Origin of the sequence: Sphingomonas sp. SKA58, from assembly GCF_000153545.1 — a bacterium.
GTDB classification, from domain to species: Bacteria; Pseudomonadota; Alphaproteobacteria; order Sphingomonadales; family Sphingomonadaceae; genus Sphingobium; species Sphingobium soli.
The window spans coordinates 532,933-642,371 of record NZ_CH959307.1 but is presented as its reverse complement, the minus strand read 5'-3'; the positions used below and the strand labels follow the sequence as shown (position 1 = coordinate 642,371).

Genomic DNA, 109,439 nt, shown 5'->3' with positions numbered 1-109,439 from the left:
ATTTTTCAACCATGGCACGCTGGAGCGGAACGTGTCCCTGCTGGGCATTGCCGCTTTGATCACCGTTGCCATCGGCGGCATCGTGGAGATCGCGCCGCTCTTCTGGATCGACAACACGATCGAGAAGGTGGAGGGCATGCGCCCCTATACGCCGCTGGAGCTGGCCGGGCGCAACATCTACATTCGCGAAGGCTGCTATAACTGCCACAGTCAGATGATCCGCCCCTTTCGCGACGAGGTGGAGCGCTATGGGCATTACAGCCTGGCCGCCGAGAGCATGTATGATCACCCGTTCCAATGGGGGTCGAAGCGCACCGGGCCGGACCTGGCGCGGGTGGGCGGCCGCTATTCCGACGAATGGCATGTCCAGCATCTGAAGGACCCCCGCGCGGTCGTGCCCGAATCCATCATGCCGACCTATCCCTTCCTCGCCGAGCGCGACCTCAAGCCCGGGGACATGCGCGCCGACCTCAAGGCCCTGACGCGGGTGGGCGTTCCCTACAGCGACGCCGACATCAGCAAGGCGAATGACGATCTGGCCGCGCAGGCCGATCCCGATGCCGACACGACCGACCTGCTCGCGCGCTATCCCAAGGCGCAGGCGCGCGATTTCGACGGTGATCCGAGCCGCCTGACCGAGATGGACGCGCTGGTCGCCTATCTCCAGATGATCGGCACGCTGGTCGATGTCGATGCCGCCCGACCCCAGGAATCCCTGCCGGGTCAGGTCGCGCCGAAGGAGGAAGGGCGATGAACTACGACGCGCTGCGCCATTTCGCGGACAGCTGGGGGCTGGTGTTCATGGGGGCGACCTATGGGCTGCTGATCGGGTGGCATTTCCTGCCGCACGGGCGACGACACAGCCATCGCGCCGCGACGATGATCTTCGAAAGCGAAAGTGAAGCGACGGAGGCCGAACATGGCTGACGAACCGACAAAAGCCGTCGATGCCGCGACCGGCACGCCCTTCAAGGGGCATGAATGGGACGGTATCCGCGAACTGGACACGCCGTTGCCGCGCTGGTGGCTGTGGACCTTCTACGCGACGATCCTGTTCGCGATCGGCTACACCATCGCCTATCCCGCCTGGCCCATGATCGACAGCGCCACGCGCGGAATGCTGGGATGGTCGAGCCGGGGGGCGTTGGCGAGCGAGCTGGCCGCGCGGGATGCGCAACTGGCGCCTGTGCATCAGGCGATCGCCGCCACCACCATCGAGAAGCTGGCCGGCCGGCCGGAATTGATGCGCGTTGCGGTCGAAGGCGGCCGGGCGGCGTTCAAGGTGCATTGCGTCCAATGCCATGGGGCGGGGGCGGCCGGATCGAACGGCTATCCCAATCTCAACGATGACGACTGGCTGTGGGGCGGCGATCTCGCCACCATCGAGAAGACGATCACCGATGGCATCCGCAACCCCGACCATGCCGACACGCGCCAGTCGATCATGCCGGCATTTGGCCGCGACCAGTTGCTGACGCCCCAGCAGGTCGATGATGTCGTCGCGCATGTTCGCGTCATCAGCCACCAGGACAAGCCGAACGACGCAGCGCGTCGGGGCGCGCAGCTGTTCGCCGACAATTGCGCGGTCTGCCATGGTGCGGGCGGCACGGGCAGCCGCGAACTGGGCGCGCCCAATCTGACGGATGGCATATGGCTGTATGGCGGCGATGCAGACACGATCCGGCAGACCATATGGAACAGCCGCCAGGGGGTCATGCCGCGCTGGAACGACAAGTTGGACAAGGCGACGATCCGGATGCTGGCGGCCTATGTGCACAGCCTGGGTGGCGGCGAAGCCCTGCCAGCGGCCGCCCCAGCCCCTGCGGACAGCTCCGCCGCCCAACCCTGAAGGAAGATGTCATGCTGATGCCCGCCGGCTCCGGCGATCTCTACGAGAAGCGCAAGGGTGTCTACCCCAAGGCGGTGGATGGCTTTTACCGGCGTTTCAAATGGGCGGTCATGGCGGTGACGCTGGCGATCTATTGGGGGACGCCGTGGCTTCGATGGGACCGGGGGCCTTATGCGCCCGACCAGGCGGTGCTCGTCGACCTGGCGCATCGGCGCTTCTACATGTTCGCGATCGAAATCTGGCCGCATGAATTCTATTATGTGGCGGGTCTGCTGATCATGGCGGGGATCGGGCTGTTCCTTGTGACTTCGGCGGTGGGGCGCGCCTGGTGCGGCTATGCCTGTCCGCAGACCGTATGGACCGACCTGTTCCAGCATGTCGAACGCTTCATCGATGGCGATCGCAATGCGCAGATCCGGCTTGCGAGGGCGCCGTGGAGCGCGGGCAAGCTGGCGCGGCGGCTGGCGAAGTGGGGCGTCTGGCTGGTCATCGCCTTCCTGACCGGAGGCGCGTGGATCTTTTATTTCGCCGATGCGCCGACCTTGCAGCGCGCCTTCTGGAACGGCACGGCCGCGCCGGTCGCCTATGCAACGACAGCGGTGCTGACGGCGACGACGTTCCTGCTGGGCGGTTTCCTGCGCGAACAGGTCTGCATCTATATGTGCCCGTGGCCGCGCATCCAGACGGCCATGCTGGACGAAAAGTCGCTGGTCGTCACCTACAAGCACTGGCGGGGGGAAAAGCGTGGCAGCCTGAAGAAGGCTGCCGCCCATCCGCAGGAATTTGGCGATTGCATCGATTGCGACCAGTGCGTCGCGGTCTGCCCGACCGGCATAGATATTCGCGAAGGCCCGCAGATCGGCTGCATCACCTGCGCGCTGTGCATCGATGCGTGCGACCGGGTGATGGCGCAGGTCGGCCGGCCCCGGGGTCTGATCGATTATTGCACCGAGGACGACGCCGAAGCGGAAAAGCGAGGCAGCCCGCCGCGCCCCCTGTCACAATCGCTGCTGCGCCCCCGCACGATCGCTTATCTGGCGGCGTGGAGCGCGATCGGCGCGGCGATGCTGTTCGCACTGGGCGCGCGAACGCGCATCGACATAGCGGCGCAGCAGGACCGCAACCCCATTTTCGTGCGACTTTCGGATGGCGCGATCCGCAACGCCTACACCGTCAAGATCCGCAACATGGAGGCGCGGCCGCGCCCGGTTGCCGTATCGACCGATGGCCTGGCCGGGGGGGCCTTGTGGACCGACGCGACGCCCAGGGACGAAGCATCGAGCCGCATCGTCGCCACCGTGCCGGCCGACAGCGTCGCCAAGCTGCGCCTGTTCATTGCCGCGCCGGCCGTCGGCCCGCAGCGGCAGGATTTCCGCTTCATCGTGCGGGCGACCGATCGCGAAGGCGGCGGCGACAGCGAAGACGCTCGTTTCGAAAGGCCCTGACATGCGCGATGCAGTTTCCTCCCGCCAGTTCACCGGCTGGCACATGACCGCAATCCTGGTCGGCTTCTTTGTCGTGGTGATCGCGGTCAACATGGTGATGGCGACGGTCGCGGTCCGCAGCTTCGGCGGGACCGTGGTCGACAACAGCTATGTCGAGAGCCAGAAGTTCAACGCCTATCTGGGGCAGGCAAGGGCGCAGGCCGCACTGGGATGGCACCAGCAAATCGCGACGGATGCGGGCCGGCATGTCATGGTGCGGCTGGACGACGAAGCGGGCGCGGCGGTGAAGGGCGCCAAGGTGCGTGCCGTCGCCCAGCATCCGTTGGGACGCGCCGCCGATATCGCCCTGGTGATGCAGGAGGAACGGCCGGGGCGCTATGTCAGCGATCGCGTCCTGCCAGCCGGGCGATGGCAACTGCGCGTGACGGTGACACGGGATCGCCAGCAGCGGCATCTGATGGCGGAGATCGACTGATGGCGACCCAGCCCCTGGTCGACGACGCTCCGGCCGAGGCCGCCCTGAACGAAAGCCAGTTCGTCGTTCCTTCGCTTCACTGTGCCGGATGCATCGCCAAGATCGAGAACGGCCTGGCGTGCATCGACGGGATCGCTTCCGCGCGCGTCAACATGAGCGCCAAGCGCGTCATTGTGCGCCATGATCCGGCGATGGAGCCGCCCGCACTCAAGGCGGCGATCGTGGCGCTGGGGTTCGACGCTGAACCGCTGGCCGATCCGGGCGTCGATCTGGCGGCGGCGGAAGGCCGGGCGCTGCTGCGCGCGCTGGCGGTGGCGGGTTTCGCCGCCATGAACATCATGTTGCTGTCGGTTTCGGTGTGGTCCGGGGCGGACGGCGGCACACGGCAGATGTTCCACTGGCTTTCCGCGCTGATCGCGCTGCCCGCGATCGCCTATGCCGGCCAGCCCTTTTTCCGGTCCGCCTGGGCGGCGGCACGGCAGGGGCGGACCAATATGGACGTTCCGATCAGCATCGGCGTGCTGCTGACGACGGGCATGAGCCTGTATGAAACCGCGACGGGGGGTGCGGACGCCTGGTTCGACGGCGCGGTGATGCTGCTGTTCTTCCTGCTGGCGGGACGGAGCCTGGATGCGATGATGCGCGGACGCGCCCGCGCCAGCGTCGCGGCGCTGCTGAAACATGGCGCTCCCGGCGCGCTGGTGTTGACCGACAGCGGACAAAGCCGCTGGACGGCGGCGGCGCAGTTGCAGCCGGGGATGCGGATGCTGGTCGCAGCAGGGGAGCGACTGGCCGCGGACGGGCGCGTGGTCGAAGGGGCGTCGGGCATGGACATCGCGTTCCTGACCGGCGAAAGCGCGCCCGTCCGTGTCGGGCCGGGCGACGCGGTGCAGGCCGGCGCGCTGAATGTCGAGGCCCCGATTACCGTGATAGTGACGGCGGCGGGGCCGGACACGGTGATCGCCGATATCGCCCGGCTGATGGACGAAGCGGGGCAGGGCCGGTCGCGGCATGTCCGCATCGCCGACCAGGCCGCGCGCTATTATGCGCCCGCCGTGCACCTGACCGCCGCGCTGGCCTTTGCCGGATGGATGATGGCCGGGGCCGGAGTGCATCAGGCGATGCTGGTCGCCATTGCCGTGCTGTTGATCACCTGCCCCTGCGCGCTGGGACTGGCGGTGCCCGCTGCGCAGGTCGTCGCCTGCGGCGCGCTGATGCGCCAGGGTATCCTCGTCAAGGATGGATCGGCGCTCGAGCGCATGGCCGAGGTGGACAGCATCGTCTTCGACAAGACCGGCACGCTGACGCTGGGCCGTCCGGTGCCCGAGGGAATGGATGCGATGGCGCGGCAGGATCGGGCGATCCTGCTGGCCCTGGCGCGCGCCAGTCGCCATCCGCTCAGCATCGCACTGCGGCAGGCGCTGGAGGCGCATGGCGTAGAGGCGGCCCGGCTGGACAATCTGCGGGACGTGCCGGGGGAGGGGCTGTTCGCGCGCCATGCGGGGGTCGCGGTATCGCTGGCGCGGCCGCGCGGCCTTGTCAGCCTGTTCGGCCTTGCCAGCGAATATCGGCATGGGACGGAGGCGCACCTGCTGCGATTTTCAGATGCCCTGCGCCGGGACGCCGGCGAAATCCTGCCAGCCTTGCGGAGCGCCGGCTACAGGATCTTGATCGCGAGCGGCGATCGGCCCGAGGCGCTGGGTCCGGTGGCGCGCGCGACGGGGACCACCGCGATCGGGCATTTGCGGCCCGCCGACAAGCTGGCGCTGGTTGAACGCATGAAGCGCCAGGGGCGCAAGGTGCTGATGGTGGGGGACGGACTGAATGACGGACCGGCGCTGGCGGCGGGGCATGCCAGCATGGCCCCGGCCTGCGCCAGCGACGCCAGTCAGTTGGCGGCGGATGTGGTGTTTCTGGGCGATGTCCTGGCGCCTGTCGGCATCACCTTGCGCGCGGCCCGGCGCACCATTCACATCGTGCGGCAGAATTTCGCGCTGGCGATCGGCTATAATATGCTGGCCGTTCCGCTGGCGGTGGCGGGCAAGGTCACGCCGCTGGTTGCTGCCGTCGCCATGTCGCTTTCGTCGCTGATCGTCGTCGCCAACGCGCTCCGGCTCAATGGCGCTGCCCGATGACCGGGCTGGCGCTGCTCATTCCCCTTGCGCTGCTGTGCGGCGGGGTGGCGCTGGCGGGCTTTTTCGCGGCTTTGCGCTCGGGCCAGTTCGACGATCCGGACGGCGCAGCGATGCGCATCCTGAGCGACGAGGAGGATCGCTAGGATTTTAGCGGGTGGGTTCAGGCCGCAGGCGTGCCGCCTGATTCATCATGTCCTCAATCCGCGCGGCACCATCGACATTGGCGCGGATAACCTGCCAGGGATCGACGCTCTGGGCGAAACGCATGCCACACAGGTCGCCGCGCGACCACATGATGCGCGCTTCCATGTCGATATCCTTGGCCCGCAGCCGAACCGTGGTCCCAATGCGGAAGCCATCGCGATGTTCGAGCAGGCACCCGCCCGCCGAAACGTCGCCCACGATGACCTTGCGGCAGTCCTCGCCCTCCAGCAAATCCGCTTCGAACGCGGTGACGAAGCGCGCATGGCGACGCCGATCGAAACGTGCTGCCAATTCCGTGATAGTCATTGTCCGGCACCTCCGAAAATACGCCCGCAGCCCTGATGCGCCACGATGGCAAGGAGCCGAATCTGGCAGTCAATCGTTAACAACCGGTAACTCGATGCGGCCGCCACGGCAGGCGGAGTGTTTGGTGCGGGGACGTGATAATGCGCCTTTGGCCGGCCCGGCTGGCAGTCCGTCGGAGGACCCCGACGAGGAATTTGCATCCGAAAGGAACTCGATCCTCCGCGATGGAAAGTCCGGTCAGTGATCAGCCTGCCGCCTGAGCCCTGCCGTGAGCGGTTGTCTCGCGCGCATCGCTACGCCACATAAGGCGCGACGATGCACGCGGGATGGCTGATATTCGCCGGTCCCGCCTTGCCAACAGGAGACCGCATGACTGACCGGACCGTTCTCATCACCGGCGCCACCGCCGGCATTGGCGAAGCGGCGGCACGCGCCTTTGCAGCAGCGGGATGGCGCGTGATCGGCACGGGCCGACGGGCCGAACGGCTGGAAGCGCTGGCGACCGAAATTGGCCCTAAGATGCACATGCTTGCTTTCGACATGCGCGACGAGGCGGCGATCGACGGGGCGCTGGCATCGCTGCCCCCGGAATTTCAGGCCATCGACCTGCTGATCAACAATGCCGGTCTGGCGCTCGGCACCGCGCCGGCGCACAAGGCGGACCTGGCGCAATGGCGGCAGATGATCGACACCAATATAAACGGGCTTATCGCCATCACCCACAAGCTGCTGCCGCGTCTGGTGGAGCGCAAGGGCGCGATCATCAATCTGAGTTCGGTCGCGGCGACCTATCCCTATGCGGGCGGGAATGTCTATGGCGGGACCAAGGCGTTCGTACAGCAATTCTCGCTTGGCCTGCGGTCCGATCTGCACGGCACGGGGGTGCGCGTCACCTCGATCGAACCGGGCATGGTCGAAACCGAATTCACCTTTGTGCGCACCGGTAGCCAGGATGCTTCGGATACGCTTTATGGCGGCGCCGATCCGATGACGGGAGAGGATATTGCGCAGACCCTGTTGTGGGTCGCGACGCTGCCGCCGCACCTCAACATCAACCGGCTGGAGTTGATGCCGGTAAGCCAGTCCTTTGCGGGATTTCAGGTCGCGCGGGGATAATCGGTCGGGGCGGTCGCCGTCAGGCGCAGAGCCCCTCCGCCTCCTCCACATGCAGCGGTTCCTGATCCTTGGGCATTGCAGGCGCCCTGCCATAGGGAACATGCATATCGGAAACCTGCAGCACCTCGGCATAGAAGTCCCACCATTGGAGCGTCATCTGCCACGGAATTTGCCAGGCCTGAAACAGCGGGGTCCAGACGTCTGCGGCAGGATGATCTTCGAAACGTGCGATGGTCATGCGTCGTCTCCTTGTGAGTCGTGCTTATATCATGACCGGAAGGCAGCCCGACCCATGATGTTCCCGATTTCCCGAAAAATCGGACGGTCTGATGTGGGGGTGCGCAATCAGGTCCGAAATGGCGCAAACTGCCGCCATTTCGGCGGTAAGGGCGATAAGGTGGAGGCATGCCTCTGTCCGGACCAATCCGCCACGCCTATATCTGCCATATCTGCGGCAGCGATCATGTCGCGCGCGATGCACGGGTCATATGGGATGTCTCGGCGCAGAATTGGGTTATCGAAACGCTGTTCGATCAGGCCCATTGCCAGCATTGTGACGATCGCACGCGGCTACAACGTGTGGTGCTGACCAGCCCAACCACCTTTGCCGCGCCCGAACGAGGGGTTGATTGAAGCCATCATCCTGGTTTTGGGGAACAGGGCGTCCCCCTGCGGTCCACGTAAAGCTAGGTCGCACTGTCCCCTGCCTGAACGGCAGGTTTTGTATCGTTCATGCAACATGTTTCACAACAGCGAGTTCTGTCGCCATGATATGATTCAAGGAGCTTCGAGCCATGATGACCCCGTTCAAGCGCGCCCTTGCGGCCCTGTCGCTGGGCGCAATGACGCTGACCGGCATCACCGCCGTGCCTGCGCTGGCCCAGCCGGGCCATAAGGCGCGCGAACATCGCAGGGATGTCCGCGATGCCCGCCGTGAGTATCGCCGCGACAGCCGCCAGGCGCAGCGACGCTATGTGCAGGATCAGCGCCGCGCGCAGCGCGACTATCGCCGGGACGTGCGCGAGGCGCGGCGCGACTGGCGGGGCGACCGTCGCGGTGCTTATCGCCGGCCCGGCCGGGTCGTCTATCGCTATGACTGGAACCGGCCCGACCCGCGCTATGGTCGCTTCTATCGTCCGGACCGCTATTATCGGACCGGCTACGCGCCGATCCGTGTCGACCGCCGTACGCGCATCTATCGCGGCTATGACGATCGCTATTATTGCCGCCGTTCGGACGGCACGACCGGCCTGATCGTCGGCGCGGCGCTGGGTGGCCTGCTGGGCAGCCAGATTGATCGGGGTCAGTCCAACATCGCGGGTGTGCTGATCGGTGGTGGCGCAGGCGCGTTGCTAGGCCGGGAAATTGATCGTGGCGGATTGAACTGCCGCTGAAGATACGGCGGGAAGGGGTTAGGTTTCGTAACGTCTTCCCGCTTCAGCACCAGGGATGGCGCGCGCCATCCCAGTCTCGCGCCAGCCCCTCTGCGACCAAAATGGCCCCGATCGACTCTCCGCTGCGCGTGACAATGCGGAGCGAGCGGCCATAGCGATCCGTATCGCGATCTCCCTGCTCCAGTGAAAATGCGCCCGCGTTTATCAGGCTTTGCAATCGGCGAGTCGCCTGCGCGCCGAGCGCTGCTTCGGCCGGGCAGCGGGGGCCGTGGGTTTCGGGCGTGTCGATGTCGGCGATGCGATATTTGGCCCCCTGGAACCAGAAGGTGTCGCCGTCGACCACGCAATTTGTCCCGCCGCCGCTGTGGCAGAGGCCGAAGCTGGCGGTCAGCATGTCGGCCGATGCCGCAGGACGCGCGGGCGAATGCTCACCGGCGTGATCGAATAACCGGGCGGCTTCCAGCCAGCCGGGGCCATACCAACCCAGCAACAGCCCCAGGCAAACCATATAAACGAGCGCAGGGCCGCTGACGCTGCGATCCACCGCTTTGCGCTGGAGTCTGGCGGTAGCACCGCTGCGCGACCAGCTATTATGCGCATCGCGTGTGCGTGACCGCCGCTTGGTCCGGAGAAATCCTGTTGCCATGCCCTGTTGTGCCATGGCGTCGGGAAAGGAGAGGTTAAGACTGCTCCATCTTTCCGCGAACGTGGATCAGACAGGAATTGACCACGGTCAAAGCGCCGCTTGCTGATGGTGCTACCATGGGATGATGATCCAGATTGGAGCCAGTCCATGAACGCCGCCGCATCGCCCCAGTCGCTACCCAATCCTTATGGCCGCATCGGCGGTGAGATCGTCGTGAGAGCGATCGTGGATCGCTTTTACGATCTGGTGGAACAGGACAGCCGGTTCGTGGCGCTACGCGGCATTCATGCGGCGGACCTGGGGCCGGTGCGGCACGGCCTGACGCGATTCATCGTCGGATGGCTCGGCGGTCCGCGAGACTGGTTCGAACGCGGCCCCTGCATCATGACGCTGCACCGGGTCTTTCCCGTGACCCCGGCGCTGGCCGATCAATGGGCCACGGCGATGACCTGCGCCATCGCCGGACAAGACGGGCTGGACCCGGCCATGGGTGATGCCATGGCGCAAGCACTGGGCCACCTCGCCCGGGGCATGATAAATCTGGCGCTGGATGCCAGTCAGACCGATCAGGGCAGGCCGTCCTCGTCATCCGCATCCTCGGTATCGCCCAGAACGTCCTCTTCGTCGTCCATTTGCGGTTCGCCGGCATAGGCATCCATGTCGAGCCGACCCGAACGGTTCATCGCGTTCATCTTTTCTACCAGATCCTCGGTGTCGTCTGGCACGAGCTGCGCCGGATCGGTCTTGCCGCCCCGCTCGCTGTCTTCGCTCAGGTCAATGCTGCGGGTGGCGGCGTCATCGGCCACGTCCTGCGCCTGGGTGCCGGCTTCGGCCTGTTCGCTATTCTCTTCCATCTCGCGATCGGGGGTGGGGCGGTCCATGATGCGTCTCCTGTCAACTATACGGCCTTGATGAACGGCCGGCCGGGGCGGCTGTTCCGGGAAAAGCGCTGGACAGGGCGCGGAGGAGGGGGCAAAGCGCCCTGCGATCCTTTCGCACCGCAGCAGGAATCCTTCATGCCTCGCCAGCTCATCTCCTCCGGCTCGCCCTTCGAGGCGCAGGTCGGCTATTCGCGCGCCGTCGTTCAAGGTGACTGGTGCTTCGTGGCCGGCACGACGGGCATGGACCCAGATACCAAAGTGATGCCAGGCGATGTGGTCGAACAGGGGCGCAACGCATTCAAGACCATTGGCAAGGCGCTCGACGAAGCGGGCTTTTCCTTCGCCGACGTGGTGCGCGTCAATTATTATATCACCGACGCCGCCTATTGGGACGTGATGGGCGACATCGCCGGCCCCATATTCGGCGACATCCGCCCGGCGGCAAGCTGCGTTATCGCAGGGCTGGTCAAGCCGGAAATGAAGATCGAGATCGAAGTCACCGCGTTCAAAGGGTGACAGGAGCACAGCATCATGATTACCATGTACGGCATCAAGAATTGCGACACCATCAAGAAGGCCCGCAACTGGCTGGACAATGAGCGCGTCCCCTACAGCTTCCACGATTACAAGGTATCGGGCGTCGACAAGGACCGCCTGGAGGAATGGGTAATGGAGCATGGCTGGGAAACCATCCTCAATCGCTCCGGCACGACCTTCAAGGCGCTGGACGCGGGCGACAAGGCGCATATCGATGCGGACAAGGCGATCTTGCTGATGATGGCCAATCCCTCGATGATCAAGCGCCCGATCCTGGACACCGGCAAGGGTACGATCGTCGGGTTCAAGGCGACGACCTACGAAAATGCGCTGCATGGCGTGAAGGCATGAGCGTGCGGAGGCTGGCGCGATTAGGGCTGATTGTTCTGATGAGCCTCCTCCCTCTCTCGATAGCCCGGGCGGCGCCCGGCGCGGACCCCATCCTCATCGCGCATCGCGGCGCGAGCGGCGAACGGCCCGAACATACGCTGGCCGCCTATGAGCGCGCGATCGACCAGGGCGCGGATTATATCGAACCCGACCTTGTGCTGACCAAGGACGGTGTGCTGGTCGCCCGCCACGAAAATGAGATTGGCGGGACGACGGACGTCGCCAATCATCCCGAATTTGCCGATCGCAAGACAACCAAGGTCATTGACGGCGTCGAAATGGCGGGCTGGTTCACCGAGGACTTCACTTTGGCGGAACTGCGCACCCTGCGCGCGCGCGAACGGTTGCCCGACCTGCGCCCGGCCAACAAGCGCTTTGACGCGCTCTACCAGATCCCGACATTCGAGGAGATATTGAAGCTGGTGCGCGCCAAGGAAGCGGAAAGCGGCCGGCGGATCGGCCTTTATCCCGAAACCAAGCACCCCAGCTATTTCGCGGGCATCGGCCTGCCCCACCAGGCACCCTTGCTCGATCTGCTCAGCCGCTACGGCTATATGACGCAGGCCGATCCGGTCTTCATCCAGTCGTTCGAGGTCGGCAATCTGAAGGCGCTGCGCGCCGCCACCCGGCTGCGCCTCATCCAGTTGGTGGACGCGCAGGGCGGGCCAGCCGATATGCCGGGCACCAGCTATGACGACATGCTGACGGTCCAGGGGTTGGCGGAGATCGCGACCTATGCCGATGGCATCGGCCCGTCCGCCGCGCAGGTGATCGCGCCCGAAGGCGCGACGGCGCTGGTTGGCCGCGCCCATGATGCGGGCTTGCAGGTGCATGTCTGGACGCTGCGAATGGAAAATCCCTTCCTGCCCACCCAATATCAGCGCGGCGATGATCCCGAAGGGCGCGGTGACTTTGCCGGCTATGTCCGCGCGATCGTCGCAGCCGGGGTCGATGGCTTTTTCACCGACTTTCCAGGGCAGGCGCGCGCGGCGATGACGGCCGCGCCCTAAGCGCTTGTCAAATGACGGGCGCGGGCGAATAACGGGATCATGCTGTCCCAGAAGACCCGTTACGCCATTCGCGCTCTCCAGCATCTTGCCGACCGTTACCGCCAGGGCCCCGTGCCGTTGAACGAGATTGCCACGCGGCAGAATATTCCGGCCAAGTTCCTGACCGTGATCCTGTCCGAATTATCGCGCGAAGGGCTGGTGGCGACGCAGCGCGGCCGGGACGGGGGCTATTGGCTGGCGCTGGCGCCAGTTGACGTCAGCTATGGTGATATCGTCCGGCTGACCCGCGGATCGCTGGCCCTGACCCCCTGCGCCAGCCGCTTCGCGCATGAAAGCTGCACCAACTGCCTGCCCGAAAGCGAGTGCCGGCTGCATCGCATCATGCTGCGCGTGCGCGACGAAACCGCCAAGGTGCTGGACGGCATCAGCCTGGCCGAGCCGATCCCGCTGGCGGCGGAGGACTGACCCTTGCGCGGCGCGTGCGGTTTCGCCACATCGGGCGCATGACCAACCCGCCGCTCAAAGCCGCCCTGATCCCCGTCACCCCGTTGCAGCAGAATTGCACGTTGTTCTGGTGCACGGAGACGATGCGGGGTGCATTCGTCGATCCGGGCGGCGACCTGCCGATGCTCAAGAAAGCAGCGCAGCAACATGGCGTGACCATCGAAAAGCTGCTGATCACCCACGGGCATATCGACCATTGCGGGCAGGCGGGCGTTCTGGCGCGCGACCTCGGCGTCCCGATCGAGGGGCCGCATGAGGAGGACCGGTTCTGGATCGAGCGGTTGGCACAGGATGGCGAGCGCTGGAATGTGCCGGGGGAAAGTTTCGAACCAGACCGCTGGCTGGCGGATGGCGACCAGGTGACGGTCGGCCATCTGACGCTGGATGTCTATCATTGCCCTGGCCACACGCCCGGCCATGTCGTGTTCCACCATGCGCCCAGCAAGCTGGCGATCGTGGGCGACGTGCTGTTTCAGGGGGCGATTGGCCGCACTGATTTTCCGCGTGGCGATCACCAGCAACTGATCGACGCCATCACCGGGAAATTATGGCCGCTGGGCGGCGAAACCGCCTTCGTGCCCGGCCATGGGCCGATGAGCAATTTCGCCCATGAACGCCGCACCAATCCGTTCGTGGCCGATTCGGTGCTGGCGCGCTGATCTAGGCCTGCGCCGCCAGGGCTGGCGGCACCGGCATTTCGCGCGTCTGGTGATAGGCCAGGGCAAGCGCGGCGCCCGCAAGCAGCACCATGACGCCCCAGGTGACGAGCGCCCCGCCCGCACGCCACAGGGTCGGTTTGTCCGCATCCATTCCGATGGCATGGGCAACGCGCGCCAGGATATAGGCCAGCGCCCCGATCCACAGCCACAGCGAAGGCCCGGCCGCCAGTTCGATCAGTGCGAACAGAATGAGGATGATCGGCGTATATTCGATGAAATTGGTGTGGGCGCGCATCCGTTTGGCGAGCAGCGCATGACCGGCATCGCCATGCATGATCTTGTCCGAAATGCGAAACCGCGCACAGCGAATCGCCAGCCACAGATTGAGCAGCGCGCAGGCGGCGGCAAAGGTCAACGTGATCGGCAGCAGCATCCGATATTCCCCTGTATCTCGACGTGCGCACCCTATAGCGCGGGGCCGGGCGGGCAAGCGCAAAGGAAGGAAGGGGTTGCGTGGACGGCAAAAAGCGCTATAGGCGCATGGCTTCGCGATCACCCGGGCCGCATGGGTCTGCGGCGCCGTTGGCGTCGGCATCCCATCGGAAACCGGCCAGTCGCACAACCAGATCATTATACGGAACAAGGTGCCGACATGGCTGTCCCCAAGCGGAAAACTTCTCCCTCCCGTCGCGGCATGCGCCGCAGCCACGACGCGCTGCGCGTCGAGGCCTACCAGGAATGCTCCAACTGCGGTGAACTCAAGCGCCCGCACAATCTGTGCGACGCCTGCGGGCACTATAACGGCCGCGAAGTCGTCGCCGTCGGGGCCTGAGCCCATTCTCTACTCCGCAAAGGGGTGACCTGACAGTGTCCAGACAACCGCGAATCGCAATCGACGCGATGGGCGGGGACGAAGGCGTGCGTGTGATGATGGCCGGTGCCGCCTTGGCCCGCCATCGGCACGAAGGCCTGCGGTTCACCCTGTTCGGCGACGAAGTGCGGATCAAGGCCGCGCTTGACCGTCACCCCAATTTGCGGGCGGCGTCCGATGTCGTTCATAGCGACAGCGTGGTCGACGGTTCGGACAAGCCAAGCGTCGCTATTCGCAAGAAGAGCAGCTCCATGGCGATGGCGATCGCCGCGGTGAAGGCGGGTGATGCCGGCGCTGCGGTATCCGCCGGCAATACCGGCGCGCTGATGGCGATGGCGAAGCTGGCGCTGCGCACCATGCCCGGCGTGGATCGGCCGGCCCTGGCCGCCATGTTGCCGACGCTGGGCGACAATGACGCCATCATGCTGGATCTGGGCGCGAACACCGAATGTGACGCGCGCAACCTCGTCCAGTTCGCGGTGATGGGCGCGGCCTATGCCCGCATTGCCTTCGATCTTGACCGGCCGCGCGTGCGCCTGCTCAACATCGGCACCGAAGAATTGAAGGGCACGGACGAAATTCGTGATGCCGCGGCCATTCTGCGCGCCGCCAATGACCTGTCGCTCCAGTTCGACGGCTTCACCGAAGGCGACAAGATCGCGCGCGGGGACAGCGACGTCATCGTGTGCGACGGATTTTCCGGCAATGTCGCGCTCAAGACGGCGGAGGGCACGGCCCGCTTCGTCACCGACGTCCTGCGCAAGGCCTTCACCAGCTCCATCCGGTCCAAGATCGGCTTCCTCATTTCGAAGCCGGCCATGTATATGCTCAAACATCATCTGGACCCGAATAACCATAATGGCGCGGTGTTCCTGGGCCTCAACGGCGTCGTGGTGAAAAGCCATGGCGGCGCGGACGAAAAGGGCGTAGCCAATGCCGTCCATGTCGCCGCGCGGTTGCTGGAAGAGGATATTACCCGCCGCATCGCCGCCGACATGGCGGGCGTCGAGGGGCTGGGCGCCGTCGCATCGAAGCTGGAGCAGCCCGTCAAGTGATCCGCCGTTCTATTCTCCTGGGGACAGGCTCCGCCCTGCCCAAGCGCGTCGTCACCAATGCCGAACTGACAGAGACGGTCGACACCAGCGATGAATGGATCGTCGAGCGCACCGGCATCCGCATGCGCCATATCGCGGGTGAGGGGGAAACCACAGCCACGCTGGCGACCGATGCCGCCAAGGCCGCGCTGGAAGCGGCTGGCCTGGCCGCGCAGGACATCGACCTCATCATCCTGGCGACGGCGACGCCCGACCAGACCTTCCCCGCTAGCGCAACCAAGGTGCAGGCGGCGCTCGGCATCGACGATTGTGTCGCGTTCGACGTCGCAGCAGTATGTTCGGGCTTTCTTTATGCCGTGACCGTGGCGGACAGCATGATCCGGTCGGGCGCGGCGCAGCATGCGCTGGTGATCGGGTCGGAAACCTTCAGCCGCATCCTCGATTGGGAAGATCGCACGACCTGCGTCCTGTTCGGCGACGGCGCGGGCGCGATCGTGCTGGGCGCGGAGGAAAGCGCGGCCACCGACCCCCGCTCCGCACGGGGCATCCTGGCGTCGAAACTCCATGCCGATGGTCGGCACAATCAGCTTCTCTATGTCGATGGCGGCCCTTCGACCACCGGCACTGTAGGCAAGCTGCGCATGAAGGGGCAGGAAGTGTTCCGCCATGCCGTGGTCAATTTGGCCTCGGTCTTGAACGAAGTCATGAGCCTGGCTGGCCTGGACGCGCGCGACATCGACTGGCTGGTGCCGCATCAGGCCAATGCCCGCATTCTCGATGCGACCGCGCGCAAGCTCAAGCTGCCTGCCGAGCGTGTGATCGTGACGGTCGACCGGCACGCCAATACGTCGGCTGCGTCGGTTCCGCTGGCGCTCGACCTTGCAATGCGCGACGGGCGGATCAAAGCCGGCGACCTCGTCGTGCTGGAAGCCATGGGCGGCGGCTTTACCTGGGGTGCCTGCGTCTTACGTCTATGATCATTGGTGCTGCTTGCCGAATCAGCAGGAATCGGTCAAATTTGCCTTTGGTCATCGGGGGGTGACTGACGCAATCGGTCGAGAGGGGACCAATATGGGCGAAATGAGCACTTTGACGCGGGCGGACTTGGCGGAAAGCCTCAACCGTCATGTCGGATTGTCGCGCGCGGAAGCGGCGGCGCTGGTCGAATCCATTCTGGATCATATGTCGGACGCGCTGGAGCGCGGCGAGAATGTGAAAATCTCCAGCTTCGGCACCTTCGTCCTGCGCGACAAGACCCAGCGCATGGGGCGCAATCCAAAGACCGGCGTGGAAGTGCCGATCGAGCCGCGCCGGGTGCTGACATTCCGCGCCAGCCAGACCATGCGCGATCGCGTCGCCTGACAAGCGCAGGATTATCCGCCGCTTTTTCCTGTCGGACGCCGTCGGTTGCGGTTGACGCCCTGGTGGGGGCGGGTGCAACATTGCAGTCATGAAAAAGGCGGAGGGGGCATTTCTGACGATCAGCGAATTATCCGCTGAACTCGATGTGCCCCAGCATATCCTGCGCTATTGGGAAACGCGCTTTCCGGCCTTGCGGCCCCTGCAACGCGCCGGCAACCGCCGCTATTACCGGCCCGACGACGTGCTGCTGGCGCGGCGGATCCATCATCTGCTGAGCGTCGAGGGCTTCACGGTAAAGGGGGCGCAGAAGGCGTTGAGCGAGGGCGCGGGCAGCATGCCGCCTGCGCCGGTTGACGCCGCGCCCGAAACCCTGCTCAGCCAATTGGAAACGGTGCGCGCCATGTTGGCGCGGGCGCTCGGCGTCTGACCGACCGGCGCGCCGCGTTAGCGCGTTTCCGGCCCGAGTGCAGGATCAAGGTCGCGCGGCCGCGTAAAGCTTTTGAGCGTGGCGACGCCGGGCCGCGCATCGGCCCAGCGCTCGATCGCCAAGTCCATGACGGCCAGGCTGGCGGTGGGGAATTTGACTTCGACGTCATCGCGCAGGGCGCTTTTGCCGTCGTCGGGCACCAGATCCAGGATCAGTTCCTCAAAGCCGGGATTGTGACCTGACATGAGCGCTGCTTCCGCCGTTTCGGGCAGGTCGCGCACCACGTCGAACAGCGTCGCGGACGAGGCGAGGTAGATGCGCCGGTCCCAGCGCGCCTCCAGCGTTTCGCCATAGCCGGTGAAAAAGGCGTCCAGCGTCTGCACCACACGCTCGGCAGGGGAGGCCACCAGCTGGTCGAAACGCATCCCCTGGCGTGCGGCGAACTTTCCCATTAGCCGCGCGGCCTTTTCACCGCGCTGGTTGAGCGGGCGATCGAAATCGCGCGCTACCGGATCGTCCCAATCGGACTTCGCGTGGCGCAACAGGGTCAGCCGCTTCATTGTCACTCCTGTCGGGGCAAGCCGGATTCGTGCCCCTGATGCCCGATGGCGGGGCGTTCGCCAAGGCTTTCGCTCCGGGCGGATCGACTGACGGCGATGATCGCTTCATCCAGCGTCAGCCGACGCACCGGCGTTCCGGGCGGAAAGGCGGAGAGCAGGCGGCTGGGCATGGCGGCGGACAGGATGACGAAGCTGCCCCGATCCTCGGCCCGGCGGATCAGGCGGCCAAAGGCCTGCGCCAGCCGCGCCCGGATCAGCCGGTCGTCATAGGCGCTACCCCCGCCGGCCAATCGGCGCGCGGCATGCAGCACCGTGGGCTTGGACCATGGCACGCCCTCCATCACCACCAATCGCAACGAATGGCCGGGCACATCGACCCCGTCGCGCAGCGCGTCGGTGCCCAGCAGGGACGCGCGCGGATCGTCGCGGAAAATATCGACCAGTGTCCCTGTGTCCATCGGATCGACATGCTGGGCATAAAGCGGCAGGCCCGCGCGTGCGAGTCGATCGGCGATGCGGGCATGGACCGCGCGCAGCCGACGGATGGCGGTGAACAGGCCCAGCGTCCCGCCGCCGGCCGCCTCGATCAAACGGCCATAGGCGCCCGACAGCGCGGCGATGTCACCTCGCTTGATGTCGGTCACGATCAGCACTTCGGCGCGATCCGGATAGTCGAATGGGCTGCTTGCCTCGAACCGTTGGGCGCCATGGGGCAGATGGATCGCGCCAGCGCGCGCTTCGGCATTGTCCCATTCGCCCCCGCCCTTGAGCGTGGCCGAGGTGATGAGCACGCCCTGCGCGGGCTTCAGCACGGTTTCGGCCAGCGGACGGGTCGGGTCCAGCCAATGGCGGTGGATGCCGATATCATATTCGCGTCCTTCGACCCGATCGACGGTCATCCAGTCGACAAAGTCGGGATCGGCGGGGCCGCCGATCCGCGCCAGCAGCGCCAGCCATGCCGCGATCAGATCCCGGCGCCAGCCCAGCGATGCGATCGCGCCTTCGACTCGCGCCCGCGCCGCGCCATCCAGCCAGTCGGGCGCATCCTCGATCACCGCTTCCAGCCGGCGGGCCAGACGCACCAGCGGCTTGATGAGCGCATCGAGCGCAAGCGCGGCCTCCTGCGCCGCTTCCACCAATGCCCCGTCAGGTTCGGCCAGTTCGGTTTCCAGCCCGTAGCCCGCATCCGCTTCGCCCGCATCGGCGGCGCGGGTGTATACGGTGCCGCGCACCGCCGCGAGCAGCGCCTCCAGCGGGCCGAACGGCTCGCCCGCCACGACGCGTTTCAACCAGTCGTCGGCCGGCAGCGCCTGCGCTGCATCGATCGCGGCGCGGATGGCCTGGCCACCTTCCTCATCATAGCTGGCCAGATCTGACAGACGCGCGGCAAGGCCCCGCCTGCGGCCGCGCGATCCGCCCTCCGGCCCCATGATCCAGCGGCGCAACTCGATCGCTTCCTGCCCGGAAAGGGCAACGGAAAAGGTCGAATCGGCTGCGTCGAACAGATGATGACCTTCGTCGAAGATGATGCGCTGGGGCCGCTGTCCGGTTTCGCGCCCCCGCGCGGCGTTGATCATGACCAGCGCATGATTGGCGATGACGATGTCGGCGTCCGCGCTCGCCCGGGCTGATCGTTCGATGAAGCATTTGCGATAATGGGGGCAGCCGGCATAGATGCACTCGCCGCGCCGGTCGGTGAGCGCGGTGGAGCCATTGCGGCGGAACAGCGTCGGCAGCCAGCCGGGCAGGTCGCCGCCCACCATGTCGCCATCCTTGGTAAAAGCCGCCCAGCGCGCGACCAGTTGCGCCAGGATCGCGGCGCGCCCGGAAAAGCCGCCCTGCAACGCATCCTCCAGATTGAGGAGGCAGAGATAATTTTCACGCCCCTTGCGCACGACCACCCGCCTTGCCGCGAGCGCCGGGTCGGGAAACAGACGCAGGGATTCGCGATCGAGCTGGCGTTGCAGCGCCTTGGTATAGGTCGATACCCATACCGTCCCCTGCGCTTCGCTGGCCCAGAGGGAGGCTGGCGCCAGATAGCCCAAAGTCTTGCCGATGCCCGTGCCCGCTTCGGCCAGCAGCATATTGGGCTGGTCGCGATGGCGTTTGGGGGTGAAGGCATCGCCGGCGGCGGCGGCATAGGCGCGCTGGCCCGGGCGCGGCTCGGCCCCAGCGCCCGTCAGCGCGTCGAGCCGGGCGAGCACCTGATCCTCGTTCAGGCTGATGGTGCGCGGGGCAGGGCGAGGCTGCGCCTCCTCCCACTCCGGCAATTTGGAAAAAAGCCAGCGTTCAGCGTCCTTGGGGCGCGGGATGCGCGGCGCGACCAGCGGCGACCACGGCCAGCGCAAACGGTGCAGCGCCTGCGCCGCGGTCCAGCCGCCCTCTCGCTCCAGCCAGTCCGGCGCGTCCAGACGGTCCAGCAACAGCGTCGCGGCCTGTTGCAGCAAGGCGGGAATGTCGCCCTCCTGCGGCGGCGCTGGCAGTCCCAGCGCTGCCGCCAGCCCCTTGGGCGTGGGCACCAGAAAGCGGGCGGGATGGAGAAAGGCCCATAGCTCCAGCAGATCGAGGCCGTTGAGTTCGGGATAGCCAAGGCGCTGGCCGGTCAGGGGCGCGTTGAGCAGCAGCACCGGCGTTTCGGCCGCGCGAGCGATGGCCTGCCCCTTGGCCAGGCCCATCGTGCGGCCCTCTTCGCGAAGCCAGATGCCGCCATGGCTGGCGTGGAGCGCTGGCAGGGAGGCGGGATCAATCACCCCGCCGGCTTAGAGCAGCGGGAACAAAAGGAAAACCTGTTTCAGCCCATCCGGCGGCCAAAACCAGCACCCTGCACGCGAGGCGGCACAGTCATCGCCTCGGTGCGCGCGGCGCGCGCCAGCATCAGCTTGTCGAACAAGGGGCCTTCGGCCAGTGGATAGGGGAAACGGATGCCCATGCGATCCTCTTCGGACCAGCGCACCAGGCCAAAGGTGATGTGGCCATCAAGATCCAGCTGGCAGGACATTCCCGCAGGCAGGGAACATCCCGACACCTGCGCGCCGCCCTCGCTCAGATCGATCACCACCCCATCCTGATAGTCGAGCACGGTTGTCACGACGACAGGTATCTCAACAGACACGCGTTGATGGCTGCGTTGTATGTGCATATCGCCTCCACTTCACACATCTATAGCATATTGTACATCGATGACGCAAAGCGGCGCGTGCTCCTGTCGGCCTTTGTCATCAAAAGGCGTTTTCTTTCCTTGCCGTCAGGACTAGGGGCTGTGCATCATGACTATCCCCGATCCGCTCCGCTCCGCCGCTCAGGCGTCCAAGGCCTGGCCCTATGAAGAAGCGCGCAAGCTGCTCAAGCGCTATCCGAACGGCGCGCCGGACAAAGGGCATATCCTGTTCGAAACGGGCTATGGCCCATCGGGTCTTCCCCATATCGGCACGTTCAACGAAGTGCTGCGCACGACGATGGTGCGCAACGCCTATCATGCGCTGTCGGATATTCCCACGCGCCTGGTGGCGTTCAGCGACGACATGGACGGGCTGCGCAAGGTGCCCGACAATGTGCCCAACCAGGCGATGCTCAATGCGCATCTGGGCAAGCCGTTGACGCAGGTGCCCGACCCGTTCGAAAAGTTCGAAAGTTTCGCCCATCATAATAATGCGATGCTGCGGGAATTTCTCGACCGCTTCGGTTTCGATTACGAGTTCGTGTCTGCGACCGAACAATATCGCGCCGGTGCCTTCGACGACGCGCTGCGGCAGGTGCTGCGGCGCTATCAGGCAATCATGGACATCATGCTGCCGACGCTGCGCAAGGAACGGCAGGCAACCTATTCGCCCGTCCTGCCGATTTCGCCGAAAAGCGGCATCGTGCTCCAGGTGCCGGTTGAGGTGATCGACGCGGAAGCAGGCCTCGTGCGGTTCGAGGATGATGGCGAGACGATCGAGCAGTCGATCCTGTCGGGCGGCGCCAAGCTGCAATGGAAGGTCGACTGGGCGATGCGCTGGTATGCGCTGGGCGTCGATTATGAAATGGCGGGCAAGGACCTGATCGATTCGGTCACGCAATCGTCCAAGATTTGCCGCGCGCTGGACGGACGCCCGCCCGAAGGCTTCAACTACGAAATGTTCCTGGACGAAAAGGGCGAGAAAATCTCCAAGTCCAAGGGCAACGGCCTCAGTCTCGAACAATGGCTGACCTATGGCCCGCAGGAAAGCCTGGCCTTCTACGCCTATCGCGAGCCGAAAAAGGCGAAGCAGCTGCACATGGGCGTCATTCCGCGCGCGGTGGACGAATATTGGCAGTTCCGCGGCAACTATCCGCGCCAGACCATCGAGCAGCAACTCGGCAATCCGGTGCATCATATCCATGACGGCAAGCTGCCGCAGGGCGAGCTGCCGGTGACGTTCGGCCTGTTGCTGAATCTGGTCGGCGTGATGGGCGATGCGAGCCGCGAACAGGTGTGGGGCTATCTGCAAAATTATGTGCCGGGCGCGAGCGTCGACACCTATCCCGAACTCGACGAGCTGATCGGTCATGCGCTCGCCTATCACCGCGATTTCGTCGCGCCGACGCTCCAGCGCCGCGCGCCGGAGGCGAACGAGGCAGCGGCGCTCAAGCGGCTGGACTTGGAATTGGCGGCGCTGCCGGCCGATGCCAGCGCGGAGGACATCCAGAATATCGTTTATGCCATCGGCAAGGACGAAGCATTCGGATTCGCCGAGCTGCGGGACTGGTTCAAGGCGCTGTATCAGACGCTGCTGGGCGCGGATCAGGGGCCACGCATGGGCAGCTTCATCGCCCTTTATGGCATCGAAAACAGCCGCAAACTGATCGCGGAGGCGCTGGCCGCCTGATCCGGAAAAAATGGGGAACAATGGCCATAAAACGGCGTTTGCCCCTATGGTCCACCCCCCTTTCGGACTGATGATGCGCCTCGCGCGCATTATCGGCCGCGTGCGCCTGGCAACGGGCGGCGCGGCCAAGGGCGGTACACCCTCGTCGGCTGCACGGCACGACAGAAACGGCCCCGTTCCATCTGGAACGGGGCCGCTGCGTCTGCGCCCTCTGGTTTACCAGAAGAAGCCGCGATGCACCTGCATCACCCGTCCGGTGCGGACGTTCACCAGCAGCACATCATTATAGTGGCGGACCCAGCGCAGGTTCGCGCCCGGGCGGGGCAGGCGATAGCGATAGGGGTCGGCGATATAATAGCGCGAGCTATAATAGGCTGGCCGCAACCGTGCGCCGGTGTTCCAGGCGGTATAGCGGAAGGGCGCGCGCCAGTTGCCGCCGCGATAAACGTTGCGGTGGCTGCGGCGATAGTCGCGCCAGTCTTCGCGCACTTCGCGGCGGGCTTCGCGCACTTCGCGGCGTTGTTCGCGCACATCACGGCGATCACCATAGCGCTGCGCCTGCCGTAGATCGCGCTTTTCCTCGCGCAGTTGCCGCTCGCTGCGGCGCGCTTCGCCGTAGGATTGGGCCGAAGCGACACTGGGGGCGACGGTGGCGGCCAGCAGGCCCAATATGATCAGTTTACGCATCTTTGGTCTCCCATTCAGCTTGGCGTCGAACCGATCTTTGGCTTTCCGGTTCCTGCGCCAGTGAAGAGAAATATGGCCCCGCGCATCTGAACGGACCGGGAATGGCGCCGTCAGATTCCAGTCATTTATGTCGCAATTTGTATCAGCCTTTCAGCCCCAGGGACGTTCGCGAAACCATTTGGTGACGACATATTTGGTGCCGCGCTCCACGGGCAGGGCAGCATGCAGGCTGAAGCGATTGGGCGCGCCATCCCGGTCCATATTATTCCAGATCAGGATCATCCCTTCGACCGGTGGGACCATGAATTCGCATTGCGGGAAATGCGTCTCTCCCCCGGCCTCGACAGCGGACAGATAGATCATCGCCGTCCATGTGCGTTGCCCGCCCGTCCCGCGCATCCTTTGCCAATAGTCCGCCGTCGCCGGGAAATAGTCGCAATGGACCTTATATTCCTGGCCGGGGGTATAGCGCTGTCCCTGGAGCGTTTCGCCGTTGATCGCCGGCAATCCGGTCAGCGCGCAGATGCGCTGGGTGATCCGTTCGACCAGCGGATCGCGAGGCGACAGGTTGCCGCTGTGGCTGGTGCGATAGTCCGCGTTGGCGCTGCCGGAAAAAAGCGTCGACGGCTGCGCATTCGCGTCGATCAGGCGGCGCAGTTCGGCGCATTCGTCTGGACTGAGGAAATCCTGCCGCCCGAATATCTCCAGGTGCGGCGTATCGATACGGCTCACCATTGGGTTGCGCTCCAGCCGCGCACGCACGGCATCGCCTATGGCGGCGCGAGCAGGAGAGGCGATGCCGCCGTCATCGGCAGCGTCTGCATCGAAAGAACCGGTCATAGGCCTTCCCTGCCACAGGGAGGACGGCGATGAAAAGACCCCGACGCGTCGCCGCGCCGGGGCCAGGGACTCCTGAAGGCCAGTTCAGGAAGCCGCGAATTCAGGAAACCGGCGCGTCACCAGAAAAAGTCGCGGATGACGTCGACGACATAGCCGTCGCGAACATCGACCAGCAGCGCATCGTCATAATAGCGGATCCAGCGCAGTGTGCCGTAGGCGGGAGGAAGCCGATAGGCATAGGGATCGTTGATCCAATAATTATTGGCGTAGAGCAGGTCGTTCAGGAAAAGCCCGACCGAAAAGGATCGATAGCCATAGCTCCATCCGCGCGGCGCATAATAGCGCCCGACCCGGTAGCGATCGCCATAGCGGTTGCGATAGCTGCGCCAGTCATAGCGGCGGTCCTGACGCCAGCCATTGTCCCAGCGCCGCTGGTTATTCCACCGTGTCCGTTCGTCAAAGCGCCGCACATCGACCCGTTCGCGCCCGCCTGTCCAGCGCCAGTCGCCCGGCCTGGCATCGCGGCGATCATTGCGCCAATCGATCCGGTCGTCGCGCCGGTCGGAACGCCAGTCGCGACGATCATCCTGGCGATCCGCGCGCCTTTCCTGCCGGTCATCCCGACGATCGGCCCGTCGGTCCTGCCGTTCGTTGCGCCAATCCTGCCTGCCATCGCGACGATCGCCGCGCCGGTCATCCATGCCCGGTCGACGTTCGGCGCGCCCGGCCTGCCACTGCTCGCGCCGTTCGCGCGCCTGCTCGACCGCGCGGGCGGCGTTTCCGCGCAGGCGATTGTCGGGTTGCGCCGGCGCCATCTGACGCGGCGGCTGGGCGCGCGGCTGCGTTCCGGCGGCGCGGCCGGCGTCACCGCGCGGCTGGTTCATGCGATTTCCGCGCGACACGGCGGCGCCATCGCCATTGCGCATGCCGCGTTCGCCGCGGGGTGCACGTTCCTGCGCATAGGCCGGCACGATCCCGCCCAGCACAGTCGCGCCCATCAATCCTGCCAGCATGATCTTCTTGAACATGGGTCCAGCACTTTCCTGATACGGGGCACAGCGCCCCTGATGATCAGGTTATAGGCGCATGGTGGTGAGCGATCGCTGAACCTTCATGTCAGCATTGCGAAAGAATCTTGCGACCCAATATGGTCTTTGGGGAAGGTTTTACGTAGGGTGCAAGACTGGTGCGTCAGCGCAGCCACCCCAGGGCTGACCGAAGCTGATGCAGATTAAAGACATTTTCTCCCATCCCTCTTAGGACCACCGAGTGACGAAATCCCCCGATGCCGGCCGCACCCGTCAGGCCCTGCGTGAAGCGACGATGGCGAGCCATGATCGGGTTGATGCGCTGTTTGCGGACTTTTCCCTTGATAACGCTCGGGATTATGCCGATTTTCTAAGCGCGCACAGCCGCGCTTTGTCGGCGCTGGAGCCGGCAGCGCAGCCGAACCAGACGCGTATGCCGTTTCTGGCGCAGGATCTCGCCGCTCTGGGCGTCGCGCCGCCGCAGTCGCTCAGCCTCGAATCCGCGGGGGGCGACGGGTATCGCTGGGGCTTGCTCTATGCGTTGGAAGGGTCGCGCCTTGGCGGCGCCTTCCTCGCCCGCCGGGTCGGCCCGGGGCTCCCCAGCGCCTATCTTTCCGCGACTCATGATAAGGGGGAATGGTTGGCCTTCCAGCGCGCGCTTGACGGCGCTGCTGCGGAAGGCGGCGAAGGCTGGCTGAACGACGCCGTGCAGGGCGCGCTCGCCGCCTTCGCCCTTTTTGCCGCCGGCGCGGCGGCGCAAAAGGCGGTGGCGCATGGCTGAAGGCGATCCCGGCAGCGACGCGACCGACCCCGGTTTCGCCGTCGACCTGAGCAATTGTGATCGCGAGCCGATCCATATTCTGGGTGCGGTGCAGCCGTTCGGCTTTCTCATCGCCCTGACGGCCGACTGGCTGGTGGCACGGGCGTCCGCCAACAGCGCGCAATTTATCGGTCTGTCCCCCGACGATATGCTGGGCCGCCCGGTCGCTGATATTTTCGAAGCAGATGCGATCCACGCGCTGCGCAATCGCATCACGTTGCTGCGCGGTCCTGATTCGGTGGAGCGGCTCTTTTCGCTTCCGCTCATCAAGGATGGCCCCGCCTTCGACGTGGCGGTGCATTTTTCCGGCCCGATGGTGATCGTGGAGGCGGAACCCGCCAGCCATGACGAGATGGAGGCGAGCAGCACGGTTCGCTCCATGGTGTCGCGCCTGGCGCAGGCCGAATCCATGTCCGCCTTCCTGCGCGATGGCGCAAGGCAGGTGCGCGCGCTGACCGGGTTCGACCGCGTGATGGTCTATCGCTTCGCCGATGGCGGCGATGGCGAGGTCGTAGCCGAAGCGTTGCGGCCCGGCATCGAAAGCTTTTTCGGACTCCACTACCCCGCGTCGGACATTCCCTCGCAGGCGCGCGCCCTGTATCTGCGCAACATATTCCGCATCATCGCCGATGTGCAGGCGCAGCCGGTGCCGGTCGTGCCCGCGCTCGACCCCCATGGCGCGGCGCTCGACATGTCGCTGTGTCTCACCCGCGCGGTATCGCCCATCCATATCGAATATCTGCACAACATGGGCGTCGGCGCATCCCTGTCGATCTCGATCATCGTCGGCGGCAAGCTGTGGGGGCTGTTCGCCTGCCACCATTATGAACCGCGATTGCCGACCTTTGCGCAGCGCAGCGCCGCTGAGTTGTTCGGCCAGATATTCTCGATGATGCTCGAAAGCCGCGAGCGGGCGGAAACCGCCCATTATGAAGGCATGGCGCGGCAGGTGGCTGACCGGTTGCTGTCGGCGGTGGCCCAGGATCATGACCTGCTGTCCAACGCGCGCTGGCTGGGCGACATCATGTTCGACACCATTCCCGCCGATGGCGTGGGCGTTTATATTGACGGGCATATCAGCCTGTCTGGGCTGACCCCGGATGAACACGCTTTTGCCGCGATCGTGTCGATGCTCAATCGAACGGCGGCGAGCCAGATATTCACCACGGACAACCTGTCCCAACTGCTGCCCGATGCGGCCCGTCATGCCGACCGGGCGGCGGGGGTGCTGGCCATCCCGATTTCCCGCCGGCCACGCGATTATGTCGTGCTGTTTCGCGCCGAACAGCTGCGCTCCGTGCGGTGGGCGGGCAAGCAGGACAAGCATATCGAATATGGTCCCAACGGCCCGCGCCTGACGCCGCGCAAGAGTTTCGAGGAATGGTCGGAACTGGTCAAAGGCACCGCGCGACCCTTTACGCCCGCCGAACTGCGCGTGGCGGAGGCGATGCGCACCGCCTTGCTGGAAGTCATCCTGCGCCTGTCCGATTCGGCAGACGCGGAACGGCAACGGGCAAACGAGAAGCAGGAATTGCTGATCGCCGAATTGAATCACCGCGTTCGCAACATCCTGTCGCTCATTCGCGGCCTGATCTCCCAGACGCGGGAGAGCGCGCAGTCGGTCGAAGATTTTATTGGCACGCTGGAAAGTCGCGTCCACGCATTGGCCCGCGCGCATGACCAGATTACCGCCGACCGCTGGAGCCCGGCCCGGCTCATCGATCTCATTGAAGTGGAAGCCGGCGCCTATCTGGCCGAGCGCAGCGATCGCGTACGCCTGACCGGCCCCAACGTCCTGCTGACCCCTGCCTGTTTCACGGTATTGGCGCTCGTCATTCATGAAATGCTGACCAACGCCGCCAAATATGGCGCGTTGTCCGATGGCGGCATCGTCGCGATCGAATGGCGGGTGGATGCGGATGGCAGCCTGCTGATCGACTGGACCGAAAGCGGCGGGCCGCCGGTCGTCGCGCCGACCCGGCGCGGTTTCGGCTCCACTGTGATCGAACGGTCCATCCCCTATGATCTGGGCGGCGATGCGGAGATCAATTATCGCCTGGCGGGGATCGAGGCGCATTTCTGCATCCCGTCGCGCCATGTCGTGTCGGTGCTGCCTGACAGCGTGGGACGCGATCGCGTAAAGCCTGCTGCCGCTCCCGTGCCCGGGTTGCTGCGCGACCGCCATGTCCTGCTGGTCGAAGACAATATGATCATCGCCATGGATGGCGAGGACGCCTTGCGCGATCTGGGCGCGGAGGTGTTTACCGCCGCCAGCGTCGGACGCGCGCGCGAAGCGATCGCGCTTCAGCCCGTCGATCTGGCCGTGCTGGATTTCAACCTTGGCCATGAAAACAGCCTGCCCATCGCCGACCTGCTGGCCGAGCGGGGCGTGCCGTTCATCTTTGCCACCGGCTATGGCGACGGGCTGGAACTGCCGCCGCGTTTTCAGCATGTGACGCTGGTCAAGAAACCCTATTCGGGCGCAACGCTGGCGCAGGCGCTGGAGCCGGTGATCGGAAAGCAGGGGTGAGCGAGGCGCAGTCCCGCTGCGCCGGGGCTATGCCATGCTTTACGGCTGCCGCTTTGGCGGGCTGGCGGATCGACCCAGCGCCGGCACGCTGCGCGCCGCTTCCTCCGGCGTGATGCCAGGCGGCGGGGCGGCGGCGATCCGTTCCTCGCCGCGCATGATCCGGCCTGCCCGCTTGATCGCGCCCCGCAGCCGGGGATAGATGCCGCAGCGGCAGATATTGGTGATCGCAGCGTCGATCTGCTCGTCGGTTGGATTGCTGTTTCGCCGCAGCAAAACGGAAGCCGCCATGATGACGCCCGGCACGCAATAGCCGCATTGCGACACATTGTCGGCGGCAAAGGCCTGTTGCAGCGGATGGCCGCGGTCAGGCGACAAGGCTTCTATGGTGGTGACGAAACGCCCTTCGGCGTTGGCGATGCTGAGCTGGCAGGATCGCACCGCTTCCCCGTCGATGTCGACCGTGCAGGCGCCGCAATCGCCCGTGCCGCAGCCATATTTGGTGCCGGTCAGGTTGGACGCGTCGCGCAACGCCCATAATAAGGGCGTGTCGGGGTCCATGCGATATTGGACCGGCCGGTCGTTAACGGTGAATTTGGTCATGCGCCGGTCGGAGCCTCGCTATCATCCTCATCCTCGGCCTGATGGAACAGCACCTCGTTGCGGATGTGGATGGTGCGCGACGCCAGCCGGATTTCCTGGATGAAGGTGGCGAAGGCGGCGGTCTGGAGCAGCATCGCGAAAATGAAGATCAACGCGATCGCCGTGCCCAGGTGCGCGTTGAACAATTCGGCGGCGAACAGCAGCATGACGACCAGACAGATGGCGCAGCCCGATGCGACAGACAGGAAGATCGCGCCGTTGACCACGCTCATCCGCTTGTCGAGCACGCGAATTTCCGCAACCAGCCGGTCATGTTCGCGCCCGCGCGTCACCAGCACGCTCTGTTCCACCTTGCGCGCCCGGTCGATAACCCGCGCCAGCCGCCCGGCGCAGACATTGAGGAACGCGCCCAGCCCCGCCAGCATGAACACCGGCGCGACCGCCAGCTGGATGGTCGCCGCCACCTGGCTGACCTGGGGAAGCAGGATCATGCCGCTCATGCGATCGGCTCCGATACCAAACTCAGGCCGCGCCCTTGGACGATGGCGTGTTGATGCCCATGGATTTGAGATAGGCCTTGATGTTGCGCGCCGCCTGCCGCAGCCGCTGCTCATTTTCGACCATGGCGATGCGGACATAGCCTTCACCGTCCTCGCCATAGCCCACGCCCGGCGCGACCGCGACCTTGGCATGGGTGAGCAATTGCTTGGAAAATTCCAGGCTGCCCATCTCTTTCAGCGCAGGCGGCAAGGGCGCCCAGCAGAACATCGAGGCGCGCGCTGCAGGAATGTCCCATCCGGCGCGGCCGAAGCTTTCCACCAGCACGTCGCGGCGCTTGTGGTAGAGCAGGCGGTTCTTCTCGACGATATCCTGCGGCCCGTTGAGCGCGGCGCAGGCCGCCGCCTGGATGGGGGTGAAGGCGCCATAGTCTAGATAGGATTTCACCCGCGTCATCGCCGCGATCAGCTTGGCATTGCCCACGGCAAAGCCCATGCGCCAGCCGGCCATGGAATATGTCTTGGACAGGGATGTGAACTCGATCGCCACGTCCTTGGCGCCGGGCACCTGCAGGATCGACGGCGTGGGATTGCCGTCATAATAAAGCTCGGAATAGGCGAGGTCGGAGAGTATCCAGACCTTGTTCTCCTTCGCCCAGGCGACCAGCCGCTCGTAAAAGGCAAGGTCGACCGTCTCGGCCGTCGGGTTGGACGGATAGTTGACCACCAGGATCGACGGGCGCGGTACGGTGAAGGCCATGGCCCGGTCAAGCGAGCGGAAATAATTTTCGTCCGGCGTGGTCGGCACCGACCGGATGGTCGCGCCCGCGATGATGAAACCGAAAGTGTGGATCGGGTAGCTGGGGTTCGGGGCCAGCACGACGTCGCCCGGCTCGGTGATCGCGGTGGCAAGGCTTGCCAGCCCCTCCTTCGATCCCATGGTGACGACGACTTCGGTTTCCGGGTCGATGTCCACGCCAAAGCGGCGGCCATAATAATTGGCCTGCGCCTTGCGCAGCCCAGGGATGCCGCGCGACTGGCTATAGCCATGGGCGCTTGGCTTGCGCGCCACTTCGACCAGCTTGTCGATGACATGGTCTGGCGGGGGCAGATCGGGATTGCCCATGCCCAGGTCAATAATATCCTCGCCCGCCGCCCGCGCCGTGGCCCGCATCGCATTGACCTCAGCGATGACATAGGGCGGCAGGCGCTTCATGCGGTAGAATTCTTCGGACATTATTGGGGCTTTCCTGAAAGCATCCTGTAGGGAATAGTGCGTGACGCGCCTCTGGCGTGTCATAATCGGGCTATAACCGGCCGGATAGGGACATGCCAGCGAAAGCCGCGACGCGCGCAATGCCAGGAAGAGGATGGTGGCCATGGAAAAAAGCAACGTCATGGAGCCCCGCCTGCCGACGCTGGAAGAGATGCAGCAATGGACGCAGGTGCTGGGCCGCGCCCAGCAATTGATGCTGGAGCAGGCGGCCGGATCGACCGGCCAGGCGCTGCCGTTCGATCCCGCACTCGTCGCGCGCATCCAGACAAGCTTCGCCGACGAAGGGCTGGCGCTGTGGCAGCGTTTTCTCGATGCCGGCGGCCTGCTGCGCGAGCGGCCCGATCCCGCGCCGGCCACCAGCCCGGCCGCCTCCAGGGACCGGCGCTTTGCCGATCCGGCGTGGACCGAGCATCCCTTCTACGACCTTATCCGCCAGAGCTATCTGCTGCTGTCCGACTATCTGATGAAGATGGCCGATGCGGTCGATGGCGTCGATCCCCGGCAGAAAGCCAAGCTGCGCTTCGCCACTACCGGGCTGCTCGATGCGATGGCCCCCAGCAATTTCCCGCTCACCAATCCGCAGGTGATGCGCAAGACAATCGAAAGCGGCGGCGAAAATCTGCTCACTGGCCTTAAGCATATGCTGGCCGACATGGAGAAGGGGCAACTCACCCACACCGATGGCACGACGTTCGAGCTTGGGCGCAATATCGCGGCGACGCCGGGCAAGGTGATCCATGAAACCCCACTCTACCAGTTGATCCACTACGCGCCCTCGACCCAAGAGGTGCTGGAAACGCCGCTCATCATCTTCCCGCCGTGGATCAACCGCTTCTACATCCTCGACCTGTCGCCGGAAAAAAGCTTCGTCAAATGGGCGGTGGACCAGGGGATCAGCGTCTTCCTCGTCTCGTGGAAATCCGCTGACGCCTCGATGAAGGACCTTATCTGGGACGATTATATCCTGGGCGGCCAGATCGACGCGATCGACACGGTGCGCGATTTGCTGGGCGTGGAGAGCGTCCACACCATCGGCTATTGCGTGGCCGGCACCACATTGGCCGCGACGCTGGCGCTGCTCGCGGCGCGGGGCGAAGCGGACAAGGTGGCGAGCGCGACCTTCTTCACCGCGCAGGTGGATTTCAGCCAGGCCGGCGACCTTGGCCTGTTCGTCGACGATGAGCAGATGAAGTTGGTGGATCAGTTGTCGGCGCAAGGGTTCCTCGATGGGCGCTATATGGCCGCGACCTTCAATTTGCTGCGCGGGCGGGACCTGATCTGGAACTATGTCGTCAACAATTATCTGCTCGGCATGGATTATCCGCCGTTCGACCTGCTTTACTGGAATGGCGACACGACCAATTTGCCGGCCCGCTGGCACAAGGATTATTTGACGCAACTCTATCGCGACAATCTGCTGGTTTCGCCCGGAGCGATCAGCGTCGCGGGCACGCCGATCGACCTGCGCGCCATCCGCACCCCGGCCTATGTCCAGGCCGGCAGGGAGGACCATATCGCGCCGCTAGACAGCGTGTGGAAGCTGACCGAACATTTTGGCGGGCCGGTGCGGTTTTTGCTAGCCGGGTCGGGCCATATCGCGGGCGTGGTCAACCCGCCGGCGGCCGGCAAATATCAATATTGGGCGTGCGAGGAAGCGCAGCCATCCCTGGCGCAGTTTCTGGAACAAGCGAAGGAAACCAAGGGCAGCTGGTGGCCGGACTGGCGTGCATGGCTCGGCGCTATCCATCCGCACATGGCGGCTGTTGAAGGTGCCCGGGTGCCCGGGAAAGGCCGTCTGAAAGCTATCGAAGATGCGCCGGGCCGATATGTAAAGGCCCGGTAGACGCTATGATTCCGTAGCGAAAGTCAGACTTCCAGAAAAATACGACGAACCGTTGGCACATTTTTGCTGCACCGCACAACAGGCCTTGCAACGGCAACCTGATTTCTGTATTGTGCAGTGCAGCAAACGGAGGATGGTCATGGCCGATAGCCCGAAGGGACCGAGGACTACAGCGCGCGCGAAAGCAGGGTCGACCACGATGTCGGCTGCAGAAGCCTTGATGGCGGCCGAAGCCGCCATTGGCGCGGAGCCAGCGCGAAAGAAGCCCGCGCCGCGTAAGGCGGCCAGCGCCAATCCGGTCAAGGAAGCACCGGAAGGGGCGCTCAAGCCGGTTGAGACGAACCCGCAATCGGAACCTGCGCCTAAGCCGGCGGAGCCGCCTGCGCCCCTGCCGCCGCCGCCTGTTCCGGCCGCGCCCGCCTCCAGCATGATCAAGAGCCCGACAGAAATGGCCGCAACCGCCAGCACCCAGCCGCTGCCCCCGATAGAAGGAACCAAGATGATGAACGACGTTATGGAAACCGGAAAGAAGTTCGCCGAAGACGCCAAGGCGAAGTTTGAAACCGCTTATTCAGACTTCAACGACAAGGCCAAGGCCCATGTCGAAAAGTCGACCAAGGCGGTTGAGGAAATGAGCGACATGGCCAAGGGCAATATGGAAGCCATGGTCGAATCCGGCAAGATCGCCGCCAAGGGCATGGAAATGATGGGCCAGGAAGCCGTCGATTTCACCCGCAAGAATTTCGAAAAGGCGACGGCTTCGTTCAAGAGCCTGGCCACCGCCAAGACGCCGACCGAATTTTTCCAGCTGCAGAGCCAGCTGTTTTCCAGCAGCTTCGACGACTTCACCAAGGAAGCCGCGAAGAACAGCGAAGCGATGATGAAGCTGGCCGGCGACGTTGCCCAGCCGCTGACCGCGCGCATGTCGCTGGTCACCGACAAGGTGAAGTCGATCGCCGCCTGATCGGCGCGATCCGCTAAAATCCATTGAGTCACGGGCGTTCTCTTCCGCTGGAAGGGGGCGCCCTTGTCCTTTGGAGGCGGGACGAGCGGCGAACGGCGCCGTCGCCCCCTTGCCATATCAGGGCGAATCGCCATATCCTTGCGCATCATGAACAGTCTCATCACCGCATCATGGCCCGTGAACATGGCGGGCCGGGACCAGGACGATCAGGGCGAAGGCCCCGGCGGTCCCAATGTCGGCATCGCCACCCGCACGCGCACCCGCACCAAAAAGCCGTCGCTCTACAAGGTGCTGATGCTCAACGATGACTACACCCCGATGGAGTTCGTGGTGCATGTCCTGCAAAGCTTCTTTCGCATGGACATGGAGGAAGCCACGCGGGTGATGCTGCACGTCCATCAGCGCGGCGTCGGCATTTGCGGCATCTTCAGCTACGAAGTCGCGGAGACGAAGGTGAACCAGGTGATGGATTTCGCCCGGCAGAACCAGCACCCGCTTCAGTGCACGCTGGAGAAGGCCTGACCATATCCGCTTAGCCACATGGGTCCTGCTCTCGCCGCGGATATTGGCGAGGCCCGTCTGACCCGCAGGTCGACCCTGTTTGCCGTGTCGACTGACAGACCGAGGCGCTCCTCTCTTTTCATGCCTGCCGCGTCCGCCTACACCCGATGGCGTGACCCAGCAGAGCCCAGCAGCCGCCCTCTATGACCTGGCCGTGATTGGCGGCGGGGTGAATGGCTGCGGCATCGCCCGCGATGCGTCGGGCCGGGGCGCGAAGGTGTTGTTGCTGGAGCGAGGCGACCTGGCGCAGGGCACATCCTCCGCGTCCACCAAGCTCATCCATGGCGGGCTGCGCTATCTGGAACATCGCGAATTCGGTTTGGTGCGCGAGGCGCTGGCCGAGCGGGAGCGTCTGTGGCGCATCGCGCCGCATATCATCCATCCGATGCGCTTCGTCCTGCCATGGACGCCGGGGCTGCGCCCACGCTGGCTGCTGCGCCTGGGCTTGTTCGTCTACGATCATCTGGGCGGACGGCGTGCCCTGCCGGCAACGCAGGGCATCGATCTGCGCCGTCATGCAGCCGGCGTGACGCTGAAACCGGGCTTTGCCACCGGCTATTGCTATTCGGATGCCTGGGTCGATGACGCCCGGCTAGTGCTGCTTAACGCGCGCGACGCTGCTGCACACGGTGCATCCGTCCAGACCCGAACGCAGGTTGTCGGGTTGACGCGGGAAGAAGGGCTGTGGGCGATAGACGCGCGTGCGGCCGATGGCGCGGGCCTGCGTTTCCACGCCCGCGCGATCGTCAACGCGACCGGGCCGTCGGTGCTGGCTCTGCCGGGGGGCGGGGAAGGGCTGGCGGGTCGCAGGATGCGGCTGGTGCGCGGATCGCATATCGTGGTGCCACGTCTGTTCGATCACGACTTTGCCTATTTCTTCCAGCTGCCCGATGGCCGGATTTTCTTCGTCATTCCCTATGAGCGTGATTTCACGCTGATCGGCACGACCGACCAGGATCATGACAGCGAAACCGACAGCATCGCGGCGAGCGCGAAGGAAATTGCCTATCTCTGCGATGCCGCCAGCGGCTATTTCGCACGACCAGTGACACCGGACGATGTAGTGTGGAGCTATGCCGGCGTGCGGCCGCTGATCGATGATGGCTCCGACCGGCCGGAAGCGGCGACGCGGGGCTATCGGCTGGAGCTTGACCAGGGCGGGAAGGGGGAAGCCCCGGCCCTGCACGTGCTGGGCGGCAAAATCACCACCTACCGGCATCTGGCCGCCGAGGCGGTCGATATGCTCAAGCCGCACCTTCCCATGTTGCGCGGCGGCGACTGGACAGCGGACGCCCCATTGCCTGGCGGGGATTTTCCCATGACGGGGTTGTCGGCGCTGCTGGACAGGCTGGCGCAGGACTATCCGTTTCTCGATGCCGCCAGTGTCGATCGCATCGGCCGCGCCTATGGCGCCGATGCCTGGACATGGCTGGGGACAGCGCGGGGATGGAGCGATCTGGGTGTCGCTTTCGGCGTCGGCTTCACACAGGCGGAAGCGATCTGGCAGATTGAGCGTGAATGGGCGCGCACCGCCGAGGATATGCTGTGGCGGCGGACGAAGCTGGGCCTGCGCTTCACTCCGGACCAGGTGGCCCGGCTGGACCGCTGGATAAGGGAGGGCCAATGACGGACGCCCGATTGCTGGTGCTGGACGCGGGCACCACTTCCACGCGCGCGATGCTCTACACTCCCGATGGAACGCGCATGGCGACGGCGCAGCGCAACCTTGGCCAGCATTATCCCCGCCCCGGCTGGGTCGAGCAGGACGCCATCGAGATATGGGCGCAAAGCCTGGCCTGCGCGCGCGATATGGTGGCCCAGGCCGGCGGCGCGGACCGGATCGCCGCCATCGGCATCACCAATCAGCGGGAAACCGTCATCGCCTGGGACAAACGCAACGGTCGGCCGCTCGCCCCTGCAATCGTCTGGCAGGACCGTCGCACCGCCGACCAGTGCCGGGCCTTGCGCGACGCGGGCCATGAACCGATGATCCAGGAACGGACCGGGCTAGTCATCGACCCCTATTTTTCCGCGAGCAAGATGCGCTGGCTGATCGACCATGAAACAGCTGTTGCGCAGGCCGGGGATGCGCTGGCGCTGGGCACGGTCGAAAGCTGGCTGGTCTGGAATCTGACCGGCGGCCTGCATATCAGCGACGCCAGCAATGCCAGCCGCACCCAGTTGCTGGCGCTTGATGGCGCAAACTGGGACAGGGGCTTATGCGACCTGTTCGGCGTGCCGGTCGCCGCGTTGCCCGACATTGTCGACAATGAGGGGGATTTCGGCGCGGCCAGCCCCGGCCTGCTGGGCGGCGCGATTCGGATCTGCGGCCTGGCCGGCGATCAGCAATCCGCGACGATCGGGCAGGGGTGCTTGTCGCCCGGCCCGGCGAAGGCGACGCTGGGCACCGGCGCGTTCATCCTGGCGCCGACCGGGACTGTCCTGCCCCGATCGAACAACCGGCTGCTTGGCACGATCCTGCGCCAGCAGGGCGGTCGCCGTCACTATGCCCTGGAAGGGTCGATCTTCGTCGCGGGCAGTCTTATCAAGTGGCTGCGGGACGAACTGGGGCTGATCCGCGCGGCGCAAGAGACCGAGGCGTTGGCCCGTTCCGTTACGGACAATGGCGGCGTATCCCTGCTGCCTGCCTTGTCCGGCCTTGGCGCGCCGCACTGGCGGCCTGAAGCGCGCGGGGTGATCGCCGGGCTGACCCAGGGAACGACCCGTGCGCATATCGTGAGGGCCGCGCTCGAATCCATGGCGCATCAGGTTCATGATCTGGCCGGCGCCTTCGCGGCTGATGGCGCGCCCTGGACGAACTTGCGCATCGATGGGGGCATGAGTGCCAATGACTGGATCGCGCAGGACCTGGCCGACATACTGAACCTCACCGTCGAGCGACCCGCCGATGTCGAAACCACCGCGCGCGGCGCTGCAATGCTGGCGGCCGTGGGTGCAGGACTGCATGCTTCGCTGGACGATGCGGCGGCGGCGATGCCGATCCGGCAGCGTTTCAAACCCCGCATGACCGCGCCGACGCGGGCGGCGCGGCTTGGGAATTGGAACGACATTTTGCGGACCGCGACCGGGGGATCATGAGCGAAAAATTAAGGATGCCGTCCTAAATCCGATCCTACCATGTCGCGCTTCTCTCTTCGTAGCCCGAACTCTCCTTTTGCGCCCGTCATCACAGGCTGCGTCTATTTTGCTGCGGCCAGTTTCACTGTGTCGATTTCGCGCTTCGAAGGGGGGCTGGCTTTCATCTGGATCGCCAACGCGTTCCTGATGGCGGAGCTGTTGACCACCCGCATGTCCTACTGGCCACGCGCGGTATTTGCCTGTGCCCTCGCCAGTGCCGTAGCGACCGCCCTGTTGGGGATCGGTCCTGCCGCCGCTGTGCCAATGGCCTTCATCAACGTCAGCGAATCGCTGATCGTGGCGGCGATCTGCCGCTATTTCCTCAAGGACGATATCGTCACAGGGTCGGTCCGACCGCTGGTTGTCTTCATCCTGGCCCTGTGCGGCGTGGCGGACATTGTCACGGGGCTGGCGGCCGCATCCGTTGCGTCGGCGACTACGCCGGTGGGGTTCAGCGCATCCTGGCTGCAATGGTATGCCGGGCATGCGCTGGGCGGACTGACATGCACCCCGGTCGTCATCCTGTTGCTCCAGGGCGAATGGTCCCGCTGGCTGCGCGATACGCCCAAGGCCGTGAAGATCGAAGCGTTGATCTTGCTCGCCCTGTTCACGCTGGTCACGGTCCATGTCTTCTACTGGGCGCGCTATCCCATGTTGTTCGCGCCCATGCTGCCCTTGGTGCTGATCGCCTTTCGTGTGGGGCATGTCGGGGCGGCCGCCTCTATCGTGATCCTTGCGGTGATAGGCGGGGTGGCGACGATGTCGGACACCGGCCCGCTGATGCTGATCCCACTTTCGACGGGTGAGCGGGTGCTGGCGTTTCAATTCTATCTGGCGCTCAGCTTCCTGTTGTCGATGCCCGTCGCGGCCGAGCTGAACGGGCGTCGTCGCCTGTTCCAGATGTTGCAGGAAAGCGAATCGCGCTTTCGCGCCATCGCCGAACATAGCGGCGACGTCGTGCTCAACGTCAATCTTGCCGGCGTGATAGAATATGCCTCTCCGTCTGCGTTGGAACAGATGGGCTGCGCGCCCGCGCTTCTGGTGGGCCAGGGCGTGACCGATCTGGCCGATGCGCGGGATCGGGAAATGGTGCGCGCGATATGCCAGAGCGCACTGGCGCATCCCGGCAGCGTCCATCAGGCGGAATTTCGCCCGCTGACGGCGCTGAGCGATCTGGACTGTTGCGAGATGGTCAGCCGCGCGGTCGTGGACGAACGCGGCCAGCCGGTTGGTGTCGTCAGCATGATCCGCGACATATCCCGGCACAAGGCGCGTCAGCGCGCCCTGCAACAGGTCGCCGCACGCGACGCGTTGACCGGGGCGGACAGCCGTCGCGCCTTTCTGGACAAGCTGGACGCCGAAATGCTGCGCGCCGCCGACGGCGCGCGGTCCAGCCTGCTGCTGATGGACCTGGATCATTTCAAGTCGGTCAATGATCGTTACGGCCATGGCGGGGGAGATCGCGTACTGACCGGTTTCGTGCAGGCGATCCAGCCCGAACTGCGGGACGGGGACAGCATCGGCCGGCTGGGCGGAGAAGAATTTGCGATCCTGCTGGTCGATTGCGACCGGCGCGCCGCCGCGCAGTTGTGCGACCGGCTGCGCCAGCGGCTTTCGGCACCGATCCGCGTCAACGACAAGGACGATACGATCGCCGTGACGTTCAGCGCCGGACTGGTGCAACTGGATGGCGGATCGACCCGATCGGCGATGCTGGAGGCCGCCGACCGCGCCCTCTATGACGCCAAGCATAGCGGCCGCAACTGCCTGCGTCAGGCCGCCTGACCGGGCGTTTCCAGCCCCGGTAAATTTTCAATGATATGTTGTAACTTGGTTTGAACTGGCCTATGTAGCCGGGACCATGTCGCAAAGCCTTCGCCAAGCCCTTATTTCGGGACGACTGGATCGCCTGGCGATCGCCGTATCGGGCTTGTGCGTCGCTCATTGTTTCGTGACCGCCGTCGTGCTTGGTTTGCTCGCGTCCGCCGGCGGGATTTTCGAAAGTCCGATCTTTCATGAAGCTGGCCTGATGATCGCAATCACACTGGGCGCGATCGCGTTGGGGCATGGTGCGATCGTCCATGGTTTCATGATGCCGGCCGCCGTCGGATCGCTGGGCCTGGGCGTCATGACGGGCGCGCTGACCATGGATCATGGGTTGCAGGAAAGCGTCTACACGCTGATCGGCGTTGGCATATTGGCGCTTGGCCATGATCTCAATCACAGGGCCAGCCACTAGCGCCTGGCCGGCGCTATGCACCGTTGGTTCATCCCTCGCCCGACGTGGTGCGGACGCGATGTTCGCCCTTCACCCAACGCACGGTGCCGGTGCTGGCGCGCATCACCACGCTTTCGGTCGTCAGCTTGCCGCCGGGCAGCCGCTTGACCCCGTCGAGCAGTGATCCGTCGGTCACGCCCGTCGCGGCAAAGATGCAGTCTCCTTTCGCCAGGTCCTTCAGGTCGTAGACCTTGTCGAAATCGGTGATGCCCCATTTGCGGGCGCGGTGCCGCTCATCCTCATTGCGGAAAAGAAGACGGCCCTTGAACTGGCCGCCGACGCAGCGCAGCGCGGCGCAGGCCAGCACGCCCTCGGGCGCGCCGCCCGATCCCATATAGATGTCGATATTGGTTTCCGGGTCGGTCGTCGCGATGACGCCGGCCACGTCGCCATCGGGAATCAGCATGATGCCGCAGCCGATCGCCCGCAGTTCGGTGATCAGCTTTTCATGACGCGGCCGGTCGAGCACGCATACGATGATTTCATGCGGTTCGACGCCCTTGGCCGCCGCCACCGCCGCGACATTGTCGCGGACGGACCGGTCCAGGTCGATGACGCCGTCGGGATAGCCGGGACCCACGGCCAGCTTGTCCATATAGACGTCAGGCGCATTGAGCAGCCCGCCTTCCTCCGCGATGGCCAGCACGGCCAGTGCATTCGGCCCGGCCTTGGCGGTGATGGTGGTGCCCTCCAGCGGGTCTAGCGCAATGTCGATCCGTGGCCCCTTGCCGATCGCGCTGCCGACCTTCTCGCCGATATAGAGCATTGGCGCTTCGTCGCGTTCGCCTTCGCCGATCACGACGGTGCCGTCCATGTAAAGATCGTTGAAGGCCAGCCGCATGGCTTCGACCGCGGCGGCGTCGGCGGCTTTTTCGTCACCGCGCCCGATCAGCCGGGAAGCGGCGATCGCTGCTGCTTCGGTCACGCGGACCATCTCCAGAACCAGCACCCGGTCCAGATTCGCGCCTGCCTGTTCCATCACATCCTCTTTTCTTCTTTGTCGCCCAGCCGATAGGCGGTCGCTGCCGCCTTGTCGAGCATGGCCATCATTCCGCCATGATCGGATGATCCTGTGGTCGCATGCGCCTAGCAGCCCTTTTTTTCACTTTGATGCTGCTGTGGCCGGGCAGGGGGCTGGCGCAGGACGAGCCCGATCCGATGGTGGCCTACCGCGCGAAAACGCAGGTGGTAAAGCCATGCGACCGCAGCGGCGGAGGCATCATAGTGTGCGGCAACCGGGCGGAGCGCAACGCGCGTCAGCGGCTCCCATTGCCGCGCGAGACCGATGCAGACCGCATCCTTCCGGGCGACGCGCCACGCGCTTCGGCCGCGCCGGTGCGGCAGGGGGCGTGCGGCGTGGTCGGCGGGCAAGGCGCGGGCTGCACCGGCGGCCTGTCGGTCTTTCAGGTGGTCGATGTTCTGGGCAAAGCCGCGACCGCGATCGTCGACGCGGACGCTGACTTGGCCCCGCCGCCGCCACTGCCGGATCGTTTCCGGGGCGCAACGCCGCGCTGACCCCGTGCCTAGTCCAAGATGTGCATCACCATCGGCGCTTCGAGCAGGCTGTCCGATCCGCTGAGCCGTTCCAGCGTTTCGCGCACGCACCGTTCCGCGCCCGCATGGGTGACGATCGCCACCAGAACGCCATCTTCCTGATTGGCGCCGCGCTGGATCATGCTCTCGATCGACACGCCCGCGTCGCGCGTCGCCGCCGCGATCTCCGCCAGCACGCCAGGACGGTCCTTGACCCGGAAACGCAGATAGGCGCGGCCCAGGCGCGCGCCGGCGTCAGCCGACTGATGGGGCGTGAGCGCGGCGACCGGCATGGCGAAGGCGTCGCCATATTCGTCCCGCGCCACGTCGATCAGGTCGGCGACGACCGCCGATGCGGTGGGGCCATCGCCAGCCCCGCGTCCCTGGAAGAAGAGCCGGCCGACGAAATTGCCCTCCGCCACGACCGCGTTCAGCGACCCGTCGACATGGGCGAGCGGATGATCGAGCGGCACCAACATGGGATGGACGCGCTGGAACAGGCCGCCGTCAGGCCCATCGACCGGTGCGTTCTGCGCCATGCCGACCAGGCGGATGCGATAGCCCAGCGCCGCAGCTTCCGCGATGTCGGCGGCGATGACATGGCGGATGCCGGTGGTGGCCACCGCATCGAAATCCAATTCGGTGCCGAACGCCAGGCTGGCGAGGATCGACAGCTTGTGCGCGGCGTCCACCCCGTCGATGTCGATGCCGGGATCGGCCTCGGCAAAGCCGAGATCCTGCGCTTCCTTGAGCACATCGGCGAAGCTGCGCCCCTCCTTCTCCATGGTGGTCAGGATGTAATTGCAGGTGCCGTTCAAGATGCCGTAGACACGGCTGATCTCATTGGCCGCCGCGCCTTCGCGCATGCCCTTGATAACCGGGATGCCGCCCGCGACTGCCGCTTCATATTTGAGCGCGATGCCGCCCGTTTCGGCCAGCCGGGCAAGGTCCAGGCCATGATGCGCCAGCATCGCCTTGTTGGCGGTCACGAACGGCTTGCCCGCGTTGAGGCACTGGCGCGCCAGGGTCAGCGCGGGGCCATCCGCGCCGCCGATCAGTTCGACCACCACGTCGACATCGTCGCGTGCCGCCAGCGTGGTCATGTCGTCGACCCACTCATAGGGCGACAGGTCGACGCCGCGATCCTTGTTGCGGTCGCGCGCGGAAATGGCGACGATCTGGATCGGACAGCCGGCGCGGCGGGCGATCAGGTCGCCATTGGTTTCCAGTAACCGGATGACGCCGCCGCCCACCGTGCCGAGACCGACGAGCGCGACGCGCAGCGGGGCATGGCGGTGCAGATTGGTCATGGCGGCGGCTTCCCTTCTAATTCCCAATGCCGCGCTGATAGCCATGTCTGCCCGCCTGTCCAAGGAAAAGCGCCCTTATTGGACGCTGCGGCTCCGACGGCAGGGACCGAGCGCGCCTATCACCAATTGATAATCGGCGCGGGCGGCTTGCGCATCAGGGGGCGACAAGGTGCGAACCGATTGTGGCGGCAGGACTGGGGGGAGTCCGCAGGCGAGACGGTACCAGAGCAGGCTGCCCTCCTCAGGCGGGCGGGCGGCCTCGTCGACGATCTCGCCCAGCGCGACCGCCCAGCGCGGCGCCTGCCCCGGCCGGCGCAGGATGGAAAGCGACACTGGATCGTCCGTTTCCGTTCGCAGGAATATCTGCGTCTCGCCTTCTCCCGCGATGGTGCCCGCGACATGGAAGGCTTCGCCCGGTCCCAGGATGCGGGGCGGGGCATCGGGCGCAACCAGTGCGGACAGGATCGTCCGGACGCGCGCGACAGCCTGAGGCGTCGCCGGGACCTGGGCGTCGGGGCTCACCAACTGGATTTCACCAGGCCTGCTTCCGGCCCGGGCGAAGATGATCACCTCATCCTTCTTGAGCTTGGGCAGCTTGCCGCGCGCGTCAAGCGGCGCGTCGTAGAGATAGGTGACGGTAGGGCTGATGCCGCCTTCGCCGCGAATCAGGCCTAGGGTTTCCGCCTCGATATAGACGCGCCGATGCCCCTGCGGCACGCCCGTCGCGCGCTCAGGCTTCAGCGCGATGCTGTTGCGAATCCGCACATGGGCGACCATCGGGGCCTGTTCGGCCAGATCAACGACATCCGCATAGGTCAATCCGCCGACATCACGCGTTGACGCGCCGGATGATGACGTTACCATTGGAGCGTCCTGAGCAAATGCCGGAGAAACCCCGGCAGTTGCGGCGGAAATGAGGCAGGCCATCGTTAGTCTGCAAGGGCAAGTGGCGGGTTTCATCTACTGCTTCGTCCTGTATTTTCAGCCCGTGGCGCGGATGTCACAGGCAAGTGTTTCTGATAGGAAATGGTAAACGCAAATGAAGATAACGATAAAGCGTTTGCGTGCCACGATGCGTCGCGATAGGAGTTCGCTCGGTAGCAAATGAACGGACAGGGGCCAAAGGTGGCCGGGATCAGCCCGGACAGCTTGGGTCGTTTTTGGCTGATTTGTATAAACCACTGGTAAGATGAGTTAAGGAGTGTCGTTGCCGAATGGCCTATGCTGACCACTCGCAAGGATCGAGTCGCACGATATCGATCGTCATCGTCGCCCTGATTCACGCTGTTCTCGGCTATGCCTTCGTCACCGGTCTTGGCATGAAATATGTCAAAAAGGCGGCGGAACAGCTGAACGTGATCGACGTGAAGGAGGAGCCCCCGCCACCTGACGAGGAACCGCCGCCGCCGCCGCCAGACCAGCCGGTCGAGCCGCCGCCGGTCGTTGCCCCGCCGCCTATCGTTCGGACCCCGGCGCCTGCGCCGCCGATCCAGACCGTGCGGACGCCGCCCCCGGTGTTCAACCCGGTTCCGGTCGCCGCACCGCCACCGCCACCGCCGGCTCCACCGCCGCCGCCCGTTGCTGCATCGCGTGCTTCGCCACGTGGCAATCCGGGTTCGTGGCTGAGCGATGCGGACTATCCTAGCCGCGCTCAGCGTGAAGAACGCTCGGGCACTGCTGGGTTCCGCCTGGACATCGGCGCGGACGGTCGGGTGACCAACTGCACCATCACCTCCTCGACCGGTCATAGTGATCTCGATGAGGCCACCTGTCGCCTGCTGCCGCGCCGCGCGCGGTTCAAGCCGGCGAAGGGTTCCGATGGTAAGGACATGCCCGACACTTACACCGGGCGCATCACCTGGCGTCTGCCGGAATAATCCAAATGGGCGAGGCGCGCGCCCGGCGCCGCCTTTCCCAAGCTTGATCTCATTGAGAGGGAAGTCTTGAACATGTTGATGTATCTCGCAGCTGCGGCTCCCCAGGCCGAAAACCCGTACGGCCTGATGGAAGCCCTTGAACAGGGCGGCACCATCGCCTGGACCGTATTCATCATCCTGTGCGCCATGTCGGTCGGCACTTTCTACATCCTGTTCACCAAGCTGATCGAACAGCAGAAGGTGATCAGCCAGGGCAAGAAGGTCCGCGCGACCTTCTGGCGTTCGGCCTCGCTGCGCGAAGCGTCGGCCAAGCTCGAAAAGAACTCGGCCTACAAGCAGATCGTCGACGACGGCATCAAGGCGCAGGAAGAGCATGGCAAGCTGAAGGATCCGGTCGAAGCGCATGACTGGCTGCACGGTTCGCTTGCCCGTTCGGAAGGCGCGATCAACTCGTCGCTCAACGGCGGCCTGGCGTTCCTCGCCACGGTGGGTTCGACCTCGCCGTTCATCGGTCTGTTCGGTACGGTTATCGGCATCTACCGCGCGCTCATCAAGATCGGCGCCGCCGGTCAGGCCTCGATCGACGCCGTTGCCGGTCCGGTCGGTGAAGCGCTGATCATGACCGCTCTGGGTCTGGCCGTCGCCGTTCCCGCGGTGCTTGCCTACAACTTCCTGCAGCGCCGCAACAAGGCGATCGCCGAGCAGCTGAACGGCTTCACCGTCGACCTGCTGGCCTATCTGGTTTCGGACGGTGCCGTGAAGCCGACCGTTGCTGCCGCGCCCGGCGCCCCGGTTGCCAAGCCGGCCGCCACGCCGACCAAGGCCTGATCGGTCTCAAGACGACGGTTGCGGGAATCGGGTGGCGGCTGCGACCGCCCGGTTCCCCGCCGACCATGGCTCCCATACCCGTCTCCCAGACTGATGGGCGGCCATCGACACCAAGGTTAGGATAATATCAATGGCAATGAGTGTTGGCTCCGACGGCGGTGACGACAAGCCGATGTCCGACATCAACACGACGCCGCTCGTCGACGTCATGCTGGTGTTGCTCATCATCTTTCTCATCGCGGTCCCGGTCGTCGTACAGACGGTTGAGCTGCAGCTTCCCAAGGTGGAGTTCGAGCCGACCACGACGAAGCCGGAAAATGTTTCCCTGTCGATCACACAAGCCGCCGACGGCAGCTGTGCGGTTTTCTGGGGCATGACGCCGGTGACGTCGAGCGAACTGCTCGATCGCGCCGTCGCAAAGCTGGAAGCGGACATCAAGAAGGCGGGTGGCGTCGAAAATCTGAAGCCCGAAGATCTGCCCGAAGTGCATATCCGCGGTGACATCAATACACCCTATCGGTGCATTGGCGGCACCATCTACACGATGCAGCGCGCCGGTTTCCCCCGCGTGGGCTTCATCTCCGAACCGGAACCCGGTTCGGGCACCGTCCGCCTCTGATCGGTTGAAGAAGGAGAAATCCCCATGGCAATGAGTGCCGGCTCCGAAGATGGCGAACCGATGGTGGAAATGAACACGACGCCGTTGATCGACGTCATGCTCGTTCTGCTCATCATGTTCATCATCACCATCCCGATCCAGACCCACGCGGTGAAGATCGACCTGCCACAAAATGCGCCGCCTTCCGACAGCGTCATCGACCCGGTCAAGAACAAGGTTGCGATCGATGCTGGTGGCGTCATCACCTGGAACGGATCGCCGATCGACCTGCTGACCCTGCGTCAGTATCTGCAGCAGTCGCTGCGGTTGCCGGTCGAACCGGAACTCCAGTTCCAGCCCGATGCGCAGACCCGTTATGTGGTCGTCGATTCGGTGCTTGCGGAAATCAAGCGCGCAGGCGTTACCAAGCTGGGTTTCGTCGGCAACGAACAATATGGCAATTTCTGACCGCTGATTTCAGGCGCGGTGCGCTTCGCAAGGACTTCCCCTTCGCGCTTCTTGCCTGAGATCATTGGATAAAGATTGCACGGATCAAGGGTCGCCATCGGCGGCCCTTTTTTTGCGCCTTATCTTCAAGCCATGGCGCCTGCGTGGCGGTTTAACATTTTGCTTACCCGTGCGGGCTAATGTCCCGCAAAGGACTGATCATGAGCGCTAACCCGCAATTCGAACAGGATCGCAAACGCCGCGCTGCCGAACGACGCGCTGTCCAGATCGGCATTAAGGTTCGTCGTCCCGGCGAAACCTGGTTCAGCAGCCACATCGCGGATTTGTCGATTACCGGCTTTCGCCTGCAAAGCTTCATGAAATTGCGCCCTGGCGATGATCTCTGGATCATGCTGCCCGGCTTTGAAGGGCGGCGCGCGCGTGTTCTGTGGACCCGCGGGCATGAATCAGGCTGTAGCTTCGAACGGCCGTTACACCCTGCAATTCTGGATCATGTGGTGCAGATCGGGCGGCGGCAGGCCGACGCCTGACCCCGGCCATTCAGTCGGCCATGCCATCCTGAAACTGCAATCGCGCCAGTCGGGCGTAAAGGCCGTCGCGCGCGATCAGGGCCGCATGGTTGCCCTGTTCGACGATACGCCCTTCGTCCAGCACGATGATGCGATCGGCCGACCGGACCGTCGCCAGCCGATGCGCGATCACAATTGTTGTCCGCCCCTGCATCAACGTTGCGAGGGCGTCCTGCACCAGTCGTTCGGATTCAGCGTCCAGTGCGGACGTCGCTTCATCCAGCAACAGGATGGGGGCGTCGCGCAGCAGCGCGCGGGCAATGGCGATACGTTGTCGCTGGCCGCCGGACAATCGCGCGCCGCCTTCGCCCAGGAAGCTGTCCAGCCCCTGAGGCAGGTCGCGCAGAAACATCTCGGCATTGGCTGCCCGCGCCGCGTCCCATATCTGCGCATCCGTTGCATCCCAGCGCCCATAGCGCAGGTTGTCGCGCGCGGACGCGGCAAAGATGACGCTGTCCTGCGGCACCATCGCCATCATCGCGCGGAGATCCGCCGGCGCCAAGTCAGGCAGGGCGACGCCGTTCAGGCGGATGGCCCCGGCATCGGGATCATAAAAGCGCAGCGCCAGCTGGATCAGCGTTGATTTGCCTGCGCCCGAAGGTCCGACCACGGCCACCGTCTCCCCGGGATGGATGTAGAGGTCGATGCCGTGAAGCGCCGCCTGGTCGGGCCGCGTGGGATAGTGGAACCGCACCTGATCGAATGTCAGGCGCGCGCCGCGCTCCATCGGCGGAAGCATGTGCGTCCGCGCGGGCGGGCTGATCTCTGGCGCAGCGGTCATGAGTTCGCCCAGCCGGCTTGCCGCGCCTGCGCCGCGCAGCAGGTCGCCCCAGCTTTCCGACAGCGAGCCGAACGCGCCAGCAACAAGGCCCCCGGTCAGGACGAAGGCGGCAATGCTGCCACCCGACAGCCGTCCCGCGGCAACGTCGATCGCGCCCAGCCACATGACGCCGGTAATCGCGCCAAAAATGAGCGCGAAGGCGACCGCCGTCATCATCGCGCGCAGCCGGATGCGCTGCCGCGCCGTGGCAAAGCCGCGTTCCACCGTCGCACGGAAGCGGGCCGCTTCCCGCTCTTCCTGCCCGAACGCCTGAACGATCTTCATCGCGCCCAGCACTTCGGTCGCGGCGCTGCCAATGTCGGCCAGCCGGTCCTGGCTGGCGCGCGAAAGGGTGCGCACCCGCCGGGCAAGGCCGATCAGCACCAGCAGGACGACCGGAATGCCGAGCAGCAGCAGCGCGGCGAGTTTCGGCGCGAGTGCGAACAGGTAGACAAGGCCACCGATCGCCGTGACCATGTTGCGCAGTGCTACCGATACGGTGGAGCCGACGACCTGCTCCACGATCGCGGTATCCGCCGTCATGCGCGACGCGATCTCCGACGGGCGGTTTTCCTCGAAGAAACGGGGTGCCTGTCGCAGCAGATTGGCCTGCGTCGCACAGCGTATGTCGGCCACGACGCGCTCGCCCAGCCAGGATACGAAGTAGAAGCGCAGCGCGCTGGCCAGCGCCAGCACGATGACGATCATCAGCAGATATTCGAACCAGCGGCCAATGTCGCCGCCGCCCATGAACCCCTTGTCGATGACCAGGCGAAATCCGTTGGGAATGGCGAGCGTCGCGGCTGATGAGACGATAAGGGCGATCAGCGCACCCGCGATCCTGCCGGGATAACGACGCGCGAAGCGCCAGAGCATCGCCAGATTGCCAAGCGCCGGCCGCGTGTTCGAAATGCTGCTGTCATCCGCCATGACGAGCGCTTAGCAGCCTGCCTTGTCGCCCTCAATGGCTCCTTCAGCCCGCCGGCGCGACGGCCCCGGCCAGTTCCATGATCCGCGCCGGTGCGGCTTGCCCGGTCAGGGCATAGGCCATGTTCCCGACCTCCCAATAGGCGACGACGTCGGCGGCGCGCCGTTCGATCAGGGGCTTGGCCTCGGCCGGTGTTTCGGCGCGGTCGGCGAAAAAGGACAGATGTTCGCCGCGCGGCGTTTCCAGCGCCATGGCGATGGCCGGGCTGTCGGACGTCGGGAACAACTGAACGTCCGTAATGCGCCAATCGCGCGGCAGTTCGGGCAGGACGATGCCGGTGGCGTTCTCGATCTCCTGCGGGTTGAGGGTTGCGCTTTCCACCTGCGACGCCATCGCCTGGCGCAGCAGTCCCGCGCGGCGAGAAGCGGCCGCCTCATCGAGGAAACTGCTTGCCTGCGCGGCCTGCGGAAATTCGCCCAGTTCGCCGCGCGCGATCCAACCCGCGCCGATCAAAGCCGCGATCCCGGCGGCGCGCTGGATATGACGCCAGGTCCGGCCGCGGTCGTTGTCATTGGCGACCGGCACAGAGGTGTCGCGTCGACGGCCGACCAGCGTCCCTTTGGTCCCGTCCTTTACCAGCCGAAAGTCGATATGGGGCCAGCGTTGTCGCCAGCGGCGCGCGACCAGTCGTTCGCCGGGCCGCGCCGCATCGTCCAGCAGTACGACGCCATTGGGGGACAATCGTGCGAACAGGTTGTCTGCCGCGCCGCGCACGAGCGGATGCACGCTCCAGGGCGGACCGTCGATGATGATGAGGTCGATCTGGTCCGGCACCCCGTCCAGCGCATACCAGCGCCCCGGCCAGTCGCTGCTGTCCTGAGTCAGCGGAGCGTGGCGAATGTCGACCGACAGGCCATGGTCGCCCAGCCATTGCCGCGTCGCATCAACGAACCCACCATGCTGGTCGAAACTGTGCAATTGCCCGCCGCCATGTAGTTGCAAAGCGCGCGCAGCCACTAGCGATGACGCGCCCGCGCCTAGTTCCACCACATGGGCCGGGCGCAGCCGGGCAATTTCCCGAACAATATGCCGTAAAAAGCCGACATCCGCCTTCCAGCTTCCCAGATGCGGCAGGGCGTCATGGGCAAGACCCAAATCGTCAAGCAAGGCCCGCTTGTCCGCCTTGCGACCGCCCGACAGGCTGGCGAGCAGCCACGGCCAGCCAATCGCCCCGAAACCGATGCGCCACGCCATGTCGGACAGCCGGCGCGACCATTGCGCGTCCGTCAAGTGCCTGTCGTCAAGGGGCAGGAAACCGGTAAGCTCACGGGACGTCACGGACAATCATCTCCTGATGCAGGCAAGGCGGCGACTCTATGCCCGTTCATGCGGCGCGCGCATAGGGTGCAAGATGATCCGGCACGCAATTGCAGTAAGGCAACCGGCCTGTGACAGTATCTTAGCGGTCGTCTTTCAATAACCCAGCGTCAGGCCCACAGCATAATATTTTGGCCCGACATTGGCCTTGGCCCGAACCTTGGGCAGCAATGGCATGGCGACCGTGGCGTAGGGGCGGATGTTATCGCCGCTAATCCGCGCACCAGCACCGATCCTTGCTGACAGGGGGATGGTATAGGCCGCTTCCACCCGCCCATAGAGCTTGGTGTCGCCATCGCGGAGATAAACGCCGCCGCCTGGCGTCAGGCTGAAACCGGCCATATCGAAGGCATAGCCCGCCCCGATTTCGGTGCCCCAATGACCGTCGGCGCGGCCATAGTTGATTTCAGCGCCCAACCCCTGGGCCAAGGCGGCCTGAGGCGCGGCAAAAGCGGCGGCAGCGAACAGGAATGGCATGATCTTCATGATCAAGGCCGCTAGGGAGTCAGCCTTGCCCCAGCAAGCGCGCGCCGATGAGGCGAGTCGCCTGCGCGCCAGACTGCCGTCATCCCTCCAGGTCGACGCGCTTGACCGGCTGCACTTCCGCATAGGGCATGATCATCCGGCCGTCCGGAGCAGCGGTGAAGGTCGTCTGTGTCGGATAGGCGAACTCGATGCCGCGCTCGTTGAACTGACGCAGGATGGCGAGGCCGATATTGTGACGGATGTTGTAGATATCGTCCCATCCCGGCAGATAGACTTCGAATTCCAGCTCGAAATCAAGGCTGGACGCGCCAAATCCGACAAAGCCGGACCGAACGAAGGTGCCGCCCAGATCATCGACGATGCCCTTGAGGATGTCGGGGATCTGTTCGGCGACATCCGGGGCGGTCTGGTAAATGACGCCGATGGCGAATTTAAGCCGGCGATGGTCGAGTGTGTGGTAGCTGGTGATTTCCTTTTGCAGCAGATTGGCGTTGGAAATCACTTTCTTCTCACCCGTCAACGCGCGCAGCCGGGTCGATTTAAGGCCGATCTTTTCCACTGTGGCAGTCGTCGTGTCATAGGAAATGGATTCGCCCCGGCGAAACGGCTTGTCGAAAATGATCGACAGCGCTGCGAACAGGTCGGAAAAAATTCCCTGCGCGGCAAGGCCGATGGCGATGCCGCCGATGCCAAGGCCCGCGACCAGGCCGGTGACGTTGACGCCCAGATTGTCGAGAACGACGATCCCTGCGATCGCGAACAACGCCACCGTCACCAGCACGCGGATCAGGCCCATGGCATTGGCGAGCGTTTCGCCCTGGCCATCCTCCGCCAATGTGCGCCGTTCGATCAGGCCCAATATGACTTCGCGCGCCCAGATCGCGCCCTGCAAGACGGTGGCGATGGTGAACAGGAAAACGATGGTGCGATAGACGACGGGCGGCGCGTCGGCATAACCCGCCACCAGCCGGGCGGACACCATCACCATGAAGAAATGCGTGGTCTTTGCGACCGTCCGGCCCAGCACATTGGTGTAGCCGATCGTATCACCGCGGCTGCCCTTGTACCGCTTGCCCAGTCCTTTGAGCGTGGCGAGCAGCAGATAGATGACGACGGCCGCGCCGATGGCGATCAGGATCTGCATATAATGGACGGCAAACCAGTCGGCCGTATCTCTCCACATCGCCTGAAAGTCGGGCGCGCGCATGGTTTTTGTCGGGAGGGCGGGGTCTTTTGCGTCGGCCATGCCTGTCCTGTCTTGCTGGCTGGAATATCGAGGCGGATCGCGGACCCGCCGGTTTAGCTCCGGGGGTAGAGCATGACGGTGGTCGGGTTCAAGCCGCTGCGGCCAATGGGCTACAATCGGCGATGTCGTCGAGGAAGGCGATGAGGCCCCGTTCCATGCGGGAGAGATAGCGGGTGCGGCGCGGCAGACGCAGCGTGCTGCGCCAATCCTCCTGGTCATCCTTGCACAAGGCGATAAGGGCGGGATGGATATAGGATTTGCGGCTGATCGCCGGCGTGTTGCCGAGCGCTTCAGCGACCGGCGCGATCATTGCCTTGAGCGACACCGGGCCGGTCGCAAGCTGTTCGAACGCGATGACGGACGCGCCCCAGGTGCGGAAATGCTTGGCCGTAAAGGGCGCGCCCATGGCCTCGGCAATATAGGCGTTGACGTCGGACGAATTGATCGGACGGGCGTCGCCGTCTTCATCCAGATATTGGAACAGATGCTGGCCGGGCAGGTCCTGCACCTGCCGCACGAAGCGCAGCAGCCGCGTATCCGTCACCGCCAGTTCCCGATCCTGGCCCGATTTGGCGCGATAGCGCAGCATGATCTTGCGTCCGGCGATGTCAAAATGGCGCCGCCGCAGCGTTGTGGCGCCGAAACTCTTGTTGGTGGTGGCATAATGTTCATTGCCCACGCGCAGCTTGGCCAGATCCAGCAGACGGACGACGGCGGCAATCGTGCGGTCCTTGCGCAGGCCACGCTTCGACAGGTCGCTGTCCAGCTGCGCGCGCAACCTGGGCAGGGCGCGGCCGAAGTCCGGGCAGCCGGCATATTTCGCCGCCTCCTGCGCTGCGCGGAAATCGGGATGATAGCGATATTGCTTGCGTCCCCTGTCGTCATATCCCGTCGCCTGGATATGGCCAAAGGGGGAGGCGCAGAACCAGCAGTCGCGATAGGCGGGGGGCAGGGCGATGGCGTTCAGCCGGTCGATTTCGTCCCGGTCGGTGATTCGCTGCCCATCACCATCATAATAGGCCCATCCGCGTTTGAGCGCGCGTCGCGTGATGCCGGGGCTTGTATCATTCGTGTGGACGAGTGCGGACTGGGCCATATTTTCCTTCTCATGCCGCAAAACCCGCCGTTCATCGCTTCGTTCCGCAACCCCGCGGGCGCTCGCCCGTTGAAGGATTTCACCCCAAACGAAGGAGAGATTTATGCCAGCCATTGAGCAGAGCCGCATCCTGATCGTCGCCACCGACGGGTTTGAACAGTCCGAATTGTTCGAGCCGCGCCAGAAGCTGATCGACGCCGGTGCGAAGGTCACGCTCGCGTCGCCCGCCACTGATCCGATCCAGGGCATGCAGCATGATGAAAAGGGCGATACGATCACGCCCGACATGACCTTGGAGTCCGTCAAGATCGAGGACTATGACGGGCTGGTGCTGCCCGGCGGCGTCGCCAATCCCGACACGCTGCGTACCAATGAGCGCGCGGTGCGCATCGTCCGCGACTTTGTCGCATCGGGCAAGCCCGTCGCCGCCATCTGTCACGGTCCCTGGCTCTTGGTCGAAGCAGACTCCGTCGATGGCAAGACCGTCACGTCCTGGCCGTCCGTGCGTACCGATCTTGCCAATGCCGGCGCGCAGGTCGTCGATCAGGAAGTCGTGGTCGACGGCAATCTGATCACCAGCAGGAACCCGGACGACATCCCCGCCTTTGTCGACGCCTTCAAGAAGGCGGTGACGCAAGGGGCTGCGGTCCCCGCCTGAATCGACGGATAGCGTCGCCGCCTGATTGCCACGGCATGGGGCGGCGGCGTAGCATCGACAGATGCGCCAGCGCCAATGTCGCGCTGATGGCCGTCAACGGCCACGCGAGCGGCAGCAGTTGAGGAACTGTGACTGCCACGCCGACAGCGATGGCGACACTTGTGATGGCCAGCATGGTCGTCCTAAGGTCGCCGTCCGGTCCCCGAAGCCAGAGGATACCGGTCGCGACGCCCGCGATGAATGACAGGGCGAAGCGGGCATTGCTGCCGTCCATCATCCCAAGCGTCGCCAACAGTATCAGCAGAAGTGCGCCGGCGATGGCGCGGGTCGTTTTGCCCAGCAGGCGAACGCAGGCCGGATAGACCAGCGTTTCGCTCAGGATCGCTACCAGTGCTATCGCCTGCGCATCCTGCGGGCGATGCGCGATTACGGCAATGATCGCCATTGCGCCCCAGGGCAGCAGCCGCGCCGGGGCCATGCGGATATGGCTGATCCAGTCCAGTGCGCTGCCACGCGCGTTCCAGCGCCGATCCGCCACCCGCACCTGAAATCCGCCGACCAGGAACAGCACCTCCGCACCCCAGGGTAGCCATTCGCTCCGCCCCAGCCATGGCAAGGCCAGGAACAGGCCAAGCAGCAGTCCGTGTGCCGCGGTGAGCGGCGTCATATCGCCCCTCACGCCATCGCCCCGTTGCCCTGAGCGATGGCTCTGTCCAGTTGCTGTTTGGCCGCCGCCTTGCGCTTGCGCGTCAGATAGGTGTCGAGCCCGATCTGCAATGCCAGCATCATGAAGATGAAGGGCTGATAGGCGATGCCCACGAACAGCGATCCGATCATGTAGATGATGTGGCCCTGTTGCAGCGCCAGCGCGAAGGGCGCGACCCAGGCATCGTCCGGGCCATCACGCTTGCGATAGGCGCGGCGGATCGCTTCGGTACGGATGAAGCAGATGAGGTGCAGCAACGCCCACACCGCAAAGCCGAAATAGCCCTGCTCGCCCAAAAGTTCGAAATAGGCGCTATGATAGGCGCGGCCCCGGTCCGTCACCAACCGCCGCTCGACTCGCGTGCCGCCGCTGTCCGTGACCGTGCTCTGCGCGAAATAGGTAAAGCTGTTCTGCAGATAATTGTCGAAGCCGCCCCCGCCCGGATGCTCCTTCACATAATCGAGCGTCCACATCCACACCGCGACCCGGGTAGAGGCGCTTTCATCCCCCTGGTGATTTTCGATGGTCTGCATCCGCTGCGTGAAGCTGGCCGGCAGGAAGGGGATGGAGATCAGCGCCGCCAGCAGCATCAGCGGGCCGTAAACAAATTTGCGCTTCGAACGCATCAGCATCAGCCCGGCCAGAATGACGATGCAGACAAGGCCGGTGCGCGCCTCTGTCCCGACCGGCATCAGCAGGCAAGCGAGGCACAGGCAGTAGCAAAACATCTTCACCTTCCAGTCGGGCGGGAAGACCGTGCCATGTTTCGACAGCCACAGGATCAGCGGGATCAGCGAGATCGCGACGCAGGATATGATACTGCCTTCATAGAGGCCGCTGTTATTTTCAACCATCAGGTTGAGCACGCCATAGCCGCCGCCCGACAGGGCCGTCTTCATGCCGCCATTGATGATGATCGTGCTGGCGCACAGCACCATGAACAGGGCCAGCGCCTCGATCCGCAGCCTCGTGCGCAGCACCAGCGGCAGGAAGACGCCCGCGATGATCGCCTTCCACACCCAATTCCATTTGGTCAGTGCCTCGACCGGGAAATCGGCCGTCAGCGTGGTATAGCCGCACCAGGCGAGCAGCAGCAGCATCAATCCCTGCCGCGCGGAAAAACGGCAATCCTTCTTGTCATCGACCAGCAGCCATGCGCCCACCATCATCGCAAAGGCGATTGCGGAAATCGGAATCGAATTGAGCAGGAAATAGGAAAGTCGCTGCGGCGAAACGATGTCGATATAGGCATAGACCGCGACCAGCAGGAACGGCCGCCGCAGCCCCATCAACCCGAACAGGCCAAGGAACGCGATGAAGAACAGGTCACGCATCGCCATGCGGCTCCTGCGCCGGCGGATCGCGATCCAGATCGGCACGCGGCAAAAGCCGCCAGGCGGCGAGCAGGATGACGCCATGGCTGATCAACAGGGACAAAGTGTCTATCATGGCTCGCTTGCATTATCGCTTCGGGACCTGTGTCCTAGCCTGACAGAGTTGACGGGCCGTTAAACCTTTTGCCGCAGACAGGACCGGCTATGACTCGCATTCTTCATGTGCTGGACCACAGTCTGCCGATGCACAGCGGCTATACGTTCCGGACCCGGGCGATCCTGCGTGCGCAGATCGCCAAAGGGTGGGATGTGCGCGGGATTACGGGGCGGCGGCATAGCGCCGCCGGACCGGATGAGCAGATGGTGGACGGTCTGGTCTTTCACCGCACGCCTGGAACGCCGGCGGCGGGCAATGCACTGGTGCGCGAGTGGCGCGATCTCGCCGCCCATACCGAAGCGATCGAGGCTCTGGTGCAGCGATGGCGGCCCGATGTGATTCATGCGCATTCGCCGGTCCTGAACGCCATCGCCGCGCAGCGCGTCGCGCGGCGGCACGGCATTCCGATGATCTACGAAATCCGCGCTTTCTGGGAGGATGCGGCGGTCGGCAACGGCACGGGGCGGGAAGGCAGCCCCCGATATTGGCTGACGCGACAGCTGGAAACCCGCGCCGTGCGGGATGCCGATGCGGTCGCGGTGATATGCGAAGGCCTGCGCGGCGATCTTGTCGCGCGCGGCATTGATCCGTCCAAGATCATCGTGTCGCCCAATGGCGTCGATATGGATCAGTTCGGGGCGCCGGTGCCGCGCGATCCTGGCCTGACGGCAAAGCTGGGGCTGAACGGCGCGGACGTGGTCGGCTTCATCGGCAGCTTCTATGATTATGAGGGGCTGGGCGACCTGATCGCCGCCATGCCGCGACTCGTGCGCGCGCGGCCGCAGGCAAAGCTGCTGCTGGTCGGTGGCGGACCCATGGAGCAGGCGTTGCGCGCGCAGGCGATGGCGTCGCCCTTCGCCGATCATATCGCCTTCGTCGGCCGCGTGCCGCATGATCAGGTCGAACATTATTATGCGCAGGTCGATGTGCTGACCTATCCCCGCAAGGCGATGCGGCTGACCGATCTGGTGACGCCGCTCAAGCCGCTGGAGGCGATGGCCCAGGGCAGGCTGGTGGCTGCTTCCGATGTCGGCGGTCATCGCGAACTGATTGAGGACGGGGTGACGGGCATGTTGTTCGCCCCCGACGATCCGGCGGCGATCGCCGATTCGCTTGCCGCCCTGTTCGCCGATCGCGCGCAATGGGATGAACGCCGCCGGGTCGCGCGCGCCTATGTCGAGCGTGAACGGAACTGGTCATCCAATATTCTGCGTTACGAACCTGTTTACCAACTGTTGCTAGCACGGTCGCGTGAGAGTCGCGCGGCGGCGTGAACGAAAACGAAGGTCGAGAGGTTGAACAGGGCGAGCGCCAGACGGGGAACGGCAATGGCGGCGCTGGCAGGCGTCGCTGCCGCTGTCGCCTTGCTGGCGACGCCGGTCGGCCTGTTGGAAATGCTGGTGGCCTCGAGTGGCCTGAGCGAAGCGGTGCCGGCAGCCGCGCCGCCACTCGGGGTGACGGCGCGGCTGATGATGGCCGGGTTTGTGGGGCTGTTGATTACAGGGGCTGTCGCGGCGATCCGCGATCCGCGCCAGGCCGAGGATGAACGGGATACGGACGGGCGACCGCTGAGCGCCCAAGGAGCAAGACAGATGGGTTTCGCCTTTTCCAAGCTGACAGCCCTTGCGCGGGGCCGCGCCACGCCGACCGGTGTGGCGGAGGCCCCGGCGCTTCGCCGCGCCGACGCGCATCCCGACGCGCCGCCGCGTCCGCCCATCTTCGCCAGCCGCGATTTTGACGGGGTCGAGATTTTTGCCCGGCCCGACGCCAAGCGCCGCCCCCTGGTCGTCGCGCCCGAGCCAGAGGCGCGCTCTGTCGTGCCGATGCAGGGTTTTGCCGCGCGTTCGCCGGATGACATGGCGAAAGAGGATCAACCCATCCCGGCCTTTGCGCGCCCGGTTGGTCTAGCCGAGCCGACAGCCGAACCGCCCGCGTTCCGGGCGGATACAGAACAGCCCGCAGTGCTTCGGGACGATGAACCTGCCGATCACGAGCCGGTCGAGGCAGCCCGGCCCGCGCCGCTACCGCTGCCCACGCATGGCCTGTCGGTCGCCGAACTGACCGATCGGTTGGAACGGGGCCTGGCGTCCCGCCGCCGCGTCACCCCTGCGCCCGTGCTGGCCGACATGCCGGTAGCACCGGCCGTGCCGGTGCGCGACAGCGTCGCACCTGACGCGGACGAAGCCTTGCGCGCGGCGCTCGGCACCTTGCGCACGATGGCGGAACGGCGGCGCTGATCCGCGCGGCTACCAGTCGCGGATGGTCAGGGCCGACAACCGGACCCAGACATCCTCATCCGCAACCCCTTCGCCATCGACTGCGATGTCTGCCACGAAATGGCCGGGTAGGGTCCATTCCGCGTCGTCCAGACCAGCGAGCAGCCGATCTTTTTGTTTCTGCGCTTCCGCGCCGCTGAAGCGCAGCCAGATCGTATGGCGCTGCCCTTCGAACAAGGCGCTGGCCCATGGACGGCTGGTCGTGCGATCGATCACCGTCGGACGGCCTGCCCTCAGCAGTAATTGCGCCAGCAGAAGCGGCAGCGGATCGGCCCCACGGCGGCGGATATCTTTATTTCGGAGCAGATTGGGGCGGCCGAAATGTGCATCCATGCTTGTCATTGGCCATGGCTCCTGCGATAAGTGTTCATGAAATGTTCCACGCGCCTCGTTAGTCGCGCTCCCGGTTCGCGGCCGCGCCGCAGTCAAACACCAGCCGCGGATCGCGGGCGCTACTGCGACCAAAGCGCGTTGGCGGCATGTCATGTGACGCAGGAATCGTTCAATGACCGGCAAAAGCATCTGTTTCGTTTCCCCTTGTTGTCGACTCGTGTTGGTAAGTCGATAGGTGAAATCCTATCTTCATTTCCAATTTCCTACTTGTCTATTTAAATTCCTACGGTAATGGACTGAATATGGATCAATCGCAGGACGCGCGTGCCACACTGGATCGGCTGATTGCCGACCGGGGGGACAATTATGCGGATCTGTCCCGCCTGATCGGCCGCAACGCCGCTTATATTCAGCAGTTCATCAAGCGTGGCACGCCGCGCAAGTTGGACGAGGATGATCGGCGTGTTTTGGCGCGCTATTTCGGCGTGTCGGAAGATATGCTGGGGGGGGTGGCGTCCGCCGCTCCTGCGCCCGTGCGCGGTCGCGGTCTGCCCGCCGTCGTTTCCGTTCCGCGGCTGGCGCTGGGTGCGTCGGCCGGCGGCGGCACATTGGATGACGATGAGCGTACGGCCGGCGTCATGGCCTTCGACGCGCGCTGGCTCCGCCATCTGGGGGTGCGGCCGCAGCGCGTCTCGATCATTCGCGTCGATGGCGAATCGATGGCGCCGACGCTGAGCGACGGGGACGACATCATGGTGGATCATGATGATGACGCCGACCGGTTGCGCGATGGCGTCTATGTGCTGCGGCTGGATGGCGTATTGATGGTGAAGCGCATCGCCATGGGGCCGCTGCGGGGTCGGTTCAGCGTCTTGAGCGACAATGCCCATTATCCCGACTGGACCGACATCGACCCGACACTGGTCGACATCGTCGGACGCGTCGTATGGACGGGCCGGCGCTTGCACTAGCCCCGCTTCATCCCCATTGCTTGGCGGCAGCGCGATGCTGGGCACGAACCGGGAGCAGGATGTTTTGAACGACAATGGCGCGGTGATTCGCAAGGCGATCGAATGGCGCGGCGCGCCGATGGCACTGGCGACCGTGATTTCCACCTGGGGTTCCGCGCCGCGCCCGCGTGGCAGCCATATGCTGGTGCACCAGGATGGCCGACTGGAAGGAAGCATTTCGGGCGGGTGCGTGGAAACCGACGTGTTGCAACGCGCAGCGGAGGTCATTGCCGGCCGGCCCGCGCATGTGCATCGCTATGGCGTTGCGGACGGCGATGCCTGGGATGTCGGCTTGCCGTGCGGCGGCGAGATCGCAGTGCTGGTGCAGCCGGTATCGGACGCAGGCTTTCCGCCCCATCTGTTCGACGTGGTGGCGAAGGCCAGCGCAGTGGGACGGGCTGCGACGCTGGCCACCGATCTTGCCACTGGCCAGACGCGCGAGGGCGATGGGGAGGGCGCATTCCTCAACCGCTACGATCCGCCGCGCCGCCTGTTGATCGTCGGCGCGGTGCAGATCGCCCAGTCGCTGGTTCCCCTGGCCCAGGCGATCGGGGTTGCCCCGGTCGTGATCGATCCGCGCGGGCGCTTCTTGACGGCGGAGCGGTTTCCGGGCGTGGAACTGGACGATCGCTGGCCCGATGACGCCATTGCCGCGCGCCATCCCGGTGAATCGACGGCGGTCGTGACGCTCAGCCATGACATCAAGATCGACGACCCCGCGCTGACGGCCGCGTTGAACGCACCGACCGGCTATATCGCCGCCCTGGGTTCGCGGCGCAGCCATGCGGCGCGGCTCGACAGGTTGACCGCCGCGGGGTTTGACGCGGATGCGCTTGCGCGAATCGACGGCCCGGCAGGGCTGGATATCGGCGCGATCGGTCCCGCAGAAATCGCCCTGTCAATCACGGCAGGCATGATTGCGGGTTTCAATGCAAAGGGTTAGGGATGGGCGCCCCCCGCCGCAAGGGATGGGCAGGGGGCGTGTCCTGAAGCTGTCGGGCACCAGTGACGGCCGCCCCGTATCAGAGCGCCGGGAAACAGCAATAGAAAAACAGGCAATCTATTAAACTTTATATTCGTAAAATTGCAAATCTTTGTAATATAATTGCAAGATTAGCAGCACCGGCCTCCATTGCGTCCTCCATAACGGGCTTGCTGCCGGTCTCGGAAAAAGCTGGTGCGGTCCATCACCGGCTTGGTGGGGTGATGATCGGCCATATGGCGCAGATAGGCATCATAATCGGGGATGCCAACCATCATATGGGCCGCCTGCCGCAGCTTTTTGATAAACCCCGTCATCGCGCCGGTGCCAGACTGGCCGGGATCTCCCATGCCGTAGGGGCGGCGCTGCGCCGGGCCGCGATACAGGTGCGGACGGTGAAATAGAGGATCGCAAGGACAACCGCCAGGAACAGGCCCACCAACGCGGCATCGATTCGATCGTTGAAGATGATGCGCTGCATCTCGCCCATGGATTTCGCCGGGCTAAGCAGCGTGCCGGCTTCTGCCGCTTCGCTGAATTTCGCGGCATGCGCCAGGAAACCAACCTTGGGATCAGCGGAAAACAGCTTGAGCCAGCCTGCCGACAATGTGCAGATCAGCAGCCAGACGGTTGGCAGCATCGTCACCCAGGCGAACCGGTCCCGCTTCATGCGGAACAGCACGGCGGTGCCCAGCATCAGCGCAATCGCCGCCAGCATCTGGTTCGAAATGCCGAACACCGGCCACAAGGTATTCACCCCTCCCAGCGGATCGGTGACGCCCTGATAGAGGAAAAACCCCCAGGCCGCGACGCACAGGGCAGTGGCGATGATGCCGGGCATGTGGCTGTCGCTGTGCTTGAAGGCCGGGACGACAAGGGCGATCAGATCCTGCAACATGAAGCGACCCGCCCGCGTGCCCGCGTCGACGGCTGTCAGGATGAACAGCGCTTCGAACAGGATGGCAAAATGATACCAGAAGGCCTTCATTGTCGGCCCGCCTACGACATGGCTGAAGATTTCCGCCATGGCCACGGCCAGCGTCGGCGCGCCGCCCGCGCGGCTGATGATCGTATGTTCGCCCACATCCCGCGCTGTCTGGGTGATGGTATCGGCCGATATGGGAAAACCCATGGCGGTGACGGCGGCGGACGCGCTGGCGGCGTCAGTGCCGATCAAAGCCGTCGGGCTGTTCATGGTAAAATACACGCCCGGGTCCAGGATCGACGCGCCGACCAGCGCCATAATCGCCACGAACGCCTCCATCAGCATCGCGCCATAGCCGATCATGGGCGCATCGCCTTCGCTGGCGATCAGCTTGGGGGTGGTCCCGCTGGAAATCAGCGCATGAAATCCCGACACCGCGCCGCAGGCGATGGTGATGAACAAGAAGGGAAACAGACCACCGGCCCAGACCGGCCCGTCGCCGGCGACGAATCGCGTCAGCGCCGGCATCTGGAGCGGCGGCGCCATGATGACGATGCCGATGGCGAGCGCGGCGATTGCCCCGATCTTGAGAAAGGTCGACAGATAGTCGCGCGGCGCGAGCAACAGCCAGACAGGCAGCACGGACGCCACCGCGCCATAGCCGATCAGGATCCAGCAAAGCTGTATCGGCGTGAAGGTGAAGGCCGGCCCCCAGGTCGGAGATTGCGCAACCGCCTGTCCGTACATGATCGCGGCGATCAGGCCAATGAGGCCCAGCACCGACACCTCGCCGATCCGGCCCGGCCTGATCCAGCGTGTATAGGCGCCCATTGCCATGGCGAGCGGCACGGTGGCCGCAACGGTGAACATGCCCCAGGGGCTTTCGGCCAGCGCCTTGACCACGATCAGCGCCAACACGGCCAGAATGATGACCATGATCATGAACGCGCCGAACAGGGCGATCGTGCCGGCAACCTGGCCCATCTCCATGCGGATGAGTTCGCCCAGCGACTTGCCGTCGCGGCGCATGGAAATGAACAGGACCATGAAATCCTGCACCGCGCCGGCCAGCACCACGCCGAAGATGATCCACAGCGTGCCGGGCAGATAGCCCATCTGGGCGGCGAGCACGGGCCCTACCAGCGGCCCGGCGCCCGCGATCGCCGCGAAATGATGGCCGAACAGGACGGTGCGGTCGGTCGCGACATAATCCAGGCCATCGGCGCGCCGCACGGCGGGGGTGGGCCGTGCAGGATCTATCCGCATGACATGCCGGGCGATGAACAGCGCATAATAGCGATAGGCGACCAGAAAGCAGCTGACCGCTGCGACGACGATCCACAGGGCGTTGACGCTTTCCCCCCGTGACATCGCCACGACGGTCAGGGCCACGACGCCGATAATGGCTGTCACTATCCAGGGAATATGCCGGGTCACGCCGCCTTGCTCCGCTTGTTCAGGACTTTGGCCTCACCCTAGGGGGGCGGGCGGCAAAGACAACCGCCTTAGCGCCGCCGCGCAAATGGCCAGTCGATGACGTCGCTCACCCACAGCGCCCACCAGATGATGACCGGTTGCAGCGCCAGCCGCGGTCCATGATACCACCAACTCAGGTGCACGCCGTTCAGCGGAATGTCGCTGAGCGCATGATGGATATTGGCCGGCCATACGCACAGCGCATAAAGCGCCAGTCCGATGCCCGCAGCGTGGCGAAAGGGTGGCAGCATCAGGCCTATCGACCCGGCGATTTCGGCGATGCCGGTCAGCCAGATGACAGTGGCTGGATAGGGCACCCAGTCGGGTGTGATCGCGATGAATCCCCCTGGCGAACGCAAATGCGCTACCCCTGCGATCAGATAGGCCAATGCCAGGACGGCGCGGGCGATCCGGCGGGGGCGGCTGTCAGCGATCATTTCATCCCGATCGGAAAAAAGGCATATCGTTCATAATGCTGGGGCTGGCAGGGACATGTCTGTATTGTCCGGCTGTCTTTGGCGGGTCACGAAGGAATGACGATTGCGACTATCATCGATACGACGCCATATTGTGCGCAAATTCAAGGGTGGTGAAGCGAAAACAGAGCGACAGCCCGTTCCCGACCAGCAAAAGAGCAGTGACGACGATATCAGTTTTCTGCCGGACATGAACGAATGGGTCCGCAACCATTATGTCGGCGTCGTCGACGAATTTGTCGCGGCCATCGGCAGTCTGGAGGGGAAACGCATCCTGGACCTGGGGTGCGGCGAGATGCTGATGACCTATGGCCTCGCCTCGCGCGGCGCCGAGCAGGTCATCGGTCTGGATATCACCACGCCGGACCCGGACAAAAGCCTCAAGACCCTGGTCGATGGCGGTTTCCCCGACGCCGCCAATTTCAGGGATCGTGTCACCGCTGTCGTCTATGACGGCAAATCCATGCCGTTTCCGGACGCGCATTTCGACATCATATTCTGCTGGGGCGTCATGGAGCATGTCGCCGATGTCCCCGCCGTGCTGGCCGAAATCAAGCGCGTGCTCAGGACAGGCGGGGTCGCCTTCATCAAGGTTTTCCCCTGGTTCCATTCCTATTTCGGCAGTCACCTGTCGGATTTCGTCCCCGTGCCTTTCGCGCATCTGACGCATGACAGGGCGGCGATGCGCGCCATCATTGAAAAGACGGCACACGAGCAGTCGGTTGTGCACCCCAACCTGATCCTGGGTCATATGTGGAAGGAATATCTCACGCTGAACCGCTATTCGGCAGACATGTTCTACCGCGACGTCAAGGCGGCGGGCTTTTCGCGCGACATATGGACGCTCATCAGCCGCCAGCACGACCTGACGGATGCGCCGCCGGGATATGAGTTGTCCCAGCTCATGGTGTCCGGTTCCGACACGATCCTGTACAAATGAAGCGGGCGCCTCCGCACGAAGGCGCCCGTCAGTAAATCCCGCCCTGATCCTGCAGGAAGTCGGCGTCGGTACGCTGCCGCCCGCGCGCCACGGCGGCTGCCGCCTTGGCATCGGCCGCCTTCGCCTGCGCTTCGGCCTCTTCCTTGCGGATCGACCGGCGCGGCTCGGTTTCGGGCTTGAACGCTTCCCAGATGACCGCGGGTTTGGGATCGTTGGTTGGCCACACGCCATAGACGCGCTTGCCCGAACGACGGTCGATCGTGACCATGCGGATGCCCGCCGGCGCGACAAAGGGCGTCTTGGGCATGGTTTCCAGGATCGGCGCCATCGCCGCCTTCCAGATCGGCGCGGCGATCCGGCCGCCCTGCGCCCATCCGCCCAGGCTCCGGGGCTTGTCATAGCCGACATAGACTCCCGCAACCAGGTCGGGCGATCCGCCCACGAACCAGACATTGGTGGGGCCGTTGGTGGTGCCGGTCTTGCCGAACAGCGGGCGCTTGAGATCAGCCAGCACGGTGGCGGTGCCGCGCAGCACCACGCCCTCGGCGATATGCACGACCTGATAGGCGGTCATCGGGTTCATCACCTGCCGCCCTTCAAAACCGAAGCGTGGCATGGGCTTTCCGTCCCAATTGGCCATGTTGCACCCGTCGCACGGGCGCCAGCGTTCGGGCCAGATCACCCTGCCGCGCCGGTCCTGCACATAATCCATGACCTTGGACGGATTCTGTTTTCCCTGGTTGGCCAGCGTCGCATAGGCATTGACCATCCGCTCGACCGTTGTTTCGCCCGCACCCAGCGCGAAGGAGAGGTAGGGCTGATAATCGCCAATTCCCATCGCCTTGATCGTGCGCACGACCCGGTCCATGCCGGTCTGGCTGGCGGCGCGCACCGTCATCAGGTTGCGCGATTGCTCGACGCCCCAGCGCATGGTTTGCGGCCCGGCGCTGCCGCCGGAAAAGTTGCGGAAGCATTTCTGCCCCAGCCCCGCGCCCTGGTAAACGCACAGCGGCCCATCGACGATGATCGACGCGGGCGTCATGCCATTGTCCAGCGCGGCGGCATAGACGAAGGGCTTGATCGTGGAGCCGGGCTGGCGCTGCGCCTGCGTCGCGCGGTTATAGGAGGAGAGGCGCGAATCGAACCCGCCCTGCATCGCGCGAATACGGCCGGAATGCACTTCCTGCACCACCATGCCGCCTGACACTTCCGGGACGGTGCGCAAAGCCCAGTCATCGCCATTCTTGGCCACGACAATCAGGTCGCCGGCCTTCAACGCGGAAAAGGCGGGGCCGCCGGTTCGGCGATAGGGCGTCTGCGCCAGCGACGCGGGCAGGGTGCCGGTGCTGCCGTCCGAAAAGCCGATCTGCGCCTGGGACGATGATCGATCGATGACGACGGCGATGCGCCAGCCCTCATAATCGACGCCGACATAGCTGGCGGCCAGTTCACGCTCCCAGCCCCGGTCGGGATCGATATGCCCCACCGGACCAGACCAGCCGCGCCCCGCGCCAAAGCGCAGCAATCCGTTGCGCAGCGCATCCTTGGTGCGTTCCTGCGCCACGGGATCATAGGGGCTGCGCACCCACAGGCCACCGGCATAGACGCTATTGGGGCCGTCCTGCGCCTTTTCACCGAAGCGGTCGATCAGGCGACGGCGCACCTCTTCCATATAATAGCCCCCTGCGCGCGCGTCGAAGCTCGATCCGCGCACAGTGACGGTGCCCAGGGGTTGCGCCTGCGCCTGCGCGCGCTGCGTGGCGGAGATCCAGCCATTGCGCTCCATTTCGCCCAGCGCCCAGTTGCGCCGTTCGATCGCGCGGGCGTGGCCGGTTTCGCTTTCGGGGCGATAATTGGCCGGCCCCTTGGGCAGGATCGCCAGATAGGCCATTTCAGGCAGGCTGAGGTCGGCGACATCCTTGTCGAAATAGGCGCGCGCCGCCGCCTGCACGCCATAGGCGTTGCGGCCAAGGAATATCTGGTTGAGGTAGAGTTCCAATATCTGCTGCTTGGACAGGACATTTTCCATGCGCCAGGCCAGGATCATCTCCTTGACCTTGCGCGTGGGCGAATATTCGTCGCCGATCAGCAGGTTCTTGGCCACCTGCTGCGTGATGGTCGATCCGCCACGCGCGCGCTGGCCCGACCCCAGCTTGCTGACATAGTCGGCGACGGCGCCGGCAAAGCCCGGAAAATCAACGCCATGATGCTCGAAAAACGTCTTGTCCTCGGCGGCCAGATAGGCGCGGATTAGCAGCGCGGGATAATCGCTATATTGCAACTGCACCCGCCGTTCGCGGGCGTAGCTGTGCACCGGCTGCCCGTTGATGTCGCGCACCATGGTGGGCAGCGGCGGCTCATATTCCAGCAGGGTCGCCGCATCGGGCAGGCCGCGCGCGAAAATCAGCCAGAACAGGAAGATCGCGAGCAGGAAGCCGCCCAGCAGGACCGCCAGCCAGCGGAACAGCCGCCGGCCCCATAGCGGCCGCAGCCGCGCCATGGCGCCGCCCGCGTCACGGCGCAGGCGATAGGCAAAGGATGTCGGGGCGGTATCGGAATGGGCCTCTTCCATGGGGAAGAGGCTCTAGGGTCAAATCGCCGCCAAGGCCAGTGGCGTTTCGACGGGCCGCGCCATCAGCCGCCCGCCGCCACGCCGCTCATCGCGAGCTTGCGCGCGAAATGCACTTCGATCGCCTTTGCAACGCCCCGCGCGATTTTTTGCTGACCCTCGCGTGAGGACAAGAAGGCGGAGTCCGCTTCATTGCTGATATAGCCGGTTTCGAACAGGATCGACGGCGTGTCCGGCGCCTTGAGCACCATCAGCGACGCGAAGCGATGATAGGCGCTGCGAAAGGGTACAAAGGGCGACGCTTCGCGTTGGAGCAGCCGTGCGAAACTGGAGGAGATATTCAGCGATTCGCGCTGTGTCAGGTCGATCAGGATCGACGACACATCGCCCGACTGGCCGCCCAGATTGACGCCGTTGATGATGTCGGCCTTGTTCTCGCGCGCGGCCAGGCGCGCGGCTTCCCGGTCCGACGCGGTTTCCGATAATGTGTAGACCGTCGCGCCATGCGCGTCGGTGTTTTCCGCGGCATCGGCATGGATCGAAATGAACAGGTCCGCGCCCATCTTGCGCGCAATGCCATAGCGTTCCTGCAACACCAGGAAGCGATCATCGTCCCGCGTCAGCGCGACGCGCACCCGTCCGCCCTTGACCAGCTGGTCGCGGATCGCCTGCGCGATCGCCAGCGTCACATCCTTTTCGCGTTTGCCATTATCCTTGTTGATCGCGCCGGGATCATGGCCGCCATGGCCCGCGTCGATCACCACCAGCGGACGCGCGCCGTCATTGACGCCCTGCACCGGGGGCAGGGCGACGCCGCGCGCGGCGGGCGGGATCGGCACGGTGATCGAATGCAGCCGCTTTTGCGGGCGCGCGGCCATGTCGGCCGGCGCGTCGAACGCCATGCGGCCGCGGCCCAGTTCGCTACGAAAGCGGCTGTCGCTTACGCCCTGGATCGCGAAGCTCAGCGATTTGCCGTCCGGCGCGATGCGCGCGTCGGCCAGCGTCGCCGGGCTGGCAAGGTCGAGCACCACCCGCGCGCGTTCCGGGCTCAATTGTCCCTGACGAACACTCGCCACCGCGCCATTGCCCGGCGAAAAGGGAAAGCGCCCCGTTTGCGCGCCATCGATATCAAGGGCGATGCGCTGCGGTCCGTCGAGCAAGAAGGCGGACGCGCCCTCCACCCGCTCATCGAAACGCACCACCACCCGGTCCCCCTGCACATCGACGCCGGCGATGCCGCCCGCCTGGCCGGGGGAGGAAAGAAGAATGCTTGCCAGGGCAAGGCTCTGCAACATGCGCCGCTTGTGCACCGCAGGCCTGTCGGCCGTCCAGCCAAATATCATCGACGTTGACCCGTCCAGCGTCCCCACGCTGAACACCCGATTAAGCATCGCCTTCTTTTAACCCGGTAAAATGAGCTGGTTAACGACATCTTCACCATGCTGGCGCAGGACGCCGATGGCGGAGGCGGCGCAAAGGCATAATATTTCGACCAACCGTTGCCGCCCGGGCTATTGACTGCTAACCATTCCCATTCCTGCAAGAATTGCCGTATGTTCGGTCAGTCTTCAGGTCAGACGAGCGCCCGCTGTTGTGCGGGCGAGACAGAACAGGTTGACGCTGCATGAGGCATGATTTTCCATCCACGCTTGCCCCGGTAACGGGCATGGCGGTGTGGATGGTGCGGCCCGGCGCCTTGTCCGGCCCTGCCGATGCAGCAGACGCGCAGATTTTCCTTCAAAACCGGATGCTTGCCTGCGCCGCGCCCGATGGCGCGCGCCGGCCGGCATTCTTTTCTTATCGCGTGGCGGCGCGGCTTCACGCCGCAGCCCGCGCACGCCGGAGACTTATAAATGACAATGCGTATGCTGATCGATGCGCGCCACCGGGAAGAAACCCGGGTCGCGGTCGTCAAAGGTAACCGGATCGAGGAGTTCGATTTCGAATCGGCCGAGCACAAGCAGCTCAAGGGCAATATCTATCTCGCCAAGGTGACGCGCGTGGAGCCTTCGCTCCAGGCCGCCTTCGTCGATTATGGCGGCAACCGTCACGGTTTCCTGGCTTTCAGCGAAATTCACCCCGATTATTATCAGATCCCGCGCGAGGACCGTGAGGCGCTGCTGCAGGAAGAGCGCGCCCATGCCGAGGAAGAGGCCGCGTTGCGCGCCGAGATCGAGGATGACGAGGACGCGGGCGAGGACGGCGTCGAGCTGGTCGAGGCGACTCATCATCATGAGGATGAGGACGCGGCCGAGGCGGATGCCGAAAGCCCGGCGCCCGAAGCCGCCAAGGGTGGCCGCCGCAAGCGCGGGAAGAATGGCGACGATGCTGCGGACGAACTGCGTCGCAAGCGCATGGCCCTGCGTCGCCGTTACAAGATCCAGGACGTCATCAAGCGCCGCCAGGTGTTGCTGGTGCAGGTCGTCAAGGAAGAGCGCGGCAACAAGGGTGCGGCGCTGACCACATATCTGTCGCTGGCGGGCCGCTATTGCGTGCTCATGCCCAACACGTCGCATGGCGGCGGCATCAGCCGCAAGATCAGCAACGCCGCCGATCGCAAGCGGTTGAAGACCATCATCGCGGAGATGAACCTGCCCTCCTCCATGGGCTGCATCGTGCGCACTGCGGGACTTCAGCGCACCAAGCCCGAAATTAAGCGCGACTTCGATTATCTCGCGCGGTTGTGGGACGAGATCCGCGAAAAGACGCTCCAGGCGTCGGCGCCCGAGCTGATCCACAATGATAGCGATCTGATCAAGCGCGCCATCCGCGACATCTACAACAAGGATATCGAGGAAGTCATCGTCGAGGGCGAGGATGGCTACAAGGCCGCCAAGGACTTCATGAAGCTGCTGATGCCGAGCCATGCCCGGCGCGTGAAGCAATATGCCGACGCTGTCTCGCTGTTCCAGCGCGCCAGTGTCGAGGATCAGCTGGCGGCGATGTACAACCCTGTCGTCCAGCTCAAATCGGGCGGCTATCTGGTCATCAACCCGACCGAGGCGCTGGTGTCGATCGACATCAACTCCGGCCGGTCGACGCGCGAACATGGCATCGAGCAGACCGCCGTCGCCACCAATCTGGAAGCTGCGCGCGAAATCGCGCGCCAGCTGCGCCTGCGCGACATGGCGGGCCTCGTCGTCATCGACTTTATCGACATGGAGATGAACTCCAACATCCGTAAGGTCGAAAAGGCGATGAAGGAGGCGCTCAAGGACGATCGCGCCCGCATCCAGGTCGGCCGCATTTCCGGCTTCGGCCTCATGGAAATGAGCCGCCAGCGGCTGCGCACCGGCGTATTGGAAGCCTCCACCCGCCAATGTCCGCATTGCGAGGGCACCGGCCTTGTCCGCACGGCGTCGTCAGCGGGCCTCAGCGCGCTGCGCATGCTGGAGGAGGAAGCGGCGCGCGGTCGCGGCAACCTCATCACCCTGCGCGCCAGCCAGGAAGCGGCCTTCTACGTCCTCAACAACAAGCGCCGCGAATTGGACGAGATCGAGCTGCGCTATGGCGTGCGGATCGAAATCCTGCCCGATGGCGAGATTGAGGGTGCGCGCATGTCGGTCGAAGCCAGCGGCCCCCGTCCGGAGCGTGTCGTCACCTACGCGCCGCTGGTCGAGGATGATGACGATATCGACCTGCCCGAGGATGAAGACGACATCGAAGAGGTCGAGGACGCCGAGGACAGCGCCGAGCGCGAGGAGCGGGGCGACAGGGGGGACGAGGATCGCGAAGGCGGCCGCCGTCGCCGTCGCCGTCGCCGTCGCCGGGGCGGCCAGCGCGAGGACCAGCGCGATGCCGGCTCCGAAGCGGAAACGGACGATAATGAGTCCGGTGACGAGACCGACGCCGAGGACGGCGATGAAGCCGAGGATCGCGATGTCGCCGCGCACGCGGGCGATGCCGATGGTGAAGAAGGCGGTGCGCGCCGTCGCGGCCGTCGTGGTCGTCGCGGTGGCCGCCGTCGGCGCGAAGCGGGCGAAACCGCCGCGATCGAGCAGGACGATGCAACGGCCCCGGCCGACGCCGAGGAAGCGGTTGCAGAACCGGTCGCCGAAGAAGCCCCTGCCGCTGAGCCGGTAAGCGAGGAAGCGGCCGAACCAGCGCCCAAGACGCGTCGCCGTCCCCGCGCCCGCAAGAAAGCGGACTCGGACACCGCCGAAGCAGCGGCAACGGCCGAGGCTCCGGCCGAAGTCGCTCCGGTCGCGACGGAAGAGCCTGCACCTGCGCCCGAAGCGGATGCCGCACCGGCCAAGCCCAAGCGCACGCGTCGCAAGAAGGCGGTGGCGAGCGAAGGCGCGGCGGCTGAAGCCGATACGCCGGCAGCAGATGCGCCGGCCGCCGACGCAGATGCCGCGCCAGCCAAGCCCAAGCGCACGCGCCGCAAGAAGGTGGTCGCTGTCGAGGCAGAGGCGGCGGAGCCCGCCGTCGAAGCTGTACCGCAGGCCCCGGCTGACGCTGCGCCTGTCGCGCAGCCCGAGCCGACCGCTTCGGCGGAACCGGTGCCAGCCGATGCCGCCGCTGCCGACGACGATGCAGCAGGCGAGGACGCCGATGGTGCGCCCCGTCGCGGCTGGTGGCAGCGCACCTTCGGTCAGTAAGCACGCGAAGAGTTGGAATATGAAGCGCCGCTGCCCGTCCGGTTCCCCCGGTGCGCAGCGGCGCTTTTCCTTGTGGCGCGCTTCACGGCGCATTCAGGACGGCCATGGCAAGGGCGGCGGGTGATGGCCCGTCTGCTCCAGTTTCTGGCTCTTGCGCTGGCGGCGCTTGCGCTGATGACCCGCCCCGCGCTCGCTCAGCAGATTTTGCGCGATGCCGAAACCGAAGCCTTCATGGCCGATATGTCCGCGCCGCTGGTCAAGGCGGCGGGCATGACGCCGAAAAATGTCCAGGTCCTCGTCATCAACGACCCGGAAATCAACGCCTTCGTCGCCGGCGGCCAATATGTCTGGGTTCATAGCGGCCTGATCGCGCAGGCGGACAATGTGAACCAGTTGCAGGGCGTGGTCGCGCACGAACTGGGACATATCGAGGGCGGGCACATCATCCGCTCGGGCGAGGGGATCAAGGACGCGACAAGCGTCACCCTGCTCAGCCTGGTACTCGGCGCGGCGGCGATCGCGGCGGGCGGCGCGGAAGCGGGCATGGGCATCATGGGCCTTGGCCAGCAGGCCGCGATGAGCAAATTCCTTGCCTTCTCCCGTGCGCAGGAAAGCTCCGCCGACCTTGCCGGCGCGCGCTATCTCCACAGTGCCGGGATCAGTGGCCGGGGGAGCCTTGAATTTTTCAAGAAGCTGCAAAATCAGGAATATCGCTTGGCCATTCCGCAGGACAATAGCTATGGGCGCACCCACCCGCTGTCGGGCGAACGCATCAGCGTCCTGCGGGAGGTCTATGAGGTCGATCCCGCCTGGGACAGACCGGTCGACCCGCAGCTGGAGGCGCGGTTCGAGCGGATCAAGGCGAAGCTGATCGGCTTCGTGTCCGAACCGCAGCAAACGCTCATCAAATATCCCGAAAGCGATCAGTCGCTCCCCGCCCATTATGCCCGGGCCTATGCCTGGCACAAAAGCGCCTATCCGCAAAAGGCGCTGGCCGAGGCCGATGCGTTGCTCGCCGCCGCGCCGCATGATCCCTATTTCCTGGAATTGAAGGGCCAGATCCTGCTGGAGAGCGGGCGGCCCGCTGACGCGATCGCGCCGCTGCGCGAAGCGGTGAAGATCACCAATCAGCCGCTGATTTCCGTGCTTCTTTCTCACGCGCTCATCGCGACCGAGGACCCGGCCAATTTCGCGGAGGCCGAACAGGTGTTGCGCGTGGCGGTGCAGCGTGACCGCGAAAATCCCTTTGCCTGGTATCAGCTGGGTGTCGTTTACGAGCGGCGCGGCGACACGCCGCGCGCCGCTCTCGCCACGGCGGAACGCTATGCGATGATGGGCGATCATAATCTGGCGCTGCGCAGCGCCGACTTGGCGGTGCAGGGATTGCAGCCCGGCACGGTTGACTATCTGCGCGCGCAGGATATCGCCATGACCTCGCGCGCCGCGGTCGAGCAGCAGCGGAAGAAAAGATAGCAATGACAGATCAGAACCGGCCGAGCTTTCGCGCGGCCCTTTCCAACAGGACCATCCAGATGACCCTTGGCGCCTTCGCCTTCATCGCCGCCGCTGCCGGCGCCGCGCTCGCCGTTCAGGCTCCCGCCAGCGTCGGCGCGACCGATAAGGCCGCGATCGAGCAGATCGTCCATGATTATATTCTGGAGCATCCCGAAATCATTCCACAGGCGATCGAGAAGCTGCAATCCAAGCGCCTCTCCAGCGTGATCGACGCCAGCCGCAGCGCGCTCGAAACCCCCTATGCCGGCGCATGGGAAGGGGCGGCGGACGCTGACGTCACCGTGGTCGAATTTTTCGACTATGCCTGCGGTTATTGCCGTGCCTCGCTACCCGACCTTGGCAAGCTGGTGGGGTCGGACAAGAAGGTGAAGGTCGTCTATCGTGAACTGCCGATCCTGTCGGAAGAAAGCGGCGACGCGGCCAAGGTGTCGCTGCTCGCGGCCGAGCGCGGCCAGTATATGCCCTATCACAAGGCGCTCTACGCCGCCGGGCGCGTGACGCGCGACACCATCCTCGCCGCAGCGGCCAAGGCCGGCATCAGCAAGGCGGATGCCGAAGCGGCGATGGCGTCCAGCAAATATGATTCGGAAATCCAGTCGAACATCGCGCTCGCCCAGAAATTGCAGGCGACCGGCACGCCCACTTTCGTCATCGGCGATCAGGTGCTGAGCGGCGCGGTCGGCTATGACGCGCTCAAGGAAGGTGTGGCAACGGCGCGCGGCAAGTAAGTCATACCGATTGCCGGACTGCCTGCCTTCCCGCCATTGACTTCCCCATCCCTTTTCCCTATCGGACGCCCCCTGACTGGCGGCCGCTGCGTAAGCGGCCCTTTTTTGTCACACCCGATTCTCTTGTTGTTTTTGAGGAATGAACGATGAAGCGCACCTTTCAGCCGAGCAATCTGGTTCGGAAGCGCCGTCACGGTTTCCGCGCCCGCATGGCGACCCCCGGCGGCCGCAATGTGATGCGCGCCCGTCGCGCCCGCGGCCGCAAGAATCTCTGCGCCTGACATCATCGTCGGATCAGCCTGTCGCGCCGGCCATCATGGTCCGGCGCGCAGATTTTCTGGCGGCGAATCGCGGACGGCGTGCGCCGATGCCGGGCTTTGTCCTGCTGGTGCGCGAACGCGGCGATGGTGATCCGGCGATGCGCTATGGCATCACGGTCACGAAAAAGATTGGCGGCGCTGTCATCCGCAACCGGATGAAGCGCCGTTTTCGCGTTCTGGCGCGCGAATTGCTGCCCGCCCTTGGCATTGCCGGCGCCGATCATGTGCTGATCGGCCGGGAAGGCGGGATTGAGCGGGACTTCTCCCTGCTGCGTGCTGAACTGGAAAAGGCGCTTGGCAAGATCATGACGCGGCCGGTCGATGCGCCGCGCGATCCCGCGCACCGCAAGGGCAAGCCTGCGCGCGCGAAAAGTCCCGGCAACCCCCGATGATCGCGCGCCTGCTCATCCTGATCGCGCGTTTCTGGCAACTTGGCCCGTCGCGAATCCTGCCGCCGACCTGCCGCTATGCGCCCTCCTGTTCGGAATATGCGATTCAGGCCGTGCGCAAATATGGCGCGATCAAGGGTAGCTGGTTGGGGTTCAAGCGGCTAATGCGATGCCACCCATGGGGCGGATCGGGCTACGATCCGGTGCCCTGACACGACAGATCACAAGACGGCGGAGCGCAAAAGCGTGGACGACAAGAAGAATATCATCCTGGCGGTGCTGCTGACCGCGGCGATCCTGTTCGGCTGGCCCTATATCTCCAACTATTTCTTCCCCACGGCCAATCCGCCCGCCACAAAGATTGAGGGCGGCAAGCAGGTCCCCGTCGCCCGGCCCGATGCGGACCCCGCCGCCGACAGCCCGGCCGCGATCCGAGACCGCGCGCTCGTGCTCAGGGAAAGTCCGCGCATCCCCATCCGCACGGCCAAGCTGACCGGCTCGATCAACCTCAAGGGCGCGCGCATCGATGACATCGTCCTGCCGACCTACAAGGAAACGATCGCCAAGGATTCGCCGGCCGTTCGTCTCTACAGCCCGTCGGGCACGCAGGACGCCTATTTCGCAGGCTTCGGCTGGCAGGGTGAAGGGCTGCGCGCGCCCGATCGCAACACGCTCTGGACCGCGCAGGGCAGCGCACTCACGCCGACTAGCCCGGTAACGCTCAGCTGGAACAACGGCGCGGGGCAGCTCTTCGAAATCCGCCTGTCGGTCGATGACAACTACATGATCACTGCCGCGCAGAAAGTGTCGAACACCGGCACCGGCACGGTGGGCGTCAAGCCCTATGCCTATATCAGCCGCACCGGCATTCCCAAGGATCCCGATACCTGGACCATCCATGTCGGACCCATGGGTGTCTTCAACGGCGCGGCCAATTACGATGTCAATTACAAAGATCTCGACAAGGGACCGTCGGTCCAGAGCTTCCAGTCCAAGGGCGGCTGGATCGGTTTCACCGACAAATATTGGCTGTCTGCTCTCGTGCCGGCTGCCGACGCCGACTTTGCCGGCCAGTTCCGCAAGGGCGCGGGCACGCAATATCAGGCCGATGTCGCGCTTGGCTCCAACATGGTCGCGCCCGGCAAGGCGGTGACGCAGACGCAGCGCCTGTTCGTCGGCGCCAAGGAAGTGAAGACGCTCGAAGCCTATCAGGACGCCGGCGTGCCGCTGTTCGACCGGGCGATCGACTGGGGCTGGTTTTACTGGTTCGAAAAGCCGATCTTCGCGCTGCTGCACTGGCTGTTTGAACATATCGGCAATTTCGGCGTCGCCATCATCTGCCTGACGTTCGTCGTGCGCGCGATCATGTTCCCGATCGCCCAGCGCCAGTTTTCCAGCATGGCGGCGATGCGCGCGCTCCAGCCGAAGATGAAGGCGCTGCAGGAAAAGCATAAGGACGACAAGCAGCAGCTGCAGATGAAGATGATGGAGCTGTACAAGCAGGAGAAGGTGAACCCGCTCGCCGGCTGCCTGCCCATCTTCATCCAGATCCCGATCTTCTTCGCGCTGTACAAGGTGCTGATGCTGACGATCGAAATGCGGCACCAGCCCTTCGTCCTGTGGATCAAGGACTTGTCCGCGCCCGATCCGCTGCATATCCTGAACCTCTTCGGCCTGCTCGACTTCACGCCGCCCGCGTTCCTGGGCATCGGCGTGCTGGCGCTGCTGCTGGGCATCAGCATGTATTTCCAGTTCAAGCTCAATCCGACGCAGATGGACCCGATGCAGCAACAGATCATGGGCATCATGCCCTGGATGATGATGTTCATCATGGCGCCCTTCGCGGCGGGCCTGCTGGTCTACTGGATCACCAACAACTGCCTGTCGATGGCGCAGCAATGGTGGCTCTATCGCAAGCACCCGGTGCCCGCAGCCGCAGTGCCGGCGAAATAGCGCCAACGCCTACCTCCGTTCGGTTCGAGCTTGTCGAGAACGGCGCACGGGGTTCTCGCCCTTCGACAGGCTCAGGGTTCTCGAACCGAACGGATGTTGCTGTGACCGACCAAGACAATCCCGACCTGATCGAGGACGCGCGCAAGCTCTTTGCCGGGCCGATCGCCTTCCTCAAGTCCGCGCCGGATCTTAAATTCCTGCCCGACATGGCGGTGAATGAAGTCGCCTTCGCGGGCCGTTCGAACGTGGGCAAATCCTCGCTGCTCAATGCGCTCACCAACCGCAACGGCCTGGCGCGCACGTCCAACACGCCCGGCCGCACGCAGGAACTCAATTTCTTCGACGTCGGCGATCCGCTGCGTTTCCGCCTCGTCGACATGCCGGGCTATGGCTATGCCAAGGCGCCCAAGGACATGGTCAAGAAATGGCGATTCCTGGTGAACGACTATCTGCGCGGCCGCGCGGCGCTCAAGCGCACGCTGGTGCTGATCGACAGCCGCCATGGCATCAAGGATGTCGATACCGACATGCTCGACATGCTGGACGGCGCGGCTGTCAGCTACCGCATCGTCCTCACCAAGGCGGACAAGATCAAGGCGAGCGCGCTCGCCGCCGTGACGCAGCAGACCGCCGACGCGATCCGCAAGCGCCCGGCCGCTCATCCCGACATCATCGCCACATCGAGCGAGAAGGGCATGGGTCTGCCCGAACTGCGCGCCGCGGTGCTCGAAAGCGTGACACAGGGCTGACCCTTGACGAAGTGCCCGCGTATCGCGAAGTAACCCGCTTTCGACAAGACGGCCGCAACCCGCTACAGCGGCCGCACACGGCCTTGCGCCGCCTATTGGAGACATGACCATGCGCGCCGAAGCGCAGCAATATATCGACCGTATCGATGCCGCGCTTGCCCTGCTGCGCCAGTCGCTCGACTGGGACCGCGCGCTGCGCCGGCTGGACGAACTCAATGCCCGCGTCGAGGACCCGACCCTGTGGGACAATGCCAAGCAGGCGCAGGAGGTGATGCGCGAGCGCACCCGGCTCGACAGCGCCATCGGCGCGACCCGCGCGATCGAGGCGGAAAAGTCCGATACTGCCGAACTCATCGAGATGGCCGAGGCCGAGGGCGATGAAGGCATGGTGGACGAAGCGGTCGCGGCGCTCAAGGCGCTGGCCGACCGGGCGGACGAGGACAAGATCAAGGCGCTGCTTGCGGGGGAGGCGGACAGCTACGACACCTATCTGGAAATCCACGCCGGCGCGGGCGGCACGGAAAGCCAGGACTGGGCCGAAATGCTCAGCCGCATGTATCGCCGCTGGGCCGAACGGCGCGGTTACAAGGTCGAACTGGTGGACTATCAGGCCGGCGACCAGGCCGGGATCAAGTCGGCGACCTTCCTGATGAAGGGCGAAAACGCCTACGGTTATGCCAAGACAGAGAGCGGTGTCCATCGCCTCGTCCGCATCAGCCCCTATGACAGCAGCGCGCGCCGCCACACGAGCTTTTCATCCGTGTGGGTCTATCCGGTGATCGACGATGATATCGATATCGAGGTCAAGGAGAGTGACCTCAAGATCGACACCTATCGCGCATCGGGCGCGGGCGGGCAGCACGTCAACACCACCGATTCCGCGGTGCGCATCACCCACGTTCCCTCGGGCATCATCGTCGCGTCGCAGAATGACCGCTCGCAGCATAAGAACCGCGCCACCGCGATGAACATGCTCAAGGCCCGCCTCTATGAAGCCGAACTGCGGCGGCGCGAGGAAGCCGCGTCGAGCGACTATCAGGCCAAGACCGAAATCGGCTGGGGCCACCAGATCCGCTCCTATGTGCTGCAACCCTATCAGCTGGTGAAGGACCTGCGCACCGGCGTCACCTCGACCTCGCCAGACGATGTTCTGGATGGCGCGCTTGATCCTTTCATGGCGGCCGCGCTCAGCCAGAAGGTGACGGGCGAGAAGGTCGATGTGGAGGATGTCGATTGATGATCCGGGCGGCACTGGCGGGCGTGCTTGTCCTCCTGTCCGCCTGCGATCAGTTGAGCGGCGGCAATGCGTCCCAGCGCCCTGTCGCCGCCCGTGATTTTCCCCGCGCCGATCGCCCGGTGGCGCCGATCGTATCGACCCGCTGGTCCAGCGAGGAAGCGCGCGATCGCGTCAATGAGGCGGAAGACATCATGGACCGGGCGGGCATCCGTCCCGGCATGACCGTCGCCGACATCGGCGCCGGCGAAGGCTATTATACGGTGCGTCTGGCCCAAAGGGTCGGCCCCACCGGCAGGGTCCTGGCCGAAGACATATTGCCCGAAGTCATAGAGGCGCTCTCGCGGCGCATCACGCGTGAGGAATGGGACAATGTCAGCGTCAAGCTGGGCGCGCCCGAAGACCCGCGCCTGCCCGAAAACAGCTTCGATCGCATTCTGATGGTCCATATGTATCATGAGATTGCAGAGCCTTACGCCTTCCTCTGGCATCTTAGCCCGGCGCTTAAGCCCGACGGCGAATTGATCGTCGTCGATGCGGATCGGCCGACTGATCAGCACGGTACGCCGCCGCGCCTGCTGGCGTGCGAACTCGCGACCATGGGTTTTCGCATGGAGGAACTCATCCCCAAACCAACGGCTGGGGGCTATTTCGCGCGGTTCCGCCGCATTGTGGCGCGCCCGGATCCGTCCGCCATCATCCCCTGCGCGATCAACCAGCGATCACAGGGTTAATATGGCGATCAGGCTGAAAGGATGATCCCATGTCCCTGCCGATGCGTTATAGTAGGCATCCGGGAGGTAAAGCATGACGCAAAGTGAACCCAGGACAGAGCTGTCCTTCGGCCCTACACGCGCGCCGCGCCATAAATTATTCGAACCCGTTTCCCTGTGGCGCGATGGCGCATCCGTGCGCGGGCATCTGCTCGACCTGTCGGCAACCGGCGCGCTGTGCCACAGCGATACGCTGTTCGGCGCGGGCGATCGTGTGCTGATCGATGCGGATTGTCTGGGTGTTGCGGGCCGGGTCGTATGGGCAGGCGGCAAGCGGTTCGGGCTTCATTTCGATGCGGCGCTGCCCGGCCCTGTCATAGAACGGGTGCTGCACCAGGGCTGATCAGCTCTTGCGCCGCCACCTCCGCACCATCGACAGGCCCAGAAATCCGCCACCCACGACCGCCGCTATAGCCCCCCCCGCCGACGCCAGCGCCCAGGCCCCGGCCGCCAGCAGCCCGGTCAGGAAATCGACGATGATGAGGGTCAGGTGGATCATGACGGGATCAGGCCGGCACTAGCGGCCCAGATCCTTGGCTTCCTGATATTTCAGTTCCAGAAACCGGTTCTGCGTCGCCAGCTTGTCAAGGTCGCCGCTGGCCAGATTTTCCGTCATGCGCGCAATTTCCGCCTCGATGACGCCCAGCCCTTCGACCAGCTGCTTTTCGGGCACGCGACCATTGCGTTCCTCCCGCCGCATGGGCGCGGGAATGGACTGATAGCCGGTGACGAGCTCAGGCAGATGATCCGACAGCAAGCGGCGGATTTCCAGAGCCGCGGGGTCCTGTTCATTCAGCCGCTCCAACTGCGGCGCCAGCGTCTCCAGCCGCACGCCGATGCTGTCGATCAGGGTCACGGCCGGCGCGGGCAGGGCCTTGCGCTGCGTTTCCAGCCAGATTTCGGTCTTGAGGGGGAGGGCGGGCAGTTCGGTCTGCGCCAGCGTGTCGGCGCTGACCGGACGGTCGCCGGGCAGCAATGCGAAAAACATTGTCGCGATCAGCAGCAGCCCCAGCACGATCATCACGCCATTGGTGCCCAGCGGCAGGAACCATCCGGCGATCATCGCGCCCATCAGGATGACGAAGATCGCGCCGCCAATGCGCCCCAGCCGCCGCATGATCGACGCATTGCGGCGGTCGCGCGCCCGCGCCGACAGGCTGCGTCCGCGTTCGCTATGGCGGCGCAGCACCGCCTCGGCATCGGCCAGCACGCGGTCGGACCGGCTCATGCTTGTCCCGTTTCCGTTCGGTTCGAGTAGCCGTCGAGCCTGCCGAGACGGCGTATCGGGAACAGTTCTCGACAGGCTCGAACCGAACGGAAGGAAGCAGCGCGCATCCCGCTCACCCCTCGATCGCGCTCAGCAGCGGATTGTCGATGCGGGCTTCCTGCGCCGCCTGCGCCTGGCCCTGCGCCCGCGCGATATAGCCCTTGGACTTCTCCACCTCGTTCGACAGCGTGTTCACCGTCGTCTTCATATTCTCCAGCGCCTTCATCTTGAACGTGTCGATATTGTCCATCGTGTCGTAGATATTCTGGAAAGCGCGCTGCAGCGTCTCGATGGGGATCGTGCTCGATGCTGCCTGCTCATGGATCTGCGCGGTCTGGCTTTTCAGCAGTTCGCCGGTCCGGTCGATCATGTTGGCGGTCGTGGTGTTGAGCGCGGTGATCTGTTCCAGCACCAGGCGTTGCCCGACCAGCGCCTGCGCCACCGTCACGGCCGTCCGCAGCGCCGCCACCGTCGTTGTGCTCGCGCGGTCGACGCCCTTCACCAACTCGACATTGTTCTTCTTGACCAGATCAAGCGCCAGATAGCCCTGCACCGTCACCGCCATCTGCGTCAGCAAATCCTGCGTGCGCTGGCGGATGTAGAACAGCGCGCTTTCGCGGATCGCCTTGGCCTTGGCCGGATCGGTGGAATCCAGGTCCATCGCCTTGGCTTCCAGCCGCGCGTCCATGGTCTTGCTGATATGGATCATCTGTTCCAGGCGACCCATGGTGGCCCACATATTCTGCCGCTCGACATCGATCGCGGCATTATCTTTGATCAGCGTGTCCTTGCCACTGGCAAGGCTGCCCAGGATCGAATTGATGTGGCCCTGCGCGCTTTTGTAGCCGTCGAAATAGTCGCGCATCTTATTGCCGAAGGGGATGATTCCGAACAGTTTCTTGGGCGCGAGCAGGCTGCCGCGCTTGCCAGGGTCCAGATCCTCGACCGTGCGGCGCAATTCGGCCAGGTCGGCGCCGACCTTGCTGTCACTGTCCATCGCGCGCACCGGCCGGTCCAGGAAGCGGTTGCTGTGTCCGGCCGCCTCGGCGATTTCCTTGCGCCCCATATTCGTGAGCTGATCCACGCGCTTGCCGAATTCGGGCGAATTGGCGTCCTGCGCGACCAGATCCTCGACAAAGGCGTCGACCTTCTCGTCCAGCTTGGACTTCTTCTCCTCGTCGATCGGCACCAGCCCCGCGGCCTTGTCAGGCGCGACCGCTGGCACCGGATCGGGCGGCGTCAGGTTGAGCGGGTCGGCGGTAGCGGTGGGCGCGGTCGAAGCCATGTCATCTCCTGATAAGCCCAAGGGCGGCACGAACTGTTATATGTGCATAAAACAGCCAGTCGCAAGTCTGCGCAACTTTTCGAGCCCCTGTTATAAGGCCTGCGCCCCCGCCATTGCAATCGCCCGCCGCCGGGCTAGCATGGCCGCAATATGGCGACGCTCGCCGCATGATGGGAAGGGGGCAGGGTGCAGGACGAACAGGACAGGCTGGTGGCGGCTGTCGCGGCTGATCCACGCTATGAAGCGCTGGTGGCGCGCCGGTCGCGGCTGGGCTGGACGCTCTCGGCGGTCATCTTCGTCGCCTTTGTCGGCTACCTGCTGCTGATCGCCTTTCGCCCTGCGCTGCTGGCGACGCCGGTCGGGACGGGCATCACCTCGCTTGGCATTCCGCTCGGCCTTGGCCTCATCCTGCTCGCCATCGCGCTGACCGGCCTCTATGTGCGCCAGGCCAATCGCCATCATGATGCGCAGATGGCCGCCATAATTCGGGATCATGGCGCATGAAGGCGCAGCTGCTTGCGGCATTCGCCCTATTGCTACCCATGCCCGCCTTCGCCGCCGCGCTGGAGGGGGAGGCGCAGCGCCAGCCCATCAACTGGGTGGCGATCGCGATGTTCGTCGCCTTTGTCGGCCTGACGCTCTGGATCACCAAGGCGGCGGCCGCGCGCACCCGTACCGCGTCGGATTTCTATACCGCGGGCGGCGGCATCACCGGTTTCCAGAACGGCCTCGCCATGGCGGGCGACTATATGTCGGCCGCCTCCTTCCTGGGCATATCGGCGCAGATTTTCACGGATGGCTATGACGGCCTCATTTATTCCACCGGCTTCCTCGTCGGCTGGCCGATCCTCCTGTTCCTGATGGCCGAACGGCTGCGGAACCTTGGTCGCTACACCTTCGCCGATGTCGCCTCCTACCGCTTCGCCCAGCCGCCGGTACGCAGCTTCGCGGCGGTCAGCACGCTGCTGGTCGTCAGCTTCTACCTCGTCGCGCAGATGGTGGGCGCGGGGCAACTCATCAAATTGCTGTTTGGCCTGCCCTATGCCGCCGCCGTGGTGATCGTCGGTGGCCTCATGATGCTCTATGTCCTGTTCGGCGGCATGCGGGCGACCACATGGGTCCAGATCATCAAGGCGGTGCTGCTGCTGGGCGGGGCCAGCTTCATGGCGGTGATGGTGCTGGCGCAGGCCGGCTTCAGCCTGGAAACCCTGTTCGCCCGCGCCGTCGAGGTGAAGACGCAGGCCGCGCTGGCCACCGGCGCGTCTGCGGACCAGGCAGCCCAGCAGGGCCGCGCCGTCATGGCGCCCGGCGGCTTCATCAAGGACCCCGTGTCCGCCATCTCCTTCGGCCTTGCGCTCATGCTCGGCACGGCGGGCCTGCCGCACATATTGATGCGCTTCTTCACCGTCCCGGACGCGAAGGAGGCGCGCAAGTCGGTGCTCTGGGCGACCGGCTGGATCGGCTATTTCTATATCCTGACCTTCATCATCGGCTTCGGCGCGATCCTGCTTGTCGGCACCAATGCCGCTTATCTTGACGGGCAGGGGGCCTTGCGCGGCGGCGGCAATATGGCGGCGATCCATCTGGCGCATGCCATCGGCGGCAATGCCTTTCTCGGCTTCATTTCGGCGGTCGCCTTCGCCACGATCCTCGCGGTCGTCGCGGGCCTGACGCTCTCGGCCGCCTCTGCCGTCAGCCATGATCTTTACGCCACCGTCCTGCGCCACGGGCAGGCCAGCTCGGCCGATGAACTGCGCGTGTCGCGGATCACCACGCTGGCGCTCGGCGCGCTTGCCGTGCTGCTCGGCCTCGTCTTTGAAAAGCAGAATGTCGCCTTCATGGTCAGCCTCGCCTTCGCGCTCGCCGCGTCGGGCAATTTCCCGGTGCTGATCCTGTCCCTGCTCTGGAGCGGATGCACCACGCGCGGCGCGGCTTGGGGCGGGACGATCGGGCTGCTCACGGCTTTCGTGCTGACCCTGCTGTCGTCGGCGGTCTGGACGACGACCTTCGGGCTGGGGGATGCGCCTTTCCCCTATAGTTCGGCCGCGATCGTCTCGGTGCCCGCCGGCTTCCTCGCCATCTGGCTCATTTCGCTAGTCGACCGCTCGCCCCGCGCGGCGATCGACAAGGCAGGCTATCCAGCGCAGCGCGTCCGCGCCGAAACCGGAATTGGCGCCTTCGCCGCCAGCGATCATTGACCACTGGAGAAAGGACCGCGCCATGACCGAACCGCTACCATCCGCGCGGGACCTCGCTGCGCACCGCAAGCCTGCCTTCCCCGGCGAAAGTGAAGCCTATGCGCAGGCGCGACAAGCGCTACTTGTGGAGGAAATCGAATTTCGCCGCCACATGACGCGCCTTACGGCGCAGCGACAAGCACTGCCGCCCGGCCCGGTGATCGAAAAGGACTATCGCTTTCTCGACGAACAGGGCTCCGAAACCGGCTTGGTGAACCTGTTTGGAGAGCATGATACGCTGGTCGCCTATTTCTGGATGTTCGGGCCGCAACGCAATCGGCCCTGTCCGATGTGCACCAATTGGCTAGGCGCGGTGAACGGCAATGCAGCCGACATCAAGCAGCGCGTCGCGCTCAAGATCATCGGCCGCAGTCCGGTCGAGCGGCAGTTCCTGTTTGCGCAGGAACGTCAGTGGCGCGACCTCGACTTCGTGCAGACCGTCGACGACGATTATGCGCGAGACCTTGGCCTAATCAACGACGACGGCACCGAAAACCCAGCCCTTGCGGTCTTCCGCCGCGACGGAGACGAAGTCCGTCTTTTCTGGAAGAGCGAAATGCGGATGGAGATGGCCGATCCGGGGCAGGACCCGCGTGACGCGCCAGACATCGCGCCGCTCTGGTCCATCCTCGATCTAACGCCGGACGGACGCGCCCCGGACTGGTATCCCCGCCTGCGCTATTGACCGCGGGGCTCAGCGCCCCCCTTCGGCGTAATAGCGCTCCATATCCAGCCGCATCTGGTGCAGCGCCTCGGGATTCAGATAGACCATGTGGCCCGCCGGATAATAGCGGAACTGCAAGTTGCCGCGCAGCTGCGGCTCCAGCATCATGTGCTTGAGATCGCGCTCGGTCGAAAAGAAGGGCGTCGCCATGTCATAATAGCCGTTCAGGGACAGCACGCGCAGATGCGGATTGGTGCGCATCGCGGCCGACAGGTCGGCGGTCACGTCGGCGACATTCTGCTTGCCCCCTTCGGGCGGCTGGTGGCTCCAGTCCCATTTGAAATCGCCGCCCTCCCGTGCGCTCAGGCGATAGGACAAGTCCGTCTTGTAGCCGATCTGGCGCGTCACCTGATCCAGGAAGCTGCCGACATAGAGACCGGTGATCCCGGTGCTCGACGGGTCATATTCCGGTTCCTCGCCCGCGGTGTCGGCGTCGATGCCGGTATAGCGGCTGTCGAACCGCCCCAGCGTCGCATGCTCGTCGCGCAGCAATTCCTTGCGAAAACGCGACAGGTTCACGCGCAAATTCGCGCGCTTGAGATAATCGACCGACAGGCCGGTATAGCGGTTGAGCTGGCGCGCGATCTCGTCCGTCTCCTGCGGCGTGATGTCGGATCCTTTCAGCAGCGCGGTGGCATAGGGGCCATTGGCGAATTGCCGCGCTTCCTCGACAAATGCCTCCAGGCTGGCGGGGCGGCCGCCGGGCACCTTGTTATGATACCAGGCGGTGGCGGCATAGCTTGGCAGATAGCCGATATGGATCGTGTCGAAGCCCGACTGGCGGATGCCGTAATTCATGATCGATGACAGCAGCACCACGCCGTTCAGGGCCAGGCCGCGATCCTCCAGCTGATAGGCCAGCGCGCCCGACCGGGTCGTGCCATAACTTTCTCCGAAAATATATTTGGGGTCGCCCCAGCGGCCATTCTTGGTCGTGTAGCGGATGATCGCCTTGGCAAAGGCGTCCACATCCTGATCCACGCCGTAGAAGTCCGAACCCTTGGTGTCGCCAATCGGGCGCGAATAGCCCGCCCCGATCGCGTCCAGGAATACCATGTCGGTGCTGCCGATCAGGCTGTCATTATTGGGACCGACGTCAAACGGCGCGGGCTTGACCGCCTGCGGGTCGGTGGTGCGCACATGCATCGGCGCGAAGCTTCCCATGCGCAGCCAGAGCGACGAAGACCCCGGGCCGCCATTATAGAAGAAAGTAACGGGGCGGTTCTTTCCGGCCGCGGTATAGGCGGTATAGAACATGCTCCCCATCGGCTTGCCCTGTTCATCGCGGATGGTCAGCGTGCCCGCCGTCTGGGTATAGGCGATGCTCTTGCCATCCACCCGCGCCGTCCCCTTGCCGCTTTGCGTCACTTCCTCGACCGGCGCGCTGGCCCAATTGGCCGCGACCGCCTCGGCGACCTTTTCGGCATGCTGCTTCTGCGCGTCGGGCGCGTCCTTCTGCGCCAGCGCGGGAGAAGCCAGCGCAGCCAGAGAAACAAGAGTCAGGGAGATAGGCAGCCGCATGGGCAAATGGTCCTTTCTGATGGTGCGATCCTGTGTTGCTTCCATAAAGCAGTTATACGGCTGTGCAACTATCCATGTTATTCTGTCTCATCCCTCCGCCGATGCGCCTGCCCTTGCCGCAGCGCGGCATTTCCTGTAGGGGCGCGCCCGATAGTCCCGTCCCGGCGTGGTGCCGAACCGGGAAACCCGATCCCAAAGGCCGTTCATGTCCCAGCGTAATATCGCCATCATCGCGCACGTCGACCATGGCAAGACCACCCTCGTCGATCAGCTTTTCCGCCAGTCCGGCACCTTCCGCGACAATCAGCGCGTGGAAGAACGCGCGATGGATTCCAACGACCTGGAAAAGGAACGCGGCATCACCATTCTGGCCAAGCCCACCTCGGTCGAATGGAACGGCACCCGCATCAACATCGTCGACACCCCCGGCCACGCCGACTTCGGCGGTGAGGTGGAACGCATCCTCTCGATGGTCGACGGCGTCATCCTGCTGGTCGATTCGTCGGAAGGCGCGATGCCCCAGACCAAGTTCGTCACCGGCAAGGCGCTGGCGCTGGGCTTGAAGCCCATCGTCGTCGTCAACAAGGTCGACCGCCCCGACGAGCGCATCCAGGAAGTGCTGGACGAAGTATTCGACCTGTTCGTGACGCTGGACGCCAATGACGAACAGCTCGACTTCCCGGTCCTCTACGCATCGGGCCGCAACGGCTATGCCAGCGAAGACCCGCAGCGCCGCGAAGGGACGCTGGAGCCGATGTTCCAGAAGATCGTCGATCATGTGCCGCCGCCGGCGCTGGACGAGGATGCGCCGTTCAGCTTCCTCGTGACGCTGCTCGACCGCGACAATTTCCTGGGTCGCATCCTGACCGGCCGCGTCCAGTCGGGCACGCTCAAGGTCAACCAGCCGATCCACGCGCTCGATGTGGACGGTAACGTGATCGAAACCGGCCGCGCGTCGAAAATCCTGTCCTTCCGCGGCCTGGACCGCGTGCCGGTGGACGAAGCCAAGGCGGGCGACATCATCTCGCTGGCTGGCCTCACCGTCGCGACCGTCGCCAACACCATCGCCGACCCGCAGGTCAGCGAGCCGATCAAGGCGCAGCCGATCGACCCGCCGACGCTGTCGATGCGCTTTGCCGTCAATGATTCGCCGATGGCCGGTCGTGAGGGCAGCAAGGTGACGAGCCGCATGATCCGCGATCGCCTGGCCCGCGAAGCGGAATCCAACGTCGCGATCAAGGTCACCGAATCGGAAGACAAGGACAGTTTCGAAGTCGCCGGCCGTGGCGAACTTCAGCTGGGCGTTCTCATCGAAACCATGCGTCGCGAAGGGTTCGAACTAGGAATCAGCCGTCCCCGCGTGTTGTTTGGCGAAGACGAAAACGGCGGCAAGACCGAACCGTATGAAACCGTCGTCATCGACGTGGATGATGAATTTTCCGGCACGGTCGTCGACAAGATGAACATCCGCAAAGCGGAAATGACCGACATGCGCCCCTCGGGCGGCGGCAAGACCCGCATTACCTTCTCTGCGCCCTCGCGCGGCCTGATCGGCTATCATGGCGAATTCCTGTCCGACACGCGCGGCACGGGCATCATGAACCGGCTGTTCGAAAAATATGGCCCGCACAAGGGCAAGATTGAAGGGCGCAAGAACGGCGTCCTCATTTCGAACGGCGCGGGCGAAGCCAATGCCTATGCCCTGGGTCCGCTGGAAGAACGCGGCATCCTGTTCGTGGGCGTGGGCGAAGCCCTCTATGAAGGCATGATCATCGGCGAGAACGCCAAGCCCGAAGATCTTGAAGTCAACCCGATGAAGTCGAAGGCGCTCACCAACTTCCGCGCCAGCGGCAAGGATGACTCGATCCGCCTGACACCGCCCAAGAAGATGACGCTGGAACAGGCCATCGCCTATATCGACGATGATGAAATGGTCGAAGTGACGCCCAAGACCATCCGCCTGCGCAAGCGCTATCTCGATCCCAATGAGCGCAAGCGCATGAGCCGGGCGAAGGCGGCCGCCTGATCGGCGATTGATTTTCGAAGGGGCCGGCGCCGCAAGGTGCCGGCCCCTTCATTTTTACGGCGCGACTCAAAATGGGACAGGTCAGGGGACGCATAGCCGCGCGCATTTGCGTCGGCTTGCCCTGTCATGTCATCTTTGCGCCCTAGAGCGAACCGAATCGTAACCGATGCTTTTGCAAGCAAGTTGCGTGACGGGTGCTATGATCGCCAATGATCGTTGGGCACCATGGCCGCACGCAGGAGGAAAGACGGAGTGGCGGAGACCCTGCCAGCCTTGAGCGAGGGAGAAAAGCAGTGTCTGCGCCTTGTCGCGCAGGGCTTCAACTCCAAGGAAATCGCGCGGCAGCTGCATGTGTCCGAGCATACGGTCGATCAGCGCGTGCGCACCAGTTTGCGCAAATTCAACGTGCCTTCGCGCAAGGAAGCGGCGCGCCTTTTCGTTTCGGCTGAACAACCATCGCCCCAGAACGGCACATATCAGCCATTGATATATCAATCGCAACCGCTTGCCTCCGATCCCGAACCTGCGTCATCCAGTGCTCAGCCGGATAGGCCGGATGATGAGCAGCAGCCCAGAACGCTCTTGCGACGCATCCTCGCCTTCGGCCCGCCGCTAGGGGGATCGACCAATGAACTGAGTATCGATGGCCGCATATTGGCGATGGTCCGGGCCGCTATTTTGACCGGTGTCGGCGTCGTCGCTTTGCTGCTGCTCATTCGCGGGGCCTTCACGGTCCTGAGTTGATTGTCCCGATATTGTTACGCTGCAAGGCGCACCGCCCATCATGGTGTGTGCGAAGGAGAAGACTTGTGCTGAACCTCGACCCCGTCAAGACCCAGGCTGTCGCCACCCAGACCCGTCAGACGTTCGCTGCCTTGGACAGCGCGCTTGCCGATGCGGCCCATCTGACCGCCGCGTTTCTTACCGCTTCGCAAGACTCGGGCATGACCGCGAGCGAAAGCCAGCGCATTCTCAAGCAAATCCATGAAAGCGCGACCAAGATCATCGAGGGCCGTAGCGACATGGTCCGGGCGACGGCTCTCCTGACGCGGTGTGTCGAACGCAGCCAGTATGAGCCCACGGCCTTCGGATGCCCAATTGGCCTAGAACAGGAAGAACATCAGCGCGAAACCGCGCGGCACCTGACCCTGGTCGCCTGACCAGGCGGGAAGTCGCTGGCGTTCGACCGGATGTTTGACCCCTCTCACAAACGGAGATTCGGATGCTGGCGGCTTCCTTCTGGCTCTTGATGGTGATGGCCTGCGTGTTCGCCCTATGCTTTGGCGGTCGCGATGGCCGATTGCTGGCGGTCATTGCGACCGCAGCGGCATTGCTATCGATTCCAGCGCAACTTGCCGGCTCCTGGAATGCGACGCAGCTCTGGTTGATGGGCGTGGATCTTGCCACCTTCATCGCATTGCTGGGCCTGATGTTTCAAAGCCGATCCTACTGGCCCATATGGGTTGCCGCCTGTCAAATGATGACCGTGCTAACCCATGTCGTAACATTGCTGATGCCGGACTTCATTGGACGCATCTACGCCGGCCTCAGCACGGTCTGGGTCATCCCGCTCCTGCTTTTCACCATCATCGGCATCGAACTCGACCGAAAGGCCCGCCATGACCGCGCATATGCCGCCTGAACGCGCGATGCCCAGCCAGCAGGCCGTCGATCTGGTGGTCGCGCTGCAACGCTGCCTCACCCGTTTTCATGCGTTGCAGGAAGAACCACCGGTTCTCGACGGGCAGGATGGCGATGGCTTCACCATGCTCGCGCGCTATGTGGAGGCGCGGCGGGCGCGCTCGATGCTCTTTGGTCAGGGGCTGTTCGCCGACCCGGCTTGGGACCTGCTGCTGGCCCTCTTCCAGGCGGAACTGGAAGATCGCACGATGACGCTGGAACAGCTCACCGAAACGCTGCGCCTGTCGATGAATGTCATGCTCAATCATGTCGGCATATTGGAACGGCGCGGCCTGCTGGCCGAACATAGTCTGTCGCCCCGTGGCCAACGCCGCCGGATCATGCGCCTGACGCCGTTGGCGGTGGACGCGATGACCTCATGGCTGTCGATCGCCTTTGGCGGGGAGGATGCCACTTCGGCATAGCAAGCGCCCAAAAGGCTGGCTTCCGCGCGCCGCTCTCCATATAGTCGGTGGCGTTTGCCCTATTCCCGCGAAAGCGCTTCATGCATCTTCTCATCGGCCTCGCCGGCATCGTCCTCATTCTCGCCATCGCCTTCGCCCTTTCATCCAACCGCCGCGCCATTCGTCCGCGCGTGGTGGGCGCGGCCTTCCTGTTGCAGGCGGGGATCGCGCTGCTGGTGCTCTACGTACCGGCTGGCCGCGCGATCATCGCGGGCATGTCGCGGGGTGTGTCGAACCTGCTCGGCTATGCGCAGGCGGGCACCGATTTCATCTTCGGGCCGCTCGCCCGTCCCGATATCGGCGGCGCGAGCTTCGCGATCGCCGCGCTGCCGGTCATCATCTTCTTCGCCAGTCTGGTGTCGATCCTCTATTATCTGGGCATCATGCAGTTCGTCGTCCGCTGGGTCGGCGGCGCGATCGAAAAGGTGACGGGCGTCTCCAAGGTCGAAAGCCTGTGCGCGGCGGCCAATATCTTCGTCGGCCAGAGCGAAAGCCCGCTGGTGATCCGCCCTTATCTCGCCGCGCTCAACCCCGCGCAGCTGTTTGCGGTGATGACCAGCGGCATGGCGGGGGTCGCCGGCACCATTCTGGCCGCCTATGCCTCCATGGGGATCCGGATCGACTATCTGCTTGCCGCCAGCTTCATGGCTGCGCCCGGCGGCTTGCTGATGGCCAAGATCATCATGCCCGATGAGCCTGAACGCGAACCTGAACTGCCGCTGGGGTCGCATCATGATCTGCCGCTGCCCGATGCGCGGATGAGCGGCGCCGGCCCGGCCGCGATTATGAGCGAAACGACGCCGGGCGAGCCCATGCCGCCTGCCACCCATGATGAGGAACGCCCCGCCAACATCATCATGGCCGCCGCGCAAGGGGCGCAGACAGGTGTCAAGCTCGCCGTCGCGGTCGGCGCGATGGTGCTGGCCTTCGTGGCGCTTGTGGCGCTCGCCAACGGCATATTGGGCGGCATCGGCGCGCTGTTCGGCTATCCCGATCTCAGCTTCCAGATGCTGCTGGGCTATGTCTTCTCCCCGGTCATGTATCTGCTCAACATCCCGTGGACCGAAGCGCAGGTGGCAGGCGGCCTATTCGGCACGAAGGTCGTGCTCAACGAATTTGTCGCCTACATCAATCTGGGTCAGGTTCAGGGTGCGCTGTCGCCCACCACCATTGCCATCGTCACCTTTGCCCTGTGCGGCTTCGCCAATTTCAGTTCCATCGCGATCCAGATGGCGGTGACGGGCAATCTTGCCCCCAACCAGCGGCCGATGATCGCGAAGCTAGGCATCAAGGCGCTGGTCGCTGGTAGCCTCGCCAATCTGATGAGCGCGGCGCTGGCAGGCCTTATGTTGAGCCTTTAAGCCCGATCAGGACGAAAGCGTAACAGAAGCCCTGTTTCTTTCGCCTCAACTAGGCTATGGTTAACGCCATGGGGGCAAACACTTTTCTTGCGGCTGCGTTGGCGGCCCTGAGCTGGTCGGGCATGAGCGCGGCGCAAGCGCCGACGCCCGGCACCTTGGAAACCTACAAGGACTGGACGATCGGCTGCGATAATCGCAATCGTTGCGAAGCCGTTGCCTTGCTGCCCGAAGGCGGCGAATGGCCGGACAATCCCGTCATGATCGGTGTCTTGCGCGAAGCTGGACCCGACGCCGAAGCGGAAGTCTGGGTCAGTCGAGACGCCAAGGGCGACGGCGACGTCAGTTTCATCATCGATGGTCGCCGTCTTGCCACGGGGCGCAGCCGCAATGGCGACGCCACGGTGCGCGGGCCGCAGGCGGCTGCGCTGGCGATCGCCATGGCGCAGGGCAGCCAGATGGAATTGCGGGCCGGCGGCCGCCTTCTGGGCCGGCCCTCGCTCGCCGGGTCGGGCGCGGCGCTTCGCTACATGGACGCCCGGCAGGGCCGGGCAGGGACCAGCACCGCGCTCGTCGCGACAGGGCCGCTCGGCCCGCTCGCCGTGCGCGCGGCGCCGCCCGCCCCGGTCATCAAGCGCGCGCCGGTTCCCACTGGCGGCGCGCCCATCGCGCTGTGGCGGGAGGAAAGAACCGCTCTTGGCACGTTCACTGGCTGCACGGACGAGATGCGCGACGCCGAACCGCCCGAACTCCATCGTCTGTCCAGGACGGAGACGTTGATCCTCGTCCCCTGTGGCAGCGGTGCCTATAATTTCACGACCATACCCGTGATCGCCACCGGCATCGCGGGGCGTCGCGCCTTTCATTTCGCGCCCTTCGATTATAAACCCGGCTGGAGCGAGGAAGAAGCCAAGCCGATGCTGGTCAACGCCGGATGGGTGCCGGAAAAGTCGGAATTGTCGAGCTTTGCCAAGGGCCGCGGCATCGGCGATTGCGGCGGCAGCGAAACCTATGTCTGGGACGGATCGCGCTTCCGCCTGACCGAAGCGACCAGCATGGGCGAATGCCGCGGCGCCTGGCACTGGATCAGGACCTGGTCGGCGCAGGTCAGCGATTGACAATTACCGCTGCGCTCTTTGCAATGGCAGCGACACGGGCCGCGCCTATATGTCAGACATGGCTTCCGACATCCTGACCGCGCCCGCGCCTTCTACGACCCTCCCGGATCCGGTCCGGGCCGTTATCTTCGATATGGACGGCACGCTGATCGATACGGAATCCGCGCATCGCCGGGCCTTTGTCGATACCGGCCATGCGCTGGGCTGGCCGCTTGGGGAAGACCTGTTGCTGTCGATGGTCGGCATCCATCGCGATGAAAATCAGCGGGTTCTGGCAGAGCGGCTTGGCCCGGACTTCCCACTCGCGCAATTTTATGCCGACAGTGACGCGTTGTTCGAGGCGGCGGAGGATGCCGGCATTCCGCTTCGTCCCGGCGCGGACCTGTTGCTCGATCATCTGGCGCGCGCCGGCATCCCGATGGCGCTCGCCACGTCCACCGCCGCGCCCTTCGCGCAGCAGCGGCTGGAACGCAGCGGCCTGATACATTATTTCGATGTCATCGTGACGCGCAGCGATGTGGAACGGCCAAAGCCAGATCCCGAACCCTACCTGCTTGCCGCCCGCCGCCTGGGCATCGACCCTGCGCATTGCGTCGCGGTGGAGGACAGCCATGCCGGCGTCCGCTCGGCGACGGCGGCCGGGATCGCCACCGTCATGGTGCCCGACCTGCTGCCCCCGACCGAGGAACTGACGCTGGCCTGCGCGCATGTGTTGCCAAGCCTTGCCGATCTGCGCGACCTACTCCGCGCAACGGACTGAACGGGACCGACAGGGAGGTCAGGCCGCCTGCGCCAGCACCAGCCCGAACAGGCCCTCAGCATCTGTCCACTCGTCCGCTGGGTCCCAGCCGCCCGCGCGCAGCAGCACCCGCTGGTCGCGTGTGCCATATTTATGGCTGCTTTCGGTGTGGATAGTCTCGCCACGCTCCATGTGAAAGCGCGCGCCCGCGACCTGGAAATTGAGCGGTCGCACCGCTTCCAGATGCATTTCGATCCGCGCCTTCTCATCATTCCAGACCGCGCGATGGGCAAAGCCGTCAATCGGCATGTCGCCGTCCAGCTCCCGGTTGATCCGCTCGATCAAGTTGAGGTTGAATGCCGCCGTAACCCCCTGCGCATCGTCATAGGCGGCGATCAGCCGGTCGCGATCCTTGATCCGGTCCATGCCGATCAGCAGCATCGCGTCCTCGCCCAGCAAGCGCCGCATCGCGCGCAGCAGGTCGACCGCCGCTCCTGGCTCCATATTGCCGATCGTGGAGCCGGGGAAAAAACCCAGGCGCGGCATGCTGCTTATTTCCTTCGGCAGGTCGAGCGGCTGGTTGAAATCGCCCACCACCGGCAGGACCGGCAATTGCGGGAAGGCGCGCGCCAGTTCGGCGCTGCTGTCACGCAGGAAATCGCCGCTGATATCGATCGGCACATAGGCGGCCGGATCAATTGCGCGCAGCAAATGGGGCGTCTTGCGCGAACTGCCCGCGCCAAATTCCACCACCGCGCGCCCTGCACCCGCCGCGCGCGCCACGTCCGGGCCATGCGCCTTGAGCAAAGCGGTTTCGGTGCGGGTCGGATAATATTCGGGCAAGTCGGTAATCTGCTCGAACAATTCCGACCCGCGCCGGTCATAGAACCAGATCGGCGGCGTCGATTTGGGTTCTTGTCCCAGCCCCTCCAATATATCCCGGCGAAAAGCCGGGTCGATCCTCTGCGTTCGGGCGGGGGCATCCTCGGTCAGCAGCATCGTCACAGATCCTTTGCCAGCCGCAGCCCGGTGAACTGCCAGCGTTGGTGGGGGTAAAAGAAATTGCGGTAACTGGCCCGCATATGGCCGCGCGGAGTCGCGCAACTGCCACCCTTCAGCACGAACTGGCCCGACATGAACTTGCCATTATATTCGCCCACAGCGCCGCCTGCGGCGCGGAAACCGGGATGCGGCCGATAGGCGCTGCCGGTCCATTCCCATACGTCGCCGAACATCTGCTTCAGCATATCGGTGGGGGCGGCAGGATAGGGACGGGGGCAGGTGGACCCGTCAAACTGATTGCCGCCGCCCGGTGCGATATTCTGCGCCGCGCTTTCCCACTCTGCTTCGGTGGGCAGGCGCGCGCCCGCCCAACTTGCATAGGCGTCGGCTTCATACAGGCTGATATGCGTTACCGGCGCGGCCGGGTTGACCGGCTGCCGGCCGTCGAGACCGAAGCGGGTCCAGCCCTGTTCGCCTTGCTGCCAGTAAAGCGGTGCCTTCACGGTCTCCTTCTGCACCCAGGCCCAACCGTCCGACAGCCAGAGCGAGGGCGTTTCATAGCCCCCATCCTCGATGAAGGCGCTCCATTCGCCATTGGTGATCGGACGATGCGCCAGCGCATGGGGATGCAGCAGCGCGCGGTGGCGCGGTCCTTCGCAATCGAATGCAAAGCCGGTGCGCCCGTCGTCGCCGATTTCCGTCAGTCCTTCCCGCCCTTCGATCCAGTGCAGCGGACCGGGCAGATCGACCGCATTCGCGCTGCGTGGTTCGAACAGCGCCGGTTCCAGCGGATTGAGCGAGAAAAGATGCAGCAGGTCCGTCAGCATCAATTCCTGGTGCTGCTGTTCATGATGCAGGCCCAATGTCACCAGCTGCTGGGCGGCGGGCGACAGATTGGGCAATATGGCTTCCATTTCCGCGTCCACATGGGCGCGATAGGCCATGATGTCGCTGAGCGCAGGACGGGTCAGCATGCCGCGCATCGGGCGGGCATGGCGCGGCCCTTCGGCCTCATAATAGCTGTTGAACAGATAGGCGTAGCGCTGGTCGAACGGGCGATAGCGCGGAGCATGATCGCGCAACACGAAGGTTTCGAAGAACCAAGTGACGTGCGCCAGATGCCATTTTGCCGGTGACGCGTCCGGCATGGACTGGACGGTTGCGTCGGCATCCGACAGCGGTGCGGCGATGGTCTGCGTAATATGTCGAACGTCGCGGTATCGCGTCACCAGATCATTCTGGCGGGCATCGCCCCAGCTTCTGGCCATTCATGCCCCTTCCGTACGTTTGTTCCGCTCCAAGGTGGAAAAGCGCGTGGAAGGCGTAACGGTTCCCCTTCCCTTACGGGCAGGGGACCGCATCTGGGGCCGCGGCGCGGCACACGCGGTCGCGTCCGGCCTGCTTGGCATCGTAAAGGGCGGCGTCGGCCGCCGCCAGCGCCTCTTCCACCGGCCCCCCCGACCAGCGGCTCAAGCCTGCGGAAAAACTGATGATGCGGCCATTGACCCGCCCGATCGGCTCGCGCCGCATCTGTTGGGCAATGCGCGCCAGCGCCCAACTGGCCTCATCGTCCGCCGCATCGCGAAAGAAAATGGCGAATTCCTCGCCGCCCCAGCGCGCCACCAAGTCGGCGCGGCGCACATGCGACGCCAGCCGGTCGGCAAAGGCCGCCAGCACCCGATCGCCTTCGTCATGCCCTTTGATGTCGTTGACCTGTTTGAAGAAATCGATGTCGATGAGCGCGATGCAGCCCTTGCGCAGCCCGGCTGGCAGCGCATCGATCTGCGCCAGGAAGCCGCGCCGGTTGGCGACGCCGGTCAGCGGGTCTTCGTTCGCGGCGATCGCCAGGTCGTTCATATGGGCCTGCGTCGTCGCGGCCGCGCGCTGCACGCCGGCGTAGAGATTGGCTATGACGTCCCCGACCTGCGGCAGCGACTTGCCATCGTCGGGCTGCGCGTTCAGCGCTTCGGCCAGCGTGTGGATCGGGCTCAGCAGCGCGCCGATCCCGTAAAGGGCCAGGCCGGTGCCCGCGACCGTCGCCAGCGTCAGCATGACCACTTCGGCCAGCGCCAACCGCCCGGTGGCTGCGCCCCACCCGATATAACAGAGCAGGGGGAGGTGGGTGGCGACGAAGCAGACGGCGAACAGGCGAAGGCGCAATGAGCGCGGGAATATGAAGGAGGTGGCGAGATAGAATTGCATGAGCGATCCCGTGATATGACCGCAAGGAGACATCTGCGCGGAGTCTGAAGGCTCTTTGAAGAAAGAGGGTTAATCGCAGCGGATGCGGCAACCCGTTCCCTGCCTGAGTCCGGTGGACTGGCGCCCGGTCAGCGCGAGGCGCCGGGAACCCATTTGACGTCGTCTGCGCCATTGTCGTTCAACCGCCTGGCTAGCACGAACAGCAGGTCGGACAGGCGATTGAGATAGGCCAGCGCCTGGGGGTTGAGCGCGACATCGGCAGCGCCGGCCATGGCGCTGCGTTCAGCCCGCCGCGTGATTGCGCGCGCCAAATGGACGGCGGCGGCGGCCGCCGACCCGCCCGGCAGCACGAAGCTGTCGAGCGGTGCCAATTCGGCGTTCATAAGGTCGATTTCGGCCTCCAGCCGCGCGACCTGGCTCGCCACGATCCGCAGCGCCCAGGGTTCGTCGTCGCCCTCCGGGATGGGCGTCGCCAGGTCCGCGCCCAGATCGAACAGGTCATTCTGGATGGTGGTCAGCCACTGGGCCTCGGGCCGTGCGTCCATGGCGACGATGGCAAGGCCGATCGCGCTATTGGCCTCGTCGACATCGCCCACGGCCTGCATGCGCGGGGCATATTTGGGCAACCGCGTTCCATCCGCCAGCCCGGTGGTGCCGCCATCGCCCGTGCGCGTGTAGATTTTGTTCAGCTTCACCATGGCGTCCGGCCGCTGCGTTCAGCCATGTCCCTTGGCCATCAACAGGATCGCGACAATGATGATCGCGGCCGCCTGGAACAGGACGCGGTTCATCATCATCCGGTTCTGCTTGAGGCGCGCGGGGCTGGGGCCGCTGCCTTCGGGCGCGTTCAGATCCTCCTTGGTGGTCTGGAGGAAGGCAATAACCCCCCGGATCAGAGCGACCAGCGTCGCGATCATGGCGAGGATGAGGGCGATGACAAGGACCGTATTCATGGACGTAGCCTATGCTTTTCCGCCGCTGATGCCAACCGGAAAGCGCCCCGCACGCAGGTCGGCAGCCAGAACGCGCGGGTCGATGCCCTGCGTCCGCAGTTGCGCCAGCGACAGGGATCCGCTGCGCTTGGCCAGCCGCCGGCCCTGCGCGTCCACCAGCAACGGGTGATGGCGATAAGCGGGGGAGGGGAGGTCCAGCACCGCCTGGAGCAGCCGGTGAATGTCCGTCGCATGGCGCAAATCAGCACCGCGCAGGACATGGGTCACACCCATCGCCGCATCGTCCAGCGTGCAGGACAGATGATAGCTGGCCGGCGCATCCTTGCGCGCCAGCACCACATCGCCATGGACCGCCGGATTGGCCGCAATGACCTCGCTGCCCTCCGCGCCAAAGGCATGCCAGCACAGCGGCCCCGCGCGCGCCGTCGCTTGCGCCATGTCGATCCGCCATGCATGCGCCTTTCCTGCCGCGATTCTGTGGGTCTGCTCCTCCGCGCCCAGCGCGCGGCAGGTGCCGGGATAGACCGGCCCCTCCGGCCCGTGCGGTGCGGTCAGGCTGGCCTGAATGTCGGCGCGGGTGCAGAAACAGGGGTAGAGCAGGCCCATGTCCCGCAACCGATCCAGCGCCGCCATATAATGGCCGATCCGTTGCGACTGGAACAGGATGTCGCCGTCCCATTCCACGCCCAGCCAGCGCAGGTCCTCGATAATGCCCGCTACATGCTCGGGCCGGCTGCGCGTGCCGTCGATATCCTCGATCCGCAGGCGCATCGTCCCGCCAGCGCCGCGCGCAAGGTCCATCGCCATCAACGCGGACCAGCCATGGCCGACATGCAGCCGCCCCGTCGGGCTTGGCGCGAAGCGCGTCACCATATGCTGTGGTGCGACGGGCCGTGTCATACTGGCTCTTGACGAACAATATTCGTTAATGCTGTCATGTGCGCGTCATGTTGCTGGTGGATCAGCGGCTTCGGCAAGGGGGTAGACGTTTTTCTATGTACCATCCCGACCTGATACGACATCCGGAAAATTGTCCGGCGCTGGTTTTGAATGCGGACTATACGCCGCTCAGCTATTATCCGTTAAGCCTGTGGCCCTGGCAGACGGCGATCAAGGCGGTGTTTCTGGAACGGGTCGATATCGTCTCCTCCTATGAGCGAGAGGTGCATAGCCCCAGTCTTCAGATGAAGATCCCGTCGGTCATCGCGCTCAAACAATATGTGAAGCCGTCCGAACATCCCGCCTTCACCCGGTTCAACCTGTTCCTGCGCGACAAGTTCGCCTGCCAATATTGCGGCGCGACCAGCGACCTCACCTTCGACCATGTCGTGCCGCGCCGCGCGGGCGGCCGCACGACATGGGAAAATGTCGCCACCGCCTGTTCGCCCTGCAACCTCAAAAAAGGCGGCCGCACGCCCAAGGAAGCGCATATGCAATTGCATGTGCAGCCGATCCGCCCGACCAGTTGGCAGCTTCAGGAACATGGTCGTGGCTTTCCGCCGGGCTATCTGCATGAAAGCTGGCACGACTGGCTCTACTGGGATGTCGAGCTGCTCGCCTGAAAGCGGTCCCTGATGTCGTCAGCCGACCGGCAGCCAATCCAGGTCCATGTCCCTGTGTCGATTGGTATAATGGCCGATATCCTCCAGCCGCTCCATGTCCAGCATCCGGAACCGGCCATTGGTGCGGCTGATCAGGCCTTCCTGCTCCATCTGCCGAATCATGCGGTTCACATGGACGGATGTCAGACCGATCGAATCACCGATCTCTTCCTGGGTCAGCTTCAAATCGAAACTATCCTCGATACTGTCGTCGGTGACACGCAGCCGATGGAACATGTCGAGCAGGAACGCCGCGACCCGCGCCTTGGCGGACGTGCGGCCCAGCGACGCCAGCCGGTCGGTCATCGACACGCGCTCGGCATTGGACAGCAGGAACAGGAGCGCCGCGACGCGCGGATGCTCTTCCAGCAGGCGGCGCAGCGCATGTTTGTCGAACGGGCAGATCACCGAATCCGACACCGCCACCAATGATTCCGGCGCACGCGTATAGATGGTGCTGGCCGATCCGATAAAGTCGCCCGGAAAATAGACGCGCAATATCTGTCGGCTGCCATCGGGCAGGATGACGAAACTCATCACCCGCCCTTCGCGCAACACGAATAACTCCGTAATCGGATCGTTGACCCGCTGGATGACCGCTCCGCGCTTCACCTTGCGCGGATTTTCCTCCAGCCTCGCCAATGCCGCCTGTTCCGCGTCGGTCAAGGGCAAATGGCGCGACAACTGCTCTGCAAAACAGCTTTCTGCCACCAACACACCTTCTTGTAAAAAATAGTCGTTACGATGGCAAAACGCCTTGAGCGCCTTTTGGCTGCATTTTCAGCTTCTGCACTAAACTCGATCAATTCCCGAGCGCGTTCGAAAATTTCCTTCCGCAGTTCATGAGGCAGGCTCATCGCGCCGTCTCAGTTGCCTTGCACATGGCGCGTTTGCCGCTATTAACCCTGCGGAATGGACCGCATTGATATTCGCGGCGGCAACGCGCTGAACGGCCGCCTTCCTATTTCCGGCGCGAAAAATGCCGCCTTGACGCTGTTGCCCTGCGCGCTGCTGACGGATGAGCCGCTGACATTGCGCAACCTGCCGCGTCTGGCGGATGTCGACAGCTTTGGCCATCTGCTCAACCAACTCGGCGTTTCGACGATGATCGAGGGGGCGCGGCCCGAAGATTTCGGCCGTGTCATGACGCTGCGCGCCGGGCGGGTCACGTCGACCGAAGCGCCCTACGATATCGTGCGCAAGATGCGCGCGTCGATCCTCGTGCTGGGGCCGCTGCTCGCGCGCGCCGGCGAAGCGCGGGTGTCGCTGCCGGGCGGCTGCGCGATCGGCAACCGCCCGATCGACCTGCATCTGAAGGCGCTCGAGGCTCTGGGTGCGAAGATCGAACTGGCCGCGGGCTATGTCCGCGCCAGCGCGCCCGATGGCGGCCTGCCGGGGGGCATGTATACCTTTCCCGTGGTGTCGGTCGGCGCCACGGAAAATGCCGTCATGGCGGCGGTCCTGGCCAAGGGTGAATGCACGCTCGAAAATGCCGCCCGCGAACCGGAAATCGTCGATCTGTGCAATCTTCTCGTCGCCATGGGGGCGGAGATCGAAGGCATTGGCAGCGATCGGCTGGTCATCCAGGGCCGTCCGCGTCTGCATGGCGCGACTTACAGCGTCATGCCCGACCGGATCGAGGCGGGAAGCTATGCCTGCGCCGTGGCGATCACTGGCGGGTCGCTGGATCTGATCGGCGCCAATGCCGACGACATGCACGCCATTCTGGCGGGACTGCGAGATGCCGGGGTCCAGGTCGACGCGCACAAGCAGGGCATCCGCATATCCTCCGACGGCAAGCTGCGGCCGCTGACGCTTTCGACCGCGCCATTCCCCGCCTTCCCGACCGATATGCAGGCGCAGTTCATGGCGATGCTGACACTGGCGGACGGGGCGTCGGTGCTGACCGAAACAATCTTTGAAAATCGCTACATGCACGTGCCCGAACTGGCGCGCATGGGCGCGGATATTGCGGTCAACGGGCGCACGGCGGTGGTGCGCGGCGTATCGCAACTGGTCGGCGCGCCGGTGATGGCAACCGACCTGCGCGCCTCGATGAGCCTCATCCTCGCCGGCTTGGCGGCGCAGGGGGAAACGCGCGTCAACCGCGTCTACCATCTTGATCGCGGCTATGAGCGGTTGGAGGAAAAACTTTCGGCGGTCGGCGCGGATATCGAACGCGTCGGCGATGGTTGACGCCGGGCTGACTACCGATCGCGGAGCGCTGTTGGCGCTGTATGACCTGGATGCCGGAGGCTTCCGGACGCTGGACGATATCACCGCATTCGCGGCACATCTCTGCGACGCTCCCATTTCTCTGGTCAGCATCGTCGAAGATGTGCGGCAGCGATTCCTCGCGCGGGTCGGGCTGGACGCGCAGGAAACGCCGCGCGACGTATCCTTTTGCGCACATGCGATGCTGGGCGAAAAGATTTTCATCGTACCCGATGCCGCTGCCGATCCGCGTTTCGCGGACAATGCGCTGGTTACCGGTCATCCACATATCCGCTTCTACGCAGGCGCGCCGCTGATTGGTCGTGACGGCGAACCGCTGGGCGCTTTGTGCGTCATCGACACAGCATCGCGGGCGGATCTGACGCCGCTCCAACGCGAAGGGCTGGAACTGCTGGCGCGTCAGGTGATGATGGAACTGGAGGGGCGCCGGCGCGATCGCGACATGATCGCCCAGCAGCGTCTGGACGCCGCCGCCGTTGCCGACAGCGACCGGATGTTCCGGACGCTTGCGGACACCATGCCGCAAATGGTCTGGTCAACGCTCCCTGACGGCTATCATGACTATTACAATGCCCGCTGGTACGAATATACTGGCGTGCCTGTCGGATCGACGGATGGCGCCGCCTGGAGCGGCATGTTTCACGCCGACGATCAGGACGCTGCCTGGGACAGGTGGCGCAAGAGCCTGGAAACCGGCCAGCCCTATGAAATCGAATATCGGCTCCGCCATCATAGCGGCCAGTATCGCTGGACCTTGGGCCGCGCCCTGCCGATCCGCAATTCCAAAGGTCAGATCATTCGCTGGATCGGCACCTGCACCGACATCCACGAACAAAGGCTGATGATGGAAGAGCGCGAACTGATCGCGCATGAATTGTCTCATCGGATCAAGAATATCTTTTCGGTGATTGCGGGCCTTGTCGGTCTGTCCGCTCGCGAACACCCGACCATCCGGCCCATCGCCGATGATCTGCGCGATCGTATCCTGGCGCTGGGCCGCGCCCATGATTTCGTGCGGCCGCACAGTGCTGAATCGGCGCCGCGCGCCGGTCAGGGGCAGGGACATTTATGGGGCGTGCTGGACCAGATTTTCGCGCCCTATCGCAACATCGACGGATCGCGCATCCTGCTGTCGGGCGATGATCCCGCGATCGACGACCGGTCCGCCACCCCGCTTGCGCTTCTCTTCCACGAACTTGCCACCAATGCCGCCAAATATGGCGCCTTGTCGGTGGCTGACGGTCGCGTGCATCTTCACATAGCCCGCGAAGGGGACGATGTGCGGCTGGAATGGCGCGAACAGGGCGGCCCGGTAACGGCGCCTGCGAATACGGAAGGGTTCGGCAGTCGGCTGATGACGCTAAGCGTCGAACGTCAGCTGGGCGGCCGGCTTGAGCGCGACTGGCGCTCCGACGGTCTGTGTCTTACCCTCTGGATTCCATCCCGTTCCATGAGCCGGGTGGCGGAAAAGGCGTAAAGCCGGCAATTTCTGCCGCCATGATCTCCGGCTGCTCGGCCGCCGCAAGTTCAAGCGCCGCAGCAATGCTCTGGGGCCGAAACGGCTTGGTGATGACGCCCAGCGCCGCCACGGCTGCCTCGCCGATCTGTGCGGGGTTGGCGGTGACATAGATGACGCGCACCCCATGCTGGCTGGCCAGCTCCATGCCGATCTGGGGGCCTGTCGGGCCATCGCGCAAATTGAGGTCCACAAGGGCGATATCGCAATCCCGCGCATGCGCCAGGGCGGCGGCGCGGTCAGCCGCGATCGCGCCGACGCCAAAGCCTGCATCCTCCACGATCTGCTCGATCTCCAAAGCGACGAATATCTCGTCTTCAACGATGAGAACTTTTTTGCGCATTCTGCTATCCGACGACACCCTTGGAGCGAAACAACAGCGCGATCAGGTTTATGGTTTCCGCTGCACGCTCAAAATCGGTCATCGGGCTGAACATTCGGTTCACGGCTGAACGTTGGTCCACACTGTTTCGAAATTCGTGCCCGTCATCACCATCACTGACGCTGGATAACCCGCGTCTGCCGCCTTGCGCGCGGTGCCGCTCGCGCTTTCGACGGCCTGCGCCTGGGTGGGGAAGGGGCCATAATATTTATTGTCGAGGTTGATCTTCCAGACGCCCTCATGCTGCAGGACGATATAACGGGCGTGGGGCAGGGTCATGGGGTCACAATACCTCGGTGTTATAATGATGCCAGGCCATGATCGCCGCCGCGCCGCGATGCGGGCGCCAACCCTCGGCCACCTGTCGGGTCAACGCTTCGCTCGGCCGTTCGGGCAGACCCAGGATGCGCCCGATTTCGATTTGAACCGCCAGGTCGCCCGCCGGCCAGATGTCGGGGCGGCCTTCGGCGAACAGCAGGTAGATTTCCGCCGACCAGCGGCCAATGCCCTTGATCTGCACCAACTGGGCGATCGCCTCCTCGTCATCGGACGGCAGGGCGTGCAGGTCGATGCCGCCCGACACCACCAGCTCGGCCAGGCTGCGGGCATAGCCCTGCTTCTGCCGCGACAGGCCACAGGCCCGCAGCGCGTCGAAATCGCGCGCCAGCAGCGCTTGCGGCGCGCAGCCTTCGCCCAGTTCGGCCTCCAGCTTGCGCCAGACGGCGGCGGCCGACGCAACGCTCACCTGCTGCCCCACGATCGTGCGCAACAATGTCTCATAGCCGGGCGTACGCACCCGCGGCGCGGGATAGCCGACCCGCGCGATCGCTGCGGCAAAACCGGGCTCCAGCGCCGCGATCACGTCCAGGCTTTCGCGCATCTGTTCTGCCGTAGTCACCATCTTTGCGTCCAGCGCGCCCTTGATTTCGCGGCGTCCCTCCGCCACAGCGGCGAAGAAAATTCTAGGGGACTGGATAGATGCCGAAACTGATCGTGGTCAACCGTGCGGGTGAGGAACAGTCTGTCGATGGCGACAAGGGCCTGTCGGTGATGGAAGTCATCCGCGACAATGGCTTTGACGAATTGCTGGCGCTGTGCGGGGGTTGCTGTTCCTGCGCGACCTGCCATGTCTATGTCGATCCCGCTTTTGCCGACGCATTGCCGGCGATGAGCGAAGATGAAAATGACCTGCTCGACAGTTCCGACCATCGCACCGACGCCAGCCGCCTGTCCTGCCAGGTCGTCCTCAGCGACGCACTGGACGGCCTGCGCGTCACCATCGCGCCGGAGGACTGACCGCTTCTCAGGGGGCCAGGCGCAGCGTCGCCATCGGCGCATCGCTGGTCAGCGGCGTCACCTTCCAGACGATGCGCTTGCCCTCCGGCGCGTCCTGCGCGCCCTCTTCCTGATTCTGGCTGATGATCGGCGCGTCGGTGGTCAGCGTGAAGCGCCCGTTCAGCGCCTTGGCCGCCTTGTCCCCCGCGCCGCCCAGACCGCCTGGTCCCTGGCTCTTGTCGAATCCAGTGGCAAAGCCCGGCGCTTTCACGCGCACCCGCTCGTCGCCGCGCAATTCCACCGCGACGAACGGCAATATGATCTGCGCGTCGATGTTGAACGGGAACAGGAAGGCGTGGTCCAGCCGCCCGCTCACCGCATAGTCGATCTCGAATTTATGGTCGCCCAGATAGCGGGCGGACCGGAACCCTTTTTCACGCAGCAGGGCAGCGGCGATCGCCTGCATCTGCGCATCGTCATCGTCCGCGCCATCCGCGCTGAAATCCTCCTGCGCCTGCGCCGCTACGGGCAACAGCGCCGGTTCGGCCGTCTCGTCGTCCGGCGAATCCGCGTCCCGATCGCCGCCGGTCCATCCCGCCGGGGTCATGTCCGACGCCAGTATCTCGCCCTTATAGGCAAAGGCGAAGCGGCGGTCGGCGCGGATGTCGAGGCTGGATTCGAACCGACCCGGCGTCACCAGGCATGCCGACAGCGTTAGCAGTCCCGCCAGTGCGCCTGCGATCCGAACGAGCCCCCGCATGCCTTTGTCCCCCTCTTGCCTTACCCGTCCTGGCGGTTGGTCGCCGCATAGAGCGCGATCGCCGCTGCATTGGACACGTTGAGGCTCTCCATGCGCGGGCTGATCGGCAACTTGGCGATGATGTCGCAATGGGCGATGCTGTTGTGGCGCAGCCCTTCGCCTTCGGCCCCCAGCACCAGCGCCACGCGCGACTGGCCGATCGCCTCGCCGATCGTCGTGTCCGCCTCGCCGTCCAGGCCGATGCGCCAATAGCCTGCTTCGGCGATCTCATCCAGCGCCCGGGCCAGGTTCACCACCCGCACCCACGGCACGATCTCCAGCGCGCCCGAAGCCGCCCGCGCCAGCACCCCGGATTCGGGCGGCGCATGCCTGTCCTGCGTCACGATGCACAGCGCGTCGAACGCGGCCGCCGACCGCAGGATCGCGCCCACATTATGCGGGTCCGTCACCTGATCGAGCACCAGGATCGGCCTTTTATCGTCCTGCCCCTCTTCCAGCACATCGCCCAGCCAGACATCGTCCAGCGGCTCGACTTCCGCCACGATGCCTTGATGCGGCGCGTCAGACGGCACCATCCGCCCCATGTCGGCGACGTCGGAATAGACGATGGGCAGCACCGGCGGCAGGTCGAGCGCGCCCAGCGCCTCGCGCGTGCCCCATATCTTGCGCACGGTGCGGTTGGGGTTGGCGAGCGCCGCGGTCACGGCATGGCGACCGTAGAAGCGGGGGAAGGCGCCCTTGGGCTTGGCGGAACGATGCGTCTTTTTCATGGCCCCGCTCTTTTCACATCAGGCCATTGACAGGCAAGCCTCCATTCGCCATTAGGCCGCCTCCAGCGCGGCGGGGAAGCCTTTCTTCGACGTGCAGGGCACTGGACAGGTGGCCGAGTGGTTAAAGGCAGCAGACTGTAAATCTGCCCGGGTTTCCCGTACGCTGGTTCGAATCCAGCCCTGTCCACCACTGCACCGGCCGGTGCGGTCGCCTTTCCTTTCGCGAAGGGCGGAAAACAGACAGGCCAGTGTGGACGCATAGCTCAGTTGGTAGAGCAGCTGACTCTTAATCAGCGGGTCCTAGGTTCGAGCCCTAGTGCGTCCACCACCCCCTTCGACAGCCGCCTCTTCCGGGTTTCCGCCGGCCTGTCGTCGCTTTCCCGAGCCCGCGAGAGAGAAAGAGGGACACGCATGGCGTGGCTGATCCTGGGCATTGCCGTCTTCACCGAAATCTGCTGGGCCTTGAGCCTCAAATGGGCCGCGACCATCGCCAGTTGGCAGGCGTCGATCGTCCCCATCGCCCTGAGCTTCCTCAACATGGCCCTCCTCGCGCTCGCCATGCGCGCCATCCCCGCCGGCACCGCCTACGCTATCTGGACCGGCCTGGGCGCAGTCGGCGTCATCATCGGCGGCGTGATCCTTTTCGGCGACAAGGTGAACCTGGTCCAGGCCGGCTTCATGGCGATGATCGTCATAGGCGTCGCCGGCACGAAGCTGTTCGGGCAGGGGTGAGGGGGGGGAGCGCTGGTCTCGTTTGAGGGAGCGCTGCCACGTCAGCACTCGGATGTGTCACCGCCGACCTAGTTTGGGACAAAACCGACTTTCGTGAGCTGGGCCGGGAATGGCAGGCCCCTATCCAACACCTGCCATTCCTGAAGCCCCGATCGTCGTTCCAAGAATGCGCGCCACAGGCCGGTAGCTGACTGGCGGCTTTCGGGAAAGCCGCCACCCAAAGCGGACGCCTCGCCCCCACACCTTCGCGAAACTGTTAAAAATACGACGTTGTGCGAGAACGCGACATTGCCGCATTCCAATCGGCGCTTTCTTTATGTTGCTTGGTCACAAAACCGCCACCTTGGGGAAGGTAGCAGACTACGGGCGTATAAACCTCGCTACAGGCGGGGCACCGGGCCTTCCCGCTGTTTTCATGCTCCTTAGTCTGGATAATTCGGCCGTTGACTTGTTCGCACTTCGGGCAAACCGGATAACCCACTGGATTGGCGTTTTCGTCAGTTAAATAACTATAGCCACCGTCACCTGGGACAAGCCTCGCCTTAGATTCAAAGCTGGCCCTTAATCGCTCAATTTCCTTGTCTTTCTCAGCAAGACTTTCCTTGGCATCGGCCATCGCCAGTTTGGCATCCGTCAATGCATTAATCAAATCCGCGACTTGCGCCTTGTACGTCGCCTCATCATAGGTCTTTTCGATGCCGCGAAGGGTCTTGGCAATGCCAAGTGCCGAAGTTACTGCTCCAATCCCGGAAACAATGTCCATCGCTACCTCTTGTAGTCCTACTTCCGACCGGCGTGGACGGCATCAGTGCCGAGCTTCAATGCTACCATTCAAGCGCACTGATTGACGGAAAACCTTATGTCAGCTTTTAGGCTTTATGATCAAGCCTCTGAATAGCTGCTAATGGGCGCGTAGCCGACCGGCAGTCGTTCAAACGCGCGAAGGACCGGTTCCGGCTTCGCCGGACGTTCTAGCGGCTGCGCCGGAACGGCCTGAGTGGGTAGCGCTCAGACAAATCGCACCCGCCCATCACCCCCTGTCCTACACCCCCCATGCCATGCCATCATTCCCCCGGCTCCTTCCATCGTCCGCGCCTCCACCACCCCGCGCCGCCCTTCGCATCGGCGCGCGGATTTTGCAGAAATTTTCCTATTGCGAAATCGACGCTACCGGTCCGTTTGGCGGCTTTGCGTGCAGGCTGCGACGGTGTGAACTTCGCAAAGCCGCTCGGCCTTGCAAAACGTCTGCCGGCGCGTCGCTTCCGGCAATTCGCGCGGACTTATCGCCGCGCACCAACAAAATCGCAGCGCGGCATTTTCGCGTCGCGTAAAATGCTCTAGGCCGCGCGCCATGCTGAACCTCAATGCCATCACCGTGCGCCTGGGCGGCCGCACCATTCTCGATCGCGCCGCCGCCGCGCTGCCGCCGCGCAGCCGCGTGGGCCTTATCGGCCGCAACGGCGCGGGCAAATCCACGCTGATGAAGGTGATGATCGGCCAGATCGACCCGGACGAAGGCTCATGCGACATGCCGCGCGACACGCGGCTCGGCTATATCGCGCAGGAAGCGCCTTCGGGCACTGCCACCCCCTTCGACACCGTGCTTGCCGCCGATACCGAGCGGGCCGCGCTGATGGCCGAAAGCGAAACGACCGAGGATCCCGATCGCCTCGGCCATATCTATGAGCGGCTGACCGCGATCGACGCCTATACAGCGCCGGCCCGCGCCGCCCGCATCCTCGTGGGCCTGGGTTTCGACGAGGAAATGCAGGGGCGCCCGCTCGACAGCTATTCGGGCGGCTGGAAAATGCGCGTGGCGCTGGCCGCCCTCCTCTTTTCCAATCCCGACCTGCTGCTGCTCGACGAACCGTCCAATCACCTCGACCTCGAAGCCACGCTCTGGCTCGAAAATTTCCTCAAAAGCTATCGCGGCACCGTGGTCGTCATCAGCCATGAACGCGACCTTTTGAACAATGTCGTCGATTATATCCTCCATCTGGAAGGGGGGAAGGTCACGCTCTACCCCGGCGGCTATGACGCGTTCGAGCGGCAGCGCGCCGAACGGCTCGCCCAACAGGAAGCGGCGCGCGCCAAGCAGCAGGCCGAGCGCGAGAAACTCCAGGACTATGTCGCGCGCAACTCGGCCCGCGCCTCGACCGCCAAGCAGGCGCAGTCCCGCGCCAAGGCGCTGGCCAGAATGCAGCCCATCGCCGCCGCGATCGAGGATCCGACGCTGCATTTCGGCTTTCCCAGCCCGCCCGAACTGCGCCCGCCGCTCATCACCATGGACATGGCCTCGGTCGGCTATACCGACACGCCGGTTCTGCGCCGGGTGAATCTGCGCATCGACCCCGACGACCGGCTGGCGCTGCTCGGCCGCAACGGCAATGGCAAGACCACGCTCGCCCGCCTCATCGCCGCGCAGCTCGCCCCGATGGAAGGGACGATGCAAAGTTCGGCCAAGATGAATGTCGGCTACTTCACCCAATATCAGGTGGAGGAACTCGACATCACCGACACCCCGCTCGAACATATGACCCGCGTGATGAAGGGCGCGACGCCCGGCGCGGTGCGCGCCCAGCTCGGCCGCTTCGGCTTTTCGGGCGAGCGCGCGACG

Annotated in this window: 117 protein-coding genes, 2 tRNA genes and 2 pseudogenes (2 of these 121 only partly in view); 73 read left to right on the top strand and 48 right to left on the bottom strand. The window is 64.5% G+C overall.

All coding sequences use genetic code 11. The features are described 5' to 3' along the window. The 7 genes in view from ccoO to ccoS are tightly spaced (at most 11 nt apart) and all read left to right on the top strand, a layout consistent with a single transcriptional unit that may run on beyond the window. A protein-coding gene (gene ccoO / locus SKA58_RS12510) for a cytochrome-c oxidase, cbb3-type subunit II (RefSeq protein WP_009822810.1) crosses the window boundary here: on the top strand, nt 1-754 show its 3' portion. 11 nt of this gene lie to the left of the window's left edge; the window shows 754 of its 765 coding nt (coding positions 12-765); its start codon lies beyond the left edge, outside the window; its stop codon occupies nt 752-754. Beyond that, on the top strand, nt 751-927 hold the full coding sequence (locus SKA58_RS12505) for a cbb3-type cytochrome c oxidase subunit 3 (RefSeq protein WP_009822809.1): 177 nt from the start codon (nt 751-753) through the stop codon (nt 925-927). Before ccoO ends, SKA58_RS12505 begins: the two co-directional genes overlap by 4 nt. After that, nucleotides 920-1,849: a cytochrome-c oxidase, cbb3-type subunit III gene (ccoP, locus tag SKA58_RS12500; RefSeq protein ID WP_009822808.1), complete on the top strand. Its 930-nt coding sequence runs from the start codon at nt 920-922 to the stop codon at nt 1,847-1,849. The genes SKA58_RS12505 and ccoP overlap by 8 nt, the downstream gene beginning before the upstream one ends. Nucleotides 1,850-1,860: 11 nt before the next feature. Further along, nucleotides 1,861-3,294 (top strand): cytochrome c oxidase accessory protein CcoG, encoded by a 1,434-nt coding sequence (gene ccoG, locus SKA58_RS12495; protein ID WP_009822807.1) that lies wholly within the window; start codon nt 1,861-1,863, stop codon nt 3,292-3,294. Nucleotide 3,295: 1 nt separating this feature from the next. Further along, nucleotides 3,296-3,769, top strand: coding sequence for a FixH family protein (locus SKA58_RS12490; RefSeq protein WP_037543135.1), 474 nt, complete (start codon nt 3,296-3,298; stop codon nt 3,767-3,769). Next, on the top strand, nt 3,769-5,904 hold the full coding sequence (locus SKA58_RS12485) for a heavy metal translocating P-type ATPase (RefSeq protein ID WP_009822805.1): 2,136 nt from the start codon (nt 3,769-3,771) through the stop codon (nt 5,902-5,904). Before SKA58_RS12490 ends, SKA58_RS12485 begins: the two co-directional genes overlap by 1 nt. Then, the gene (gene ccoS, locus SKA58_RS12480; protein ID WP_009822804.1) at nt 5,901-6,047 is read left to right on the top strand and encodes a cbb3-type cytochrome oxidase assembly protein CcoS; all 147 of its coding nucleotides are present in this window, start codon (nt 5,901-5,903) and stop codon (nt 6,045-6,047) included. Before SKA58_RS12485 ends, ccoS begins: the two co-directional genes overlap by 4 nt. Nucleotides 6,048-6,051: 4 nt before the next feature. On the opposite strand, the gene SKA58_RS12475 is transcribed toward ccoS, so the two are convergent. After that, complete coding sequence (locus SKA58_RS12475; RefSeq protein WP_009822803.1) at nt 6,052-6,414, bottom strand: PilZ domain-containing protein; 363 nt, start codon at nt 6,412-6,414, stop codon at nt 6,052-6,054. Nucleotides 6,415-6,783: 369 nt separating this feature from the next. Here SKA58_RS12475 and SKA58_RS12470 point away from each other — a divergent pair, with 369 nt between their 5' ends. Next, entirely contained in the window at nt 6,784-7,530 is a 747-nt protein-coding gene (locus SKA58_RS12470; RefSeq protein WP_009822802.1) for an SDR family NAD(P)-dependent oxidoreductase, read from the top strand. Between the two features lie 19 nt (nt 7,531-7,549). Here the strand turns inward: SKA58_RS12470 and SKA58_RS12465 are convergent, their stop codons facing one another. Continuing rightward, nucleotides 7,550-7,768, bottom strand: coding sequence for a hypothetical protein (locus SKA58_RS12465; RefSeq protein WP_009822801.1), 219 nt, complete (start codon nt 7,766-7,768; stop codon nt 7,550-7,552). A 167-nt stretch (nt 7,769-7,935) separates the two neighbouring features. On the opposite strand from SKA58_RS12465, the gene SKA58_RS12460 reads away from it, so the two are divergent. Both SKA58_RS12460 and SKA58_RS12455 read left to right on the top strand, forming a co-directional pair. Further along, nucleotides 7,936-8,163, top strand: a complete 228-nt coding sequence (locus SKA58_RS12460) for a hypothetical protein (protein ID WP_009822800.1) — start codon at nt 7,936-7,938, stop codon at nt 8,161-8,163. A 161-nt stretch (nt 8,164-8,324) separates the two neighbouring features. Then, nucleotides 8,325-8,924 carry a glycine zipper 2TM domain-containing protein gene (locus SKA58_RS12455; protein ID WP_009822799.1) on the top strand — a complete coding sequence of 200 codons (600 nt, stop codon included), beginning with the start codon at nt 8,325-8,327 and terminating at the stop codon, nt 8,922-8,924. Nucleotides 8,925-8,967: 43 nt separating this feature from the next. Here SKA58_RS12455 and SKA58_RS12450 read toward each other — a convergent pair whose 3' ends face one another. Then, entirely contained in the window at nt 8,968-9,585 is a 618-nt protein-coding gene (locus SKA58_RS12450) for a thermonuclease family protein (RefSeq protein WP_009822798.1), read from the bottom strand. Nucleotides 9,586-9,717: 132 nt separating this feature from the next. Here SKA58_RS12450 and SKA58_RS19510 point away from each other — a divergent pair. Next, a pseudogene (locus SKA58_RS19510) lies at nt 9,718-10,128 on the top strand (globin domain-containing protein); the annotation flags it as partial. A gap of 8 nt (nt 10,129-10,136) precedes the next feature. Here the strand turns inward: SKA58_RS19510 and SKA58_RS12440 are convergent. Then, complete coding sequence (locus SKA58_RS12440; RefSeq protein ID WP_009822796.1) at nt 10,137-10,451, bottom strand: hypothetical protein; 315 nt, start codon at nt 10,449-10,451, stop codon at nt 10,137-10,139. A gap of 135 nt (nt 10,452-10,586) precedes the next feature. On the opposite strand from SKA58_RS12440, the gene SKA58_RS12435 reads away from it, so the two are divergent. From SKA58_RS12435 to SKA58_RS12415, 5 genes are read left to right on the top strand one after another with little or no spacing between them, the layout of a single operon-like run. Next, nucleotides 10,587-10,967: a RidA family protein gene (locus SKA58_RS12435; RefSeq protein ID WP_037543545.1), complete on the top strand. Its 381-nt coding sequence runs from the start codon at nt 10,587-10,589 to the stop codon at nt 10,965-10,967. A gap of 15 nt (nt 10,968-10,982) precedes the next feature. Further along, nucleotides 10,983-11,339 (top strand): ArsC family reductase, encoded by a 357-nt coding sequence (locus tag SKA58_RS12430; RefSeq protein ID WP_037543126.1) that lies wholly within the window; start codon nt 10,983-10,985, stop codon nt 11,337-11,339. After that, on the top strand, nt 11,336-12,388 hold the full coding sequence (locus SKA58_RS12425) for a glycerophosphodiester phosphodiesterase (RefSeq protein WP_037543123.1): 1,053 nt from the start codon (nt 11,336-11,338) through the stop codon (nt 12,386-12,388). The genes SKA58_RS12430 and SKA58_RS12425 overlap by 4 nt, the downstream gene beginning before the upstream one ends. 39 nt (nt 12,389-12,427) lie before the next feature. Continuing rightward, the gene (locus tag SKA58_RS12420) at nt 12,428-12,853 is read left to right on the top strand and encodes an RrF2 family transcriptional regulator (protein WP_009822792.1); all 426 of its coding nucleotides are present in this window, start codon (nt 12,428-12,430) and stop codon (nt 12,851-12,853) included. 38 nt (nt 12,854-12,891) lie between these two features. Then, complete coding sequence (locus tag SKA58_RS12415; RefSeq protein WP_009822791.1) at nt 12,892-13,551, top strand: MBL fold metallo-hydrolase; 660 nt, start codon at nt 12,892-12,894, stop codon at nt 13,549-13,551. Nucleotide 13,552: 1 nt separating this feature from the next. Here the strand turns inward: SKA58_RS12415 and SKA58_RS12410 are convergent, their stop codons facing one another. Beyond that, a complete protein-coding gene (locus SKA58_RS12410) occupies nt 13,553-13,984 on the bottom strand; it encodes an MAPEG family protein (RefSeq protein WP_009822790.1) in 432 nt (143 codons plus the stop codon). Between the two features lie 219 nt (nt 13,985-14,203). Here SKA58_RS12410 and rpmF point away from each other — a divergent pair, with 219 nt between their 5' ends. The 5 genes from rpmF to SKA58_RS12385 all read left to right on the top strand — a co-directional run bounded on the left by rpmF (nt 14,204) and on the right by SKA58_RS12385 (nt 17,266). After that, nucleotides 14,204-14,383 carry a 50S ribosomal protein L32 gene (rpmF, locus tag SKA58_RS12405; protein ID WP_031298882.1) on the top strand — a complete coding sequence of 60 codons (180 nt, stop codon included), beginning with the start codon at nt 14,204-14,206 and terminating at the stop codon, nt 14,381-14,383. Between the two features lie 68 nt (nt 14,384-14,451). Beyond that, nucleotides 14,452-15,477 carry a phosphate acyltransferase PlsX gene (gene plsX, locus SKA58_RS12400; protein WP_009822788.1) on the top strand — a complete coding sequence of 342 codons (1,026 nt, stop codon included), beginning with the start codon at nt 14,452-14,454 and terminating at the stop codon, nt 15,475-15,477. Further along, a complete protein-coding gene (locus SKA58_RS12395; RefSeq protein ID WP_009822787.1) occupies nt 15,474-16,454 on the top strand; it encodes a beta-ketoacyl-ACP synthase III in 981 nt (326 codons plus the stop codon). Before plsX ends, SKA58_RS12395 begins: the two co-directional genes overlap by 4 nt. 94 nt (nt 16,455-16,548) lie before the next feature. Next, nucleotides 16,549-16,839 carry an integration host factor subunit alpha gene (locus tag SKA58_RS12390; protein ID WP_009822786.1) on the top strand — a complete coding sequence of 97 codons (291 nt, stop codon included), beginning with the start codon at nt 16,549-16,551 and terminating at the stop codon, nt 16,837-16,839. 88 nt (nt 16,840-16,927) lie between these two features. Beyond that, nucleotides 16,928-17,266, top strand: coding sequence for a MerR family transcriptional regulator (locus tag SKA58_RS12385; protein WP_009822785.1), 339 nt, complete (start codon nt 16,928-16,930; stop codon nt 17,264-17,266). 17 nt (nt 17,267-17,283) lie between these two features. Here SKA58_RS12385 and SKA58_RS12380 read toward each other — a convergent pair whose 3' ends face one another. The 3 genes from SKA58_RS12380 to SKA58_RS12370 are packed head-to-tail and all read right to left on the bottom strand — an operon-like array spanning nt 17,284 to nt 20,965. After that, a complete protein-coding gene (locus SKA58_RS12380; RefSeq protein ID WP_009822784.1) occupies nt 17,284-17,826 on the bottom strand; it encodes a SixA phosphatase family protein in 543 nt (180 codons plus the stop codon). 2 nt (nt 17,827-17,828) lie between these two features. After that, nucleotides 17,829-20,576, bottom strand: a complete 2,748-nt coding sequence (locus tag SKA58_RS12375) for an ATP-dependent DNA helicase (RefSeq protein ID WP_009822783.1) — start codon at nt 20,574-20,576, stop codon at nt 17,829-17,831. Nucleotides 20,577-20,617: 41 nt separating this feature from the next. After that, nucleotides 20,618-20,965: a PilZ domain-containing protein gene (locus tag SKA58_RS12370; protein WP_009822782.1), complete on the bottom strand. Its 348-nt coding sequence runs from the start codon at nt 20,963-20,965 to the stop codon at nt 20,618-20,620. Between the two features lie 127 nt (nt 20,966-21,092). Here SKA58_RS12370 and SKA58_RS12365 point away from each other — a divergent pair, with 127 nt between their 5' ends. Next, complete coding sequence (locus tag SKA58_RS12365; RefSeq protein ID WP_009822781.1) at nt 21,093-22,673, top strand: lysine--tRNA ligase; 1,581 nt, start codon at nt 21,093-21,095, stop codon at nt 22,671-22,673. 216 nt (nt 22,674-22,889) lie between these two features. Here the strand turns inward: SKA58_RS12365 and SKA58_RS12360 are convergent, their stop codons facing one another. The 3 genes from SKA58_RS12360 to SKA58_RS12350 all read right to left on the bottom strand — a co-directional run bounded on the left by SKA58_RS12360 (nt 22,890) and on the right by SKA58_RS12350 (nt 25,228). After that, on the bottom strand, nt 22,890-23,360 hold the full coding sequence (locus tag SKA58_RS12360) for an RcnB family protein (protein WP_009822780.1): 471 nt from the start codon (nt 23,358-23,360) through the stop codon (nt 22,890-22,892). A 150-nt stretch (nt 23,361-23,510) separates the two neighbouring features. Beyond that, complete coding sequence (locus SKA58_RS12355) at nt 23,511-24,200, bottom strand: prolyl hydroxylase family protein (RefSeq protein WP_009822779.1); 690 nt, start codon at nt 24,198-24,200, stop codon at nt 23,511-23,513. A gap of 116 nt (nt 24,201-24,316) precedes the next feature. Continuing rightward, the gene (locus SKA58_RS12350; RefSeq protein WP_009822778.1) at nt 24,317-25,228 is read right to left on the bottom strand and encodes an RcnB family protein; all 912 of its coding nucleotides are present in this window, start codon (nt 25,226-25,228) and stop codon (nt 24,317-24,319) included. Between the two features lie 241 nt (nt 25,229-25,469). Here SKA58_RS12350 and SKA58_RS12345 point away from each other — a divergent pair, with 241 nt between their 5' ends. Beyond that, nucleotides 25,470-26,009, top strand: coding sequence for a biliverdin-producing heme oxygenase (locus tag SKA58_RS12345; RefSeq protein ID WP_009822777.1), 540 nt, complete (start codon nt 25,470-25,472; stop codon nt 26,007-26,009). Beyond that, nucleotides 26,002-28,578 (top strand): HWE histidine kinase domain-containing protein, encoded by a 2,577-nt coding sequence (locus SKA58_RS12340; protein WP_009822776.1) that lies wholly within the window; start codon nt 26,002-26,004, stop codon nt 28,576-28,578. Before SKA58_RS12345 ends, SKA58_RS12340 begins: the two co-directional genes overlap by 8 nt. 39 nt (nt 28,579-28,617) lie before the next feature. Here the strand turns inward: SKA58_RS12340 and SKA58_RS12335 are convergent, their stop codons facing one another. From SKA58_RS12335 to SKA58_RS12325, 3 genes are read right to left on the bottom strand one after another with little or no spacing between them, the layout of a single operon-like run. Further along, on the bottom strand, nt 28,618-29,178 hold the full coding sequence (locus SKA58_RS12335) for a (2Fe-2S)-binding protein (protein WP_009822775.1): 561 nt from the start codon (nt 29,176-29,178) through the stop codon (nt 28,618-28,620). Then, entirely contained in the window at nt 29,175-29,669 is a 495-nt protein-coding gene (locus tag SKA58_RS12330; protein ID WP_037543543.1) for a DUF2721 domain-containing protein, read from the bottom strand. Before SKA58_RS12330 ends, SKA58_RS12335 begins: the two co-directional genes overlap by 4 nt. Nucleotides 29,670-29,700: 31 nt before the next feature. Next, the gene (locus tag SKA58_RS12325; protein WP_037543119.1) at nt 29,701-30,912 is read right to left on the bottom strand and encodes an LL-diaminopimelate aminotransferase; all 1,212 of its coding nucleotides are present in this window, start codon (nt 30,910-30,912) and stop codon (nt 29,701-29,703) included. A 142-nt stretch (nt 30,913-31,054) separates the two neighbouring features. Between SKA58_RS12325 and SKA58_RS12320 the strand changes: the two genes are divergently transcribed. The 7 genes from SKA58_RS12320 to SKA58_RS12290 all read left to right on the top strand — a co-directional run bounded on the left by SKA58_RS12320 (nt 31,055) and on the right by SKA58_RS12290 (nt 39,696). Beyond that, on the top strand, nt 31,055-32,794 hold the full coding sequence (locus tag SKA58_RS12320; RefSeq protein WP_009822772.1) for a PHA/PHB synthase family protein: 1,740 nt from the start codon (nt 31,055-31,057) through the stop codon (nt 32,792-32,794). 139 nt (nt 32,795-32,933) lie between these two features. Then, complete coding sequence (locus SKA58_RS12315) at nt 32,934-33,758, top strand: phasin family protein (RefSeq protein ID WP_037543541.1); 825 nt, start codon at nt 32,934-32,936, stop codon at nt 33,756-33,758. A 147-nt stretch (nt 33,759-33,905) separates the two neighbouring features. After that, nucleotides 33,906-34,280, top strand: coding sequence for an ATP-dependent Clp protease adapter ClpS (gene clpS, locus SKA58_RS12310; RefSeq protein WP_009822770.1), 375 nt, complete (start codon nt 33,906-33,908; stop codon nt 34,278-34,280). 151 nt (nt 34,281-34,431) lie between these two features. Beyond that, nucleotides 34,432-35,946: a glycerol-3-phosphate dehydrogenase gene (locus tag SKA58_RS12305; RefSeq protein WP_009822769.1), complete on the top strand. Its 1,515-nt coding sequence runs from the start codon at nt 34,432-34,434 to the stop codon at nt 35,944-35,946. After that, nucleotides 35,943-37,418 (top strand): glycerol kinase, encoded by a 1,476-nt coding sequence (locus SKA58_RS12300; protein ID WP_009822768.1) that lies wholly within the window; start codon nt 35,943-35,945, stop codon nt 37,416-37,418. Before SKA58_RS12305 ends, SKA58_RS12300 begins: the two co-directional genes overlap by 4 nt. A 39-nt stretch (nt 37,419-37,457) precedes the next feature. Continuing rightward, nucleotides 37,458-39,242, top strand: a complete 1,785-nt coding sequence (locus tag SKA58_RS12295) for a sensor domain-containing diguanylate cyclase (RefSeq protein WP_037543116.1) — start codon at nt 37,458-37,460, stop codon at nt 39,240-39,242. Nucleotides 39,243-39,318: 76 nt separating this feature from the next. Beyond that, complete coding sequence (locus SKA58_RS12290) at nt 39,319-39,696, top strand: MerC domain-containing protein (RefSeq protein WP_009822766.1); 378 nt, start codon at nt 39,319-39,321, stop codon at nt 39,694-39,696. Nucleotides 39,697-39,724: 28 nt separating this feature from the next. On the opposite strand, the gene glpX is transcribed toward SKA58_RS12290, so the two are convergent. Beyond that, nucleotides 39,725-40,714, bottom strand: a complete 990-nt coding sequence (gene glpX, locus SKA58_RS12285) for a class II fructose-bisphosphatase (RefSeq protein WP_009822765.1) — start codon at nt 40,712-40,714, stop codon at nt 39,725-39,727. A 131-nt stretch (nt 40,715-40,845) separates the two neighbouring features. On the opposite strand from glpX, the gene SKA58_RS12280 reads away from it, so the two are divergent. Further along, a complete protein-coding gene (locus SKA58_RS12280) occupies nt 40,846-41,250 on the top strand; it encodes a hypothetical protein (protein ID WP_009822763.1) in 405 nt (134 codons plus the stop codon). A gap of 8 nt (nt 41,251-41,258) precedes the next feature. On the opposite strand, the gene SKA58_RS12275 is transcribed toward SKA58_RS12280, so the two are convergent. Further along, nucleotides 41,259-42,578, bottom strand: a complete 1,320-nt coding sequence (locus tag SKA58_RS12275; RefSeq protein WP_009822762.1) for a homoserine dehydrogenase — start codon at nt 42,576-42,578, stop codon at nt 41,259-41,261. Nucleotides 42,579-42,653: 75 nt separating this feature from the next. Beyond that, on the bottom strand, nt 42,654-43,442 hold the full coding sequence (locus SKA58_RS12270; RefSeq protein ID WP_009822761.1) for a hypothetical protein: 789 nt from the start codon (nt 43,440-43,442) through the stop codon (nt 42,654-42,656). Between the two features lie 350 nt (nt 43,443-43,792). Here SKA58_RS12270 and SKA58_RS12265 point away from each other — a divergent pair, with 350 nt between their 5' ends. From SKA58_RS12265 to SKA58_RS12245, 5 genes are all read left to right on the top strand, one after another. Further along, nucleotides 43,793-44,455, top strand: a complete 663-nt coding sequence (locus SKA58_RS12265) for an energy transducer TonB (RefSeq protein WP_009822760.1) — start codon at nt 43,793-43,795, stop codon at nt 44,453-44,455. A gap of 72 nt (nt 44,456-44,527) precedes the next feature. After that, nucleotides 44,528-45,283, top strand: a complete 756-nt coding sequence (locus SKA58_RS12260) for a MotA/TolQ/ExbB proton channel family protein (protein WP_009822759.1) — start codon at nt 44,528-44,530, stop codon at nt 45,281-45,283. Nucleotides 45,284-45,413: 130 nt separating this feature from the next. Then, entirely contained in the window at nt 45,414-45,902 is a 489-nt protein-coding gene (locus SKA58_RS12255; protein WP_021227926.1) for an ExbD/TolR family protein, read from the top strand. Between the two features lie 24 nt (nt 45,903-45,926). Further along, nucleotides 45,927-46,349, top strand: coding sequence for an ExbD/TolR family protein (locus SKA58_RS12250; RefSeq protein ID WP_021227927.1), 423 nt, complete (start codon nt 45,927-45,929; stop codon nt 46,347-46,349). A 200-nt stretch (nt 46,350-46,549) separates the two neighbouring features. Further along, complete coding sequence (locus SKA58_RS12245) at nt 46,550-46,879, top strand: PilZ domain-containing protein (protein ID WP_037543540.1); 330 nt, start codon at nt 46,550-46,552, stop codon at nt 46,877-46,879. 10 nt (nt 46,880-46,889) lie between these two features. On the opposite strand, the gene SKA58_RS12240 is transcribed toward SKA58_RS12245, so the two are convergent. The 5 genes from SKA58_RS12240 to SKA58_RS12220 form a co-directional block, all read right to left on the bottom strand. Continuing rightward, entirely contained in the window at nt 46,890-48,668 is a 1,779-nt protein-coding gene (locus SKA58_RS12240; RefSeq protein ID WP_009822755.1) for an ABC transporter transmembrane domain-containing protein, read from the bottom strand. A gap of 43 nt (nt 48,669-48,711) precedes the next feature. Continuing rightward, on the bottom strand, nt 48,712-50,004 hold the full coding sequence (locus SKA58_RS12235) for a class I SAM-dependent methyltransferase (RefSeq protein WP_037543105.1): 1,293 nt from the start codon (nt 50,002-50,004) through the stop codon (nt 48,712-48,714). 135 nt (nt 50,005-50,139) lie between these two features. Continuing rightward, a complete protein-coding gene (locus SKA58_RS12230) occupies nt 50,140-50,529 on the bottom strand; it encodes a hypothetical protein (protein WP_009822753.1) in 390 nt (129 codons plus the stop codon). Nucleotides 50,530-50,608: 79 nt separating this feature from the next. Beyond that, nucleotides 50,609-51,775, bottom strand: coding sequence for a mechanosensitive ion channel family protein (locus SKA58_RS12225; protein ID WP_009822752.1), 1,167 nt, complete (start codon nt 51,773-51,775; stop codon nt 50,609-50,611). Between the two features lie 88 nt (nt 51,776-51,863). Further along, the gene (locus SKA58_RS12220) at nt 51,864-52,871 is read right to left on the bottom strand and encodes a DNA topoisomerase IB (RefSeq protein WP_009822751.1); all 1,008 of its coding nucleotides are present in this window, start codon (nt 52,869-52,871) and stop codon (nt 51,864-51,866) included. Between the two features lie 103 nt (nt 52,872-52,974). Here SKA58_RS12220 and SKA58_RS12215 point away from each other — a divergent pair, with 103 nt between their 5' ends. Continuing rightward, a complete protein-coding gene (locus SKA58_RS12215) occupies nt 52,975-53,529 on the top strand; it encodes a type 1 glutamine amidotransferase domain-containing protein (protein WP_009822750.1) in 555 nt (184 codons plus the stop codon). On the opposite strand, the gene SKA58_RS12210 is transcribed toward SKA58_RS12215, so the two are convergent. Next, nucleotides 53,489-54,196 carry a hypothetical protein gene (locus SKA58_RS12210; protein ID WP_009822749.1) on the bottom strand — a complete coding sequence of 236 codons (708 nt, stop codon included), beginning with the start codon at nt 54,194-54,196 and terminating at the stop codon, nt 53,489-53,491. The two genes, SKA58_RS12215 and SKA58_RS12210, sit on opposite strands and share 41 nt — an antisense overlap. Nucleotides 54,197-54,204: 8 nt before the next feature. Next, nucleotides 54,205-55,569: a putative O-glycosylation ligase, exosortase A system-associated gene (locus tag SKA58_RS12205; protein WP_037543536.1), complete on the bottom strand. Its 1,365-nt coding sequence runs from the start codon at nt 55,567-55,569 to the stop codon at nt 54,205-54,207. A gap of 204 nt (nt 55,570-55,773) precedes the next feature. Here SKA58_RS12205 and SKA58_RS12200 point away from each other — a divergent pair, with 204 nt between their 5' ends. Together SKA58_RS12200 and SKA58_RS12195 are read left to right on the top strand one after the other, a co-directional pair. Then, nucleotides 55,774-57,000 (top strand): TIGR04063 family PEP-CTERM/XrtA system glycosyltransferase, encoded by a 1,227-nt coding sequence (locus SKA58_RS12200; RefSeq protein ID WP_009822746.1) that lies wholly within the window; start codon nt 55,774-55,776, stop codon nt 56,998-57,000. Between the two features lie 54 nt (nt 57,001-57,054). After that, complete coding sequence (locus SKA58_RS12195; protein ID WP_009822745.1) at nt 57,055-57,963, top strand: hypothetical protein; 909 nt, start codon at nt 57,055-57,057, stop codon at nt 57,961-57,963. 9 nt (nt 57,964-57,972) lie between these two features. Here SKA58_RS12195 and SKA58_RS12190 read toward each other — a convergent pair whose 3' ends face one another. Next, nucleotides 57,973-58,344: a hypothetical protein gene (locus SKA58_RS12190; RefSeq protein WP_009822744.1), complete on the bottom strand. Its 372-nt coding sequence runs from the start codon at nt 58,342-58,344 to the stop codon at nt 57,973-57,975. Continuing rightward, nucleotides 58,341-58,524 (bottom strand): annotated as a pseudogene (locus tag SKA58_RS19505) (hypothetical protein). Before SKA58_RS19505 ends, SKA58_RS12190 begins: the two are co-directional and overlap by 4 nt. A gap of 113 nt (nt 58,525-58,637) precedes the next feature. On the opposite strand from SKA58_RS19505, the gene SKA58_RS12185 reads away from it, so the two are divergent. Both SKA58_RS12185 and SKA58_RS12180 read left to right on the top strand, forming a co-directional pair. Continuing rightward, on the top strand, nt 58,638-59,306 hold the full coding sequence (locus tag SKA58_RS12185; RefSeq protein WP_009822742.1) for a S24 family peptidase: 669 nt from the start codon (nt 58,638-58,640) through the stop codon (nt 59,304-59,306). A gap of 64 nt (nt 59,307-59,370) precedes the next feature. After that, nucleotides 59,371-60,288: an XdhC family protein gene (locus SKA58_RS12180; RefSeq protein WP_037543535.1), complete on the top strand. Its 918-nt coding sequence runs from the start codon at nt 59,371-59,373 to the stop codon at nt 60,286-60,288. A gap of 170 nt (nt 60,289-60,458) precedes the next feature. Here SKA58_RS12180 and SKA58_RS12175 read toward each other — a convergent pair whose 3' ends face one another. The 3 genes from SKA58_RS12175 to SKA58_RS12165 all read right to left on the bottom strand — a co-directional run bounded on the left by SKA58_RS12175 (nt 60,459) and on the right by SKA58_RS12165 (nt 63,165). Further along, nucleotides 60,459-60,644, bottom strand: a complete 186-nt coding sequence (locus SKA58_RS12175; RefSeq protein ID WP_037543102.1) for a YbdD/YjiX family protein — start codon at nt 60,642-60,644, stop codon at nt 60,459-60,461. Next, the gene (locus SKA58_RS12170; RefSeq protein WP_037543100.1) at nt 60,641-62,689 is read right to left on the bottom strand and encodes a carbon starvation CstA family protein; all 2,049 of its coding nucleotides are present in this window, start codon (nt 62,687-62,689) and stop codon (nt 60,641-60,643) included. The genes SKA58_RS12175 and SKA58_RS12170 overlap by 4 nt, the downstream gene beginning before the upstream one ends. Before the next feature lie 68 nt (nt 62,690-62,757). Further along, nucleotides 62,758-63,165: a DoxX family protein gene (locus SKA58_RS12165; RefSeq protein WP_009822738.1), complete on the bottom strand. Its 408-nt coding sequence runs from the start codon at nt 63,163-63,165 to the stop codon at nt 62,758-62,760. 133 nt (nt 63,166-63,298) lie between these two features. On the opposite strand from SKA58_RS12165, the gene SKA58_RS12160 reads away from it, so the two are divergent. Next, entirely contained in the window at nt 63,299-64,144 is an 846-nt protein-coding gene (locus SKA58_RS12160) for a class I SAM-dependent methyltransferase (RefSeq protein ID WP_009822737.1), read from the top strand. A gap of 28 nt (nt 64,145-64,172) precedes the next feature. On the opposite strand, the gene SKA58_RS12155 is transcribed toward SKA58_RS12160, so the two are convergent. Beyond that, nucleotides 64,173-66,716, bottom strand: coding sequence for a penicillin-binding protein 1A (locus SKA58_RS12155; protein ID WP_009822736.1), 2,544 nt, complete (start codon nt 66,714-66,716; stop codon nt 64,173-64,175). Between the two features lie 62 nt (nt 66,717-66,778). Further along, nucleotides 66,779-68,056, bottom strand: a complete 1,278-nt coding sequence (locus SKA58_RS12150; RefSeq protein WP_037543531.1) for an N-acetylmuramoyl-L-alanine amidase — start codon at nt 68,054-68,056, stop codon at nt 66,779-66,781. 522 nt (nt 68,057-68,578) lie between these two features. Between SKA58_RS12150 and SKA58_RS12145 the strand changes: the two genes are divergently transcribed. From SKA58_RS12145 to SKA58_RS12095, 11 genes are all read left to right on the top strand, one after another. Further along, a complete protein-coding gene (locus SKA58_RS12145) occupies nt 68,579-71,314 on the top strand; it encodes an Rne/Rng family ribonuclease (RefSeq protein WP_009822734.1) in 2,736 nt (911 codons plus the stop codon). Nucleotides 71,315-71,437: 123 nt separating this feature from the next. Next, nucleotides 71,438-72,787, top strand: coding sequence for a M48 family metalloprotease (locus SKA58_RS12140; protein WP_037543096.1), 1,350 nt, complete (start codon nt 71,438-71,440; stop codon nt 72,785-72,787). 2 nt (nt 72,788-72,789) lie between these two features. After that, nucleotides 72,790-73,557 (top strand): DsbA family protein, encoded by a 768-nt coding sequence (locus SKA58_RS12135; protein WP_050763035.1) that lies wholly within the window; start codon nt 72,790-72,792, stop codon nt 73,555-73,557. A 146-nt stretch (nt 73,558-73,703) separates the two neighbouring features. Continuing rightward, nucleotides 73,704-73,838: a 50S ribosomal protein L34 gene (gene rpmH, locus SKA58_RS12130; RefSeq protein WP_021227954.1), complete on the top strand. Its 135-nt coding sequence runs from the start codon at nt 73,704-73,706 to the stop codon at nt 73,836-73,838. A 35-nt stretch (nt 73,839-73,873) separates the two neighbouring features. Next, entirely contained in the window at nt 73,874-74,269 is a 396-nt protein-coding gene (gene rnpA / locus SKA58_RS12125) for a ribonuclease P protein component (protein ID WP_037543092.1), read from the top strand. After that, nucleotides 74,266-74,478 carry a membrane protein insertion efficiency factor YidD gene (yidD, locus tag SKA58_RS12120; protein ID WP_009822730.1) on the top strand — a complete coding sequence of 71 codons (213 nt, stop codon included), beginning with the start codon at nt 74,266-74,268 and terminating at the stop codon, nt 74,476-74,478. Before rnpA ends, yidD begins: the two co-directional genes overlap by 4 nt. Nucleotides 74,479-74,512: 34 nt before the next feature. After that, entirely contained in the window at nt 74,513-76,219 is a 1,707-nt protein-coding gene (yidC, locus tag SKA58_RS12115; RefSeq protein ID WP_009822729.1) for a membrane protein insertase YidC, read from the top strand. 101 nt (nt 76,220-76,320) lie between these two features. After that, complete coding sequence (gene yihA, locus SKA58_RS12110) at nt 76,321-76,968, top strand: ribosome biogenesis GTP-binding protein YihA/YsxC (RefSeq protein WP_009822728.1); 648 nt, start codon at nt 76,321-76,323, stop codon at nt 76,966-76,968. A gap of 109 nt (nt 76,969-77,077) precedes the next feature. After that, entirely contained in the window at nt 77,078-78,205 is a 1,128-nt protein-coding gene (gene prfB, locus SKA58_RS12105; protein ID WP_037543528.1) for a peptide chain release factor 2, read from the top strand. Beyond that, complete coding sequence (locus SKA58_RS12100) at nt 78,205-78,936, top strand: class I SAM-dependent methyltransferase (RefSeq protein ID WP_009822726.1); 732 nt, start codon at nt 78,205-78,207, stop codon at nt 78,934-78,936. Before prfB ends, SKA58_RS12100 begins: the two co-directional genes overlap by 1 nt. Before the next feature lie 73 nt (nt 78,937-79,009). Next, entirely contained in the window at nt 79,010-79,318 is a 309-nt protein-coding gene (locus tag SKA58_RS12095; RefSeq protein ID WP_009822725.1) for a PilZ domain-containing protein, read from the top strand. Here the strand turns inward: SKA58_RS12095 and SKA58_RS20080 are convergent, their stop codons facing one another. The 3 genes from SKA58_RS20080 to SKA58_RS12085 all read right to left on the bottom strand — a co-directional run bounded on the left by SKA58_RS20080 (nt 79,319) and on the right by SKA58_RS12085 (nt 81,527). Beyond that, nucleotides 79,319-79,474 carry a hypothetical protein gene (locus SKA58_RS20080; RefSeq protein ID WP_009822724.1) on the bottom strand — a complete coding sequence of 52 codons (156 nt, stop codon included), beginning with the start codon at nt 79,472-79,474 and terminating at the stop codon, nt 79,319-79,321. 18 nt (nt 79,475-79,492) lie between these two features. Further along, nucleotides 79,493-80,203 (bottom strand): hypothetical protein, encoded by a 711-nt coding sequence (locus SKA58_RS12090; RefSeq protein WP_009822723.1) that lies wholly within the window; start codon nt 80,201-80,203, stop codon nt 79,493-79,495. Between the two features lie 112 nt (nt 80,204-80,315). Then, complete coding sequence (locus tag SKA58_RS12085) at nt 80,316-81,527, bottom strand: toxic anion resistance protein (protein WP_009822722.1); 1,212 nt, start codon at nt 81,525-81,527, stop codon at nt 80,316-80,318. A 186-nt stretch (nt 81,528-81,713) separates the two neighbouring features. On the opposite strand from SKA58_RS12085, the gene SKA58_RS12080 reads away from it, so the two are divergent. Genes SKA58_RS12080 through SKA58_RS12070 form a run of 3 tightly spaced genes read left to right on the top strand, consistent with a single transcriptional unit; the run spans nt 81,714 to nt 84,449 of the window. Further along, entirely contained in the window at nt 81,714-82,031 is a 318-nt protein-coding gene (locus SKA58_RS12080) for a DUF485 domain-containing protein (RefSeq protein ID WP_009822721.1), read from the top strand. Beyond that, nucleotides 82,028-83,725: a cation acetate symporter gene (locus tag SKA58_RS12075; protein ID WP_009822720.1), complete on the top strand. Its 1,698-nt coding sequence runs from the start codon at nt 82,028-82,030 to the stop codon at nt 83,723-83,725. Before SKA58_RS12080 ends, SKA58_RS12075 begins: the two co-directional genes overlap by 4 nt. 22 nt (nt 83,726-83,747) lie before the next feature. Further along, entirely contained in the window at nt 83,748-84,449 is a 702-nt protein-coding gene (locus tag SKA58_RS12070; protein ID WP_009822719.1) for a DUF899 family protein, read from the top strand. Between the two features lie 9 nt (nt 84,450-84,458). Here the strand turns inward: SKA58_RS12070 and SKA58_RS12065 are convergent, their stop codons facing one another. Beyond that, nucleotides 84,459-86,009: a S10 family peptidase gene (locus SKA58_RS12065; RefSeq protein WP_037543524.1), complete on the bottom strand. Its 1,551-nt coding sequence runs from the start codon at nt 86,007-86,009 to the stop codon at nt 84,459-84,461. Nucleotides 86,010-86,214: 205 nt separating this feature from the next. Here SKA58_RS12065 and typA point away from each other — a divergent pair, with 205 nt between their 5' ends. The 8 genes from typA to SKA58_RS12025 all read left to right on the top strand — a co-directional run bounded on the left by typA (nt 86,215) and on the right by SKA58_RS12025 (nt 93,415). Next, on the top strand, nt 86,215-88,035 hold the full coding sequence (gene typA / locus SKA58_RS12060) for a translational GTPase TypA (RefSeq protein WP_009822717.1): 1,821 nt from the start codon (nt 86,215-86,217) through the stop codon (nt 88,033-88,035). Between the two features lie 252 nt (nt 88,036-88,287). After that, nucleotides 88,288-88,779, top strand: a complete 492-nt coding sequence (locus SKA58_RS12055; protein WP_009822716.1) for a response regulator transcription factor — start codon at nt 88,288-88,290, stop codon at nt 88,777-88,779. Between the two features lie 65 nt (nt 88,780-88,844). After that, a complete protein-coding gene (locus SKA58_RS12050; RefSeq protein WP_009822715.1) occupies nt 88,845-89,195 on the top strand; it encodes a hypothetical protein in 351 nt (116 codons plus the stop codon). A gap of 62 nt (nt 89,196-89,257) precedes the next feature. Continuing rightward, nucleotides 89,258-89,677: a hypothetical protein gene (locus SKA58_RS12045; protein WP_009822714.1), complete on the top strand. Its 420-nt coding sequence runs from the start codon at nt 89,258-89,260 to the stop codon at nt 89,675-89,677. Continuing rightward, the gene (locus SKA58_RS12040; protein ID WP_232209418.1) at nt 89,667-90,140 is read left to right on the top strand and encodes a helix-turn-helix domain-containing protein; all 474 of its coding nucleotides are present in this window, start codon (nt 89,667-89,669) and stop codon (nt 90,138-90,140) included. Before SKA58_RS12045 ends, SKA58_RS12040 begins: the two co-directional genes overlap by 11 nt. 80 nt (nt 90,141-90,220) lie before the next feature. Beyond that, nucleotides 90,221-91,540 (top strand): NupC/NupG family nucleoside CNT transporter, encoded by a 1,320-nt coding sequence (locus SKA58_RS12035; protein ID WP_009822712.1) that lies wholly within the window; start codon nt 90,221-90,223, stop codon nt 91,538-91,540. 68 nt (nt 91,541-91,608) lie between these two features. After that, nucleotides 91,609-92,655, top strand: a complete 1,047-nt coding sequence (locus SKA58_RS12030) for a DUF1176 domain-containing protein (protein WP_009822711.1) — start codon at nt 91,609-91,611, stop codon at nt 92,653-92,655. Nucleotides 92,656-92,713: 58 nt separating this feature from the next. After that, nucleotides 92,714-93,415 (top strand): HAD family hydrolase, encoded by a 702-nt coding sequence (locus tag SKA58_RS12025; RefSeq protein ID WP_009822710.1) that lies wholly within the window; start codon nt 92,714-92,716, stop codon nt 93,413-93,415. Between the two features lie 18 nt (nt 93,416-93,433). On the opposite strand, the gene egtD is transcribed toward SKA58_RS12025, so the two are convergent. The 6 genes from egtD to gluQRS all read right to left on the bottom strand — a co-directional run bounded on the left by egtD (nt 93,434) and on the right by gluQRS (nt 98,451). After that, nucleotides 93,434-94,393: an L-histidine N(alpha)-methyltransferase gene (gene egtD / locus SKA58_RS12020; RefSeq protein WP_037543089.1), complete on the bottom strand. Its 960-nt coding sequence runs from the start codon at nt 94,391-94,393 to the stop codon at nt 93,434-93,436. A 2-nt stretch (nt 94,394-94,395) separates the two neighbouring features. Beyond that, nucleotides 94,396-95,664 (bottom strand): ergothioneine biosynthesis protein EgtB, encoded by a 1,269-nt coding sequence (gene egtB / locus SKA58_RS12015; protein WP_009822708.1) that lies wholly within the window; start codon nt 95,662-95,664, stop codon nt 94,396-94,398. 73 nt (nt 95,665-95,737) lie between these two features. Beyond that, complete coding sequence (locus tag SKA58_RS12010; RefSeq protein ID WP_009822707.1) at nt 95,738-96,598, bottom strand: GGDEF domain-containing protein; 861 nt, start codon at nt 96,596-96,598, stop codon at nt 95,738-95,740. A 128-nt stretch (nt 96,599-96,726) separates the two neighbouring features. Beyond that, entirely contained in the window at nt 96,727-97,296 is a 570-nt protein-coding gene (locus SKA58_RS12005; protein ID WP_009822706.1) for a cob(I)yrinic acid a,c-diamide adenosyltransferase, read from the bottom strand. Between the two features lie 18 nt (nt 97,297-97,314). Further along, nucleotides 97,315-97,551, bottom strand: a complete 237-nt coding sequence (locus tag SKA58_RS12000; protein WP_009822705.1) for a twin transmembrane helix small protein — start codon at nt 97,549-97,551, stop codon at nt 97,315-97,317. A 9-nt stretch (nt 97,552-97,560) separates the two neighbouring features. Then, the gene (gluQRS, locus tag SKA58_RS11995; RefSeq protein ID WP_037543086.1) at nt 97,561-98,451 is read right to left on the bottom strand and encodes a tRNA glutamyl-Q(34) synthetase GluQRS; all 891 of its coding nucleotides are present in this window, start codon (nt 98,449-98,451) and stop codon (nt 97,561-97,563) included. A gap of 95 nt (nt 98,452-98,546) precedes the next feature. Between gluQRS and SKA58_RS11990 the strand changes: the two genes are divergently transcribed. Continuing rightward, complete coding sequence (locus SKA58_RS11990; RefSeq protein WP_009822703.1) at nt 98,547-99,113, top strand: HNH endonuclease; 567 nt, start codon at nt 98,547-98,549, stop codon at nt 99,111-99,113. An 18-nt stretch (nt 99,114-99,131) separates the two neighbouring features. Here SKA58_RS11990 and SKA58_RS11985 read toward each other — a convergent pair whose 3' ends face one another. After that, a complete protein-coding gene (locus tag SKA58_RS11985) occupies nt 99,132-99,866 on the bottom strand; it encodes a Crp/Fnr family transcriptional regulator (RefSeq protein ID WP_037543522.1) in 735 nt (244 codons plus the stop codon). Nucleotides 99,867-100,064: 198 nt separating this feature from the next. On the opposite strand from SKA58_RS11985, the gene murA reads away from it, so the two are divergent. Next, complete coding sequence (gene murA, locus SKA58_RS11980) at nt 100,065-101,348, top strand: UDP-N-acetylglucosamine 1-carboxyvinyltransferase (RefSeq protein ID WP_009822701.1); 1,284 nt, start codon at nt 100,065-100,067, stop codon at nt 101,346-101,348. After that, a complete protein-coding gene (locus SKA58_RS11975) occupies nt 101,341-102,864 on the top strand; it encodes a PAS domain-containing protein (protein ID WP_009822700.1) in 1,524 nt (507 codons plus the stop codon). The genes murA and SKA58_RS11975 overlap by 8 nt, the downstream gene beginning before the upstream one ends. Here SKA58_RS11975 and SKA58_RS11970 read toward each other — a convergent pair. The 3 genes from SKA58_RS11970 to SKA58_RS11960 form a co-directional block, all read right to left on the bottom strand. Then, nucleotides 102,812-103,264 carry a response regulator gene (locus tag SKA58_RS11970; protein ID WP_228220898.1) on the bottom strand — a complete coding sequence of 151 codons (453 nt, stop codon included), beginning with the start codon at nt 103,262-103,264 and terminating at the stop codon, nt 102,812-102,814. The genes SKA58_RS11975 and SKA58_RS11970 overlap by 53 nt on opposite strands. A gap of 81 nt (nt 103,265-103,345) precedes the next feature. Then, nucleotides 103,346-103,564, bottom strand: coding sequence for a hypothetical protein (locus SKA58_RS11965; protein WP_009822697.1), 219 nt, complete (start codon nt 103,562-103,564; stop codon nt 103,346-103,348). A gap of 4 nt (nt 103,565-103,568) precedes the next feature. Continuing rightward, nucleotides 103,569-104,186, bottom strand: coding sequence for a DNA-3-methyladenine glycosylase family protein (locus tag SKA58_RS11960; protein WP_037543520.1), 618 nt, complete (start codon nt 104,184-104,186; stop codon nt 103,569-103,571). A 77-nt stretch (nt 104,187-104,263) separates the two neighbouring features. Between SKA58_RS11960 and SKA58_RS11955 the strand changes: the two genes are divergently transcribed. Continuing rightward, the gene (locus SKA58_RS11955) at nt 104,264-104,581 is read left to right on the top strand and encodes a 2Fe-2S iron-sulfur cluster-binding protein (protein ID WP_009822695.1); all 318 of its coding nucleotides are present in this window, start codon (nt 104,264-104,266) and stop codon (nt 104,579-104,581) included. A gap of 7 nt (nt 104,582-104,588) precedes the next feature. On the opposite strand, the gene SKA58_RS11950 is transcribed toward SKA58_RS11955, so the two are convergent. Both SKA58_RS11950 and rlmB read right to left on the bottom strand, forming a co-directional pair. Further along, entirely contained in the window at nt 104,589-105,320 is a 732-nt protein-coding gene (locus SKA58_RS11950; RefSeq protein WP_009822694.1) for a hypothetical protein, read from the bottom strand. A gap of 20 nt (nt 105,321-105,340) precedes the next feature. Next, entirely contained in the window at nt 105,341-106,090 is a 750-nt protein-coding gene (gene rlmB / locus SKA58_RS11945) for a 23S rRNA (guanosine(2251)-2'-O)-methyltransferase RlmB (protein ID WP_009822693.1), read from the bottom strand. Nucleotides 106,091-106,193: 103 nt separating this feature from the next. Between rlmB and SKA58_RS11940 the strand changes: the two genes are divergently transcribed. The 3 genes from SKA58_RS11940 (at nt 106,194) to SKA58_RS11930 (ending at nt 106,822) form a co-directional block, all read left to right on the top strand. Further along, nucleotides 106,194-106,280: transfer RNA gene (locus tag SKA58_RS11940), tRNA-Tyr, on the top strand. A 62-nt stretch (nt 106,281-106,342) separates the two neighbouring features. Then, nucleotides 106,343-106,418: transfer RNA gene (locus tag SKA58_RS11935), tRNA-Lys, on the top strand. A gap of 83 nt (nt 106,419-106,501) precedes the next feature. Continuing rightward, complete coding sequence (locus SKA58_RS11930) at nt 106,502-106,822, top strand: DMT family transporter (protein WP_009822692.1); 321 nt, start codon at nt 106,502-106,504, stop codon at nt 106,820-106,822. Nucleotides 106,823-107,078: 256 nt separating this feature from the next. On the opposite strand, the gene SKA58_RS11925 is transcribed toward SKA58_RS11930, so the two are convergent. After that, complete coding sequence (locus SKA58_RS11925) at nt 107,079-107,585, bottom strand: hypothetical protein (protein ID WP_009822691.1); 507 nt, start codon at nt 107,583-107,585, stop codon at nt 107,079-107,081. A 588-nt stretch (nt 107,586-108,173) separates the two neighbouring features. Here SKA58_RS11925 and SKA58_RS11915 point away from each other — a divergent pair. Continuing rightward, nucleotides 108,174-109,439, top strand: partial view of an ABC-F family ATP-binding cassette domain-containing protein gene (locus SKA58_RS11915; RefSeq protein ID WP_009822690.1) — the 5' portion only. 615 nt of this gene lie beyond the right edge of the window; the window shows 1,266 of its 1,881 coding nt (coding positions 1-1,266); the start codon lies at nt 108,174-108,176; its stop codon lies beyond the right edge, outside the window.

What these genes read in the sequence shown, in the direction of transcription:
- SKA58_RS12505 (WP_009822809.1), top strand. Translation starts at nt 751, where the DNA reads ATGAACTACGACGCGCTGCGCCATTTCGCGGACAGCTGGGGGCTGGTG.
- ccoP (WP_009822808.1), top strand. Translation starts at nt 920, where the DNA reads ATGGCTGACGAACCGACAAAAGCCGTCGATGCCGCGACCGGCACGCCC.
- ccoG (WP_009822807.1), top strand. Translation starts at nt 1,861, where the DNA reads ATGCTGATGCCCGCCGGCTCCGGCGATCTCTACGAGAAGCGCAAGGGT.
- SKA58_RS12490 (WP_037543135.1), top strand. Translation starts at nt 3,296, where the DNA reads ATGCGCGATGCAGTTTCCTCCCGCCAGTTCACCGGCTGGCACATGACC.
- SKA58_RS12485 (WP_009822805.1), top strand. Translation starts at nt 3,769, where the DNA reads ATGGCGACCCAGCCCCTGGTCGACGACGCTCCGGCCGAGGCCGCCCTG.
- ccoS (WP_009822804.1), top strand. Translation starts at nt 5,901, where the DNA reads ATGACCGGGCTGGCGCTGCTCATTCCCCTTGCGCTGCTGTGCGGCGGG.
- SKA58_RS12475 (WP_009822803.1), bottom strand. Translation starts at nt 6,414, where the DNA reads ATGACTATCACGGAATTGGCAGCACGTTTCGATCGGCGTCGCCATGCG.
- SKA58_RS12470 (WP_009822802.1), top strand. Translation starts at nt 6,784, where the DNA reads ATGACTGACCGGACCGTTCTCATCACCGGCGCCACCGCCGGCATTGGC.
- SKA58_RS12465 (WP_009822801.1), bottom strand. Translation starts at nt 7,768, where the DNA reads ATGACCATCGCACGTTTCGAAGATCATCCTGCCGCAGACGTCTGGACC.
- SKA58_RS12460 (WP_009822800.1), top strand. Translation starts at nt 7,936, where the DNA reads ATGCCTCTGTCCGGACCAATCCGCCACGCCTATATCTGCCATATCTGC.
- SKA58_RS12455 (WP_009822799.1), top strand. Translation starts at nt 8,325, where the DNA reads ATGATGACCCCGTTCAAGCGCGCCCTTGCGGCCCTGTCGCTGGGCGCA.
- SKA58_RS12450 (WP_009822798.1), bottom strand. Translation starts at nt 9,585, where the DNA reads ATGGCACAACAGGGCATGGCAACAGGATTTCTCCGGACCAAGCGGCGG.
- SKA58_RS12440 (WP_009822796.1), bottom strand. Translation starts at nt 10,451, where the DNA reads ATGGACCGCCCCACCCCCGATCGCGAGATGGAAGAGAATAGCGAACAG.
- SKA58_RS12435 (WP_037543545.1), top strand. Translation starts at nt 10,587, where the DNA reads ATGCCTCGCCAGCTCATCTCCTCCGGCTCGCCCTTCGAGGCGCAGGTC.
- SKA58_RS12430 (WP_037543126.1), top strand. Translation starts at nt 10,983, where the DNA reads ATGATTACCATGTACGGCATCAAGAATTGCGACACCATCAAGAAGGCC.
- SKA58_RS12425 (WP_037543123.1), top strand. Translation starts at nt 11,336, where the DNA reads ATGAGCGTGCGGAGGCTGGCGCGATTAGGGCTGATTGTTCTGATGAGC.
- SKA58_RS12420 (WP_009822792.1), top strand. Translation starts at nt 12,428, where the DNA reads ATGCTGTCCCAGAAGACCCGTTACGCCATTCGCGCTCTCCAGCATCTT.
- SKA58_RS12415 (WP_009822791.1), top strand. Translation starts at nt 12,892, where the DNA reads ATGACCAACCCGCCGCTCAAAGCCGCCCTGATCCCCGTCACCCCGTTG.
- SKA58_RS12410 (WP_009822790.1), bottom strand. Translation starts at nt 13,984, where the DNA reads ATGCTGCTGCCGATCACGTTGACCTTTGCCGCCGCCTGCGCGCTGCTC.
- rpmF (WP_031298882.1), top strand. Translation starts at nt 14,204, where the DNA reads ATGGCTGTCCCCAAGCGGAAAACTTCTCCCTCCCGTCGCGGCATGCGC.
- plsX (WP_009822788.1), top strand. Translation starts at nt 14,452, where the DNA reads ATGGGCGGGGACGAAGGCGTGCGTGTGATGATGGCCGGTGCCGCCTTG.
- SKA58_RS12390 (WP_009822786.1), top strand. Translation starts at nt 16,549, where the DNA reads ATGGGCGAAATGAGCACTTTGACGCGGGCGGACTTGGCGGAAAGCCTC.
- SKA58_RS12385 (WP_009822785.1), top strand. Translation starts at nt 16,928, where the DNA reads ATGAAAAAGGCGGAGGGGGCATTTCTGACGATCAGCGAATTATCCGCT.
- SKA58_RS12380 (WP_009822784.1), bottom strand. Translation starts at nt 17,826, where the DNA reads ATGAAGCGGCTGACCCTGTTGCGCCACGCGAAGTCCGATTGGGACGAT.
- SKA58_RS12370 (WP_009822782.1), bottom strand. Translation starts at nt 20,965, where the DNA reads ATGCACATACAACGCAGCCATCAACGCGTGTCTGTTGAGATACCTGTC.
- SKA58_RS12365 (WP_009822781.1), top strand. Translation starts at nt 21,093, where the DNA reads ATGACTATCCCCGATCCGCTCCGCTCCGCCGCTCAGGCGTCCAAGGCC.
- SKA58_RS12360 (WP_009822780.1), bottom strand. Translation starts at nt 23,360, where the DNA reads ATGCGTAAACTGATCATATTGGGCCTGCTGGCCGCCACCGTCGCCCCC.
- SKA58_RS12355 (WP_009822779.1), bottom strand. Translation starts at nt 24,200, where the DNA reads ATGACCGGTTCTTTCGATGCAGACGCTGCCGATGACGGCGGCATCGCC.
- SKA58_RS12350 (WP_009822778.1), bottom strand. Translation starts at nt 25,228, where the DNA reads ATGTTCAAGAAGATCATGCTGGCAGGATTGATGGGCGCGACTGTGCTG.
- SKA58_RS12340 (WP_009822776.1), top strand. Translation starts at nt 26,002, where the DNA reads ATGGCTGAAGGCGATCCCGGCAGCGACGCGACCGACCCCGGTTTCGCC.
- SKA58_RS12335 (WP_009822775.1), bottom strand. Translation starts at nt 29,178, where the DNA reads ATGACCAAATTCACCGTTAACGACCGGCCGGTCCAATATCGCATGGAC.
- SKA58_RS12330 (WP_037543543.1), bottom strand. Translation starts at nt 29,669, where the DNA reads ATGATCCTGCTTCCCCAGGTCAGCCAGGTGGCGGCGACCATCCAGCTG.
- SKA58_RS12325 (WP_037543119.1), bottom strand. Translation starts at nt 30,912, where the DNA reads ATGTCCGAAGAATTCTACCGCATGAAGCGCCTGCCGCCCTATGTCATC.
- SKA58_RS12320 (WP_009822772.1), top strand. Translation starts at nt 31,055, where the DNA reads ATGGAAAAAAGCAACGTCATGGAGCCCCGCCTGCCGACGCTGGAAGAG.
- SKA58_RS12315 (WP_037543541.1), top strand. Translation starts at nt 32,934, where the DNA reads ATGGCCGATAGCCCGAAGGGACCGAGGACTACAGCGCGCGCGAAAGCA.
- clpS (WP_009822770.1), top strand. Translation starts at nt 33,906, where the DNA reads ATGAACAGTCTCATCACCGCATCATGGCCCGTGAACATGGCGGGCCGG.
- SKA58_RS12300 (WP_009822768.1), top strand. Translation starts at nt 35,943, where the DNA reads ATGACGGACGCCCGATTGCTGGTGCTGGACGCGGGCACCACTTCCACG.
- SKA58_RS12295 (WP_037543116.1), top strand. Translation starts at nt 37,458, where the DNA reads ATGTCGCGCTTCTCTCTTCGTAGCCCGAACTCTCCTTTTGCGCCCGTC.
- SKA58_RS12290 (WP_009822766.1), top strand. Translation starts at nt 39,319, where the DNA reads ATGTCGCAAAGCCTTCGCCAAGCCCTTATTTCGGGACGACTGGATCGC.
- glpX (WP_009822765.1), bottom strand. Translation starts at nt 40,714, where the DNA reads ATGGAACAGGCAGGCGCGAATCTGGACCGGGTGCTGGTTCTGGAGATG.
- SKA58_RS12280 (WP_009822763.1), top strand. Translation starts at nt 40,846, where the DNA reads ATGCTGCTGTGGCCGGGCAGGGGGCTGGCGCAGGACGAGCCCGATCCG.
- SKA58_RS12275 (WP_009822762.1), bottom strand. Translation starts at nt 42,578, where the DNA reads ATGACCAATCTGCACCGCCATGCCCCGCTGCGCGTCGCGCTCGTCGGT.
- SKA58_RS12270 (WP_009822761.1), bottom strand. Translation starts at nt 43,442, where the DNA reads ATGGTAACGTCATCATCCGGCGCGTCAACGCGTGATGTCGGCGGATTG.
- SKA58_RS12265 (WP_009822760.1), top strand. Translation starts at nt 43,793, where the DNA reads ATGGCCTATGCTGACCACTCGCAAGGATCGAGTCGCACGATATCGATC.
- SKA58_RS12260 (WP_009822759.1), top strand. Translation starts at nt 44,528, where the DNA reads ATGTTGATGTATCTCGCAGCTGCGGCTCCCCAGGCCGAAAACCCGTAC.
- SKA58_RS12255 (WP_021227926.1), top strand. Translation starts at nt 45,414, where the DNA reads ATGGCAATGAGTGTTGGCTCCGACGGCGGTGACGACAAGCCGATGTCC.
- SKA58_RS12250 (WP_021227927.1), top strand. Translation starts at nt 45,927, where the DNA reads ATGGCAATGAGTGCCGGCTCCGAAGATGGCGAACCGATGGTGGAAATG.
- SKA58_RS12245 (WP_037543540.1), top strand. Translation starts at nt 46,550, where the DNA reads ATGAGCGCTAACCCGCAATTCGAACAGGATCGCAAACGCCGCGCTGCC.
- SKA58_RS12240 (WP_009822755.1), bottom strand. Translation starts at nt 48,668, where the DNA reads ATGGCGGATGACAGCAGCATTTCGAACACGCGGCCGGCGCTTGGCAAT.
- SKA58_RS12230 (WP_009822753.1), bottom strand. Translation starts at nt 50,529, where the DNA reads ATGAAGATCATGCCATTCCTGTTCGCTGCCGCCGCTTTTGCCGCGCCT.
- SKA58_RS12225 (WP_009822752.1), bottom strand. Translation starts at nt 51,775, where the DNA reads ATGGCCGACGCAAAAGACCCCGCCCTCCCGACAAAAACCATGCGCGCG.
- SKA58_RS12220 (WP_009822751.1), bottom strand. Translation starts at nt 52,871, where the DNA reads ATGGCCCAGTCCGCACTCGTCCACACGAATGATACAAGCCCCGGCATC.
- SKA58_RS12215 (WP_009822750.1), top strand. Translation starts at nt 52,975, where the DNA reads ATGCCAGCCATTGAGCAGAGCCGCATCCTGATCGTCGCCACCGACGGG.
- SKA58_RS12210 (WP_009822749.1), bottom strand. Translation starts at nt 54,196, where the DNA reads ATGACGCCGCTCACCGCGGCACACGGACTGCTGCTTGGCCTGTTCCTG.
- SKA58_RS12205 (WP_037543536.1), bottom strand. Translation starts at nt 55,569, where the DNA reads ATGCGTGACCTGTTCTTCATCGCGTTCCTTGGCCTGTTCGGGTTGATG.
- SKA58_RS12200 (WP_009822746.1), top strand. Translation starts at nt 55,774, where the DNA reads ATGACTCGCATTCTTCATGTGCTGGACCACAGTCTGCCGATGCACAGC.
- SKA58_RS12195 (WP_009822745.1), top strand. Translation starts at nt 57,055, where the DNA reads ATGGCGGCGCTGGCAGGCGTCGCTGCCGCTGTCGCCTTGCTGGCGACG.
- SKA58_RS12190 (WP_009822744.1), bottom strand. Translation starts at nt 58,344, where the DNA reads ATGACAAGCATGGATGCACATTTCGGCCGCCCCAATCTGCTCCGAAAT.
- SKA58_RS12185 (WP_009822742.1), top strand. Translation starts at nt 58,638, where the DNA reads ATGGATCAATCGCAGGACGCGCGTGCCACACTGGATCGGCTGATTGCC.
- SKA58_RS12175 (WP_037543102.1), bottom strand. Translation starts at nt 60,644, where the DNA reads ATGACGGGGTTTATCAAAAAGCTGCGGCAGGCGGCCCATATGATGGTT.
- SKA58_RS12165 (WP_009822738.1), bottom strand. Translation starts at nt 63,165, where the DNA reads ATGATCGCTGACAGCCGCCCCCGCCGGATCGCCCGCGCCGTCCTGGCA.
- SKA58_RS12155 (WP_009822736.1), bottom strand. Translation starts at nt 66,716, where the DNA reads ATGGAAGAGGCCCATTCCGATACCGCCCCGACATCCTTTGCCTATCGC.
- SKA58_RS12150 (WP_037543531.1), bottom strand. Translation starts at nt 68,056, where the DNA reads ATGATATTTGGCTGGACGGCCGACAGGCCTGCGGTGCACAAGCGGCGC.
- SKA58_RS12145 (WP_009822734.1), top strand. Translation starts at nt 68,579, where the DNA reads ATGCTGATCGATGCGCGCCACCGGGAAGAAACCCGGGTCGCGGTCGTC.
- SKA58_RS12140 (WP_037543096.1), top strand. Translation starts at nt 71,438, where the DNA reads ATGGCCCGTCTGCTCCAGTTTCTGGCTCTTGCGCTGGCGGCGCTTGCG.
- SKA58_RS12135 (WP_050763035.1), top strand. Translation starts at nt 72,790, where the DNA reads ATGACAGATCAGAACCGGCCGAGCTTTCGCGCGGCCCTTTCCAACAGG.
- rpmH (WP_021227954.1), top strand. Translation starts at nt 73,704, where the DNA reads ATGAAGCGCACCTTTCAGCCGAGCAATCTGGTTCGGAAGCGCCGTCAC.
- rnpA (WP_037543092.1), top strand. Translation starts at nt 73,874, where the DNA reads ATGGTCCGGCGCGCAGATTTTCTGGCGGCGAATCGCGGACGGCGTGCG.
- yidD (WP_009822730.1), top strand. Translation starts at nt 74,266, where the DNA reads ATGATCGCGCGCCTGCTCATCCTGATCGCGCGTTTCTGGCAACTTGGC.
- prfB (WP_037543528.1), top strand. Translation starts at nt 77,078, where the DNA reads ATGCGCGCCGAAGCGCAGCAATATATCGACCGTATCGATGCCGCGCTT.
- SKA58_RS12100 (WP_009822726.1), top strand. Translation starts at nt 78,205, where the DNA reads ATGATCCGGGCGGCACTGGCGGGCGTGCTTGTCCTCCTGTCCGCCTGC.
- SKA58_RS12095 (WP_009822725.1), top strand. Translation starts at nt 79,010, where the DNA reads ATGACGCAAAGTGAACCCAGGACAGAGCTGTCCTTCGGCCCTACACGC.
- SKA58_RS20080 (WP_009822724.1), bottom strand. Translation starts at nt 79,474, where the DNA reads ATGATCCACCTGACCCTCATCATCGTCGATTTCCTGACCGGGCTGCTG.
- SKA58_RS12090 (WP_009822723.1), bottom strand. Translation starts at nt 80,203, where the DNA reads ATGAGCCGGTCCGACCGCGTGCTGGCCGATGCCGAGGCGGTGCTGCGC.
- SKA58_RS12085 (WP_009822722.1), bottom strand. Translation starts at nt 81,527, where the DNA reads ATGGCTTCGACCGCGCCCACCGCTACCGCCGACCCGCTCAACCTGACG.
- SKA58_RS12075 (WP_009822720.1), top strand. Translation starts at nt 82,028, where the DNA reads ATGAAGGCGCAGCTGCTTGCGGCATTCGCCCTATTGCTACCCATGCCC.
- SKA58_RS12070 (WP_009822719.1), top strand. Translation starts at nt 83,748, where the DNA reads ATGACCGAACCGCTACCATCCGCGCGGGACCTCGCTGCGCACCGCAAG.
- SKA58_RS12065 (WP_037543524.1), bottom strand. Translation starts at nt 86,009, where the DNA reads ATGCGGCTGCCTATCTCCCTGACTCTTGTTTCTCTGGCTGCGCTGGCT.
- typA (WP_009822717.1), top strand. Translation starts at nt 86,215, where the DNA reads ATGTCCCAGCGTAATATCGCCATCATCGCGCACGTCGACCATGGCAAG.
- SKA58_RS12045 (WP_009822714.1), top strand. Translation starts at nt 89,258, where the DNA reads ATGCTGGCGGCTTCCTTCTGGCTCTTGATGGTGATGGCCTGCGTGTTC.
- SKA58_RS12040 (WP_232209418.1), top strand. Translation starts at nt 89,667, where the DNA reads ATGCCGCCTGAACGCGCGATGCCCAGCCAGCAGGCCGTCGATCTGGTG.
- SKA58_RS12035 (WP_009822712.1), top strand. Translation starts at nt 90,221, where the DNA reads ATGCATCTTCTCATCGGCCTCGCCGGCATCGTCCTCATTCTCGCCATC.
- SKA58_RS12030 (WP_009822711.1), top strand. Translation starts at nt 91,609, where the DNA reads ATGGGGGCAAACACTTTTCTTGCGGCTGCGTTGGCGGCCCTGAGCTGG.
- SKA58_RS12025 (WP_009822710.1), top strand. Translation starts at nt 92,714, where the DNA reads ATGGCTTCCGACATCCTGACCGCGCCCGCGCCTTCTACGACCCTCCCG.
- egtD (WP_037543089.1), bottom strand. Translation starts at nt 94,393, where the DNA reads ATGCTGCTGACCGAGGATGCCCCCGCCCGAACGCAGAGGATCGACCCG.
- egtB (WP_009822708.1), bottom strand. Translation starts at nt 95,664, where the DNA reads ATGGCCAGAAGCTGGGGCGATGCCCGCCAGAATGATCTGGTGACGCGA.
- SKA58_RS12010 (WP_009822707.1), bottom strand. Translation starts at nt 96,598, where the DNA reads ATGCAATTCTATCTCGCCACCTCCTTCATATTCCCGCGCTCATTGCGC.
- SKA58_RS12005 (WP_009822706.1), bottom strand. Translation starts at nt 97,296, where the DNA reads ATGGTGAAGCTGAACAAAATCTACACGCGCACGGGCGATGGCGGCACC.
- SKA58_RS12000 (WP_009822705.1), bottom strand. Translation starts at nt 97,551, where the DNA reads ATGAATACGGTCCTTGTCATCGCCCTCATCCTCGCCATGATCGCGACG.
- gluQRS (WP_037543086.1), bottom strand. Translation starts at nt 98,451, where the DNA reads ATGACACGGCCCGTCGCACCACAGCATATGGTGACGCGCTTCGCGCCA.
- SKA58_RS11990 (WP_009822703.1), top strand. Translation starts at nt 98,547, where the DNA reads ATGTACCATCCCGACCTGATACGACATCCGGAAAATTGTCCGGCGCTG.
- murA (WP_009822701.1), top strand. Translation starts at nt 100,065, where the DNA reads ATGGACCGCATTGATATTCGCGGCGGCAACGCGCTGAACGGCCGCCTT.
- SKA58_RS11975 (WP_009822700.1), top strand. Translation starts at nt 101,341, where the DNA reads ATGGTTGACGCCGGGCTGACTACCGATCGCGGAGCGCTGTTGGCGCTG.
- SKA58_RS11965 (WP_009822697.1), bottom strand. Translation starts at nt 103,564, where the DNA reads ATGACCCTGCCCCACGCCCGTTATATCGTCCTGCAGCATGAGGGCGTC.
- SKA58_RS11960 (WP_037543520.1), bottom strand. Translation starts at nt 104,186, where the DNA reads ATGGTGACTACGGCAGAACAGATGCGCGAAAGCCTGGACGTGATCGCG.
- SKA58_RS11955 (WP_009822695.1), top strand. Translation starts at nt 104,264, where the DNA reads ATGCCGAAACTGATCGTGGTCAACCGTGCGGGTGAGGAACAGTCTGTC.
- SKA58_RS11950 (WP_009822694.1), bottom strand. Translation starts at nt 105,320, where the DNA reads ATGCGGGGGCTCGTTCGGATCGCAGGCGCACTGGCGGGACTGCTAACG.
- rlmB (WP_009822693.1), bottom strand. Translation starts at nt 106,090, where the DNA reads ATGAAAAAGACGCATCGTTCCGCCAAGCCCAAGGGCGCCTTCCCCCGC.
- SKA58_RS11930 (WP_009822692.1), top strand. Translation starts at nt 106,502, where the DNA reads ATGGCGTGGCTGATCCTGGGCATTGCCGTCTTCACCGAAATCTGCTGG.
- SKA58_RS11925 (WP_009822691.1), bottom strand. Translation starts at nt 107,585, where the DNA reads ATGGACATTGTTTCCGGGATTGGAGCAGTAACTTCGGCACTTGGCATT.